This window comes from Streptomyces sp. NPDC003035, assembly GCF_042888285.1.
GTDB lineage: Bacteria > Actinomycetota > Actinomycetes > Streptomycetales > Streptomycetaceae > Streptomyces.
This window is the reverse complement of sequence record NZ_JBIAPJ010000009.1, coordinates 56,959-171,217: the sequence shown is the minus strand read 5'-3', so window position 1 is coordinate 171,217 and position 114,259 is coordinate 56,959. Positions and strand designations below refer to the sequence as shown.

Sequence of the window (114,259 nt, the reverse complement as noted above, 5' to 3'; positions counted from 1 at the left end):
GGGGCCATGTCGTCCGCATCATGCGCGCGGGCCAGGTCTCGTCGGCCGTGAGCTCCTGGGAGGCGGCCTACCACCCCCGCGAGACCAGGGAGGGCAGGCCGTTCGCTCCGGCCGGGCCCATCGGCCCCGCAGGACCGATCGGACAGGACCTGGAGCGCAACCAGGGGGTCGAGCGGGCCGAGACCGCGAGGAAACACGCCCCCAAGACAGGCGGCCCGCAAGGGGACGCCCCCGGTCCGGTACACGTGACGGAGGAGCCCCGCCGCAGGCGCTTCTCCGGCCTGTTCCATCGCAAGCCGCCGACCACCTAGCCGCCGACCCCTAGACGCCGACCACCTCACCGCCGACACCGACCCCACAGGCCGCCGCGAGGGGACCCGCGGCCCCTCGTACGATCGGGGCCATGAGTTCCAAGGACGCCCCGCCGCCGCTGCCCGAGCCCCTCATGGTGCCCGTGGCGGACTCGCACACCCACCTGGACATGCAGGCCGGCTCCGTCGAGGAGGTCCTGACGAAGGCCGCCGCCGTCGGCGTCACCACCGTCGTCCAGGTGGGCTGCGACCTGAAGGGTTCCCAGTGGGCCGCCGAGACCGCGGCCCAGTACGACAACGTCCACGCGGCCGTCGCCCTGCACCCGAACGAGGCCCCCCGGATCGTCCACGGCGATCCGGACGGCTGGTCACGCCAGGGCGCCCGCGAGGCCGGCGGGGACGCGGCCCTCGACGAGGCGCTCGCCGAGATCGACCGGCTGGCCGCCCTGCCATACGTCCGCGCCGTCGGCGAGACCGGCCTGGACTACTTCCGTACCGGCCCCGAGGGCATGGCAGCGCAGGAGCGCTCCTTCCGCGCCCACATCGAGATCGCCAAGCGGCACGGCAAGGCCCTCGTGATCCACGACCGGGACGCGCACGCCGACGTCCTGCGCGTCCTGGAGGAGGAGGGCGCGCCGGAGCGGACCGTGTTCCACTGCTACTCCGGCGACGCCGAGATGGCCGCGATCTGCGCCGCGAACGGCTACTACATGTCCTTCGCCGGCAACATGACCTTCAAGAACGCGCAGCCGCTGCGCGACGCCCTCGCCGTCGCCCCGCTGGAGCTCGTCCTGGTCGAGACGGACGCCCCCTTCCTCACCCCGGCGCCGTACCGGGGGCGCCCCAACGCGCCCTACCTGATCCCGGTCACCGTCCGCGCGATGGCGGCCGTGCGCGGGATCACGGAGGAGCAGCTCTGCGAGGCGATCGCCGAGAACACCGCCCGCGCCTTCGATTACTGATCCATCACCGATCCATAACGGTTACGCGGAGTAGTCGGGTCGCTTTGGAGAGTGACCGTGGCTCCGCTAGGGTCCCGGCCTCGTGAGCACCTCGCAGGGAAGTCACCGCGCCGCACGCGGCGGGCGCCGGTCGGACGTCTCCGTCCATGAGCAGCCGACCCAGGCGGCCCCCCTCGTCGTCCCCGGCCAGGGCACCCGCGCCGAGGCCCGGCGGGCAGCCCGCCGCCGCAAGGCGGGCCCCGGCCCGGCCGAGGGGCTGAGGCGCATCGTCCCGCAGGCGCTCGTGGTGGCCTTCCTCGCCGGCGGCACCAGCGCCTTCGTCGCCAACGACAAGGCGATCCGGCTCTCCGTCGACGGGGTGCCCCGCACCCTGCACACCTTCGCCGACGACGTCGACGAACTCCTCGCCGACGAGGGCCTCGCCGTCGGCGCCCACGACATCGTCGCCCCCGCCCCCGGCGCCGACCTGGTCAGCGGCGACGAGGTCGTCGTCCGCTACGGCCGGCCCGTCGCCCTCACCCTCGACGGGCAGCGCCGCCAGGTGTGGACCACCGCCCGCACCGTCGACGGCGCCCTGCGCCAGCTCGGGGTCCGGGCGGAGGGGGCGTACCTCTCGGTCTCCCGCTCCGCCCCCATCTCCCGCCGGGGCCTCACCCTCGACGTCCGCACCGAACGGACCGTCACCCTCCTCGCCGACGGCCGCGAACGGACCCTGCGCACCAACGCGGCCACCGTCCGCGAGGCCGTCGAGGAGGCCGGGATCACCCTCTCCGGCCAGGACACCACCTCCGTACCGCCGAGCTCCTTCCCGCGCGACGGCCAGACGATCACCGTCATGCGGATCACCGGTACCAAGGAGATCCGCGAGGAGCCGATCCCGTACGCCGTCGAGCGGACCCGCGACCCCGAGCTCTTCGCGGGCACGGAGCTCGTCGAACGGCAGGGGGCGCAGGGCGTGCGGCGGGTCACCTACGCCCTGCGGACCGTCAACGGCGTCCGGCAGAAGCCGAGGAAGATCGGCGAGGAGATCGTGCGGGAGCCCGTCACCCGGAAGGTGAAGGTCGGCACCCGGCCGCTGCCCTCCTCGGTGGCCGGCGCGGACGGGCTGAACTGGGGCGCGCTCGCCGCCTGCGAGTCCGGCGGCCGGCCGGGCGCGGTCGACCCCTCGGGGACGTACGGCGGGCTCTACCAGTTCGACCCCGGCACCTGGCGCTCGCTCGGCGGCAGCGGAGTCGCCCAGAACGCGCCCGCCGCGGAGCAGACGTACCGGGCGAAGAAGCTCTACGTGCAGCGGGGAGCCAGCCCCTGGCCCCACTGCGGCCGAAGGCTGTACCGGTGAGCCTTCACGACCTCGCCCACGACAGGGAGCGGGCTCGCGGCGTCTAGGCTGTACCGGTGAGCACCACCACCGGCCCCGAAGGCCCCGACGCCCTCCTCGGCCCCGCCGACATCCGTGAGCTGGCCGCCGCCCTCGGCGTGCGCCCCACGAAGCAGAAGGGCCAGAACTTCGTCATCGACGCCAACACCGTGCGACGGATCGTCCGCACGGCGGAGGTACGCCCCGACGACGTGGTCGTGGAGGTGGGCCCCGGGCTCGGCTCGCTGACCCTGGCGCTCCTGGAGGCGGCGGACCGGGTGACGGCCGTCGAGATCGACGACGTCCTGGCCGCCGCGCTGCCGGCGACGATCGAGGCCCGCCTGCCGGGGAGGAAGGACCGTTTCGCGCTGGTCCACTCCGACGCCATGCACGTCCAGGAGCTGCCGGGCCCGCCGCCGACCGCGCTGGTCGCGAACCTTCCGTACAACGTGGCCGTGCCCGTCCTGCTGCACATGCTCGAGCGCTTCCCGACGATCGAGCGGACGCTGGTCATGGTTCAGGCCGAGGTCGCGGACCGGCTCGCGGCCCGGCCCGGGAACAAGGTCTACGGCGTGCCGTCGGTCAAGGCGAACTGGTACGCCGAGGTGAAGCGGGCCGGCTCGATCGGCCGCAACGTCTTCTGGCCCGCGCCGAACGTCGACTCGGGTCTCGTCTCGCTCGTCCGCCGCACGGAGCCGCTGGCGACCACCGCCTCCAGGACGGAGGTCTTCGCGGTCGTCGACGCGGCGTTCGCGCAGCGCCGCAAGACCCTGCGCGCCGCGCTCGCCGGCTGGGCGGGCTCGCCCGCGGCGGCGGAGGAGGCGCTGGTGAAGGCCGGGATCTCGCCGCAGGCGCGCGGCGAGGCGCTGACGGTGGAGGAGTTCGCGCGGATCGCGGAGGCCAAGGCGTGAGCGGTACGGCTCCGGGCACGGAGCAGGGCGCGGGCAGCAGCACGGTCGGCGGCGGAACCCCCGGTGCCGGGCATGGCGGCCTCGACGGCGGCGACGCGGGCGCCACGGTCCGCGCGGCCACGAGCGCGAACTCCGCCGCCGAGCGGAGCGTCACCGTACGTGTGCCCGCGAAGGTCAACGTCCAGCTGGCGGTCGGCGGGGCGCGCCCCGACGGCTTCCACGACCTGGCCAACGTCTTCCTCGCCGTGTCCCTGTACGACGAGGTCACGGCGACGCCCGCGGCGGAGCTGACGATCACGTGCGAGGGCCCGGACGCGGACAAGGTCCCGCTGGACCGGACGAACCTCGCCGCGCGCGCGGCGGAGCTGCTCGCCGCCCGGCACGGCATCTCCCCTGACGTGCACCTCCACATCGCCAAGGACATCCCGGTCGCCGGCGGCATGGCGGGCGGCAGCGCGGACGGCGCGGGCGCGCTGCTCGCGTGCGACGCGCTGTGGGGTCTGAACTCCTCGCGCGCGGACCTGCTGGAGATCTGCGCCGAGCTCGGCAGCGACGTGCCGTTCAGCCTGGTCGGCGGGGCGGCGCTCGGCGTCGGCCGCGGCGAGAGACTGACGGAGCTTCCGGTGGGCGGCACGTTCCACTGGGTGTTCGCGGTCGCCGACGGCGGACTGTCGACCCCGGCGGTGTACGGCGAGTTCGACCGGCTCACCGAGGGCGTGGCCGTCCCCGAACCGGCCGCCTCCCCGGAGCTCCTGGAGGCCCTGCGCACCGGCGACGCGACCGCCCTGGCCGGCGCGCTGGCCAACGACCTCCAGCCGGCCGCGGTCTCCCTGCGCCCGTCCCTGACGGAGACGCTGGACGCCGGCCTCGCGGCCGGCGCCCTGTCGGCGCTGGTGTCGGGCTCGGGCCCGACGACGGCGTTCCTGGTCAAGGACGCGGAGTCGGCGGAGTCGGTGGCGGCCGCGCTGACCGCCTCCGGCACCTGCCGGACGGCCCGCGCGGCCACGTCCCCGGCGCCGGGCGCGACGGTCCTCGGCTAGGGCGTGTTTCGAAACACGCCCTAGCCCTTCTTCGCCTTGCCGAGTCGGGCCAGGAGCAGGTTCGGGTCCTTCACGGGGGCGAAGTAGGACGCGCTCGGGACGTACACCTTCCGGTCGCGCACCGCCACGGAGGTCGGGTTGGACAGCCCGTCCCGCGCGGTCAGGACGATCTTGTGGGTGCCGTCGGGACGGACGAGGGCGACTTCGTGGTTCTCGATCAGGGCGGCGAGGACGGTGTCGCCGTGCCCGGTGAAGGCGAAGTCGTCGATCCCGTCGAGCCCGGTCGCCCGGACCTCGATCGGGCCGGCGCTCTCGTCGTGGCGGACCGGGATGCGCAGCAGCGTCTGCCGGTCGCTGTTGGACACCCACACGGCGTCCTTGTGCACCTTGATGCCGTTGGCGCCGACGCCGAAGCCGGCGGGCGGGGCGATGGGCTGGAGCGCGGTTCCGGTCGCCCAGGCCGTCGGCGTGCCGCCTTCCTGCGGGACGCGCCACACGGTGCCGAGCACCGAGTCGGCGACGTAGAGCGCGCCGCACTTCTCGTCGAGGGCGATGCCGTTGGGGAACCCGTTGGGCGGCAGCTCGGCGATCTGGACGGGTGCGCTGCCGTCCGGCTTGATGCGCCAGACGCCGGTCTCGCGCGTACCGGTGGCGTAGACGACGTAGAGCGTGCCGTCGTGGGCGCGCGCGATGCCCAGGGCGGCGGCCGCGCCGATGACGGGCGTGTTCGGGTTCGCCACGGGCGGCAGGGTCGCGACGGTTCGCCGGTTGCCGTGCTTGTCGACGTTGACCACCTGCCGGGCGAAGGACATGGTCAGGTACGCGGAGCCGTCGGGTCCGAGGGCGATGTTCTCCGGCGTCTGCCCGAGGGCGAAGTCGAAGCGGGCGACGATACGCGGGTCGGACACCGTCGGCTCTCCCCCGGCCACCGGCCGGGGGGACGTCCCTCTCGCTTCGCTCGCCGCTGTGGGGACCGAGGCGAGCAGAGTGAGGGCGACGGTGGCCGTGGCGACAGCGGCCAGGCGGGGGAGTCGGGGCATGGGCCTCTCCTTGGGCGATGGGCACGAGGCGCCGGGTGCCCGGCACCAGAGGGAATATGACGATGCGTCAGTCCTGGTGGAGGGAGGCATGTCCGCGAGGTCGCCCGCGTGGCCGAGCCCTTGGGGCCACTTGGCACCGCGCCGCCGGCACCGCGCCGCCGGCACCGCGCCGCCGGCACCGCGCCGCCGGCACCGCGCCGGGAGGCGCGGGTACTCAGATGCCGGTTGAGTACCGGAGCCCTGACGAAGGAGCGGAGGCGCGCGGGACCGTACCCGCATGGGAATCAGCGGAGTCAGCGGGACCAGCGCGCGGGAGCTCGCCGCCGCCACGCCCGCGACGCGGGACCGGTACGTCGACCTGCTGCGGGTCGCCTCGCTCGGTGTCGTCGTCCTCGGCCACTGGCTGATGGCAGCGGTGACCACCGACGGATCGGTGGGCAATCTGCTCGCCGTCGTGCCGGGGCTCCAGGTGGTGACCTGGGCGCTCCAGGTCATGCCGGTGTTCTTCTTCGTCGGCGGCTTCTCGCACGCCCTGGCCCACCGTTCCCGTCCCCGGTACGCCGCCTTCCTGCGCGCCCGGCTCCAGCGGCTGCTGCGGCCGACGATGGTCTTCGTCGCGGTGTGGGGGGCCGTCGCGCTGGTGGTGCAGCTCCTCGGCGCCGACGAGGGGCTCGCCGGGGTCGCGCTGCGGCTCGTCACCCAGCCGCTGTGGTTCATCGGCGTCTACCTCGCCATGGTGGCTCTCACCCCGCCGCTGCTGAGGCTCCACGAGCGGTGGGGCTGGGGCGCCTTCGCCGCGCTCGCGGGCGGGGCGGTCGCCGTGGACGTCCTGCGGTTCGCGTTCGGCGTGCCCTTCGTCGCGTTCCTGAACTTCGCCTTCGTCTGGCTCGCGGTCCACCAGCTCGGTTTCCTCAGGGCCGACGGGATGATCCGCCTGCCCGGCGCCCTCGCCGCGGGCGGCCTGCTCGGCGCCGGGCTCCTCGTCGCCCTCGGGCCGTACCCGCTCTCCATGGTCGGGATGCCCGGTGAGAAGGTCTCCAACATGGCCCCGCCGACCCTGGCCCTCCTCTGCCACGGCCTCTGGCTGGTCGGCGCGGTGGAGCTGCTGCGGGGGCCGGGGGCCCGGTTCGCCGCCCGGGCGGGCGTCTGGCACAAGGTCGTCGTCGCGAACGGGATCGCGATGACCGCCTTCCTGTGGCACCTGACCGCGATGCTCGGCGTGTACGGCACGCTCCTGGCGTTCGACGTACGGCTCCCCGAGCCCGCGAGCGCCGCCTGGTGGGCCCAGGTGCCGCTCCGTATCGCCGCCGGGGCCGTCCTCACCGCCCTGCTCGCCGCCGCCTTCCGCCGCTTCGAACAGCCCGCCGCACCCGCGCCCGGGGCCTCCACCGTGGGCGCGGGCGGCCCACTCGCCGCCCTGGGCATCACCCTGGCCCTCTTCGGTGTCCTGGGCCTGTCCATGGTCGGCTTCGGCGGGCTCCTGGAGGGCCGCTCGGCGACGCTGATCGCGGTCGAGGTCACCGCCCCGGCCGCCGTGGCGATGGCCCTCGCGGGCTGGCTGTTCGTGGAACGAGCGGGGCGTGGACGGGCGACCTGACTCCGCGTCGGGCGGGAGGGCGAGCGCCGGGGCCGTCCGACGTCTCCGCCTCGCCAACCCCTACGCTGGTCCCTTCGGCGTGATGAGTCGGTGCGGTACGACGGAGCGGAGCGTGACAAGTGGCGGGGGCGAACGGCGCAGAGCTGGTCGGTGCGGTCCTGGGCGGGCGCTACCGCGTGACCGCGACGATCGGGCGCGGTGGCATGGGTGTCGTCGCCCGGGCGGTGGACCAGGTGCTCCATCGCGAGGTCGCCGTCAAGGTCCTGCGGGCCTTCACCGACGCGTCCGCCGCCGAACTGGCCGATCTGCGCTCCCGGATGGAGCGGGAGGCGCAGGCCGCCGCCCGCGTCCGGCACAGTGGCGTGGTCACCGTGCACGACGTGGTCGAGGAGCGGGGGCTGCCCGTCATCGTCATGGAGCTGGTCGACGGGCCGTCCCTCGACGACCTGGTGACGCAGCGCGGACCGCTGGACCCGCGCGAGGTGGCCTCGATCGGCGCCAAGCTGATGGACGCGCTCGCGGCGGCGCACCGAGCCGGGGTCCTGCACCGGGACGTCAAGCCCGGCAACGTGCTCCTCGACCGCTCGGGCCGGGTCGTGCTCACGGACTTCGGCATCGCCGCGATGGAGACCACCGACGGCGACGCCATGGCCAAGCTGACCCAGAGCGGTCAGATCGTCGGCTCCCTCGACTATCTGCCGCCGGAGCGCGCGCAGGGCCAGGAACCGGGGCCCGCCTCCGACATCTGGTCGCTCGGCATGACGCTGTACGCGGCCGTGGAGGGCACGGCGGCCTTCCGCCGTACGTCGGCGTGGTCCACGCTGTCGGCGATCGTCACCGAGCCGCTGCCCGAACCCCGCCGTGCCGGAGCCCTCGCCCCCGTGCTGCGGGCGCTCATGGCCAAGGACCCGCATCAGCGCCCCGACGCCGCCCAGGCGCGCGAGATGCTGGAGGCGGTCGCCGCGGGCGGGACGGTGAACCCGGCGCCGGGTTCCGTACAGACGCCCATGCCTGGTCCCGTACACACTCCGGCTCCCGCGCCTGCCCCGGGTCCTGCGGCCCCGCCCGGTGTCTTCGGTCCTCCCGTGGCGCCGTTCCCGCAGCCCGCCCCCCAGCCGGCCGGCCGGCACGGCGTACCCACCGGCCCCGGCAGCCGCGCCGACACCCCTACCTCGGCCGTCCGCGCACGTCGCCGAGGCACCCGTGCCGTCGTCGCGGCGGCGGTCGCCACCGTCCTCGTCGGTGGCGGGGTCGCCTACGGGCTGATGAACACGGAGAGCGACCCCGGCGGCACCTCGCCGGCGGCGGCTCCCACGGCGAGCGCGCCGGCCGGCGGCGAGGTGTCCGGCACGGGCGGCCCCACCGACGGCCCGACCGCCCCGGGGGACCTGACGTCCATGGCTCCCGACGGGACGCCGGCCGCCACCCCGACGCAGCGGAAGGAGCCCGGCGAGCCGACCCCCACGAAGACGCCCGCCGACGACGACAAGCCGGCCGCCACACCCTCGGCCCCGCCGGTGACCACGCCCAGCACCACGGTGAAGGAGCCCACCCCGGTCTCGACGGCCTGCACCGGCTGGGCCCACTCGAACCGCAGCGACGGCTACGGATACCTGGCCCAGAACTCCCACCTCTACACCGGGCCGTACGCGGACTGCTCCTATGTGACCGCGGTCAAGTCCGGCGTGAAGGTCTACTACCACTGCTACGCCACCAACGCCTACGGCAACAAGTGGATCTACGCCCGCATCCAGGGCACGGAGACCGAGGGCTGGGTGTACAGCGACAAGACCACCCGGGAGAGCGGCACCCTCGCCCGCTGCTGAGGGTCCTTACGGATCTTGCCGGGGGTCCCCGCACCGCCGCGGCCGTCTACCCTTGGACGTCGATCCATCCCCCGGTACAGGAGTCAAAGTGGCCGTCAACCTGGTCAATGTCGAGGCTGTCAGCAAGGTGTACGGCACCCGTGCCCTGCTCGACGGCGTCTCGCTCGGCGTCTCCGAGGGCGACCGGATCGGCGTCGTGGGCCGCAACGGCGACGGCAAGACCACCCTCATCCGGATGCTCGCCAAGCTGGAGGAGGCCGACACCGGCCGCGTCACGCACAGTGGCGGCCTGCGCCTCGGCGTCCTCACGCAGCACGACTCGCTCGACCCGAAGGCGACCGTCCGGCACGAGGTCATCGGCGTCATGGCCGACCACGAGTGGGCCGGTAGCGCCAAGATCCGCGATGTGCTCACCGGGCTCTTCGGCGGGCTCGACCTGCCCGGCTTCGAGCACGGCCTCGACACCGTCATCGGCCCGCTCTCCGGTGGCGAGCGACGCCGGATCGCGCTCGCCAAGCTCCTCATCGAGGACCAGGACCTGATCGTCCTCGACGAGCCCACCAACCACCTCGACGTCGAGGGCATCGCCTGGCTCGCCCAGCACCTCCAGGAGCGCCGCTCGGCGCTCGTCTGCGTCACCCACGACCGCTGGTTCCTCGACCAGGTCTGCACCCGCATGTGGGACGTGCAGCGCGGAGACGTGCACGAGTACGAGGGCGGCTACTCCGACTACGTCTTCGCCCGCGCCGAGCGCGAGCGCATCGCCGCGACGGAGGAGACCAAGCGGCAGAACCTGATGCGCAAGGAGCTCGCCTGGCTGCGGCGCGGCGCCCCCGCCCGTACCTCCAAGCCCCGCTACCGCATCGAGGCCGCCAACGAGCTGATCGCCGACGTGCCGCCGCCGCGCGACACCTCCGAGCTGATGAAGTTCGCCAACGCGCGCCTCGGCAGGACGGTCTTCGACCTCGAGGACGTCACCGTCACCGCCGGCCCCAAGACGCTGCTGCAGCACCTCACCTGGCAGCTCGGGCCGGGCGACCGCATCGGCCTGGTCGGCGTCAACGGCGCCGGCAAGACCTCCCTGCTGCGGGCCCTCGCCGACGCGGCGGTCTCGCACGGCGACATCCAGCCCGCCGCCGGGAAGATCGTCGTCGGCAAGACCGTACGGCTCGCCTATCTGTCCCAGGACGTCACCGAGCTGCCCCCGACGCTGCGGGTCCTGGAGGCCGTCCAGCAGATCCGCGACCGGGTCGACCTCGGCAAGGGCCGGGAGATGACCGCCGGTCAGCTCTGCGAGCAGTTCGGCTTCTCCAAGGAGAAGCAGTGGACCCCGGTCGGCGACCTCTCCGGTGGCGAGCGGCGCCGGCTCCAGCTGCTGCGTCTCCTGATGGACGAGCCGAACGTCCTCTTCCTCGACGAGCCCACCAACGACCTGGACATCGAGACCCTGACCCAGCTGGAGGACCTCCTCGACGGCTGGCCGGGCTCCATGGTCGTCATCTCCCACGACCGGTTCTTCATCGAGCGCACCACGGACCGGACGTTCGCGCTGCTCGGCGACCGGACGCTGCGGATGCTGCCGCGCGGTATCGAGGAGTACCTGGAGCGGCGGCGGAAGATGATCGAGGCGTCGGTCCCGGCCCCGGCCGCGACGCAGGCCGCCCAGCAGAAGCCCGGTGTCTCCGCCGCGGACGCGCGCGCCGCCAAGAAGGAGCTGCAGAAGGTCGAGCGGCAACTCGACAAGGTGTCCGACAAGGAGGCCAAGCTGCACGCACAAATCGCCGAAAACGCCACAGACTTCGAGAAGGTCGCGAAGCTGGACGCCGAGCTGCGGGAACTGGCCGGGGAGCGCGAGGAGTTGGAGATGCGCTGGCTGGAACTGGCCGAGGACGCGTAGAGAAGCCGTGCGTAACGCGTAACGACGACATCACGGGCCGGTCCTCCCTTGGGAACAAGGGGCGGACCGGTCGCTTTTGCGCCATCCCCTGAGTGGTAGAAAGAAAACCCGCTCACTTCAAGGGGGAACGCGCTGATGACCCAGCCGCCCAGCAACCAGCCGCCGGGCTTCGGCGCACCCGGCCAGGATCCGAACCAGGGCGGCTCCATGCCGCCCATGCCGCCGGCCCCGCCGCAGGCTCCGCAGACACCGCCGCCCGCCGCGCCCGGCCCGTACGACCAGCAGCCGCAGCCCGGTTACGGCTATCCCCAGCAGGCCCCGCAGCCCGGTTACGGCTACCCGCAGCAGCAGCAGCAGCCGCCGCAGCAGCCGGGGCCGTACGGAGAGCAGCCGCAGCAGCCCGGCCCGTACGCCGCGCAGCCGGGCCCCTACGGCCAGCCGCAGCAGCCCGGCCCGTACGGCCAACAGCCCGGTCCCTACGGCGGTTACCCCGGCCAGCCCCCGTACCCCGGCGCTCCCACACCCCCCGGAGGCGGCAACCCCTTCAAGGGCAAGCCGGGCGTCATCGTCGCCGCGGCCGTGGCCGCGCTCCTCGTCATCGGCGGCGGCACCTGGTTCGCCCTCAGCGGTGGCGACGAGAAGGAACCGGTCGCGAAGCCGACCACGAGCAGCGGCGCCCCGAAGCCCACCGAGTCGGTGGACCAGGGCGACGGCAGCGGCGACGGGCGCAACGGCGAGGACGACCTCAACGCCGGCCGCAAGCCCGGCGAGGCGAAGATCAACTGGCTCCTGAAGAACAACGTCGACCTGCCCCGCAACGGCGCCGACGTGTTCGGCCCGTGGATCGTCGGCGACATCGTCGTCAAGGGCATGTACAAGAGCCTCGACGGCTACAGCCTCAGCGACGGCTCCGCGAAGTGGCACCTGGACCTGCCCTTCGAGCTGTGCGCGACCGCGCCCGAGCCCGCCCCCGACGGCAGCCTCGTCATCGGGGTCAACGACAGCGCGGGCGACCGCGCCAAGTGCACCGAGCTGCAGAAGGTCGACCTCAAGACCGGCAAGGTCGGCTGGAAGAAGTCCGTTCCCAAGGGCACCGGCTTCAGCTCGCTGTCCGACACCACCCTCGCCATCAGCGGCACCACGGTGACCGCGGCCGGCACCGGCAGCTCGTACGGCTACTCCCTCGCCGACGGGCGCGACCTCTTCACCGGGCCGACCAGCGGCTGCAAGCCGTACGCCTTCGCGGGCGGGTCGAAGCTGATCGCCGCGGCCAGCTGCCCCACCAGCGACTACAAGAAGAAGCAGGAGCAGATCAGCGAGGTCGACCCGAACACCGGAAAGCCCCGGTGGACCTTCAAGCTCCAGCCCAACTGGGAAGTCGACAAGATCTACTCGGTGAACCCGCTGGTCGTCTCCGCCCAGCAGCGTGACGAGAAGAAGTGGACCGTCTTCGCCGTCACGGCGGACGGCAAGCTCCGCTCCCAGATCGAGGGCGGCACCGACAAGTACGCGCCCAAGTGCGGCGGCAGCTTCGTCGTCTTCGGCCGCAACCTCCAGGGCTGCACCGGCGTCGCCGCCGACGCCAACACCTTCTACATGGCCACCGAGGCCGCCTACGGCACCGCCAACGCGGTCGTCGCCTTCGATCTGAACACCGGCAAGTCCAAGTGGCGCGCCTCCGCGTCCGCCGAGCGGACCATGACCCCGCTGCGCATGGAGGGTGCGGACGTCCTGCTCTACGTGGACGCCTCGTACGACACCGGCGGCGCGGTCGCCACGCTCGCCCCGACCGGCGGCGCGCCGAAGATCCTGCTCCAGCACCCGGCGTCGACGGCCCGGATCGAGAACACCTTCTACGACGCGGGCTACGCCTACGGCAACGGCACGTTCGTCGTCTCCAGCGGACGGGTGAGCGCCTCGAACGACAAGGAAGAGAAGGAAGCCAAGACGATGATGGCTTTCGGCAAGTGACGGCCGCCGGAATCCGATGACGACACCACAACAGCCGGGCCCGCCCCCGCCGGTACACGGCCCGTACGGACGGCTCAATCCGTACGGGGGCGGGGGCCCCGGCCCCGTCGCGCCACCCCCGCCGCCTCCGTCACCCGTTCGCCGGAAGCGCCGCACGACCGCCGTGATCGCGGCGGTCGTGGCGGCGCTGCTCGCCGTCGGCGGGGTGACCTGGTACGCCCTCGGGGACGCGCCGGACCGCCGGGACACCGAGGCGTCCGGGAGTTCCGCGCCTCCCAGCGTGGGAATGCCGTCCCCACGACCCTCGGGCCCGCCCGCGCCGGACGCCGCCGACGCGGCCCGCTACAACACGGGCCGCGCCCCCGGCGACGCGTCGGTGCTCTGGGTCCGCAAGAACGACATCGACGTCCCCGGTCTCGGCGGCGGCGTCTTCGGCCCGTGGCTCGTCGGGGACACCGTCGTCACCGCCATGTACCGCACGGTCACGGCGGTGAACGTGGCGGACGGCACGGTGAAGTGGCGGCTGACCCTCGGCACCGAGATCTGCCGGGCCTCCCAGCTCGCCTCCGCCGACGGGAAGATCGCCCTCGCCCTCAAGGACCGCCTCCACGCGGAGACCGACGAGTGCCGCCGGCTGCAACTGGTCGACCTGCGCACCGGCACGGCCGGCTGGCAGCAGAAGATCGTCGAGCAGAACCGGTGGGACTTCAGCTACGACTACTCGCTCGCGATCAGCGGCGGCACCGTCACCGCCGGCCGGCACGGTTTCTCGACCGGCTACCGGCTCAGCGACGGCAAGCAGCTGTTCGGCAGGTGGGAGGGGAGCGACTGCCAGCCGTACGCGTACGCCGGCGGCCCCAAGCTCGTCGCCGCCGTCTCCTGCCCGACCTCCGACGCGGACAAGCCGCAGGAGGAGATCCACGAGGTGGACCCGGTGACGGGGAAGTCCCGCTGGAAGTACCGGCTCCCGGTCGGCTATCGGGTGGACCACGTCTACTCCGTGCGGCCCCTGGTCGTCTCGGCCTACTACCGCGCCGAGGACAAGCGCGGGGTGGTCGTCCTCGACGAGGACGGATCGAAGCGCTCCTCGCTCGCCGGCCGCGACCGGTACGCCGACGGGTGCGCCGACGACGTCCACGACCAGGGGAACCTGCAGCGCTGTCAGGTCGTCGTGGACGACGACACGCTCTACCTGGCGACCGCCGGGGCCGGCAAGGGCAAGAGCAACGCGATCGTCGCCTTCGACCTGCGTACCGGCAACGAGGTGCGGCGCATCCAGGGGCCCGTGGATCGCATGGCGTGGCCGCTGCGGATGGAGGGCGGCTCGCTGGTCGTCCGCATGGCCGCGCTGCTCGACAAGCCCGGGTATCTGGCCACCGTCGCACCGGGCGCGAGCACACCCGTCGAACTGCTCCGGGTGCCGCGCGCGGCCGGGCGGGCCGAATCACGGTTCCACGACTGTCCGGCGCTGTACGCCGGCGGCCGGTACATCGTGGTGAAGAACCTGGTCTCCGGAACGGACGACGATGACGAGAGGGAGAGGGAGACGCTGATGGCCTTCGGCATGTGACACCGACTCCCGCCCGTTTTCCGACACTTCAGAGGTACGTAGACCCTATGACGCAACCACCGCAACCACCGCCGCCCCCGCCGAACCAGCCCCCGGGCCCCCCGCCGAACCAGCCGCCCGGCCCGCCCCAGGGAGGCTTCGGCGCGCCGACGCCGCCTCCGGAGCAGCCCGGGTACGGGTATCCCCAGCAGCCGCCCACGCAGCCGCAGTACGGGTATCCCCAGCAGCCGCCGACCCAGCCGCAGTACGGGTACCCGCAGCAGGGACAGCCACCGTACGGCTACCCGACCCAGCCCCAGTATCCGCAGGCGCCCGCGCCGGCCGGTGGCGGCAAGAAGCTGTCCGCGCAGATGCAGATCGTCATCGCCGCCGTGGTCGCCGTCGCCCTGATCGTCGGCGGCGGCATCTGGTACGCGAACTCCGGCGGCGAGGAGAACAACAACGCCAAGGGCGGCTCCGGTTCGGCCCAGGGCCAGGGCGGGGAGAAGGGCAACGGGCTCGGGGGCAACGGCAAGGAGAAGGTCCCGGCCAACACCCAGTCCAAGCTGTCCTTCCAGCTGCCCCTGCCGAAGGTCCCGGAACTCACGGACGTCACCGGCTCCTGGATCACGGACAAGGCGTACGTCAAGACGGACGTGAACTCGATCGTCGGCCGTGACCTCGACAAGGGCACCCCGCTGTGGACGCTGCCCCTTCCGGGCCAGGTCTGCGGCACCTCGCGGCACGTCACGGCGGACTTCAAGGTGCCGATCCTCTTCGAGGCGACCAAGCGTGTCCCGCCGAAGTTCTACCAGCAGTGCACCGAGGTCGGCCTGGTCGACCTGACCACCGGCAAGCTGGTGTGGTCCACCTCGGTCACCGGGGGCACGGCCGGCGACCAGAAGGTGCGGTTCAGCGAGATCACGCTCAGCGGCACGACCGTCGCGGCCGGCGGCTCGGACGGCGGCGCCGCCTTCGACCTCGCCAACGGCAACCCGCGCTGGAAGCCGCAGGCCAATGACCAGAACTGCTTCGACATGGGGTACGGCGGCGGCGCCGGTCTCGTGGCGGCACGCAAGTGCGGCTCGTACGACGCCCGTTACGTCATCATCCAGAACCTCGACCCGATGACGGGCGCGCCGATCTCGCAGTACAAGATGCCGACGGGTGTGGAGTACGCGGCGATCGTCTCGACCAAGCCCCTCGTCGTCGCCGCCGACGTCGGCGACACCGCCGGTGACGGCAGCGGCATCTCGGACTTCTTCTCGATCGACGAGAAGACCGGCAAGCTGAAGGTCAAGATCGCGGCGGACGCGGACCGGTACGCCGCCCGCTGCCGCTCGACGACGGTCGAGCAGTGCTCCAAGGTGCTCGTCGGCAACGGCCGGCTCTACCTGCCGACCGAGGAGCACGAAGGCTCCACCGGGGAGTACGGCGACGAGACCAACGAGATCCTCGCGTTCGACCTGGCCACCGGGAAGCCGACCGCCGAGAAGGCCGACGCCGGTGACCGGTACACGCTCGTCCCGCTCCGGATGGACGGCGGCAACCTGATCGCGTACAAGGTCCCGCCGTACGACAAGGGCGGGCAGATCGTCTCGATCGACGGCGGCACGATGAAGTCGACGGTGCTCCTGGAGAACCCGTCGGACAAGACGGTGCGCGACGCGGAGGACACCTTCAGCGAGGACTACTCCGAGATCCTCTACGGGAACGGCCGGATGTTCATCTCCGTGATGAGGGTCAGCGAGCCGCGTGAGTCGTCCTCGACGAGCCTCAAGGAGTACCTGGCGCTGTCGTTCAGCACGAACTGAGCCCCAGCGGGGACCGGAACGGCCCGGCGCGTCGACCTGTCGACGTGCCGGGCCGTCCGTGTTTCGTCCCGTGGGTGGCATTCCGTCGGAGTTCGGGAACGTATGCCCCCGGGAGCGTGTAGTTTGCCGGGTCATCGGAGTGGCTGGGGCCGGGGGACGGCCTCAGGGGGGATCTAAGGGGTAGCTCGATGGGCGTGCGGCTCATGGTGGTCGACGACCACCGTCTGCTCGCCGAGGCGCTCGCCTCGGCACTGAAACTGCGCGGGCACCGTGTGCTCGCGGCGGCCGCCCCGGTGGCGGGCGCCGCGGAACTGGTGGTGAGCCGGGCGCCGGAGGTGTGTCTGCTCGGTACGGCAGCGCCGGCCGAACCGGGCGTCTTCGACCCGATCGTACGGATCAAGCGCGAGCGGCCGCAGGTGGCCGTGGTCGTGCTCGGCCCGGTGCCCTCGCCGCGCGGGATCGCGGCCGCCTTCGCGGCCGGCGCCTCGGGGTACGTACGGCACGACGAGCGCATCGAGGGCGTGGAGCGGGCGCTGATCAAGGCGCGGGCGGGGGAGACGGCGGTGGCGCCGCAGCTCCTCCAGGGCGCCTTCGCCGAGCTGCTCGACCCGGCGGTGCAGCCGGACGACGAGGGGCAGCGGCTCCTCGGCATGCTGACGCCGCGGGAGGTCGAGGTCCTCGTCCGGGTGGCGGAGGGGGAGGACACCCGGCTGATCGCCGCCGGGATGGGGATCGCGTCGAGCACGGCGCGGACGCATGTGCAGCGGGTCCTGATGAAGCTGGGGGTGGGCTCCCGCCTGGAGGCGGCGGCCCTCGCCGCCCGGACCGGCTTGCTGGACCGCGCCCCGGTCCCGGGAGCCCGGCGGGAAGTCCCCTAGGAGGTGTCCGAAGGCCCGGGTCGTCCCGCGTCCCGGGCCTTCGGCGTTGACGAGGATGTTTACTTGTGGTTCCTTGTGAGTGGTTCTGTTTGGATCCCCGCTGAGGACACCCCGTGAAGAAGACCGTCACCACGCTCGCCGACGGGCGCGAGCTCATCTACTACGACGCGCGGGACGACGCCGTCCACGACGCCGTCGACGCACGGCCCCTCGACCCCGTCTCCTCCACCTCCGAGATCCGGTACGACGCGCTCCTCGGGGACTCCGTCGTCATCGCCTCGCACCGGCAGGCGCGGACCTACCACCCGCCCGCCGACGAGTGCCCCCTCTGCCCCTCCCGCGACGGGCGGCTGAGCGAGATCCCGTCCTCCGCCTACGAGGTCGCCGTCTTCGAGAACCGCTTCCCCTCGCTCGCCGGGGACTCCGGGCGGTGCGAGGTCGTCTGCTTCACCCCCGACCACGACGCGTCCTTCGCCGACCTCACCCCCGAGCGGGCCGGGCTCGTCCTGGACGCCTGGACCGACCGGACCGCCGAGCTCGCCGAGCGGCCCGGCGTCGAGCAGGTGTACTGCTTCGAGAACCGGGGCGCCGAGATCGGCGTCACCCTCGGCCACCCCCACGGCCAGATCTACGCGTTCCCCTTCACCACGCCCCGGACCGCCCTGATGCTGCGCAACGCCGCCGAGCACCGGGCCCGTACCGGCCGCAATCTCTTCGACGACCTCGTCACCCGCGAGCGGACCGACGGCGCCCGCGTCGTCCTGGAGACCGAGGACTGGATCGCCTTCGTGCCGTACGCCGCGCACTGGCCGTACGAGATCCACCTTCACCCCACCCGCCGCGTGCCCGACCTCCGGGCGCTCGACGACGCGGCGCGCACAGCCTTCCCACAGATCTATCTGGAACTCTTGAGGCGGTTCGACCGGATCTTCGGTCCAGGACAGCCGCCCACGCCCTACATCGCCGCCTGGCACCAGGCACCCTTCACCGGCGCGGACCGCGAGGAGTTCGGGCTGCACCTGGAGCTGTTCACCGTCCGGCGGGCGCCCGGCAGACTGAAGTACCTCGCGGGCACCGAGTCCGGCATGGGCGCGTTCATGAACGACGTGCCGCCGGAGGCGGCGGCCGAGCGACTCCGAGAGGTGGCAACCCGATGAAATACCTGGTCACAGGTGGAGCCGGCTACGTAGGCAGTACGGTCGCCCAGCATCTCCTCGAGGCGGGCCACCGGGTCACCGTCCTCGACGACCTGTCCACCGGCTTCGCCGAGGCAGTCCCGGCCGGCGCCGAGTTCATCGAGGGCCGCGTCCAGGACGCCGCCGCGTGGCTGGACGGCTCGTACGACGCCGTCCTGCACTTCGCCGCCTTCTCCCAGGTCGGCGAGTCGGTCACCAAGCCCGAGAAGTACTGGGAGAACAACGTCGGCGGCACGATGGCCCTGCTCGCCGCCATGCGCGCGGCCGGCGTCCGTAAACTGGTCTTCTCCTCCACCGCCGCCACCTACGGCGAACCGGCCTCCACCCCGATCACCGAGACCGCCGCGACCGCCCCGACGAGCCCCTACGGCGCCTCCAAGCTGGCCGTGGACCACATGATCGGCGGCGAGTGCGCCGCCCACGGCCTGGCCGCGGTCTCGCTGCGGTACTTCAACGTGGCGGGCGCCTACGGCCCCTGCGGCGAGCGGCACGCCCCCGAGTCGCACCTGATCCCGCTGGTCCTCGAGGTCGCCCTCGGCCGGCGCGAGGCGATCGGCGTCTACGGCGACGACTACCCGACCGCCGACGGCACCTGCGTACGGGACTACATCCACGTCGCCGACCTCGCCGAGGCCCATCTGCTGGCGCTCGGCGCCATGACGCCCGGCGAGCACCTGATCTGCAACCTCGGCAACGGCAACGGCTTCTCGGTGCGTGAGGTCGTCGAGACCGTCCGGAAGGTGACCGGTCATCCCGTCCCCGAGGTGACGGCCGCGCGCCGCCCCGGCGACCCGGCGGTGCTCGTCGCCTCGGCGGAGGCCGCGCGCGAGCGGCTCGGCTGGAATCCGTCCCGCCCGGACCTGGCGGACATCGTGCGCGACGCGTGGGCGTTCGCGAGAGAGAGGGAGCGGGGACGGGCATGAGCGTACTGGCGGAGTTCGAGGCGCTGTACGGGGTGGAGCCGGAGGGCATCTGGGCCGCCCCCGGGCGCGTCAACCTCATCGGTGAGTACACCGACTTCAACGACGGTTTCGTCATGCCACTGGCCCTGCCGCACACGGCCGTCGCCGCCGTCGCCCGGCGGACCGACGGCGTCCTGAGGGTCCACTCCGCCGATGTCGAGGGCGGGGTCGTCCAGCTCGACGTGGACGCCCTCGAACCGCTCGCGAGCACGGACTGGGCCGCGTACCCGGCCGGTGTCGTCTGGGCGCTGCGCGAGGCGGGCCACCCCGTCACCGGGGCGGACATCCATCTCGCCTCGACCGTCCCGACCGGCGCCGGTCTGTCGTCCTCCGCCGCCCTGGAGGTCGTCACCGCGCTCGCCCTGAACGACCTGTTCGGGCTCGGCCTGAGCCGTCCCGGGCTCGCGGTCCTCGCCCAGCGCGCGGAGAACGCCTTCGTCGGCGTCCCCTGCGGGGTGATGGACCAGATGGCGTCCGCGTGCGCGGCCGAGGGCCACGCGCTGTTCCTCGACACCCGCGATCTCTCGTACCGGCAGGTGCCCTTCGACCTCGCCGCGCGGGGGCTGCGGCTCCTGGTCGTGGACACCCGGGTGAAGCACGCGCTCGGAGACGGCGCGTACGCGGAGCGGCGCGCCGGGTGCGAAGCGGGTGCGCGGGCGCTCGGGGTGCGCGCGCTGCGCGAGGTCCCCCACGCGCATCTGCCGGACGCCCTCGGGCGTTTGAGCGACGAATCGATTCGCCGCTATGTCCGTCACGTCGTCTCGGACAACCACCGGGTGGAGCGGACCATCGCCCTCCTCGACGCCGGGGACCCCCGGTCGGTCGGCCCCGTCCTCACCGAGGGCCATGCCTCGCTCCGGGACGATCTGCGCGTCTCCTGCCGCGAGTTGGACCTCGCCGTCGAGGCGGCGAACGCGGCGGGCGCGCTCGGGGCGCGGATGACGGGCGGTGGCTTCGGCGGTTCCGCGATCGTGCTGGTCGAGGAGCGGGCGGCGGACGCCGTGGCCACCGCGGTGGGGAAGGCCTTCGCCGAGGCCGGGTTCACCACTCCGAGGATCTTCCCCGCAGTGCCCTCGGAGGGCGCGCGACGGCTCAGAAACGGCCATGAGATGCACGGAAAAAGCCCCTGAATTGTCGACTTCTGTCGCCATCGGGCACATGAGGCACAGGCGTGCCCCGGACGTTCGGCCAGTTCCGCGAATCGCCTTCCGGGGCGGCCGCCCGCCCGTACTCTGATGCACAGCACCGGTGGGGGCCGGTGCTGATCAGGGGGCGAGACCAGTCGGGTACGGCGCCCGGGACGGGGTACCAGTCACCGCACGGCGGCGGCCGTGCGCGGCGGACCCTCGTCACCGGCGCCGTGCCCGCGCCGGTCCGTTCCTCGACACATAGGGGTGTCCGTGGGCCGTATCCGGGTTCTGGTGGTGGACGACCACCGCATCTTCGCCGAGTCGCTGGCCGCCGCGCTCGCGGCGGAGCCCGACGTCGACGTCTCCGCGGCGGGCAGCGGTCCCGCCGCGCTGCGCTGTCTGGACCGCGCGGTGGCGGAGGGGCGCCGGTACGACGTGATGCTGGTCGACGCCGACCTGGGCACGGTGGCCGGGCCGGCGGCGTCGGTCGCGGTGGCCCGGGTCGTACCGGAGCACGGGGAGGGCGTGGTCGACGGCATCTCGCTGGTCGCCGGGGTCCGTACCGCCCAGCCCGCCGTCCGTACGATCGTGCTCGCGGAGAAGGACGACGCCCACCGGGCCGCGCTCGCGCTGCAGGCCGGGGCTTCGGGCTGGGTGGCCAAGGACTGCTCGCTGCAGCGGCTGCTCGCCGTCATCCGCGGTGTCCTGCGCGACGAGACGCATCTGCCGCCCGCGCTCCTCACCGGCGTGCTGCGGGAGCTGACGGCGACCCGCAAGCACCGCACCGAGAGCGAACAGCTGGTGGAGTCGCTGACCCCGCGCGAGCGGGAGGTGCTGCGCTGCATGGTCGCGGGCCTGGGGCGCAAGGCCGTCGCCGAGCGGCTCTTCCTCTCCCCGCACACCGTCCGTACGCATATGCAGAACGTGCTCGGGAAGCTGGGCGTGCACTCCACGCTCGCCGCGGTCGCCCTGGCGCGCCGGGCCGGTGTCGGTCCCGCAGAGCTGGAGGGAGCCCTAGCCGGGAATGTTGTCGAACGGGGCGGTCAGCTGGCGTAGCAGACCGGCCAGTTCGCCCCGCTGGGTCCGGGAGAGCTGGGCCAGGATGGCCCGCTCCTGGGCGAGCAGCCCGGCGAGTGCCTGGTCGGCCCGGTCGCGGCCCTCCGGGGTCAGGCGAACCAGGACCCCGCGCCGGTCGCTGGGGTCGGGCAGCCGCTCGACCAGGCCCTTCTTGGTGAGCCGGTCGATGCGGTTGGTCATGGTGCCGGAGGTGACCAGCGTCTGGGTGAGGAGCTGGCCGGGGGAGAGCTGGTACGGGGCGCCGGCGCGGCGCAGCGACGTCAGGACGTCGAACTCCCAGGGCTCCAGCTGGTGCTCGGAGAAAGCGAGCCGACGGGCGCGGTCGAGGTGGCGGGCGAGCCGTGAGACGCGGCTCAGCACCTCGAGCGGTTCCACGTCGAGGTCCGGGCGCTCGCGGCGCCATGCAGCGACCAGCCGGTCGACCTCGTCCTCCATGACGATCAGTGTAAAGGGTCTGTTGACATAAAGTCTCTTGACGTCAAGATATATTCGGCTGGACTATGGGGAAGGACCGGGCCGGAACCCTGTTCCGCTTCGGCAACTCGTTCCAGCAAGGGGGCTCGAACATGCATTCCGCACCATCTTCTGCATCTGCCGCACCAACGTGGGACCCACAGCAGTACCTCCGACACTCCGGCCACCGCACCCGTCCCTTCCTCGACCTGCTCGCCCGAATACCGCACCTGCCCACCACCGACCAGCCCGCCCGGATCGCCGACCTCGGCTGCGGCCCCGGCAATGTGACCGTCCTGCTCGCCGACCGCTGGCCCGAGGCCCACATCAGCGGCTTCGACCTCTCGCCCGACATGCTGGAACGTGCCGAGAAGGACTGGGCCGGCACGACGGCCGGCGGCGGCTGGCTCGACTTCCGGCCCGCCGACGCCGCCCACTGGGCACCCGAGGAGCCCTACGACCTGATCGTCTCCAACGCCGCCCTCCAGTGGGTCCCCAACCACCCCGAGTCCTTCGCCGCCTGGATCGACGGCCTCAAGCCGGGCGGGACCCTCGCCTTCCAGGTCCCCGGCAACTTCACCTCGCCCAGCCACGCCCTGCTCGGCGAACTCTGCGACACCCCGCAATGGCGCGACCGCCTCGACGGCGAGGGGCGCCGATTCGTCCACGTCCTCGACGCTGCCGACTATCTGAACCGCCTTGCCGACCTCGGCTGCGAGACCGACACCTGGGAGACCACCTACTCACAACTGCTGCCGGGCGAGGACCCGGTCCTCGACTGGGTCAAGGGCACGGCCCTGCGCCCCGTACTGACCGCACTGGAGGGTGACGAGGAGGCGACCGCCGCCTTCCTCGCCCAGTACCGCGACCTGCTGCGCGAGGCGTATCCGCCGGGCCCGCACGGCACGGTCTTCCCGTTCCGCCGGATCTTCGCCGTCGCGACGAAGCCGAGGTGACGCACGGGCGCCCCGCACCGGTGATCCGGTGCGGGGCGCCCGTGCGGTGCGGTACCGCGCTGTCGCGCCGGCCCCGGTGCGGGACCGCCGTCGCGCCGACCCGTGGACCGGTGCCGCGTCAGCTCTTGCGGTGTCCTATCAGCCGCGGCTTCTGCTCCAGGCCGTCCAGGCCGTGCCACGCCAGGTTCACCAGATGCGCCGCGACCTCCGCCTTCTTCGGCTTACGGACGTCCAGCCACCACTGGCCCGTCAGCGCCACACTGCCCACCAGCGCCTGCGCGTACAGCGGGGCCAGCTTCGGGTCGAAGCCGCGGGCCTTGAACTCCAGACCCAGAATGTCCTCGACCTGCGTGGCGATGTCACTGATGAGCGAGGCGAACGTGCCGGTCGACTGCGCCACCGGCGAATCGCGGACCAGGATCCGGAAACCGTCGGTGTACCGCTCGATGTAGTCGAGCAGCGCGAACGCCGCCTGCTCCAGGAGCTCACGCGGATGGCCCGCCGTCAGCGCCCCGGTCACCATGTCGAGGAGCTGGCGCATCTCCCGGTCCACCACGACCGCGTACAGCCCCTCCTTGCCGCCGAAGTGCTCGTACACCACCGGCTTGGAGACTCCGGCCTTCGCCGCGATCTCCTCCACCGACGTGCCCTCGAAGCCCTTCTCGGCGAAGAGCGTCCGACCGATGTCCAGCAGCTGCTCCCGGCGCTCCGCGCCCGTCATCCTCACCCGGCGGCCGCGCCGGGGCTTGTTCTCGCTGCTGCTGGTACTGCCTTCGATCGCCACGTTCTCCATCATGCCGCGTCGGCGGGCTCGCCCCGGCGCCGGGCTTCGATCCGGGAGGCATTCGGCCAGCGCACGTCGTACGCCCAGCCCAGCTGCTCGAACCAGCGGATCAGCCGCGCGCTGGAGTCGACCTGGCCCCGCAGCACACCGTGCCGCGCCGAGGTCGGGTCGGCGTGGTGCAGGTTGTGCCAGGACTCACCGCAGGACAGCACGGCCAGCCACCACACGTTGCCCGAGCGGTCGCGGGACTTGAAGGGGCGCTTGCCGACCGCGTGACAGATCGAGTTGATCGACCACGTGACGTGGTGCAGCAGCGCGACCCGGACCAGCGAACCCCAGAAGAACGCCGTGAACGCGCCCCACCACGACATCGTCACCAGACCGCCGACCAGCGGCGGGATCGCCAGGGACAGCAGCGTCCAGAAGATGAAGTCGCGCGAGATACGGCGGATCGCCGGGTCCTTGATCAGATCGGGCGCGTACTTGGCCTGCGGCGTGCGCTCCTCGTCGAACATCCAGCCGATGTGCGCCCACCACAGCCCCTTCATCAGAGCCGGCACGGTCTCGCCGTAACGCCACGGCGAGTGCGGGTCGCCGTCCGCGTCGGAGAACTTGTGGTGCCTGCGGTGGTCCGCCACCCAGCGCACCAGCGGGCCCTCCACCGCGAGCGAGCCCATGACCGCCAGAGCGATCCGCAGCGGCCGCTTGGCCTTGAAGGAACCGTGGGTGAAGTAACGGTGGTAGCCGATCGTGACGCCGTGGCAGCCGATGTAGTACATCGCGACCAGCAGGCCGAGATCGAGCCAGGACACGCCGCCCCAGCTCCAGGCCAGCGGCACGGCCGCGGCGAGGGCGATGAAGGGCACCGTGATGAACAGCAGCAGCGTGATCTGCTCGATCGATCGCTTTTTGTCCCCGCCGAGCGTGGCGGAGGGCAGGTCCTGTTCGGTCTCGAGCATCTCGGGGCTTGTGGTCATGGGTGTCCCCTGGGGGTGAAGGGAGGAAGGATGAATACGAGAATGGAGGGATTGGAGGGGATGGAAAAGTCGGGGAGAGGTAAGAGGAGGAAAGTGAGCGGAACGGGACGAAAGAAGCGCGTGGCTACGCCTCCGTAACCTACGGCGACGTAAGTATGGCAGTGCGGTGGCGCGCGGCAAGAGGGCGCAAGAGGGGCTCGGGTGGAGTCCAGGGATTGGACACCTATCCTGTGTGCGTCGGACAGCGCGGTCCGCAAGCCTCCAGTACCCCTCCAGACGTGCTCAAACACTGCAAGGAGCCGCACCTGTGAGCAGTGCCGACCAGACCCCCACCGCCAGCGCCGAGCTGCGTTCCGACATCCGCCGACTGGGCGACCTGCTGGGCGAGACCCTCGTCCGCCAGGAAGGACACGAGCTTCTCGACCTCGTCGAGAAGGTCCGCAGCCTCACCCGCGAGAACGGCGAGGCAGCCGCCGAGCTGCTGGGGGAGACCGACCTGGAGACCGCCACCAAGCTGGTGCGCGCCTTCTCCACCTACTTCCACCTGGCGAACGTCACCGAGCAGGTGCACCGCGGCCGCGAGATGCGCGAGAAGCGCGCCGCCGAGGGCGGGCTCCTCGCCCGCACCGCCGACATGCTCAAGGACGGCGACCCGCAGCACGTCCGCGAGACGGTACGGAACCTCAACGTGCGGCCCGTCTTCACCGCGCACCCCACCGAGGCCGCCCGCCGCTCCGTCCTCAACAAGCTGCGCCGGATCGCCGCCCTCCTGGAGACCCCGGTCATCGAGGCCGACCGGCGCCGCCACGACCTGCGGCTCGCCGAGAACATCGACCTCATCTGGCAGACCGACGAGCTCCGGGTCGTCCGCCCCGAGCCCGCCGACGAGGCCCGCAACGCCATCTACTACCTCGACGAGCTGCACGCCGGCGCCGTCGGCGACGTCCTGGAGGACCTCGCCGCCGAGCTGGAGCGCGTGGGCATCGAGCTGCCCGCCGGGACCCGCCCGCTGACCTTCGGCACCTGGATCGGCGGCGACCGCGACGGCAACCCCAACGTCACCCCCAAGGTGACCTGGGACGTGCTGATCCTCCAGCACGAGCACGGCATCACCGACGCCCTCGACCTCATCGACGAGCTGCGCGGCTTCCTCTCCAACTCCATCCGGTACGCCGGCGCCACCGAGGAACTCCTCACCTCCCTCCAGGCCGACCTGGAGCGCCTGCCGGAGATCAGCCCCCGCTACAAGCGCCTCAACGCCGAGGAGCCGTACCGGCTCAAGGCCACCTGCATCCGCCAGAAGCTCGTCAACACCCGTGAGCGCCTGGCCAAGGGCACCCCGCACCAGGAGGGCCGCGACTACCTCGGCACCTCCGAGCTGGTCCACGACCTCGCCCTGGTCCAGACGTCCCTGCGCGAGCACCGCGGCGCCCTGTTCGCCGACGGCCGGATGGACCGCACCATCCGCACCCTGTCCGCCTTCGGCCTCCAGCTCGCCACCATGGACGTCCGCGAGCACGCCGACGCCCACCACCACGCGCTCGGCCAGCTCTTCGACCGGCTCGGCGAGGAGTCCTGGCGATACGCCGACATGCCGCGCGACTACCGGCAGAAGCTGCTCGCCAAGGAGCTCCGCTCCCGCCGCCCGCTCGCCCCCACCCCCGCCCCGCTCGACGCGGCCGGCCAGAAGACCCTCGGCGTCTTCCACACCATCAAGGAAGCCTTCGAGCGCTTCGGCCCCGAGGTCATCGAGTCGTACATCATCTCGATGTGCCAGGGCGCCGACGACGTCTTCGCCGCCACCGTCCTCGCCCGCGAGGCCGGCCTCCTCGACCTCCACGGCGGCTGGGCCAAGATCGGCATCGTGCCGCTCCTGGAGACCACCGACGAGCTCAAGGCCGCCGACGTCATCCTCAACGACATGCTGGCCGACCCCTCCTACCGCCGCCTCGTCTCGCTCCGCGGCGACGTCCAGGAGGTCATGCTCGGCTACTCCGACTCCTCCAAGTTCGGCGGCATCACCACCTCGCAGTGGGAGATCCACCGCGCCCAGCGCAGGCTCCGCGACGTCGCCCACCGCTACGGCGTACGCCTCCGGCTCTTCCACGGCCGCGGCGGCACCGTCGGCCGCGGCGGCGGCCCCTCGCACGACGCGATCCTCGCCCAGCCCTGGGGAACCCTCGAGGGCGAGATCAAGGTGACCGAGCAGGGCGAGGTCATCTCCGACAAGTACCTCATCCCGTCCCTGGCCCGGGAGAACCTCGAACTGACCGTGGCGGCCACCCTCCAGGCCTCCGCCCTGCACACCTCGCCCCGCCAGTCCGACGAGGCCCTCGCCCGCTGGGACGCGGCCATGGACACCGTCTCCGACGCCGCCCACACCGCGTACCGGAGCCTGGTCGAAGACCCGGACCTGCCGACGTACTTCCTGGCCTCCACACCCGTCGACCAGCTCGCCGACCTGCACCTGGGCTCGCGGCCCTCCCGCCGCCCCGGCTCGGGCGTCTCGCTCGACGGACTGCGCGCCATCCCGTGGGTGTTCGGCTGGACCCAGTCCCGCCAGATCGTCCCCGGCTGGTTCGGCGTCGGCTCCGGCCTCAAGGCGCTGCGCGAGGCCGGTCTCGACGCGGTCCTCGGCGAGATGTACGAACAGTGGCACTTCTTCCGCAACTTCCTCTCCAACGTCGAGATGACGCTGGCCAAGACCGACCTGCGGATCGCCCGCCACTACGTCGACACCCTGGTGCCGGACGAGCTCAAGCACGTCTTCGAGACCATCGAGACGGAACACGCGCTCACCGTCGCGGAGGTCCTGAAGGTGACCGGCGGTCAGAAGCTGCTCGACTCCAACCCGGTGCTCCAGCAGACCTTCGCCATCCGCGACGCCTACCTGGACCCCATCTCCTACCTCCAGGTGGCCCTGCTGGCCCGCCAGCGCCGCGCGGCGGAGCGCGGCGAGGAGCCCGACCCGCTGCTCGCGCGGGCGCTGCTGCTCACGGTGAACGGCGTTGCGGCGGGCCTGCGCAACACCGGCTGACGCCCGGCCTGTCCATACGACGGTGCCCCCGCCGGAATCTCTTCCGGCGGGGGCACCGTCGTCGCTACGGGACTCAGTGCTGCTGCGCCTTGCGGCGGCGCGTCACCAGGAACGCACCGGCACCCGCGAGGGCGACCGCCGCGGCGGCGAGGATGCCGACGGGGGCGCTGGAGCCCGTCTCGGCCAGGTCACCGGAGCCGGCAGCGGCGTCGGTGCTCGTGCTCGCGGACGGGGTCGCACCGGCCGCCGCGGAGTCCGTGGCGGACGGCGTGGCGCTCGGCGCAACAGAGGCGCCCGGCTTGGTGGTCTCCGTGCCGGGGGTCTCCGTGCCCGGGGTCTCCGCCGGCTTGGTGGGCTTCTTGCCGGGCTCGACGGGCTTCTCCGTCGGCTTGGCCGGCTCCTCGCCGGCCGGGCAGTCGACCCAGAACGTCTTGTGCTTGGCCTTGCCGTTCTCGCCGTCGAAGTTCCAGTACAGCTTGTAGTGGCCGTCCGGAAGCGACAGGTCGCCGGTGCGCTCGTGGCCGGAGCCGTCGAGCGTCAACGAGCCTTCGATGCCCGCCAGGTCGGCGGTCGGGGCGTGGCCCTCGATGCGCCAGGTGACCTTCTGGGCGCCGTCGAACTGGAAGCCGTCGAGGTAGAAGGTGCAGACCTTCGGCTCGTTCTTGTGGAGGTACTCGCCGGTCTTGGCATCGTGGATCTTCACGTTGCCGTTGTCGCCCTTGGGGTCGTCCTTCGGACCCTTCGTGGCGGAGGCGGCGGGAGCCAGCAGCAGAGAGGCGGCGGTCACGGCAGTGACGACGGTGCCGGTGGAGATGAGGGTACGTCGCATATGGGCTTGTCCATCTGAGAGATGAGGGATGCCGTGGGAGGTGGCGGAGGGCAGCCTATCCACCTCCTTAACTCACCCTTAACCCGAGGCCCATAACAATCAGAGCGCAATCCGCGGGTCTTGGTTCCATGCCCGGAGTCGCACCCTCGTGCTCGCGAAGCGGAGCGTCATGGTCTCATCGGGGTAAACCGGATGAAGTGCTAACGAAGAGGGTGTCTCACTCGGTGGAGTGAACTGTGGGGAACGCGCGGTGAGTGATCGTACATCTGTGTACGTTCGTGAACGTGAAGCTGGTGGTGCAGGTAAAGCTACTGCCGACGCCTCTACAGGCGGCGGCACTTGAAGCCACCCTGCGCGCATGCAACGAGGCTGCGACGTGGGCGAGTCGGGTTGCCTTTGAGCAGGGTGTCTATCGGAACTTCGCCCTGCGCAAGCACACGTATGACCAGGTGAAGGAGCGCTGGGGACTGGGTGCACAGGCCGCCCAGCACGCGATCAAGAAGACCTGCGATGCCTACGCCACCCTGAAGGCGAATCTGCGGTCCGGGAGGTATGGCCGGCCAGGTTCGAAGCGCTACTCGCGGGCGGCTGGGAAGCCGCTGGCATTCCGACCTACGAGCGGGCAGCCGTATGACGATCGCATGCTGTCGTGGCAGATCGATCAACGGCGGTTGTCGATCTGGACTACGGAAGGCCGAAAGAAGAACGTGGCGTTCACCGCCTCGCCGGAGCAACTGGCCACCCTTGCCTTGTACCGACGAGGCGAGTCGGACTTGCTGTTCCGAGATGGCATGTGGTTCCTCATGGCTACCTGCGAGGTCCCCGAAGCCGAGCCGAGTACCGATCCGGTGGACTTCCTTGGTGTCGATCTGGGCATCGTGAACATCGCCACCACGAGCGATGGCGAAGTCATGGCCGGACGGCAGCTGAACCGGCTGCGTGTCCGTGAACGCGGACTGCGAACCAAGCTTCAGAAGAAGAACTCCCCGTCGGCCAAGCGTCGTATGCAGAAGCGGCGGGGCAAGGAAGCGCGTCGGACCAAGGATATCAATCACAAGATCGCGAAGCGTGTGGTGGCCGAGGCTGAACGCACTGGTCGCGGAATTGCCCTGGAGGATCTGACGGGCATCCGCGAGCGGGTACGGCTGAGGAAGCCCCAACGGGCCACCTTGCACTCCTGGGCATTCGCGCAGCTCGGGGAATTCATCGCGTACAAAGCCCGCCGGGCAGGAGTGCCGGTGGTGCACGTCGATCCGGCGTACACCTCCCGTACGTGCGCCGAGTGCGGGCACATGGACAAGGCGAACCGGGTGTCCCAGGCCAGGTTCGCATGCCGGTCCTGCGGATTCGTTGATCACGCAGACCGCAACGGCTCCCGCAACATTCGGGCCAGAGGCTTGGAGTTGTGGCGATGCGGGGCCCAGTCAACGGCCCCTGTCGTACCCCGACCAAGGGATACGACTGGACGCAAACGTGGCATCACCGCCAGCGATGCCTCGTTGTGTAAACCGGGCTCCAGCCTCACGTAGTTGACAGCGCGAAGAACGCCGCCACCAGCAGCGCACCCCCCGCGCCCGCCAGCGACCACGCCGTCCGCGTCAGCCGCAGCCCGCCCCCGACGAGCGGTGCCGCCAGCAACAGCGCCCCGCCCAGCGGCAACCAGGCGTGCAGACCGCCGCCCCACCCCGTCCGTACCGCCTCCGTCGTACCCGGCTTCACCACCACCGGCAGCGTCTGGCCCTTGCCGGCCGCCACCGAGTGGTCGATGGTCAACGTGGTGTGCGGCGACGGCGGACCGTCCGGCTCCGGGACATAACGGCCGGTGCACGTCTCCTCGTTGCAACCGGTCACCGTCAGCGTGCCGTGCTCACGGCCCTTGGACAGCAGGACGTGCTGCGCCGTCCCCCAGGACGACCAGACGCCCGCGACGACGAGCAGCAGGGCGACCAGGACCATGGCGGCGTTACGGACGTGCGTCATGGTCCGCGATCGTACAGTCGTACCGCGCCGACGAGTCGCTCAGGAGTTGTACGCCGACTGCGCGCGCTCCAGACCCTCCGCCACCAGGCACTCGACGGAGTCCGCCGCCCGGTCCACGAAGTAGTCGAGCTCCTTGCGCTCCGTCGAGGAGAAGTCCTTCAGGACGAAGTCGGCGACCTGCATCCGGCCCGGCGGACGGCCGATGCCGAACCGCACCCGGTGGTAGTCCGCCCCCATCGCCTTCGTCATCGACTTCAGGCCGTTGTGCCCGTTGTCGCCGCCGCCGACCTTCAGCCGCAGCACGCCGTAGTCGATGTCCAGCTCGTCGTGGACCGCCACGACGTGCGCCGTCGGCACCTTGTAGAAGTCCCGCAACGCCGTCACCGGACCGCCCGAGAGGTTCATGTACGACATCGGCTTCGCGAGGATCACCCGGCGGTTCGCGGGCCCCGGAGGACCCATACGGCCCTCGACGACCTGCGCCTGCGCCTTCTGCGCCCGCTTGAACTTCCCGCCGATGCGGTCCGCGAGCAGGTCCACCACCATGAAGCCCACGTTGTGGCGGTTGGCCGCGTACTCCGGCCCCGGATTGCCGAGACCGACGATCAGCCAGGGGGCGTTCGCGTCGTCCGTCATGGGGTCTCGTCTCCTCGTGTGCGTACCGGCAGATGGACAGAAGGCGGGTGTGCAGAACGCATGCGTACAGAAGAAACGGGGTGACGGGCCGCACGGCCCGTCACCCCGTCACGTCAGGCAGAGCCTACGGCTCAGGCCTCGGCGCCCTCACCGGCGGCCTCGCCGGCCGGCTCCTCGGCCTGCGCGGCCAGGATCTGGATGACGACCGCGTCGGGGTCCGTCGCCAGGGTGGTGCCCTTCGGCAGCGCGACATCCTTGGCGAGGATGGAGTTACCGGCCTCGAGGCCCGCGATGGAGACCGTGACGGACTCGGGGATGTGGGTGGCCTCGGTCTCGACGGAGAGCGTGTTCAGCACGTTCTCGACGAGGAAGCTGCCCGGGGCGAGCTCACCCTCGGTCTCGACGACGATCTCGACCGTGACCGTCTCGCCGCGCTTCACCAGCAGCAGGTCGACGTGCTCGATGAAGCCCTTCAGCGGGTCGCGCTGCACGGCCTTCGGGATGGCCAGCTCGGTGGTGCCACCCAGGTCCAGCGACAGCAGGACGTTCGGGGTGCGCAGGGCGAGCAGCAGCTCGTGGCCCGGCAGCGTGACGTGGACCGGCTCGGTGCCGTGACCGTAGAGAACGCCGGGGACCTTGCCCTCGCGGCGGACGCGGCGCGCCGCACCCTTGCCGAACTCGGTACGGGTCTCGGTGGCCAGCTTGACCTCGGACATGTGCACTCCTCGTAGACGATGACGAAAAACGACGGTCACCCGGCCACGACTGGCGATGGCCTGCTACGAAGAGCGCGTCGATAACGGACCGCCGTACCACGCCGGGTACGGCCTCCCTCGCCGAGCAACTACGGCAGTCTACTCGGCCTCCGCCCCACCACCCAATTGGATCACCCGGCGAAGCGCCCGGCGGAGCGCCCCGGGACGGACAGCGCACTGCCTATCCTTGCCGATCATGGACCTGCTGCTGCATCTGCGGTACTTCCGGACCGTCGCCGAGGAAGAGCACTTCGGACGCGCCGCCGAACGCCTGCACATGGCCCAGCCCTCCCTCTCCCAGCGCATCCAGCGCCTCGAACGCGAACTCGGCGTCCGGCTCCTCGACCGCTCCAGCCGCGGCACCACCCTCACCCCCGCCGGCCGCCTCGTCCTCACCGAGGCCGAACACCTCCTCACCGCCGCCGACCGGCTCACCGCCACCGTCGCCCGCGTCCGCAGCGGCCGGGCCGGCACCCTCCGCGCCGCCGTCCCACCCCGCCTCGGCGCCGCCGCCGTCGGCGCCCTCCTCATCGCCTTCCGCGACCGCTCCCCAGGAGGCGACCTCGACCTGCGGGAACTCACCACCGCCGAACAGACCGCCGAACTCACCGCCGGCACCCTCGACATCGGCATCGTCCGCCACCCCTGCCCCGCCCCCGGCCTCGCCTTCGGCCCCGTCCTCCACCAGCCCCTCGGCGTCCTGCTCTCCGACACCGACCCCCTCGCCCCCCTCCCCGAGATACCCACCGCCGCCCTCACCGGCCGCGACCTCGTCCTCTTCCCCCGCGCCGAAGCCCCCGCCCTCCACGAGGAGACCCTCACCACCTGCGCCCGCCACGGCTGCACCCCCGGCGCCCTCCACGAAGCCGCAGGACCCGACTTCACCCGCGGACTCGTCCTCTCCGGAGGCGCCATCGCCCTCCAGCCCCACTCCCCGGCCGAACCCGGCACCGTCTGGCGCCCCCTCCGCGACACCCCCCTCACCTGGCGCACCTCCGCCGCCTGGCCCCAGGGCCGCGACGGACCCGCCGTACGCCTCTTCGCCGACACCGCCCACGAGACCCTCCGCGAACACGCGCACATGCTCACCGACACCCCCACCGGGGCATCCGCGAGGATGGTCTTCCCCCGCCCCGCATCGGAGTTCCCCCTGTGACCGCCGCAGCCCGCACGCGCATCACCTCGGCCTTCACCGACGCGGGCGTCACCGGACAGCTCTACGCCACCGACATCGACACCGGCGCCTCCATCGCCCTCGGCGCCGACCGGCCCACCCCCACCGCCAGCGTCCACAAACTGTGCCTGATCGCCACCCTCTACCGCGAGGCGTCCCACGGCCACATCGACCTGCGCCGACCCGTCGACATCCCCGCCGAAGGCCGCTCACCCGGCGCCACCGGCCTCGCCGCCATGCGCGACGCCGCCCGCCTCTCCCTCCGCGACCTCGCCGGCCTCGCCGTCGCCGTCAGCGACAACACCGCCGCCGACCTCCTCATCGACACCATCGGCCTCGACACCGTCAACACCTGCATGAACGACCTCGGCCTCACCCGCACCGTCGCCGTTCACTCCATGCGCGAGCTCTACGCGACCCTCCGCGAGGACGCGGGCGGCGCACCCTCCGCCCTCACCGACCCCGCCGTCGTCGCCCGCCTGCGCGCCCTCGACCCGACCCGCACCAACCGCTCCACCCCCCGCGAGACCGCCCACCTCCTCGCCGCGATCTGGCGCGACGAGGTCTGCGCCGGAGCGTACGGAGAGGAACTGCGCGCCGTCCTCGGCCTCCAGGCATGGAGCCACCGCCTCGCCGCCGGATTCCCCTTCGACGACGTCCGGGTCAGCGGCAAGACCGGCTCCCTGCCGACGCTGCGCCACGAAGCCGGGGTCGTCGAGTACCCCGACGGCGGCCGGTACGCCGTGGCCGTCTTCACCCGCGCCGCCGCGACGACGGTGACACTCCCCGCGGCGGACGCGGTGATCGGCCGGGCGGCACGCATCGCGGTGGACGCGCTGAGGGCATGAGAAAGGCCCGCTCCCCCGAGGGGAAGCGGGCCCACCTTCTTCATGCCCTACGAGAGAGCTCAGTGCTCCTCGAAGAGGCTCGTCACCGAGCCGTCCTCGAACACCTCACGCACCGCGCGGGCGATCGTCGGCGCGATCGACAGAACCGTGATCTTGTCGAGCTCCAAGGAACCCGGCACCGGGAGCGTGTCCGTGAAGACGAACTCGCTCACCTTGGAGTTCTTCAGACGATCGGCGGCCGGCCCGGACAGGATGCCGTGCGTGGCCGTCACGATGACGTCCTCGGCACCGTGCGCGAACAGCGCGTCGGCGGCGGCGCAGATCGTGCCACCCGTGTCCACCATGTCGTCCACCAGGACGCAGACACGGCCCGCCACGTCACCGACGACCTCGTGCACGGTCACCTGGTTGGCGACGTCCTTGTCCCGGCGCTTGTGAACGATCGCCAGCGGCGCGTCCAGACGGTCGCACCAACGGTCGGCGACGCGCACACGGCCGGCGTCCGGCGAGACGATCGTCAGCTTCGAGCGGTCGACCTTGCTGCCCACGTAGTCCGCCAGGACCGGCAGAGCCGACAAATGGTCCACCGGACCGTCGAAGAAGCCCTGGATCTGGTCGGTGTGCAGGTCGACCGTGAGGATGCGGTGCGCACCGGCGGTCTTCAGCAGGTCCGCCACCAGACGGGCCGAGATCGGCTCACGGCCGCGGTGCTTCTTGTCCTGACGGGCATAGCCGTACGACGGGATGATCACGGTGATGCTCCGCGCGGAAGCCCGCTTCAGAGCATCGATCATGATCAGCTGCTCCATGATCCACTTGTTGATCGGAGCCGTGTGGCTCTGGATCAGGAAGCAGTCCGCGCCACGAGCCGACTCCTGGAAACGGACGTAGATCTCACCGTTCGCGAAGTCGAAGGCCTTCGTCGGCACGAGGCCGACACCCAGCTGGTGCGCGACCTCCTCGGCCAGCTCGGGGTGGGCGCGGCCGGAGAAGAGCATCAGCTTCTTCTCGCCGGTCGTCTTGATCCCGGTCACAGCACTGTCTCCTCAGACGTGTCCTCTGGTCGCGATCTCCGCGCTCCCGTGCGCGTGTGCGAGCCAGCCGAATTTATGTGCACGTATCACGGTACGCCGAGTTCGACGCACCCGTTTCCGGTCAGCTCGTGCCGGACGACCCCTCCGAGGCCGCCTGAGCAGCCTGCGCGGCGGCGCTTCCGGGCCGCTTACGGGCCACCCAACCCTCGATATTCCGCTGCTGGCCGCGGGCGACGGCGAGCGAACCGGCCGGTACGTCCTTGGTGATGACGGACCCCGCGGCGGTGTACGCGCCGTCCCCGATCGTGATGGGTGCCACAAACATGTTGTCCGACCCGGTCCGGCAGTGGGACCCGATCGTGGTGTGGTGCTTCGCCTCGCCGTCGTAGTTCACGAACACGCTCGCCGCGCCGATGTTCGTGAACTCCCCGATCGTCGCGTCGCCCACATAGGAGAGATGCGGGACCTTCGTGCCCTCGCCGATCTTCGCGTTCTTCATCTCCACGTACGTCCCCGCCTTCGCCTTCGGGCCGAGGTGGGTGCCCGGACGCAGATACGCGTACGGACCCACGGAGGAGCCCTCGCCGACCACGGCGGAGTCGGCGACCGTGTTGTCCACCCGGGCGCCCTTGCCGACCGTGGTGTCCCTCAGGCGCGTGTTCGGGCCCACTTCGGCGTCCTCACCGATATGGGTCGTGCCGAACAGCTGCGTACCCGGGTGGACCACCGAGTCCGGCTCGAACGTCACCGTGACATCGACGAGCACCGAAGAGGGGTCGACGACCGTGACGCCGGCCATCATCGCCCGCTCCAGAAGGCGCTGATTGAGCAGAGCGCGGGCCTCGGCGAGCTGAACCCGGTTGTTGATGCCCAGGATCTCCCGGTGATCACCGGCGACCGAGGCGCCGACCCGGTGACCGGCCTCGCGCAGGATCGACAGGACGTCCGTGAGGTACTCCTCGCCCTGGCTGTTGTCCGTCCGCACCTTGCCGAGCGCGTCGGCGAGCAGCCGGCCGTCGAACGCGAACACCCCGGAGTTGATCTCCCGGATCGCCCGCTGCTCGTCCGTCGCGTCCTTGTGCTCCACGATCGCGGTCACGGCGCCCGAGGCGTCCCGGACGATGCGCCCGTAACCGGTGGAGTCCGGCACCTCGGCGGTCAGCACGGTGACGGCGTTGCCATCGGCGGCGTGCGTGCCGGCCAGCGCCTTCAAGGTCTCCCCGGACAGCAGCGGTGTGTCACCGCACACGACGACAACGGTCCCTTCGGGCGCCTGACCCAGCTCCTCGAGCCCCATACGGACGGCGTGACCGGTGCCGTTCTGCTCGTGCTGCACGGCGGTACGGGTCCCGGCGTAGTGCGCGTCGAGATGCGCGGTGACCTGCTCACGGGCATGCCCGACGATGACGACGAGCTGCTCGGGCTCCAGCTCGCGCGCGGCGGAGACGACGTGTCCGACGAGGGACCGTCCGGCGATCTCGTGCAGGACCTTGGGGGTCTTGGACTTCATGCGGGTGCCCTCACCCGCTGCGAGGACGACGACGGCGGCCGGGCGGTTGGCGCTCACGGGAATGCCCTTCGGCTTCGGGTGGTGGACAACCGCAGGATACCGGGGGGTTTCGGAGCGGAAACGAGTGCGGGTCCCGACCGAGGAGGTCGGGACCCGAGGTGTGCTCCGCCGGCTGGATTCGAACCAGCGTCTCAAGGCTCCAAAGGCCTGCGGGATGCCGCTACCCCACGGCGGATCTACACCAGACCTTACCCGAGCCTCACCCCGGCGTCGGCCACGATTCCCTTCCACCACCCTTCGATGCGCCGGTACAGGTCAGCGCCCTGAAGGACCGAGATGACGAGGCACCCTCGGTAGCTTTCGCCGACGTTTTTGCGCACGGTCTTGGGGTTGTGCTTCTTGAGCGTGGTCTTGCCCAGAGCCCCGGTGTCGATCGCCGCGACGTCCGCCCAGTACCGCTCGGCGGCGGACACGTCCGCCGATTCGTGGATCATGACGCGGAACCGCAGACGCTCTCTCGCCACTCCCAGCAAGTCGAGCCACGCCAGATAGACACGGATCACATCCACGTCGCTGTTGACAAAGATCGTCACCTCGCGGCGGTCGTACGGCTTGTCCTTGGAGCCTTCGGCCCAGTAAAGGCCGACGCCGACGAGGAACAACTCCCGATCGGTCATCGCGCCGATCTCGTCGGTTGCGGCCTCCTTGGTGCGGCGGCGTGCGGCGTCCCGCATCTGAAGTTCGTGGTCCCAGCGCTTCCGCGCAGCGATCTTGGCCTGTTCCGTCGGGTCCCGTCGCTCCGGCTTCGGGAGGTCCCGTACCCACAGCGAGATCGAGCTCTTCGAGCAGCCCAGCTCCAGCTGGATCTGGTCGTAGGTCATGCCCTGGAGGCGCAGCTCGCGGGCCCGGTCTCGGAGGTCGTCCTTGGCACGTGGGCGCTTCGTCCAGTCCGGTGGGGGTTCCCCCTTCACCAGGCGGTTGAGGAGGTCGTTGTTGCCGATCTTGAGGCGGTCGCGGATCTGGCGCAGGCTGAGGCCCTCGCGGCGTAACGCGATCGCCTGTTCGCGCAGGGACTCGAAGTCCGCGTACTTGCTGGTGGCGGATGTCATACGAACACCATCGTCCGGAATGCGGACGTCCGGGTCGAAAGCCTGGGCGATTCAGTAGTTCGAGGGACGGGTGTGCGCGCGAGGTTGACGCGGGTCGCACGGAGGTCGGGCGGTCCTCGGAAAATGACTCGCGCCCGCCCGTAGGCTGGTCGCTATGACCACAACGGGGGCGTACCAGGACGCGGCGGGTTCCGTCGCGCGGGGCTGGTGGTGGTGGGGGAGACGGCGCAGTGCGGTGCTCGACGGCGGGCTCGCCGTCGTGTCGGCGCTGGAGTGCGGGCTGGAAGGGGTCGGTTTCGCCGGTGAGGCGGGGCTGCCCGTGCCCGTGGGGGTGCTGTTCGGGCTGGTCGTCGGATCGGTGCTGCTCGTGCGGCGCCGGTGGCCGATCGCCGTGGTGCTCGTCTCGATCGCCGTCACGCCCGCCGAGATGGGCTATCTGATGGGGGTCGTCGGGCTGTACACGCTCGCCGCCTCCGAGGTGCCCCGCCGGATCACGGCCGCGCTGGCCGGTATGTCGACGGTCGCCGTCTTCATCGTGACCGTGGTGCGGCTGCGCCAGGACGTCGCGCAGGCCGATGTCGATCAGCAGGACTTCGATCCCAGCGGCTGGTACGTCCCTCTGGTCTCGCTCTTCATGACGTTGGGCCTCAACGCGCCCCCTGTGCTCTTCGGCCTGTACATAGGGGCACGGCGTCGGCTCATGGAGAGCCTGCGGGAGCGTGCCGACAGTCTGGAGCAGGAGCTGTCGCTGCTCGCCGACCGGGCGGAGCAGAGGGCCCAGTGGGCGCGGCGGGAGGAGCGGACCCGGATCGCGCGGGAGATGCACGACGTGGTCGCGCACCGGGTGTCGTTGATGGTGGTGCACGCGGCTGCGCTGCAGGCGGTGGCGTTGAAGGATCCGCAGAAGGCGGTGAAGAACGCGGCGCTGGTCGGGGACATGGGCCGGCAGGCGCTGACGGAGCTGCGGCAGATGCTCGGTGTGCTGCGTGAGGACGTGGCGCCGTCTCCGGCGGCCCCGGTGCCGTTGGCGGCGGTCGGCCGGGCGGCGGCTGCCGCCGCCGAGGCGGCCTCGGGGGACGGTCCGTGTCTGGACGCGCTGGAGGACCTGGTCGAGCAGTCCCGGCAGGCCGGGGTGGTGGTCGAGCTGATGGTGCTGGGTGAGGTGCGGTCGTACGCGGCGGAGGTCGAGCAGACCGCGTACCGGGTGGTTCAGGAAGCGCTGACCAATGTCCACAAGCACGCGGCCGGTGCGAAGGTCGTCGTCCGCCTCGCCCATCGGGACGGGGAGGTGGCGGTGCAGGTGGAGAACGGCCCGTCGGACGCGGGTGCGGCCGATGCCGATCTGCCGAGCGGTGGCAACGGTCTGGTGGGCATGCGGGAGCGGGTGACTCGGTTGGGCGGGGTGTTCGTGTCGGGTCCGACGGATGCGGGTGGTTTCCGGGTGTCGGCGGTGTTGCCGGTGCGGGAGGAGCGGGCGGCGTAGCCGGAGCGGCTTCGGATATCGGAGCCAGGACATTGGATGTTGGATCCTGGATATTGGATCCAATGCCTCCGTGCCGGGCCGCCGAGCGCTCAGCCGGTGACCAGCCGGGTCGGCTGCGCCCCCGTGATCAGCGTCGACAGGGCCGCGTCGATGTCCTGGCCCAGGAACCAGTCGCCCGTGTGGTCCAGGCCGTACACCCGGCCCTCGAGGTCGATCGCGAGCACCGCCTGGTGTTCGCCCTCCTCGCCCAGTGGCGCGATCTCGGTGTCGAGTGCGCGTCCCAGGTCCGCCAGGGTGCGGGCCAGGTGCAGGCCGGCCAGTGGGTCGAAGCGTACGGTCGCCGGGGCGATCTGGCGGCCGCTGCCCGGCGCGCTGACGCGCAGGCCGCCGAACTCCGCCCATGCTTCGACGGCCGCCGGGAAGACGCTGTGCCGGTGGCCGCCGGGGGAGACGTGGGCGCGCAGGGCGTCGGCCCACTGTTCGGCGCGTTTGATGTCCCAGCGGCCCGGTTGCCATCCGGCCTCGCGGAGGGCGGCGTCGATGTTGACCGGGAATCGGGTGGTGCTCAGGTGGTCGGGCATGAAGGTGCGGTCAGCCGTTCTCGACAGTCGAGGTGGGGTCGACGGTGCGGACGCCGAAGTGGGCGAGCATCGCCGTACAGGAGCGGCAGGGTGCGGCGTAACTGCCGTGCAGTGGGTCGCCGTCCTCGCGGATGCGGCGCGCGGTCAGTTTGGCGTGCTTGAGCGAGCGGCGGGCCTCGCTGTGTGTGAGCGGCTTGCGCTGGGCCCGCTTGGAGCGGCCGGTCTCGGCGGCGGTGAGGTGGCGGGAGAGCAGGATCGCCTCGGGGCAGCGGCCGGTGAAGCGCTCGCGCTGTCCGCTGGTGAGGGTGTCCAGGAAGTCCTGGACGAGGGCGTGCAGGACGGGCGGCTGGTCGCCGCGGCCCGCGGTGCACGTGAGGGTTTCGCCGCGGACGGAGAGCGCGGCTCCGACGGTGGGGAGGATGCCGTCGCGGCGGAAGCGCAGTAACGGGGCGCGGCTGGGCTCGGTGCTGCCCCAGTTGAGGCGTGGGTCACCCTGCGTGGGCGTCGGTGCTGCGTACATGGTGCGTGTCTTCCCCTCCTGCAATCCCCCGAGTTGCGGGAACAGACTGCCAAATGGGACGCCTCATGTGGAAGCGGGGTACGGAAACGGGGTGTCGGTGTGTCGGAACTATCGCCGGTGTGTCATCCGCCCGTGACACTTGGTCACGGACTGTGGCCGTGGCCGTATCGGGCCGGGTGGAGTGCTTGTGGCAGCGCATAGGCTGTGCGGAATCAGCCAGTAGCCAGCGCAGGGGGCAACCGCCATGACGACAGGTCGGCTCGGGCTGGGGGTACCTCCCGGCCCCCAGGGCCGGGGGAATGCCGCGCCACCGAACGCGGCTTACGCCGGGCAGGTCGTGCATTTCCCGGACCCGGTCCGCGCCTCCCGGCACCCGAGAGGGGTGCGGGTGGACGAACGGGGTTATCCGGACTTCTCGCCGTACGCCCGGGCGGCGGCGGAGATCGCCGATCCGCCCGAGGGCTTCGGCGTCGACGAGTTGCGGCTGACGGACTACGTGTCGGCGAATTCGGCGCTGGCCGCGACCGGCCACGAGCTGTGGGACACGATTCCCCCTGTGGCCACCCCGCACGGCTGGACCTGGCACCACGTGGCGGGCAGCCGGAGGATGGAGCTCGTACCGGTCGAGGTGAAGGCGTTGCTGCGTCACCACGGCGGGGTGTCGACGGCCGCGGTCGACCACGGCAAGCGGGGTACGCGCCCGCTGCAGGAGACGCGGCCGACGCACTTCGGGCTGCCGAAGGGCCTGGTGTCGGTGTCCGAGCAGCAGCTGCTCGGTGTGGAGGAGGACCTGGGGTACCGCCTGCCGGGCGCGTACCGGTCCTTCCTGAAGGCGGCGGGCGGTTGCGCGCCGGTGGGCGCGGCGCTCGACGCTGAGCTCGGTCTGCTGGTGGACCAGCCGTTCTTCACGGTGCGCGAGGAGGCGGGGGTCAACGACCTCGTCTACGTCAACAAGTGCCTGCGTGACCATCTGACGAAGGACTACCTGGGCGTCGCGTTCGTCCAGGGCGGGATCCTCGCGGTGAAGGTGAAGGGCGAGAGCATCGGGTCGGTGTGGTTCTGCGCGTACGACGACGCGCGCGACGTCAGCGAGGCGGCCGGGTGGAGCGTGAACGAGCGCGTGGAGCGCCTGCTGCTTCCGTGCGGTGAGGACTTCGACGCGTTCCTGCAGCGCCTCGCCGGCAATCCGCCGGAGCTGGAGACGGTGGCGAACCTGATGGTGGACGGCGGCTTCGCGCGCGCCGTGCCCGTGGTCCCGGTAGGGGAGTGAGCTGGCTGTGGTGACGTTCGCGCAGGCGCAGGAGCGCGCCGAGGAATGGATCAACGGTGACGTGCCGGCGTACCAGCACCGTGAGGTGCGGGTGCGGGAGTTCGAGCTGGGCTTCGTCGTGTGGGCGGAGGACCGCGAGGACGGCCCGACCTCGGACGGCGGCCGGCAGCGGCTGGTCATCGCGCGGGACAGCGGCGAGGCGACGTTGTGGCCCGGGCTGCCGGTGGGTGAGGTGATCCGGCGGTACGAGGAGGAGTACGGGGCCTCGGGCGAGGCCGACGCGGGGGCGGCGGCGCCCGCGCCGCCGGAGCGGGTCGATCTGAACGCGACATCGTTCCTGCTGAGTCCGCCGGAGTGGCTGCAGGACGCGGCGGACAAGCTGGGCCTGCCGTCGGCCCCGCCGAAGGGGCCGAACGTCTCGCAGGCGAGCGGGAGTTCGTCGTCTCCGGAGACGACGGGTGCGGTGACGGACGCGGTGTCGGGCACGTCGTCCGGTGCCGGTGCCGGTGCCGGCACCGGTTCCGGTGCTTCGGCGGGCCGTCCGGTCGACTACGAGCCGACGGCCTCGGACGGGGTGCCGGCGAGCAGCCCGTGGGTGGACGCGAACGCGAGCTCGGGCGGGGCGGAGGGCTCGGTGCCGCTGCCTGCGACGGTCTTCGCCCCGCCGCTCTCGGGCGCGGACGACGAGGACACGCCGCCCCCGGTGGTGGGCGCGGACGCCCCGACGGCCCTGATGTCGGCCGGCAGCGCGCTTCCGCCGACGGCGGTCGCCCCGGCCCTCGACCCCCACGCCCCGCCGCCGCCCGGTGGCCCCGGTGCGCCGGGCGGTTCCGGTAGCGCGTTCCCGTCCGGTGGTTCCGCGTCCATTGGCGGTTCCGGCGCGCCGTCGGCTCCGGGCGCCTCGGGTGCTTCCGGTGGGCCTTCGGCTCCCAGTGCTCCGGGTGGTCCGGCGTCTGCCGGTGGGCCCGGCGCGCCTGGCACTCCCGGCGTGGCTCCGGCACCCGGCGCGCCTGGCACTCCCGGCGTGGCTCCGGCACCCGGCGCACCCGGCGCACCCGGTGGGCCCGGGGCGTCTGGCGCCGTGTCCGTGCCCGGTGCGCCCACGCCTCCCCCCGCTCCCCGCGGGCCCGGCGGGTCCGGGGCCCGGGACATCGCGGACGCCGCCACCAGCAAGGCCGTACTGTCTCCGCGCGGCCCGCGGTCGACCGGGGGGAATCCTCCTCCTCCGCCGCAGGCGCCGGGGGTTCCCGGTGCCGGCGCGTCCGCGGGGGCGTACGTACCGACGCAGATGGTGGCGCAGCTCGGGCCCGACGGGCCCCAGCCTCCCGGGCCTCCCGCCCCGCCCACCCCTCCGCAGCCCGTGCACCAGGCCGCGACCATGCTCGCGCACCCGAGCCAGGGCGGGCCCGGCTCGCCGCCGCCTCCGCCCGCGCCGCCGGGCATGCCCGGCGGTTCCGACGGTGCCGGTGTCGCGCACGCGGCGACGATGCTCGCCCACCCCGGGCCCCAGGGCATCGCCCCGCCCGGACCTCCTGGCGCGCCGGGCGCTCCGGGTGCCCCCGGGACCCCGCCCGGTGGCGTGCACCACGCGGCGACGATGCTCGCGCAGCCCGGTCCTGGCGGTCCGCCGGCCCCGCCGGTGCCGCCGCCGTCCGCGCCGGGCGCCCCGCTGGGTGCGCCCACGCCGCCGCCCGCGTACGGGTACCCGCAGCAGCCCCCTGGTCAGCCGACCGTCGGCCCCGGCTACCAGGCCGTGCTGCGCTACCGCGCGCCCGACGGCTCGGAGGCGCAGATCATCCGGCGGTCCGCTCCCGGCACTCCGCACCCCGAGTGGCAGATCCTGCACGAGCTGCGCGCCATGAACGTGCCGCCGCAGCAGGTCCTGGAACTGCACACGGAGTTGGAGTCCTGTGAGCTGCCGGGCGGTTACTGCGCCCGGATGATCCGGGAGACCTGGCCGCAGGCGCGGATCACCAACATCGCGCCGTACGGCAAGGATCACGCGGGCCGTCAGCAGGGGATGCGGCAACTCCTCACTCACCAGGGTGAGTTGCATCAGGTCGCGGACGGTCCGGCCCGCCCGGCGCCGGTCCGTGCCCCGCTGCCGCAGGTGCAGCCGGCGCCGCCGATCCCGCCGGAGGGTGTCGCGCAGGAGCTGGCGGGCGCCTTCGGCCCCGGCATCTGCCGGTTCGACCAGCGGGCGGTGTCCCGGCAGGGCGTTCCGGAGATCGTGGCGCTGACTCTCGTATGGGCGGGTCTGCCGGCCGATTTCGGGCCGTTCTTCTGGGCCCAGCCGGCTCATCCGGTGGTTCCGACGCTGGCCGAACTCGCGGCCCAGCGGCAGGTGCAGCCGGCGGCGGACGCGGGGTCGTACCTCGTGATCGGCTCGGACTTCGGGCGGGCGATCTGCGTCCAGTACGGGACCGCGCACATCGTCGCCGTACCGGTCGAGGCCGGTCCGGGCGGACAGCCGGTGCCGCCGCAGTTCGTGAACAGCGGGCTGCCGGAGTTCACCCGGTCCATGGCGCTGCTCGGCCGGATGTGGCGGCTGCGGTTCGGGCTCAACCCGGAGCAGGCGGGCCGCTGGACGGTCGACTTCCAGGCGCAGCTGGCGATGCTGGACCCGGCGGCGCTGGCGTCGCCGGAGAACTGGTGGTCGGTGCTCCTGGAGCAGATGTGGGACGGACTGCTCTAGTACGCCACTAGTCCGTTCGTGACCGAAGGCGCCCGACGTGTACGTCACGTCGGGCGCCTTTTGTCGTGTCTGATGGTGTCTTATGTCGCATCCTGGGCATGCGGGCCATTACGGAAAGGGCGTCAGGGATGGGTTTCTCCGTCGGACGGGGTCGCGGTTACCGGCCCGAGCAGGTCGACCGCCGCCTCGCCGCGCTCTCCGGTGAACGCGACGCCGCGTGGGAGCGGGCGGCCCGGCTGACCGTCCTCGCGAAGGAGATGGAGGCGGAGGCGGCCCGGTTGCGCACCGAGGTCGCCGCGCTCGCCCCGCAGCGGTACGAGTCGCTGGGCGAGCGGGCCCGGAAGATCCTGGAGCTGGCCGAGCAGGAGGAGCATGCGCTCGTGACCGCGGCCGAGGCGGCGGCTCAGCGCACCGCCGGGCAGGCGGGGTCGGCGGCGGCGCGGACGGCCGAGGCGGCGCGGGTGTACGCGGACGGCGTCCGCGCCGAGGCCGAGTCCACGGCCCGGGAGACCCTGAGGAAGGCCGACGGCGAGGCCGAGGCGATCCGCGCCCACGCCCGCCGCGCGGCCGAGGGGGAGCGTGGCGCCGCCCATGACGACTTCGAGGAGGCGACCCGCCGGTCGGCGACGCTCCTTGCGGGTCAGGAGCGGGAGCAGGCGGCGGTACGGGAGGAGGCGGAGCGGGTCGCGACGGCCCGGGCGGCAGCGCTGGACGCCCGCCACGAGGAGCTCGTCATCTCCGCGGAGGCCCGCGTGGCCGATGCCCGGCGCGCCCTCACGGAGACGGAGGAGCAGTCCCGGCACGGCCAGGAGGACGCGGAGGCCCGGGCCGCCGAACTCCTCGCGGAGGCCCGGCTGCACGAGGAGCGCACCGAGCGCGAGACGGAGCGGATCCTGCGGGAGCACGAGGAGGCACGGGAGGAGATCCACGCCCGCATGAACCACATCCGCACCGCCCTGGCGACCCTCACGGGACGCCCGAACCCGGAGCCGGACAAGGGAGAGCAGGCCGCGAAGGACGACGAGGGCGACTGAGCTGCCCCGGGATAAAGCCCTGGGACAAAGCTTCACGCCTCGGCGGGCCGGTCCTCCTCCTTCAGGATCGGGAAGCGGCGCGGGGCCAGGATCAGCAGGACCAGGAGGGCCAGCGCCGCCGCCCCCGCCGCGCCCAGGTAGACGTGGTCGACGGCCGCGTCGATCGCGCGGCGCAGGGTGTCGTCGGCGTGGTCCAGGCGGGGGCCCAGGGTGTCCAGGTCCTGGCCGCCGCCGAGGCGGGCGGCCAGGACGCCGTTGGCGATCGCGCCGAAGAGGGCCGCGCCCACGCTCTGGCCGACCTGGCGGCAGAAGAGGACGGACGCGGTCGTCGTACCGCGCTCCTCGTAGGGGACCGTCGACTGGACCCCGACGATCAGCGGGAGCTGGAAGAAGCCGAGCGCGCCGCCGAGCAGCAGCATGAGCAGGGCCGGCTGCCAGGGCTCTCCGGGGAACGGCAGGAAGGGGAAGGCGAGCAGGACGAGGAGGGCGAGGGTGATGCCGACGATCGCGGTGAGGCGGAAGCCGATGCGGTTGTACACACGGTTGGAGAGGGCCGCGGTGACCGGCCAGCTGAGGGTCATCGCGGAGAGGACGAAGCCGGCGGCCGTCGCACCGAGGCCGAGGACGGCCTGGGCGTAGGTGGGCAGGAAGACGGTCGGGGCGACCATGACCAGGCCGAGCGCGCCGAGGGCCAGGTTGACCGCGGCGATCGTGCGGCGGCGCCAGATCCAGCCGGGGATGACCGGTTCGGCGGCCCGGCGCTCGATGAGGACGGTCACCCCGGCGAGCAGGAGGGCACCGCCGAAGAGGCCGAGGGAGGGCGCGGAGAGCCAGGGCCAGGCGACGCCGCCCTGGACGAGCGCGGTGAGCAGCAGGGCCCCGGTGGCGAAGACGGCGACCGCTCCCGCCCAGTCGACGGACACGGTGCGCGGTGCCTCTCGCGGTGGCTCCACCAGATACCGTCCGACCAGCCATAGCGCCACCAGGCCCACCGGCAGGTTGATCAGGAAGATCCAGCGCCAGTCCGCGTACCCCGCGAGGAGTCCGCCGGCCGCCGGGCCCGCGACGGAGGCCGTGGCCCAGACCGAGGAGAGCTTGGCCTGGATCTTCGGGCGTTCCTTCAGCGGGTACAGGTCGGCCGCGATCGTCTGGATCGTGCCCTGGAGCGCGCCGCCGCCCAGGCCCTGGACCACCCGGAACGCGATCAGCGAGCCCATGTTCCAGGCGGCCGCGCACAGCAGGGAGCCGACGAGGAAGAGGATCGTTCCGGCGATCAGGACCGGCTTGCGGCCGAAGGTGTCGCAGAGTTTCCCGTACACCGGCAGCGTCACCGTCACGGCGAGCAGATAGCCGGAGAACAGCCAGGAGAAGACCGAGAGGCCGCCGAGGTCGCCGACGATCTGCGGCACGGCGGTGGCGACCACGGTGCCGTCGAGCGCGGTCAGGCCCATCACGAGCATGAGCGCCGCGACGACGGGGCCGCGTCCGCGCGGAGTGGTGGCCGGGGGCGCGGCCTGCCGTGTCGTCGTCTCGGTCACCCCGGAACCCCTCTCTCCACCCTCGACGCCGACCTGAATGCGTCGTACACCTAATTCGTCGGGACAGCCTCTCACTCGAACCACGGGCCGAGAACCCCTAGGGGCACCTCCCCCATACGGGGCAGGGGCCGCTCGTCCCGGCGGAGGACGAGATGGTCATGCTCCGGTCCTTAGCTTGGTCTTACGGAAAACCCCAGGGCGAAGTGTGCGGCCAGCACCAGAGACCCGCCGGCCCTCTCTCTCGCAGACTCGACACGAGTCGGATCCGCCCCAGACATAGGAGACATACCGTGACTTCGGCTGTGACCATCCCCCATCACGGGAGTACCGGAGGGCGTACGGCCGTCGCCGCGAGGGCGCGGCAGGTCGTCAAGGCGTACGGCGCCGGCGAGACGCGGGTCGTCGCGCTCGACCACGTCGATGTGGACATCGCCCGCGGGCAGTTCACCGCGATCATGGGCCCCTCGGGCTCGGGCAAGTCGACGTTGATGCACTGCCTGGCCGGTCTCGACACCGTCACCAGCGGCGAGATCTTCCTCGACGAGACCGAGATCACCGGCCTGAAGGACAAGAAGCTCACCCAGCTGCGGCGGGACCGGATCGGCTTCATCTTCCAGGCGTTCAACCTGCTGCCGACCCTGAACGCGCTCGAGAACATCACGCTCCCGATGGACATCGCGGGCCGCAAGGCCGACGCCGCGTGGCTCGACCGGGTCGTGTCGACCGTCGGTCTCGCCGACCGGCTGAGACACCGGCCCACCCAGCTCTCCGGCGGCCAGCAGCAGCGCGTCGCCGTGGCCCGCGCGCTCGCCGCCCGCCCCGAGATCATCTTCGGTGACGAGCCGACCGGAAACCTCGACTCCCGCGCGGGGGCGGAGGTGTTGGGCTTCCTGCGGCAGTCCGTGGACGAGCTGGGCCAGACCATCGTGATGGTCACGCACGACCCCGTCGCCGCCAGCCACGCCGACCGCGTCCTCTATCTCGCGGACGGCCGGATCGTCGACGAGATGTTCCGGCCCACCGCCGACGCCGTCCTCGACCGGATGCTCCTCTTTTCTGGGGGACACCCCCAGACCCCCGACTTCGACGGCGCGGAGCGGACGTCATGACCGTGGTCAAGACCTCACTGCGCAACTTCCTCGCGCACAAGGGACGCATGGCGCTCTCCGCCGTCGCCGTCCTGCTTTCCGTGGCGTTCGTGAGCGGCACGCTCGTCTTCACGGACACCATGAACACCACCTTCGACAAGCTTTTCGCCTCGACGGCCTCCGACGTCACGCTCAGCCCCAGGGATTCGACGGTCGAGAGCGAGACGTCGCAGACCGGCCGGCCCGAGACCCTGCCCGCCTCCCTCGTGGAGCGGGTCCGCGAGGCGGAGGGTGTCAAGGACGCCCAGGGCTCGGTCATCTCGCTGAGCGTGACGGTGGTGGACTCCCGTGACAAGAACGTCGGCCCCACCAGCGGCGCACCGACCATCGCCGTCAACTGGTCCGCCAACGAGCTGCGTTCGGTGGACCTGACCTCCGGCCACGAGCCGCGCGGACCCACCGAGGTGATGGTCGACGGCGACACCGCCGAGAAGCACGGGCTGAAGATCGGCGACGAGCTGCGCACCATCGCCGTCACCGGCGACTTCACGGCCCGGATCTCCGGCATCGTCGACTTCAAGGTCACCAACCCCGGCGCCACCGTCGTCTACTTCGACACCGCCACCGCCCAGCGCGAACTCCTGGGCGAGGAGGGCCTGTTCACCCAGATCACGGCCGACGCCGCCCCCGGCGTCAGCGACGAGACGCTGAAGGCGAACATCGTCGCCGCGGTCGGCGGCGGGTACACGCTCCAGACCGCGGCCGAGGTCGCGGACGCGGGCCGCGAGGACGTCGCCGGGTTCCTCGACGTCATGAAGTACGCGATGCTCGGCTTCGCCGGAATAGCCTTCCTCGTCGGCATCTTCCTCATCGTCAACACCTTCTCCATGCTGGTCGCCCAGCGCACCCGCGAGATCGGCCTCATGCGGGCCATCGGCTCCAGCCGCAAGCAGGTCAACCGCTCCGTCCTCGTCGAGGCCTTCCTCCTGGGTGTCGTCGGCTCGATCGCCGGTGTCGCGGCCGGCGTCGGACTCGCGATCGGTCTGATGGAGCTCATGTCCTCCATGGGCATGGAACTGTCCACCGACGATCTGACCGTCCGCTGGACGACGCCCGCCGTCGGTCTGCTCCTCGGCATCGTCGTCACCGTCCTCGCCGCCTACATCCCGGCCCGCCGGGCCGGCAAGATCTCCCCGATGGCGGCCCTGCGCGACGCCGGGACCCCTGCCGACGGCAGGGCGGGGCGCATACGCGGCGGGCTCGGCCTGGCCCTCACCCTGGGCGGCGGCGCCGCGCTGTGGACGGCGACCCAGGCCGAGAAGGCCTCCGCCGGCTCCCTCTGGCTCGGCCTCGGCGTCGTGCTCTCGCTCGTCGGCTTCATCGTCGTCGGACCGCTCCTCGCGGGCGGCGTCGTGCGGGTCCTCGGCGCGGTCGTCCTGCGGGTCTTCGGCCCGGTCGGCCGGATGGCCGAGCGCAACGCGCTGCGCAACCCGCGCCGTACGGGAGCCACCGCCGCCGCCCTGATGATCGGGCTCGCGCTGGTCGCCTGCCTGTCGGTCGTCGGCTCGTCCATGGTCGCCTCGGCCACCGAGGAGCTGGACCGCTCGGTCGGCGCGGACTTCATCGTCCAGTCCACCAACGGGCAGCCGGTCATGCCGCAGGCGCAGGCGGCCCTGGAGAAGACGCCCGGCCTGAGCCACGTCACCGAGTACAAGTGGATCGAGGCGACGATCACCGGCCCGAAGGGCAAGGCCGTCGAGAAGGGCGTGGTCGCCGCCGACCCGACGTACGCGAAGGACCTGCGCCGGGACACCACCGCGGGCACCCTCACGAAGGCGTACGACAAGAACGCGATGTCCGTCGGCAGCGACTACGCCACCGAGCACGGCGTGAAGGTCGGCGACGTCCTGACCGTCGCCTTCAAGGGCGGCGAGAGCGCGAAGCTCACGGTCGCGGCGATCACCTCGGACGAGAACAACGTCGACAAGGGCGTGATGTACACCAACATCACCACCGCGGCGCAGCACCTGCCCGCCGACAAGCTGCCGCAGAGCATGATCATGTTCGCGACGGCGGAGGACGGCAAGGAGACGGAGGCGTACGCGGCCCTCAAGGACTCGCTCGCCGCGTACCCGCAGTACAAGGTGCAGAACCAGGCCGACTACAAGGAGGACCTGAAGGACCAGGTCGGCCAGCTCCTCAACATCGTGTACGGGCTGCTGGCGCTCGCGATCATCGTCGCCGTGCTCGGCGTGGTGAACACGCTCGCGCTGTCGGTGGTCGAGCGGACCCGGGAGATCGGCCTGATGCGGGCCATCGGCCTCTCGCGCCGCCAGCTGCGCCGCATGATCCGCCTGGAGTCGGTGGTCATCGCCCTCTTCGGCGCCCTGCTCGGGCTCGGCCTCGGCATGGGCTGGGGGACGGCGGCCCAGAAGCTGCTGGCCCTGGAGGGCCTCGGGGTTCTGGAGATCCCGTGGCCGACGATCCTGACGGTCTTCGTCGGCTCGGCGTTCGTGGGCCTGTTCGCGGCGCTGGTCCCGGCGTTCCGCGCGGGCCGGATGAACGTCCTGAACGCGATCGCGACGGAGTAGCGGTCGGCGATACGGAGTGGGTACGGCCCTGGTGACGCTCACCGGGGCCGTACGCGCGCTCACACGGTGAGCACCGGCACGTCGTAGAGCGGGATGTGCTTGTCCCGGGTGACGAGGGTGAGCCCCTCGGTCTGGGCCTGGGCGATCAGTATCCGGTCGAAGGGGTCGCGGTGGTGGGGCGGGAGCTGCCCGGCGCGGATGCCGTGGAGCCCCGTGATGGGGAGAGCCTTGAGTTGGCAGTCCCGGGCCCGCTCGGGCAGGTCCGCGGGGCCTTCGAGCTTGCCGAGTGCTTGCTTGACGGCCAGTTCCCAAGGCGTGACGGCGCTGACGTAGGCGAGGGCCTCCGTGTCGAGGAGATCCTTGGTCTCGTCCGACAGCTGGGGGGAGTCGAGCAGCCACCACACGACGACGTGGGTGTCGACGAGGAGTTTCACTGGGCGGAGCCCTCCGGGTGCAGGCCGAACGCCTCGGCGAAGCCGGGGTCGTCCGAGAGGTCGTCGAAGTCGTCACGGAAGACGACGGGCTCGGTGAGGGAGCCGCGCGCGGTCCGCCGAACCTTGGAGGCCAGCGGGATCACCTTCGCGACCGGCTCCCCCGACTTGCTGATGATGACCTCTTCGCCCGTGGCGACCACTTCCAGGATCTTTGAGAAGTGGGTCTTCGCCTCGTGGACGTTGTACTGCCGGGCTGCTTCCATGGCGGCCTCTCACAGCTAGGTGGACTAAGTGATGGACTTAGCTTAGAGGTGTGTGCCGATCGGGGGCCAGCTCCCTCACTCCACCGAGTGAACGCTTTCCCCCGCGCCGGTGAGTCGCCCACGTCGTAGGCTGGGACCACCCCGGCCGTCGTGTCGGGAACCCCCGGCCCGTCCCACGTGCCGGGCTGTTCGCGTTGCCCGTTTGCCCCGCATGACCACCCCGGGATGGAAGTCCATGAGCCTGCACGGTCTGCTCGACGTCGTCGTCAAGGACGCGGCCCTCGCCGAAGCGGTGAAGGCCGCGGCGGACGGCAACCGCATGCACGTGGACCTGGTCGGTCCGCCGGCCGCGCGGCCCTTCGCGCTGGCCGCGCTCGCCCGGGACGCCGGCCGGACCGTCCTCGCCGTCACCGCGACCGGCCGGGAGGCCGAGGACCTGGCCGCCGCCCTGCGCAGCCTCCTCGACCCGGACACGGTCGTCGACTACCCCTCCTGGGAGACGCTGCCGCACGAGCGGCTCTCGCCCCGTTCCGACACCGTCGGACGGCGCCTCGCCGTGCTGCGGCGCCTCGCGCACCCGTCCGCCGACGACCCGTCCTCCGGTCCGGTGTCCGTCGTCGTCGCGCCCGTACGGTCCGTGCTCCAGCCGCAGGTCAAGGGGCTCGGCGACCTGGAGCCGGTGGCCCTGCGGAGCGGGCAGACGGCGGACCTGAACGAGGTCGTCGAGGGCCTCGCGGCCGCCGCGTACTCCCGGGTCGAGCTGGTCGAGAAGCGTGGCGAGTTCGCCGTGCGCGGTGGCATCCTCGACGTCTTCCCGCCGACCGAGGAGCACCCGCTCCGGATCGAGTTCTGGGGCGACGACGTCGAGGAGATCCGTTACTTCAAGGTCGCCGACCAGCGCTCCCTCGAAGTCGCCGAGCACGGCCTGTGGGCGCCGCCCTGCCGCGAGCTGCTGCTGACCGCTTCCGTACGGGAGAAGGCCGCGGCCCTCGCCGAGGCGCACCCGGAGCTGGGCGAGCTGCTGGGCAAGATCGCCGAGGGCATCGCCGTCGAGGGCATGGAGTCCCTCGCCCCGGTCCTCGTCGACGACATGGAGCTGCTGCTCGACGTCCTGCCCAAGGGCTCCATGACGGTGGTCTGCGACCCCGAGCGGGTCCGTACCCGGGCCGCGGACCTGGTGGCGACCTCGCAGGAGTTCCTCCAGGCGTCCTGGGCGGCCACCGCCGGGGGCGGCGAGGCGCCGATCGACGTCGACGCGGCCTCCCTGTGGGGCATCGCGGACGTACGGGACCGGGCGCGCGAGCTCGACATGATGTGGTGGTCGGTCTCCCCGTTCGCCGCCGACGAAGAGCTCGACGCGGACACGCTCAAGCTCGGGATGCACGCCCCGGAGACGTACCGCGGCGACACCGCCCGCGCGCTCGCCGACACCAAGGGCTGGCTGGCCGACGGCTGGCGCACGGTGTACGTCACGGAGGCGCACGGCCCGGCGGCCCGTACGGTCGAGGTGCTGGGCGGCGAGGGGATCGCGGCCCGGCTGGAGCCGGACCTCACGGAGATCACGCCGTCGGTCGTGCACGTGGCGTGCGGCTCCATCGACTACGGCTTCGTCGACCCGGCGCTCAAGCTCGCCGTCCTGACCGAGACCGACCTGTCGGGGCAGAAGGCGGCCGGCAAGGACGGCCAGCGGATGCCGGCCAAGCGCCGCAAGACGATCGACCCGCTGACCCTGGAGGTCGGCGACTACATCGTGCACGAGCAGCACGGCGTCGGCCGGTACATCGAGATGGTCCAGCGCACGGTGCAGGGCGCCACCCGCGAGTACCTCCTCGTCGAGTACGCGCCGGCCAAGCGCGGCCAGCCCGGCGACCGGCTCTACATCCCCACCGACCAGCTGGAGCAGGTCACCAAGTACGTGGGCGGCGAGGCGCCGACGCTGCACCGGCTCGGCGGCGCGGACTGGACGAAGACCAAGGCGCGCGCGAAGAAGGCGGTCAAGGAGATCGCCGCCGACCTGATCAAGCTCTACTCGGCCCGTATGGCGGCGCCCGGCCACGCCTTCGGCCCGGACACCCCCTGGCAGCGCGAGCTGGAGGACGCCTTCCCGTACGTGGAGACGCCCGACCAGCTGTCCACCATCGCCGAGGTGAAGGAGGACATGGAGAAGACGGTCCCCATGGACCGTCTGATCTGCGGCGACGTCGGCTACGGCAAGACCGAGATCGCGGTCCGGGCGGCGTTCAAGGCGGTGCAGGACGGCAAGCAGGTCGCCGTCCTCGTCCCGACCACCCTGCTCGTGCAGCAGCACTTCGGGACCTTCTCGGAGCGGTACTCGCAGTTCCCCGTCGTCACGCGCGCACTCAGCCGCTTCCAGTCGGAGAGCGAGTCCAAGGCGACGCTGGAGGGGCTGCGGGACGGTTCGGTCGACATCGTCATCGGCACGCACCGGCTGTTCTCGTCCGAGACGAAGTTCAAGGACCTGGGTCTGGTCATCGTCGACGAGGAGCAGCGCTTCGGTGTCGAGCACAAGGAGCAGCTGAAGAAGCTGCGGGCCAACGTCGACGTCCTGACGATGTCCGCCACCCCCATTCCCCGTACCCTCGAGATGGCCGTGACCGGCATCCGCGAGATGTCGACGATCACCACCCCGCCGGAGGAGCGGCACCCGGTCCTCACCTTCGTCGGCCCGTACGAGGAGAAGCAGATCGGCGCGGCCGTCCGGCGTGAACTGCTGCGCGAGGGCCAGGTCTTCTACATCCACAACCGGGTCGAGTCGATCGACCGGGCGGCGGCGCGGCTGCGGGAGATCGTCCCGGAGGCGCGGATCCAGATCGCGCACGGGCAGATGGGGGAGAGCGCCCTGGAGCAGGTCGTCGTCGACTTCTGGGAGAAGAAGTTCGACGTGCTGGTCTCCACGACGATCGTCGAGTCCGGCATCGACATCTCCAACGCCAACACGCTCATCGTCGAGCGCGGCGACAACTTCGGCCTCTCGCAGCTGCACCAGCTGCGCGGCCGTGTCGGCCGGGGCCGGGACCGGGGTTACGCGTACTTCCTCTACCCGCCGGAGAAGCCGTTGACCGAGACCGCCCACGAGCGGCTCGCGACGATCGCCCAGCACACCGAGATGGGCGCGGGCATGTACGTCGCGATGAAGGACCTGGAGATCCGCGGCGCGGGCAATCTGCTCGGCGGCGAGCAGTCCGGCCACATCGCGGGCGTCGGCTTCGACCTGTACGTACGGATGGTGGGCGAGGCGGTCGCGGACTACCGGGCGCAGATGGAGGGAGGCGCCGAGGAGGAGGCCCCCCTGGAGGTCAAGATCGAGCTCCCGGTCGACGCCCATGTGCCGCACGACTACGCGCCGGGGGAGCGGCTGCGCCTGCAGGCGTACCGCGCCATCGCCTCGGCGAACTCGGAGGAGGACGTCAAGGCGGTACGGGAGGAGCTCACCGACCGCTACGGCAAGCTGCCCGAGCCGGTGGAGAACCTGCTCCTGGTGGCCGGCCTGCGGATGCTGGCGCGGGCCTGCGGGGTCGGCGAGATCGTGCTGCAGGGCCCGAACATCCGCTTCGCGCCGGTGGAGCTGCGCGAGTCGCAGGAGCTGCGGCTCAAGCGGCTCTACCCGCGCACGGTCATCAAGCCGGCCGTCCACCAGATCCTGGTGCCACGCCCGACGAGCGGGAAGATCGGCGGGAAGCCGGTGGTGGGCCGGGAACTGCTCGCGTGGACGGGCGAGTTCCTGACGACGATCCTGGGGTCGTAGGGGAGGGTCGTCCGGGGACGGCGGGCGCGGCCGGCCCCGGACGATCCTTCGGGGCCGTCAGAGGGTGTCGAGGTCCAGGGCCTGGGCCATCGCGCGGTAGCCCGCGTCGCCCGGGTGGAGGTGGTCACCCGAGTCGTAGGCCGGGAGCATGCGGTCCGGGTCGGCCGGGTCCGCGACGACGCGGTCGAAGTCGACCACCGCGTCGTACGCGCCCGACGTGCGGATCCAGTGGTTGACGGCGTCGCGCTTGGCCTCGTTGGCCGGGGTGTCGTAGAACGAGCCCTTGATCGGGGTCAGCGTCGCGCCGACGATCCTGATGCCCTTGGCGTGGGCCTGGCGGATCAGCTCGCGGTGGCCCTCGACGATCTGCTCGACGGAGACCTCCGGGGTGGTGGGCTGGCCCGGTGCGCTCCGGCCGCTTCCGCCGATGTCGTTGATGCCCTCCAGGACGATGACGGTGCGCACGTTCGGCTCGGTGAGCACGTCCTTCTTGAAGCGCTCGACGCCCTTCTCGCCCGCCCAGGCCCAGTCGTTGGTGACCTGGTTGCCGGCGATGCCGTGGTTGACGACGCCCCGCGGCTTTCCGGCGGCGGCGAAGCGCTCGGCCAGCTCGTCGGGGTAACGGTTGTTCGCGTTCGGGCCGGAGCCGACGCCGTCGGTGATCGAGTCGCCGAAGGTGACGACGCCGTCCCTGCGCGGGGCCTGGCCGCCGGAGACCTCGACGCCGGAGAGGTAGTACCAGGAGTCGCCGGCCTCCGTGAACGCCGTCCCGTCCCGGTCCGAGCGGTGGTCGCCGTCCGCGCGGTAGCTGGTGGCGGAGGAGAAGGTGTGGAAGGTGGCGGGGCCGGTCTCCTCGGCGAGGTAGAGCGTGACCGTCAGCGATTCCAGGGCGCCGACCGTGAACGGCACGCCGTCGCTGTACGTGGAGGCGCCGGCCGGGATCGTCACGGAGCGGCCCTTGCCGAAGGACAGCTGCCGGACCGAACCGGCCTTCACCGAGGCGCCCTTGTCGGTGCGGGCCACGGTCGCGCCCGTGATCCGCAGCGGCTTCGTGCCGTAGCGGTTGGAGAGTTCGATACGGGCCCTGGTGCCGCCGGTGGTGACCCGGACCACCTGGCGGACCGTGTGGTTCGAGAAGCCCTGCTGCGACCAGTTCGGGCCGAAGGGGGCGGTCGGGTACTGCGGCGAGGTGGCCCAGGCGCCGCGCCATGTCCCGTCGTGCCATGTCCCGTCGTGGCGCTGTTCGGCGGCCACGGCGGTGGCACCGGCACCTGCCCCGCCCCCGGCTCCGGTGAGGGGGAGTGCGGTCAGTGTCGCTGCCGCTAACAGGGCGATGGTCGTACGGCGTACGGACTTCGTGAATGTCGTGGTGGTCATGCTGGGACCAAGCGGAGAGCGACTCCGGTTATTCCCGGGGGAGTTGAGGAGCGTCGTCCGCGAACAGCAGTCCCGCGAGGGTGCGGAAGACCTCCTCGGGATCTCGGTCGCCGACCGGCCCTTCGAGGTTGTGGCTGAGCAGGAGCGTCGCGAAGCCGTGCGCGAGCGACCAGGCCGCGACGCCCGCGAGGCGCGGGTCGGTGCCACGGGTGCCGCCGCCGGGCAGTCCGGCGACGCCGGCCCGGAGCCGGTCGCCGGCCCGTTCCTTGGCGGCGAGCAGGTGCGGGTCGTCGGGCCGGTGCAGGTCCGGCTGGAACATCACCTGGAAGTGCGCCGGGTGCTCGGTGGCGAAGCGTACGTACCGCACTCCCGCGTCCTTCAGGTCCTTCGCCTCGCCCAGTGCCTCCGCCAGCAGGTCGAAGCCCTCGGTCGCGACGGCCGTGAGCAGTCCCGCGCGGTCCTTGAAGTGGTGGGCGGGCGCCGCGTGCGAGACGCCCGCGCGGCGGGCCAGGTCGCGCAGGCTCAACGCGGAGGGACCCTCGGTGGAGATGACGTCCAGGGCGGCGGTCAGGACCGCCTGCCGCAGGTCGCCGTGGTGATAGGTGCGCCGACTGCTCATGACGACAGCGTACGCCCCATCTAGGCATTGACAAGTTCGGGCGGCGGGAGCAATCTAGTCATCGTCAAGATGAAGCGTCGGTGGAGGAGGCGGACATGAGCGCGAAGGTCCAGGAGACCGTGGAGCCCGGGCGCGTACGGCAGATGTGGCATCTGCTCGAGCCCCTCCACGCGCTGCTCTACTACGCCCCCGATGCCTTCGAGGAGGCCCGTGCGCTCGGCTACGACGTCGAGGGGCGATGGCCGAGCTACTTCGCCTGGCGCGCGGCCCCCCTCGGCCCGGCCGGGGCGGAGCGGGTGGCGTCCGCCTTCTACAGCTTCAGCCCGGAGATGGCGGCCCGGTACGTGCCGGAGATCTGGCGGACGGCCACGCCCGCCGAGGTGCTGGACGCCCGGCTGCGTGCCGTCGACCGCGCCTACCGCTCGGTCCTGGGCGCCGAGGCCGTCGAGGGCTCCGACATCGCCGAGGCGGCCGCGCTCGCCCGGCGGGCCGCCGGGGCCGCCGCGACCGCCGGCCGGCCGCTCGCCGCCGCCAACGCCGAGCTGCCCTGGCCCGAGGCCCCTCACCTGGTCCTCTGGCAGGCCGCGACGATCCTGCGCGAGCACCGCGGGGACGGCCATCTGGCCGCGCTCCTCGCCGCCGGGCTCGACCCGGCCGAGTCCCTGGTCTCCTTCGCCGCCGTCGGGGCCGCGTCCGAGCGGACCTTCGCGAGCCGCGGCTGGAGCGGGCCCGCCTGGACCGCGGCCCGTGAGCGGCTGGCCGCCCGCGGGCTGCTCGCCGCCGACGGCTCGGCCACCGACGCCGGCCGCGCCCTGCGCGCCGGGGTGGAGCTGCGTACGGACGAACGCGCCGCCGCGCCCTGGGCCGCCCTCGGGCCCGGGCCCACGGCCCGGCTCGCCGAACTCCTCGGCGGCCCCTGGCTGGCCGTCATCGGCTCCGGGCTGCTGCCGGGCGAGAACACCCTGGGGATCGGCAAGATCTGAGGGTGCGGGACGCGCCCCGGCCGCGGGGTGCTCGGAGCGCTCCGCGGCCGGTCGTGTGTCGTGTGTGCGGGAGCCGTCAGGTCGGCGGCTGCTGGGGGTCCTGCCCGCGCTCCCTGTCGATGTACTCCTGAGCCTTCCGCTGGCCCTGGTCGACCTGGCCGGTGTACTTGTCGCCGGTCTTCTTGTCGATCATGTCCCCGGCTCGGTCGATGCCCTGCTTGGTCTTGTCCGGGTGCTGGCCCATCATGCCCTTGAGCTTGTCCATGATCCCCATGATGCGTGTGACTCCTTCGAAAGGGGACGAACGGCGCATTCGACGCTACGCGCCCCCCGTCGATTCCGCGCGTCGAACGGCCCAATGGTCTGGACCACCAGAGGCGCCGAGAGCGCCGCCGGTCAGGATCACTGGTCAGGATCGCTGGTTAGGATCCCCGCGTGCTCAGCTACCCGAAAGCCCTCCCCCTCGCCGCCCTTGCCGCCGCCGCCCTCATAACCTCCGGCTGTACGACGGGTCCTGACGGCTCCCCGGTCGAGGGCGCCCCCGGCGGAGGAGGCGGCCCGGCGCTCGTCGCCGTCGACACCCTCACCGTCAAGGGCCGCGCCCCGAAGACCGGCTACGAACGCGAGAAGTTCGGCAAGGCCTGGGTCGACGTGGACGGCAACGGCTGCGGGACCCGCGACGACATCCTCAAGCGCGACCTCACCGACGTCCGCTTCAAGGAGGGCCGCTGCAAGGTCGCCTCCGGGATCCTCGCCGACGACCCGTACACGGGGAACCGCGTCGACTTCGTCCGTGGCCGCAGCAAGGTCGACATAGACCATCTTGTCGCGCTCTCCGACGCCTGGCAGAAGGGCGCGCAGCAGTGGGACGCGGAGAAGCGGCGCCGCTTCGCCAACGATCCGCTGAACCTCCTCGCCGTCGAGGCGTCCGCCAACCGCCGCAAGTCCGACGGCGACGCCGCGACCTGGCTGCCGGCCAACAAGGCGTACCGCTGCACCTACGTGGCCGCGCAGGTCGCCGTGAAGAAGAAGTACGGGGTGTGGGTCACCCGGGCCGAGCGGGACGCGATGAAGAAGGTCCTCGGCGGCTGCCCGGACCAGAGGCTGCCGTAATTCGGTTGGTGGCCCTGCGAACGGCCGTTAGCGTGCCCCTTCATGGAGCTGAACATCACGACCCTCGCCGAACGCCCGGAACTCCAGGGGCCGATGTGGGGGATGAAGGACCTCTGGCCGGAGTTCGTGCAGAACGACCCGGTGGGCTGGTCCCACTTCGGACGGATCGTCGCCGAGCTGCCCGAGTACGTCCTCATCGCCACGGACTCCGAGGGCACGGTCGTCGCCCGCGCGCTCAGTGTTCCCTTCCGGCTCCATGCCGAGGACCGCGGCGCCCTGCCCGCCACCGGCTGGGACCAGGTGCTGCTGTGGGCGTTCTCGGACCGGCGGCACGGGCGCATCCCCGACACCGTCAGCGCGATCGAGGTCACCGTGGACACGAGCGCGCTCGGCCAGGGGATCTCGGGCCGGATGCTGGCCGCCATGCGGGACAACGCCCGCCGGCTCGGCTTCTCCGAGGTCGTCGCCCCGGTCCGCCCCAACGGCAAGCACCTGGAGGCGGCGTCCTCCATCCACGAGTACGCGTTCCGCACGCGCGCGTCGGACGGCCTGCCCCACGACCCGTGGCTGCGCGTCCACGTCCGCGCGGGCGCCACGATAGAGGCGGTGGCCCCTGCCTCGATGACGGTCGGCGCGTCCGTGGAGCAGTGGCGCGCGTGGACGGGGCTGCCGTTCGACACCGACGGCCCGGTCGAGGTCGAGGGCGCGCTCGTGCCGGTGCACTGCGAGGCCTCGCGCGGCTACGCGGTCTACGTCGAGCCGAACGTGTGGGTCCGCCACAAGCTGTGAACAGCGCGCGGGTGTGAACAGCGTGCGGGTGTGAAAAGCGTGCCGGTATGAACCGCGGAAGGGTGTGAGGGCCGCTCTCCCGCGGCGGCCCTCACACCCCTGTTCACACGCGTACGTCAGCGCTGCGGACGCCCGTCAGCCGTCTTCAGCCCTTCGTCTCGTCCATGACGACGTCCTTGGCCGCCGGCGCCTTGGCCTCGACCGGCTTCCCGAAGCCGGTGAAGGTGATCGTGCCGGGCTCCTCGCCGCCCGCCGCCACGATCTTCAGGATGAGCGGCTCGCCCTCCGTCGCCACATAGATCGTCGTCGTCTCGTCGCCGACCTTCTCCGTGAGCATCAGCGCCTTCTTGCCGCCGACGGTCGTCTCCTTGCCCTTGAAGGCGAGGTTGACCCCCTCCTCGAAGTCGCCGAGAAGCGCGTTCAGGTCGCAGAGCTCGAGGTTGTCCTTGGCCTCCGGATCGGTCACCGGCGTCTTCACCCAGCGGCCCTTGAGCTCCTTGAGCACCGCCTCCTGGACCTCGGTGGACTCGCCCTTCGCCTGGGCCCGCAGGAACGCCTCGTCGAAGCGGAGGTAGACGTCCTTGTCGTCGGCCTTGATCAGCTCGGCCGTGCCCGTCGCGCCGACCGTCAGGGTGCCGGCGCACTTTCCGCGGGTGTCCATCGCCAGGTACGCCTTCATCGGCCCGTCGGTGGTCTTGGTGGCGAGGTCGAGCGTGAGGGAGTCCGCCTTCTTCGTCGCGGCGATCGCCTTGTTGGCTATCTGCGGGCCGGTCAGGTCCCCGAAGGGGCCGGAGGCCTTGGCGTCGTCCGAGAAGGGTCCGCAGGCGGTGGCGCCGAGGGCGACGGCGGTGCAGAGCGCGGCGACCAGGGCCGTGCGACGGGTGCGGGTGGTGGGAGCGGCGGCAGACATGGCGGGTTCTCCGGGGGTGGGGGTAGCGGTCGTACGAAGGGGGGACGGGCCTGGGGGAGGCCCTGGAGGAGGGTGGGGCGGCGGTGGGTCAGCCGATCTTCAGCTCCCACTGGGCGGCGTTGTGCTCCAGGCCGGGGCTGACCTCGACCGTGAGGGTCTTCGCTGCGGCCGGGGCGTCGAAGGCGTAGACGACCGTGGACTTCTTGCCGGGCAGGATCGTGCCGGTGAAACCGGTGCCGACCTTGTCGTCGAAGACCTGCTCGGCGGCGACGCCGTCCTGGCCGGCGCGGGCGCTCAGCGTCACCAGCGCGGCGTCGAACTCCTTCTTGCCGCCGTTCTCGATGACCACGGTGACCTGGTACGCCTTGGTGCCCGCGGTGCGGTCGGCCGCGTCGCTGGGGGTGTACGGCTTCGCCTCGGAGACCGTGACCTTCAGCTTGTCCTTGTAGACGGAGGGCGCACCGGCCACGAGGCCCTTGGTCGCGTCGGCCTTGCCGCCCGCGTCACCCTTCGCCGTGCTCGACGGGTCCTGCGGGGCGGCCTCCTGCAGCGTCTTGTCGATCTCGTCGACGGCGTCGCTCACGGCGTTGAAGGTGATCACCGCGCCGACCACCGAGAGGATCAGCGCCGCGAGGCCGAGGACCGCGCCGGTCGTCGTCACGCCCTTGTTGTTCGCCTCGCCGCGCTTCACCCGGCCCCGCCCCACCAGGCCCAGGATCAGCGCGATCAGGCCGAGGATTCCGGCCAGCCAGAAGAAGAACGGGATGAGGCCGGAGACCGTACCGATGATGCCGAGGATCAGGGCCGCGGTGCCGAGCCCGTTGCGCAGGGCCGCCTGCGGGGCCTGCGGGATCTGGGTGTCGTACGACATGGGTGTCCTCCAGGACATGAAGCATCGACGTGTGATCGAGGCCCTGCCCGGACCCCGTGGAGCGATGGATCAATAACAGCAGAGCCTGTGAACCGAGTCAACACGGTTCACAGAAATTGAACCGGCTCACGGTGTGAAGTGGTGCGCCTGGCGTTCATCAGTAAGATCGGGGGCCACAGCAGCGGGTACGTGCGGACGACGTCCGAGCGGGACGAGGGGAGTCAGCCAGGTGCCGGAGCACGGAGCAGAGGTGACCGCCGCGGGGATCGCCAGGCTCGCGGGGGTCGGACGGGCCGCCGTGAGCAACTGGCGCCGCCGCCACGCCGACTTCCCCCGCCCCGTGGGCGGGACGGAGACAAGCCCGTCGTTCGCCCTCGCCGATGTCGAGCGTTGGCTGCGTGCCCAGGGCAAGCTCGCCGAGGTCCCCCTGCGCGAGCGGGTCTGGCAGCAGGTCACCGGCCACCCGGCGGGCGCCGTCACCGCCCTCGTCCAGGCCGGCTGCGTCCTGCTGCTCGTACGGGACCGCTCCACCGCCTGGCCGGCGCTCGCCGCCGTCTCGGACCAACGCCTCACCGAGACCCTGCCGACCGCCCTGGAGGAGGTCCTCACCGAGCGCTTCGGTCTGGGCAGGGCCGTCCCCACCCCCACCGCGGCCGAACTGGCCCCTTCCGTGCCGCTGGTGCGCGGCGTCGCCGACCTCGCCGCCGAGACCGGCGCCCGCCAGGCGTTCGAGTTCCTGCTCGGCCGGCACCTCGACGCCAACCCGCGCCAGTACACGCTGACCCCGCCCGGACCCGCCGCCCTGATGGCCGCCGTCGCCGCCCCCGGCGCCGGCCCCCGGCCCACCGTCCTCGACCCGGCCTCCGGCACCGGCACCCTGCTCCGCGCCGTCGAGCACCCCGGCGCCCTCCACGGCCAGGACGCCGACACCGACCTGGCCGCGCTCACCGCCCTGCGCCTCGCGCTGGCCTCCGACGCCGACGTCCGGGTGCGGACCGGCGACAGCCTGCGCGCCGACGCCTTCCCGCACCTCACGGCGGACACCGTGCTCTGCCACCCGCCGTTCAACGAGCGCAACTGGGGCCACGACGAACTGGCCTACGACCCGCGCTGGGAGTACGGCTTCCCGGCCCGTACGGAATCCGAACTGGCCTGGGTCCAGCACGCCCTGGCCCGGCTCCGCCCCGGCGGCACCGCCGTCCTGCTCATGCCGCCCGCCGCCGCCTCCCGGCGTTCCGGCCGCCGAATCCGCGCCGATCTCCTCAGGAGGGGCGCCCTGCGGGCCGTCGTCGCCCTCCCGGCGGGGGCGGCCCCGCCGTACGGCATCCCGCTGCACCTCTGGGTGCTGCGCAAGCCCGCCGCCGGCGTGACCCCCTCCCCGGAACTCCTCGTCGTCGACACCACCGCCACGGCCGCCGCCGACCAGGCCGGCGGCGGCGCTGCCCGCGACAAGCTCGACTGGCAGGCCGTCCACACCACCGTCCTCGACGCGTGGCTGCCCTTCGACAGGGACGGCACGGTCACCGAGACCCCGGGGACGAGCCGGCCCGTGCCCGTCATCGAACTCCTCGACGACGACGTCGACCTGGCGCCCGCCCGCCACCTCCCGCCCCCCGCGGCGGGCGGAGGCGCCGCCGAACTCCTCGCGGTCCGCGACCGGCTGGCCAAGACCCTCGGCCACACCGTCGCCCTCACCCCGCCCCCCGCCCTGCCCGCGCCCGCCGACCCGGCCACGGCCGCCCGGCCCACCGGCGTCACCGTCGGCGAGCTGGCCCGCACCGGCGCGCTCGAACTGCGCGCGGGCGGCGCCGGCACCGCGTCGTTCACGGGCGGGCCCGGTGGCCCCGGCGGTCTCGGTGTCCCCGGTCCCGGCCCCGGTGGTGCGGGAAGCCCCGGCGGTACGGGAAGCCCCGCAGGCCCCGTCCGTGTGCTCACGGAGAACGACGTCTTCGGCGCCCAGCCGCCGTCCGGCTCCCTGCCCGACGGCGCCCCCGAGGAGCCGGTCCTCCTCGCCGAGGGCGATGTCGTCGTCCCCGTCCTCGGCGGCGGCTCCCTCGCCCGGGTCGTCGACACCGCGACCGCCGGAGCGGCCCTCGGCCGCAACCTCCAGCTCCTGCGCCCCGACCCGGCCGCGCTCGACCCCTGGTTCCTCGCCGGGTTCCTGCGCGGCACGGCCAACACCCGTCAGGCCAGCAGCTACGCCTCCACCGCCACCCGGCTCGACGTCCGCCGCCTCCAGCTGCCGCGTCTGCCGCTCGCCGAACAGCAGCGGTACGGGGAGCGGTTCCGGGCCCTCGCCGAGTTCGAGGACGCCCTGCGCCTCGCGGGCCGGCTCGGCGAACAGCTGGTGCAGGGCCTGTACGACGGTCTCGCGGACGGAACGGTCGCGCCCTGATCCGTACAACCCAGGAGCCCTTGTCGCCGTCGGTGTATACGCTCGTCTCCGCAACCGACCCGAGTGCCCAGGAGCAGGAATGTACGGCCATGGCTATACGCCTAGCCCACCACCGCGTGCCGTTCCCACGTCGGTGATCGTGCTTCGCGTGCTCTTCGCGGTGCTTCCGCTGCTCAGCTTCGGGTTCCTGACGTGGGGGACGATGATCCGGCTCGCCGTCGTGACCCGTCGCGCGCTGGACTGGATCCTGTGCGGAGTGTCGGCGGCCGTCATGATCACCGGCTTCGCCCTGATGCCCGACGACATCGAGACGACCCAGGCCGACCTCGCCATGGGCCTGGTGCTGCTCAACGCCCTCGGTTTCACCGTCTACTTCCTGGTCGCCGACATACGCCACGACAAGGTTCGCCTCGCCCCGCCGGCGGGGCCGGCGGCGTTCACGCCGTACGGGACGACCGTCCCACAGCACCGGACCGGTTACGGCTACCCGTCGCAGCCGCCGCCGCAGCCCGTGACGCCCCCGCAGCCGCAGCCGCATGCCGTGACGCCCCCGCAGCCCGCCGTTCCGCCGCAGCCTCCGGTCCCCGGCCCCCGGATCGACCAGGTCCGCGCCGAGCTTGACGAGCTCAGCGACCTCCTCCGCAAGGACCCGAGGGACCCGCGAGAGGGCGGTCGGTGAACGGACGCGTCATCGGTGGCCGGTACGAACTCTCCACCGTCATCGGCCAGGGCGGCATGGGCCAGGTCTGGACGGCGTACGACGGACGGCTCGACCGCCGCGTCGCCGTCAAGCTGCTCCGCCCCGCCACCATGACCGGCCCCGCCACCGCGGCGGAGGAGCTCCGGCGCCGCTTCGTGCGCGAGTGCCGGGTCACGGCGCAGGTCGACCACCCCGGCCTGGTCACCGTCCACGACGCCGGCAGCGACGGCGACGACCTCTACCTCGTCATGCAGTACCTCGACGGCGCGGACCTCGCCGACCACCTCGCCGAGCACGACCCGTACCCCTGGGAGTGGGCCGTCTCCGTCGCCGCGCAGCTGTGCGCCGTGCTCGCCGCCGTGCACGCGGTGCCGATCGTCCACCGCGACCTCAAGCCCCGGAACGTGATGGTGCGCCCCGACGGCACCGTCACCGTCCTCGACCTCGGCGTCGCCTCCGTCCTGGACACCGACACCACCCGTCTCACCCACACCGGTTCGCCGATCGGCAGCCCCGCCTACATGGCGCCCGAGCAGGCGATGGGCGGTGCCGTCGGCCCGTACACGGATCTGTACGCGCTCGGCATCCTGCTCCACGAACTCCTCAGCGGGAACGTGCCGTTCGCCGGATCGACCGCGCTCGGGGTCCTGCACCGCCACCTCTACGAGCCCCCGCTCCCGGTCCGCCAGCTGCGCCCCGAGGTGCCGGAGGTCCTGGAGGCGCTCGTCCTGCGCCTGCTGGCCAAGGACCCGCAGCACCGCCCGTCCGGCGCGCACGAGGTGTACGAGGCGCTGCTGCCGCTGCTTCCGGCGCGCGGCGCCCCCGCCGGGCCGCTCGACCCGACGCGTCCCTTCCTGCGCCCGCACGCGCCCTGGCCCGACCGCGCGTCCGTGCCGCCCCCGCCGGTCGCGCCGCCCGTCCCGCGCCCCGACGTGGCCGCCGCCGTCGACGAGGTCAAGCGGCTGCTCGGCGAGGGTTCGCTCACCCAGGCCGTCGACCTCCTCGGCTCGATCCTGCCGGCGGCCGCCGCCGAGCACGGCGATCGCTCACCGGTCGTCCGGATCCTGCGCAAGCAGTACGCGACGACCCTCATGGACGACGGCCAGTACCGCCGCGCCCTGCCGGAGCTGCGTCGCCTCGCCGACGACCGCGCGGCCGAGGCCGGGCCCGCCGATCCGCAGACCCTGCAGTTCCGCTACGAGGCGGCGCAGTGCCTGGAACAGCTGGGGGAGACGGCGGCGGCGCTGACGGAGTACCGGGCGCTCCTGCCGTTCCACGAACACGGCGCGGACCAGGCGCGGTTCTTCGACATCCGGCGGCGGATCGGGATGCTGTTGCTGGCGATGGGCGACCACACGGCAGGTCATCAGCAGCTCCAGGCGCTGCTGTACGACACGGAGCGGACGTACGGCCCGTACCACGCGCTCCCGACGGACCTGCGGCGTGCGTTGGCGCGCCAGCAGCAGATGGGGCGCTTCGCCTGACGGGGCGCCAGAGTCACGAGTCCACAACTGATGGAGAAGTGGATCTTTTGGGTCCGTTTTGCCGGTTCCTGTACATGTAGCGTTCGCGTCTGATCATGCACACGTCCCCAAGGAACCCTTCATGACGACTCCCCCCGCCACCCCCGAGCAGCCCGTCGCGCCCGCCGAGCCGGCGAAGAAGAAGCGCAGCATCGGCAAGACGCTCCTCACCATCGTCGTGGCGATCGCGGCCATCCTGTTCTGGAAGCTCGGCGTCCCGTACCTCACCGGCACCGCCCCGGTGCACGCCGAGGCCGGCGACTGCGTGACCGTGACGGGTCCGGAGAACGACCCCGAGGTCGACAGCAAGCCGTGCACCGAGAAGGCGCCCGACCTCTACAAGGTCGTGAAGGTCATCGACAACACCTTCGACGTCGACAAGTGCGGCGAGGTGGGCGAGGTCGCGCTCGCGCAGCAGCTGGAGTCGGACAAGTTCGTGCTCTGCCTGAACCCCGTCAAGAACTGACGCCACGCGCGCGTGACGAAGGGGTCGGACCCGGTCGGGTCCGACCCCTTCGGCGCGTTCCCGGGGTTACGCGTTCCCGGGCTGTGCGGTCCGCCCCGGCGCCTTCAGCACCTCCGTCAGGGCGGAGATGCTGTGGTCGCCGTGCCCGGCGTCGGCCGCTCGGCGCAGCAGCTCGTGGAAGGGCTTGTGCCACGCCACGTCGAGGCCCGCTTCCCTGCCGAACTCCTCGTCGTGGGGGGCTCCGGCCAGGAACAGGTTCACCGAGGACCCGGGCTCGCTGTAGTCGCCGCTGTCGATCTCCCGGGCGAAGACGGGCAGCACCGAGCCGATCATCTCGAACCACTTGACGCTGAACCGCACCATCGACGCGGCCTCGAGGCCCCGGGCCCGCAGCGCCGCCGCGCCCTGGAAGAAACCGACGAGCGCGGGCAGCAGCGTGCCGCCCACGGCCATCTCATAGAGAGCGGCGAGGTCCGGGTCGGTACCGAGGAAGACGGTGTCGCCGCCCAGCACCCGCAGGGCCGGCTCGAACTCGTCGAAGACGCCGCGGTCGCCGCCGTAGGAGAGAAGGGTGTCCTCGGCGCCCACGGCGGACGGCACGTTCTTGATCGCCCCGTCGAGGTGGCGGGCGCCGTGCCCGAGCGCCCACGCGTTCGCCCGGCGGGCGTCGGCCGGCGAACCGCTGTTGAGGGTCACCAGGGCCCGCCCCCGCAGCGCGCCGGCAGCCGGTTCCAGGGCCGCCAGAGTGTCGTCGTACGTCGTCAGGCAGGTGACGACCAGAGGGCTCGCCCTGACCGCCTCGTCCATCGACTCCGCGAGGACGGCCCCCTTCGCCACGAGCGGCGCGGCCTTCGCGGCGGTCCTGTTCCAGACGGTGGTCGGGTGCCCGGCCTCGACGAACGCCTGGGCCAGCGCGCTGCCCATCGAGCCAAGCCCGACGACGGTCACGGGAATGCGGTGGTGCCCGGGCATGTGTGTGCTCCTGTTCGACCGGCGTGGGATGTGTGATCCATGCTGGGTGGACGGCGAGAGCCCGACAAGTACGTACTTTTTTGTCAGGAACCCGTGCGACGACCCGACCCCGGAGGCCGCGTGACCGTCCCACCCGAGAGCATGCGGCCCGAGCCCATCCGGACCGCCCGGCTCACCCTGCTGCCCCTGGCGGTCGAGCACGCCGAGGAGATGACCGGCGTGCTGGCCGACCCGGTGCTGTACGACTTCATCGGCGGCGCCCCGCCGACCACGCCGGACCTCAGGGCCCGTTACGCGAGGCAGGTCGCCGGATCGCCCGACCCCGGAGTCTCCTGGTGCAACTGGGTCGTCCGTCTCCGGGAGGAGGACCGCCTGGCCGGGACCGTCCAGGCGACCGTCGAGGGCAGCGAAGTCGCCGAGATCGCCTGGGTGGTGGGGGCTCCCTGGCAGGGCCGCGGGATCGCCACCGAGGCCGCCCGGGGTCTTGTCGACTGGCTCACCGCACAGGGCGTACGGACGGTCGTCGCGCACATCCACCCCGACCACACGGCGTCCGCCGCCGTCGCCACCGCCGCCGGGCTGACGCCCACCGACGAATGGCACGACGGGGAGGTCCGCTGGCGACGGTGGTGATCCCGCGTCGCCTCAGCGGCGGGTGTCGCCGGTGGAGGCCATGACCCAGTCCCGCGGGCGCTCCTCGGCCGGTGCGGCGGAGGAGGGGGAGGGGGAGGGGTCGGCGGGCTTGCCGGCCGGCCGGGCCGCCGGGGTGTTGAAGCGGATCTCCTGGACACCGCGCCGCATCCCGGACCGGAGGCGCTTCGACAGCGGGCGTTCCACGAAGCGGTGGATCACCCAGGACGCGACCAGCATGGCGGCCGTCACGGAGGCGACGAGCGGAAGCGGTGCGACCTGGTCGCGGAAGTGGTGGATCAGCGTGATGCCGACCGCCATGTGGATCACGTACAGCGGGTACGTGATCGCTCCCGCGGTCTTCAGCCAGCGCCACTGGATGCGGTCCAGGAAGCCGAGCGCGACGGCCGCGATCGCGAGGAAGCCGATCGCGATGACCAGGCGTGCGGGCCAGGTCGGCAGCTGCTCCGAGAGCTGGAGGCCGAGGTTCGTCCGCATCCGTCCGCGGACGTACTGCTGGGCGAGGAGGAACTGGACCCCGACGATCGCCCACAGGAGCATGGTCGGCCGGTAGCGGTGCATCAGGTAGAAGGCTATGCCGGCGATGAAATACGGCGCGTACTGCGGCATCGAGAAGAAGTGCAGCAGCCGGAAGTCGGTGGTCGGCGCGGCGACCGCGGCCGCTGTCCAGATTCCGCAGAAAAGGACGCAATTGCGGTAGGTGACGCCGCGGAGCACGACGAGTGCGAAGAGCGCGTAGAACTTCAGCTCGACGAACAGCGTCCAGTACGAGTGGTCCACATGCCCGACGCCCAGACCGCCCTGCATCATGGTCAGGTTGACGAGGACGTCGCTCCACTCGTCCGTGTGACGCAGCTCCCGGACCTCGGGCAGGAGCCACAAGGTGAGCGCGGTCAGCGCGATGCCCGCCCAATAGGCGGGGAACAGCCGGGACACGCGGGACACGGCGAAGTCACCGACCGTGCGCCCCCAGACGCTCATGCAGATGACGAAGCCGCTGACGATGAAGAAGACTTCGACGCCGAGCCAGCCGTACAGGGCGAAGGGCCGGAGGGCGGGAAACAGCTCGGCCGTGTTCCTGTCCCACGCGGCGTTGAGGCCTATGTAGTGGTACAGCACCACGACGAGGGCCGCCGTGATCCGGATGCCGTCCAGCGCGAAGAGGCGCGTGCCCGGCTGTTTCCTGCTGTCGGCTCCCCTGGTGCCGGGCATGGCGGGGCCTCCCCTCGAATGAACATTCCAGAGGGACCGTACAGTCGGCGCACAGCATCCACACAGCCGAGGTGCCGGTGTCGTTGGTCACTCAGGTGAGCGTCCCGGCCGACTCCCTGGGCGCGCGGGGCTGTGAGGAGCCGGACGGCGCGGCGTCGGCGGTGCCACGCCGCCGCGCCGCCCGCTCCCCGGCCGTCAGTGCCACCAGCAGCACCAGCGCCACCGCCCCCGCGCCCAGCCCCGCCCGCAGGCCCGGTGGCCTGAAGTCGCAGCTCACCGATGTCTCGCCGGACACCTTCAGTGCCACCAGGCCGCCGTACGAGTCCGCCGGGCGGCCACCGCACGTCCAGCCCGCGATCCGTGGGCCGGCGACCACGACCGTGCCCCGGGTTCCCGGCGGGAGTTCCGCGCGGATGCCGCTGTCCGTGGCCTCGACCGAGACCGCGGCCGAGGTCTTCAGCCGCGCCACCGCCGCGGTCAGCCGCCCTGGATCCAGGCAGCCGATCGAGTGACCCCGAGTGGCGCCGCCGTCCAGTACGGGCCGTGTGCCCGCCGTCCGCTGCACGCCCAGTGAGGTGAGCGCGGCCCGCCACTTCGGCATCCCGCCCTCCAGCCGTACCGGCGCCCCGCTCGCACCGAGCCGGGCCGTCCCCCTCAGATCGGGGGCCCAGAGGAAGACCTCGCTGCCGACCGGGCAGACCCCGTCGGCGGGCAGCGTGTACACCGACGAGCCCAGCAGCATCTCCTGGTTGCGGAACGGAGAGGGCCCGTAGCGGGGCACGGCGGCACCCTCAGGACGCACCGTCACCAGCGGCAGCACCGGACCCGTCCGCACCACGGTCTCGCCCCGCCACCGCGCGCCGACGCCGAACAGCGCGTCCGTCACCGGGTTGTCCAGGCTCTGCAGGTTCCGCCCCCGCGAGGTCCAGCCGCCGCCCAGCGCGGCCAGGGTCCGCGTCAGCACCGACGGGGTGTGGCTGCTGTAGTACGCGGCCCCCTGGCCGCCGAAGAGCAGCGGCTCGTTGCCGGTGATCCGCGGGCGGCCCGAGTCGGTGCGGTGGGCCGGCCAGCCGTCGGCCGCGGCGAGCGCGGCCGTCCGCCGGTCCTGCTCCGCGCCCCAGGCCGGGTAGTCGTCGAGCCGCAGCCGCGCCCGGTCCGCGTACGCGGTGGTCGCGGCGGCCTGACCGACGAGCGCCCCCGCCAGCAGCACCGCCGCCACGACCGTCCTCCTGCCTCGGGAGGCCAGCCACAGCCCACCGCAGGCCGCCGCAAGGCCGAGGGTGAGCAGCGGGTACGACCAGCCGGTCACCAGCTCGCTGGCGGCCGCGCCCACGCCGACCGCCACCACCACCGCCGCCCCGCCGAGCAGCGCGCGGCGCCCGGGCCAGCCGTACGAGAGGACGATCCAGGCCGCGATGACCAGGACCCCGGACAGGACGAACGTCTGCCGGTACGGGCTGCCGTTGGGCGTGGCGAAGACATGCCACGTCAGATGCGTCGGCCCCCACTGCAGCGACATCGCGAGCGCGACCGCGAACCCGGCCCACAGCCACCGCTCCCGCCGGGGCGCCGCACGGTGGAAGAGGAGCGCGCCGGCGAGCAGCAGCGTCCCGGTGCCGACGAACGCCGCCGGGGTGGAGAAGCTGTACGTCACCGGAAGCAGCCGGGCCAGGAAGTCCGTCCCGTCCGCCGGCCGGAACTCCTTCGCAAGGCCGGGGTACGCGTGCGTGGAGCCGAGGAACACCGGGACGAGGACCGGCGCGGCGAGCCCGATCCCGAGCAGCACGGTCGTCGCCGCCCGCACCAGAACGCGGAGCCGGAAGGGCCCCGCCTCCAGCAGCCGGACCAGGAGCACCAGCGCGGCGCCGAGCGTGGCCATGTACGCGGTGTAGAAGTTGGCGACCCAGCACACCGCCACGACCAGCGGACCGAGCAGCGGCCGGCGCCCCTGCCGCACCCACTCGCCGACCAGGCACAGCAGCGGGAAGGCGATCAGACCGTCCAGCCACATCGGGTTGTACGTGGCCTCGACGACCGCCCAGCCGCACAGCCCGTACGACGCCCCGAGGACCGCCGCCGCCCACCGGGGGCCGGGCCGCAGCCGCGGCAGCGTCACGGTCATGGCGGCCGCCGCGACGGCCATCTTCAGGACCGTGACCCCATAGACCGCGTACTCGATGTCCGCGCGCGGGAAGAGCGCCACCAGCGGGGCGAACGGGCTGCCCAGATACGTGCCGAGGTCGGGCAGGAAGCTGGTGCCCCAGCCGGACTGCCAGTTGAGCAGCAGCCCGCCGTCGGCCCGGCCGTGCAGCAGGTCCCAGAGATGGGCGTGGTACGGGACGAACTGGTTGGCCAGGTCGTTCACGCCGCGCCGGCGCGGTCCGAACGGGAAGGCGCGGGCGACGGCGTCCCCCGCGCAGACGGCGAGCGCGGTGAGGAAGGCGGCGAGGCCGGCGGCGCGGGCGTCCGAGGGGCGGTCCGAGCGGCCCCCGGCCGGTGTCGTCTGAACAGGCATGGTGGTGCGAATATGCCAGTACGGAACCCGAAACGGTGTTCCACCGGGCCCAGTTCACGCAATGGTCGCCTCGCCGTCACGTCGCGAATCAGCCGGCGACATCCACGTGGGTTGTCGTGTTCTCCGTGCTGCTCTCGATCGTGGTCCCGTGTTTCGACGAAGAGGAGATCATCGGTCGCTTCCACGACCATGTGACCACCGAACTCTCCCGTTTCGACGGGGAATTCGAGCTGGTCTACGTGGACGACGGAAGTCACGACCGTACGCTCCCGCTCCTGGAGGAGATCGCCGCCTCCGACCCCCGCGCCCGCTACGTCTCCTTCAGCCGGAACTTCGGCAAGGAGGCCGCGATGCTGGCGGGCCTCCAGCACGCGCGCGGTGACGCGGTCGTCATCATGGACGCCGACCTCCAGCACCCGCCGGAGCTCGTGCACCGCATGGTGGGCCTGCACGCCGAGGGGTACGACCAGGTCATCGCCCGGCGCACCCGCACGGGCGACCGGGTGACCCGTACCCTGACCGCCCGCGCCTACTACTGGGCGATCAACCGGCTGGTGGACGTCGAGCTGGTGGACGGGGTCGGCGACTTCCGGCTGCTTTCCCGCCGTACCGTCGACGCGATCCTCGGACTCACCGAGTACAACCGTTTCTCCAAGGGCCTTTTCGCCTGGGTCGGATTCCGCACCACCACATTCGAGTACGAGAATGCGGTGCGCGAGGAGGGCCGCTCGAAATGGACCTTCGGGAAACTGCTCAACTACGGTCTGGACGGGCTGCTCTCCTTCAACAACAAGCCACTGCGGGCAGCCGTCTATCTGGGAATGACGCTGGTGTCGGTGGCCCTGGTCTACGCCGCCTGGATCGTCGGCGTCGCCCTGGTGCGGGGCGTGGACACCCCCGGGTACGTCACGCTGCTCGTCATCGTCACGGCGCTGGCCGGGGTCCAGATGGTGATGCTGGGGCTGGTCGGGGAGTACGTGGGCCGTATCTACTACGAGGTGAAGCGGCGCCCGCACTTCCTGGTGAAGGAGACGAACACGGACGTTCCGGGGCCGATCGGGCCGCGGACCGCCACCACCCGAACACGTGAGTCGTTGATCGGGGCAGTCACGTCGAAGTAGTGGCCCAGGCCACCGCGACTGCCTACTATCGATCACCGCACGGTCGTCCCACTGACGCACGACCCACGCCGGGAGGCTCCTTTGCACCGCCGCACTGCGCTCTCCGTCTCCGCCGCGCTCCTCGCCGCGGCCCCGCTGCTCACCGCCTGCGGCGGTGAGGCCCACCCAGGCGCGGCGGCGGTCGTCGGCGGCGAACGGATCGAGGTGTCCAGCCTCCAGGCACAGGTGCGCGACGTACGGACCGCGCAGCAGGCGTCGCCGCAGGCGGCGCAGCTGATCCAGGGGACCGGGGACCTCAGCCGTGAGAAGCTCAACGTGATGATCTTCGACAAGGTCGTGGACAAGGTCGCCGCGGACCACGGGATCACGGCCACCCGCGGGGAGATCCAGAAGGCGCGTGCCGAGTTCACCGAGCAGAGCGGCGGCGAGACCCAGCTCGCCGCGATGCTGCTCCAGCAGCAGGGCGTCGCCCCCGACCAGATCGACGTGGTCGTCCGCCGCACGGTCCTCATGAACAAGATCGCCGCGAAGCTCGGCGTCGCGAACACCCCCGAGGGACAGCAGAAGCTCACCGAGGTCTTCGCCGAGGCGTCCCGGGCGCTCGACATCGACGTGAACCCGCGCTTCGGCGCCTGGGACGACAAGAAGATCCAGCTGGGTACGTTCACCCCGTCCTGGCTGCGCCCGATCAGCCAGGACCCGGCGGCCGTGGAAGCGGGAGCGTAGCCCCACTAGCCCCACGTAAGGTCGAAGGGTGAACGCTGAAACACCCGTCGAACCCGGTCGCATCGTCCTGCTCACCGCCAGCCACCGCGTGGCGCCCGGACTGCTGTCCTGGCCCGCGTGGCAGGCGCTGCACGGCGCCGACCGGGTGCTGTGCGCCGACGAGCACCACCCCCAGCTGCCGTACCTCCGCGAGGCGGGCGTCGTCGTCGAGCACGCCCGCCCGGCCGCCCAGGACCTCGTCGACGCCTGCGCCGGGGGGCGGACCGTCGTGATCCTGCCCTCCGGCGAGGGCGACCAGGCCCTCACCGACGGACTCGCCCGGCTCGCCGGCTCCGGCCGCGTCGCGATGCCCGACCTGGAGCTGCTGCCCGGCTCGTACGACCTGCCGGGCGCCCGACTCCTCGACGTGGTGCAGGTCATGGACCGCATCCGCCGCGAGTGCCCGTGGTCCTCGCGGCAGACGCACAAGGGACTCGCCAAGTACGGCATCGAGGAGGCGTACGAACTCGTCGAGGCGATCGAGGACGGCGACCGCGACGAGCTGCGCGAGGAGCTCGGGGACGTCCTCCTCCAGGTCGTCTTCCACGCCCGGATCGCCGAGGAGGACGCGGAGGAGCCGTTCTCCGTCGACGATGTGGCCGGGACGATCGTCGAGAAGCTGATCCACCGCCACCCGCACGTCTTCGGCGACGCGACCGCGGAGACCCCGGAGGACGTCAAGGCGCACTGGCTGCGCACGAAGGCGATCGAGAAGCAGCGCGACTCGGTCACCGACGGGGTGCCGCTGGGGCAGCCCGGTCTCGCGCTCGCCGCGAAGCTGGCGGGCCGGGTGCGCACGGCGGGCCTGGACGTGCCGCTGCCGACGGGCGAGGGCGTCGGCTACGAACTGCTCGCCCTGGCGGCCCGGGCGGAGGCGTCCGGCATCGACCCGGAGGCAGCGCTGCGGGCGGCGGCCCGCACGTACCGGGACACGATCCGAGCGACGGAGGGCGTCGACGCGCGGCAGACGCCGTCCTGACGCCCACCTCAAGGCCGGCGCGGGGCCCTGGCCTCGGGGTCGTGCCAGTGCAGTTGCGGGGGGTCGATCAGCCATTCCGCCGTGCCGGTCGGGCGGGGGCCCGCCGTCGGGACGTGGTCGTGGTGGAGCCGGGCCGCGCCGAGGTGTTCCAGGACCGGGACGGTCTCGGCGAGGAAGCCGGGCGGGCCCGCGAGGTAGACGTCGTGGGAGGGCCAGTTGCCGTAGGCGTACAGCGCCTGGATCAGCCGCTCGGTCGCCTGGTCGCGCGGGTGCTGGGGCGCGGAGGTGATGTACGTGACGTTCAGCCCGGGTATGCGCTCCTTCAGGCGCGCGACGTCCTCCCGCCCGTACAGGTACTCCTTGGCCCGGGCGACGAGGAAGAGCCGGGCCTCGGTGCCCTCCGGCCCCTGCGCCACCTCTTCGAGGAGCGCCTTGACCGGCGCCCAGCCGGTCCCGGCGGCGATATAGGTACGAGGCACGTCCGGCGCGGTCCGTGAGGTCAGCGCGCCCCCGGGCGCGCTCAGCCGCAGCGGCTCGCCCGCACGCACGTCGTCGACCAGCGCGGTGCTCAGCGCGCCGCCGGGGATCCGGCTGACGTGCAGATCGACCGTCCCGTCCGGCCGGGTGGCGTTCGCCAGGGAGTACGTCCGCCACACCCGTGCCACGCGCAGGGAGCTGACGCCGGCGTACTGACCGGGCCGGTACGCGAAGGGCTGCCGCGGTCGCAGGGTCAGCACCGCCAGGTCCTCGCCGAGCCGCTCGTGGCGCGCCACCACGGCGTCCCACCAGGCCGGCTCCCCGTCCGCCGCGGCCTCCTCGGCGCCCCGGACCATCAGCTCGGCGACGTATCCGTACGCCTCGGTCCACGCCTTCTCCGCCTCCACGCTCCACGCGGCCCCTGCGGCGTGCGCGAACGCGGCGGTCAGGCTCGCTCCGACGGCGGCGTAGAGCGCGGGCGCGGCCATGAACTTGCGGTGGTCGCGGCCCAGATGGGCGAGGTACACCGGCAGTCCTGGGTCCTCCAGATGGTGCACGACATGGGTGAGGGCGGCGAAGAGCCGGTCGCGCTGGGGCCGCATGTCCTCGGGGAAGAGCTCACGGACGCCCGGGTTGTTCCAGAAGAGATGGGAGTAGAAGAAGGTGACGGCGTGTTCGGCCCGTCTCTCGACGACGGCGAACGTGCTTCTGAGCAACTGGGCATCCACCCGGGAGAATCTAGGCCACGCCTCTTCACCGGACGATCACATACGGGACCCCCGGCCACCGGGAAGCCGGCGCGGGGGCGACCTTGTACCGTCTCAGGGTGAGCACGCCCCCCGCCCCCGAGCTCTTCACCTGGGAGTTCGCGACCGATCCGTACCCGGCCTACGCCTGGCTGCGCGAGCACGCGCCCGTCCACCGGACGAAGCTGCCCAGCGGGGTCGACGCCTGGCTGGTGACGCGGTACGCCGACGCCCGGCAGGCCCTCGCCGACCAGCGTCTGTCGAAGAACCCGGCCCACCACGACGAGCCCTCGCACGCCAAGGGGAAGACCGGGATCCCCGGGGAGCGCAAGGCCGAGCTGATGACACATCTGCTCAACATCGACCCACCGGACCACACCCGGCTGCGGCGGCTGGTGTCCAAGGCGTTCACCCCGCGCCGGGTCGCCGAGTTCGCCCCGCGGGTCCAAGAGCTGACCGACCGGCTGATCGACTCCTTCGCGGAGACCGGGGAGGCCGACCTCATCCACGAGTTCGCCTTCCCGCTGCCCATCTACGCGATCTGCGACCTGCTCGGCGTCCCCCGCGAGGACCAGGACGACTTCCGGGACTGGGCCGGGATGATGATCCGCCACGGCGGCGGGCCGCGCGGCGGGGTGGCACGGTCGGTCAAGAAGATGCGCGGGTATCTCGCGGAGCTGATCCACCGCAAGCGGCTCGACCCGGGCGACGACCTGATCTCGGGGCTCATCAAGGCCTCGGACCACGGCGAGCACCTCACCGAGAACGAGGCGGCCGCCATGGCCTTCATCCTTCTCTTCGCGGGGTTCGAGACCACCGTCAACCTCATCGGCAACGGGGTGTACGCCCTGCTGCGCAACCCGGAGGAGCGCGCGCGTCTCGAGACCTCGCTCGCGGCGGGGGAGCGGGGCCTGCTGGAGACCGGGGTCGAGGAGCTGCTGCGCTACGACGGGCCGGTGGAGCTGGCGACCTGGCGGTACGCCAGGGAGCCGTTGACCATCGGCGGGCAGGCGATCCCTGCGGGTGACCCGGTCCTCGTCGTGCTCGCCGCCGCCGACCGCGACCCGGCGCGCTTCGACGAGCCGGACACCCTCGATCTGTCCCGGCGCGACAACCAGCACTTGGGGTACGGGCACGGCATCCACTACTGCATCGGTGCCCCGCTCGCCCGGCTGGAGGGCCAGATCGCGCTCGCCACGCTGCTGACCCGCCTGCCGGAGCTGCGACTTGCCGCCGATCCGGCCGATCTGCGGTGGCGCGGAGGCCTCATCATGCGGGGGTTGCGTACCCTTCCGGTGCGGTTCGACCGAGTTGTGAGCTGACGGCCCGTCAAGACTGTGACTTTTACGTGATCTCCGCTGCATCGACTTGTGACTGACGTTCGAATGCCGCTACGTTCACCGTCACCTCAGCAGTCACGCGAAAGGCACTCCGCATGCGCTCCGGGAACGGTCGACACCGCAGACCCCGCCAGGCCCCCGCCATCGTCGTCGCCGCAGGCGTCACGGGGTCGGCCCTCGCTCTGCCGCTGCTCGCCGCGGGCTCCGCCTCCGCCGCCGACGCCGCCACCTGGGACCGGGTCGCCGAGTGCGAGTCGGGCGGCCTGTGGAGCGCCCACTTCGGCAACGGGCTCTACGGCGGGCTGCAGTTCACGCAGGAGACCTGGGAGACGTACGGCGGCCTCGCGTACGCCACCAGTGCCGATCTCGCCAGCCGCGCCCAGCAGATCGCGGTGGCCGAGAAGGCGCTCGCCGCGGGCTCCATGCAGTGGGCCACCTGCGCCCCGATCGCCGGGTTGACGAACGACGGCGCCGCTCCCGGTGTCGACCCGGGTCCGGCGGTCGCTCCGCCGGAGTCCACGGCCCCCCTCCCGGAGTCGAACCTGACCGCGGGCCTTCCGGCCGCCCCCGCGGCCCCCGACGCCACCACTCCCGAGACGACCGCGCCCGCGACGCCGGCCCCGGACGCCCTCACGGAGGCGCCCGTCACGTCCGCCACGCCCACCGCACCCACCACGCCCTCCGTGCCGGTGGAGTCAGGCACCGGCAAGCACCGCGGTGACGCGGCCCCGGAGGAGACGGTCAATCCGGGCAGTATTGGCGAAACGGGACGTCACGCGTCACCGAGCACCTCGCCGGGCACCTCGCCGACTGACGCGCCGACAGGTGGGGTGACGCCGGGCGAGGATGCCAACAATGCGGACCTTGCGGACGGAACGGACTCCGGGGGCTCCGAGGACGTAGCGGACTCCAAGGACACTTCGGACGCATACACCGTCAAGCCGGGCGACAGTCTCACCGAGATTGCTCAGGAGAACGAACTCCCCGGCGGCTGGGGCGCCCTCTACGACGCCAACCGGTCGACGGTCGGCACCGATCCGGACCTGATCCTGCCTGGCCAGAGCCTCGATCTGACGATCGGTCTGCCCGGATCCAAGGGTTAGTTAGATTCTGTATGTCCAGTTCTGTGCAAGTGAGACATGGGTCTCTTTGTCGCAACTGGCGTATCACGTCCGCAAACTTTGCTTCCGTCACCTCTCACCTGCGTAAACACCCTTCGTCCCGGAGCACGTACGGGCGATTTTTCCCCAATGGACGTCTTTGAACTTCCGAGGGGTCTGTGTCTACGGTCATCACCGCTCGCCACCGCGGGCCCCGTCGACCGATACGCCGAATCCTGCCGTCGGCCGATGGGAACAGTCGTCGCGTCATGCGCCGAAGGCAGGAGCGGGGGACCCAAGGTAAGTGCCGCCCCCGGCCGTTGAGACAGACGGCCGACGGAGCGGCTTGGGGTGAAGCCGCGCGCTAGGTCGCGCGGCCGGGCAACTCACATGGCCCGAACCCGACAGCTCACCTCGTAGGCGTCGGTGAGGAGATTTCCCATGCTGTTTTCCGCCAAGGGCAAACACCGCCGTCCCTCCAAGGCCACCCGCGCCGTCGCCCTCGCCGGTGTCGCCGGTGTCGCCGTCGCCGCCCCGCTGATGACCGCCGGGTCCGCCTCGGCCGCCACCGCCTCCGAGTGGGACACCGTCGCCCAGTGCGAGTCCGGCGGCAACTGGTCCATCAACACCGGCAACGGCTACTACGGCGGCCTGCAGTTCTCCGCCTCCACGTGGGCCGCCTACGGTGGCACCGCGTACGCCGCCACCGCCGACCAGGCCTCGAAGTCGCAGCAGATCGCGATCGCCGAGAAGGTCCTCGCCGGTCAGGGCAAGGGTGCCTGGCCGAGCTGTGGCGTGGGCCTCTCCAGCGCCTCCCCGGACACCGGTGCCGTCGAGGCGCCTGCCCAGCAGGCCGCCCCGAAGCAGGAGCGTCAGGCCGAGCAGCCGACGACCCGCAGCGAGACGCGGACCGCCCCGAAGAAGGCCGAGTCCAAGAAGACCGTCACCACCCCGACCGGCAAGAAGGTCGAGAAGGGCGACGGCGAGTACAAGGTCGTCGCCGGCGACACGCTGAGCAAGATCGCCGCCGCCCACGACGTCAAGGGTGGCTGGGAGAAGCTCTTCCAGCTCAACAAGGACGTCGTCGACGACGCCGACCTGATCTACCCGGGCCAGCAGCTTCACCTGAAGTGAGCCCGGCGGTTCGCGTGAGTCCGGCGGCTCACGCGGTCCCTCCGACCCTCCCGCGGTGACCACCCCGGTCCGGCGCGCCCTTCCCCCGTGCGCGCCGGACCGGGGTTCCGCGTTTCCCGAGGGCTCCCCCTTCCCGAGGGCTCCGCCTTCCGGAGGTCCGCGTTACCGGAAGGTAGCTTCGGGGTCGTTCGCCCCGGGATGCATGCCCTTGGGTCCTTTTTCGTCCCAGCGGGCGGGCGCCCGGCTGGCCGGAGCCCCGGAGCCGGTTAGGCTCTTGTCGCAAGGCCGAAGCGACCCTGCACAAGTGTTCGTCACATCTAGCGTCACATCCCAGAAGGAGATGCTCGTGCCGTCCATCGACGTCGTCGTAGCCCGGGAAATCCTGGACTCCCGAGGCAACCCCACGGTCGAGGTCGAGGTCGGCCTCGACGACGGCAGCACCGGCCGTGCTGCCGTTCCGTCCGGTGCCTCCACCGGAGCGTTCGAGGCCATTGAGCTCCGTGACGGAGACAAGAGCCGCTACATGGGCAAGGGCGTGGAGAAGGCCGTCCTCGCCGTCATCGAGCAGATCGGCCCGGAGCTCGTCGGCTACGACGCCACCGAGCAGCGCCTGATCGACCAGGCCATGTTCGACCTGGACGCCACCGACAACAAGGCCTCGCTCGGCGCCAACGCCATCCTCGGCGTCTCCCTCGCCGTCGCGCACGCCGCCTCCGAGGCCTCCGACCTCCCGCTCTTCCGCTACCTGGGCGGCCCGAACGCGCACCTGCTGCCCGTTCCGATGATGAACATCCTGAACGGCGGCTCGCACGCCGACTCCAACGTGGACATCCAGGAGTTCATGATCGCGCCGATCGGCGCGGAGTCCTTCTCCGAGGCCCTGCGCTGGGGCACCGAGGTCTACCACACCCTCAAGTCCGTCCTGAAGACCAAGGGCCTGTCCACCGGTCTCGGCGACGAGGGCGGCTTCGCCCCGAACCTCGGCTCCAACCGCGAGGCGCTCGACCTCATCCTCGAGGCCATCAAGCAGGCCGGCTACGTCCCGGGCAAGGACATCGCGCTGGCGCTCGACGTCGCCGCGTCCGAGTTCTACAAGGACGGCTCGTACGAGTTCGAGGGCAAGACCCGCTCGGCCGCCGAGATGACCGACTACTACGCGGAGCTCGTCGACGCGTACCCGCTGGTCTCCATCGAGGACCCGCTGTTCGAGGACGACTGGGCCGGCTGGAAGGCCATCACCGACAAGCTCGGCGCCAAGGTGCAGCTGGTCGGTGACGACCTGTTCGTCACCAACCCGGAGCGCCTGGCCCGCGGCATCGAGGAGAACACCGCCAACGCCCTCCTGGTCAAGGTCAACCAGATCGGTTCGCTGACCGAGACCCTCGACGCCGTCGAGATGGCCCAGCGCAACGGCTTCAAGTGCATGATGTCCCACCGCTCCGGCGAGACCGAGGACGTCACCATCGCCGACCTGGCCGTCGCCACCAACTGCGGCCAGATCAAGACCGGCGCCCCGGCCCGCTCCGAGCGCGTCGCCAAGTACAACCAGCTCCTGCGCATCGAGGAGATCCTCGACGACGCCGCGGTCTACGCCGGCCGCAGCGCTTTCCCGCGGTTTCGCTCTGCGAACTGATAAGCACAGCAAGGGCTGACACCGGCTCACGGGCCGACAGCCCGTCGTACATACGTCCCCGCACGCGGTCCCGTACCGTGTGCGGGGACGTTCGTACGTAATGGGGAGGCGCGCACATGGCCCGGGACCGGTTCTCGACCGCGACCAGGATCAAGCTGCTCGGCGAGCAGACCGCCGCCCGTGTCTACCGCTCCCAGACCCGCCGTCAGGCCCGCCGCTCCCGCCTCACCGGCCGGGCGGCCTTCCTCGCCCTGGTCGTCTGCTCCCTGGTGGTGGCGCTCGCCTACCCCATGCGGCAGTACGTCTCCCAGCGTGGCGAGATCGCGGAGCAGCAGCGCCAGGCGGCCGAGGCCGCCGCCCGGGTCGAGGAGCTGCGCGACGAGAAGGCCCGTCTCCAGGACCCGGCCTACGTCCGCCGCCTCGCCCGCGAGCACCTGCACTACGTGATGCCCGGCGAGACCGGCTTCACCGTGAACGACCCCGAGGCCGAGCGCGCCCGCCGCGAGGAGCAGGGCGCGACCGACCGCCCCTGGTACTCCGACCTCTGGGACGGCGTCGACCACACCGACGCGCGCCGCTAGCCCGTCGACACGAGATGATGGGGCCCGGGCCTCCGGGGCTCCCGGCCATCGGGCCGCTGCCACCGGCCCACCGACCGACCACCGACGAGAAGACAAGACGCCGCATGGAAACGCCCCCTCCGCAGACCGCACGCACCGAGCCCACCGACGCGGACGTCGCCGCCTTCGAGGCGCAGCTCGGCCGACCGCCCCGGGGGCTGCGCGCCATCGCGCACCGTTGCCCGTGCGGCAACCCGGATGTCGTCGAGACCGCGCCGCGGCTCCCGGACGGCACCCCGTTCCCCACCACGTACTACCTGACCTGCCCCCGTGCGGCCTCCGCGATCGGCACGCTCGAGGCCAACGGGGTCATGAAGGAGATGCAGGCCCGGCTCGGCACCGACCCTGAGCTGGCCGCCGCCTACCGGGCCGCGCACGAGGACTACATCGCCCGCCGCGACGCCATCGAGGTCCTGGAGGGCTTCCCCAGCGCCGGCGGCATGCCGGACCGGGTCAAGTGCCTGCATGTCCTGGTCGGCCACTCGCTGGCCGCGGGTCCCGGCGTGAACCCGCTGGGCGACGAGGCCCTCGCGATGCTGCCGGAGTGGTGGGCCAAGGGCCCCTGCGTCGACCCCTGCGGGGAGAGGGAGGCCGCCGAATGACCCGGGTCGCGGGCATCGACTGCGGGACGAACTCCATCCGCCTCCTGGTCGCCGACGTCCACCCGGACACGGGTGAGCTGATCGAGCTGGACCGGCGGATGACGATCGTCCGGCTCGGGCAGGGCGTCGACAAGACCGGCCGGCTCGCGCCCGAGGCCCTGGAGCGGACCTTCGCGGCCTGTCGCGCGTACGCGGCCGTCATCAAGGAACTGGGCGCCGAGAAGGTGCGCTTCGTGGCCACCTCCGCCTCCCGCGACGCCGAGAACCGCGACGAGTTCGTCGCCGGGGTCCTGGACATCCTGGGCGTCGAGCCCGAGGTGATCTCCGGCGACCAGGAGGCCGAGTTCTCCTTCACCGGCGCCACGCTCGAACTGCACGGGGACGAGCGGTACCTGGTCGTCGACATCGGCGGCGGCTCGACGGAGTTCGTCGTCGGCAACCGGCACGTCGAGGCCGCCCGGTCCGTCGACATCGGCTGTGTACGGCTCACCGAGCGGCACGTCCGCAGCGACCCGCCGGCCGCTGCCGAGGTCGAGGCGATCCGCGCCGACATCCGGGCCGCGCTCGACGTGGCCGAGCGGACCGTCCCGATCGCCGAGGCCGACACCCTCGTCGGGCTCGCCGGCTCCGTGACCACGGTCGCCGCGATCGCGCTGGACCTGGAGGAGTACGACTCCGAGAAGATCCACCGCTCCCGGATCTCCTACGACCGCGTCGCCGAGGTGGTCGGCCGGCTGCTCGGCTCCACCCACGACGAGCGCGCGGCGATCCCCGTCATGCACCCGGGACGGGTCGACGTGATCATCGCCGGGGCGCTGGTCCTGCTCGAGATCATGGAGCGGACCGGGGCCCGCGAGGTCGTCGTCAGCGAGCACGACATCCTCGACGGAATCGCTCTGTCCGTGGCATAACGGGCACCCGGCGACGCGTCCGGAAACGACCCGTCGGGAAAGTTCGTGAAGTTCTTCACAAGGAAAAGAGCCCTGATGGGGGTCGCGGAGGGGCTTCAGAGCCTCCAACACCCCTGTCGGGGCTCTTTCGTAGGCGCGGAGCCGTCTTCGCTCGATGTTTCCATCGTGTGAACGCACCCTGTGGTTCAGCGTTAAGAACCGCTCTCCGGGCCAGTTCAGTAGGGGTGAACAACGTTCACCCCCGCACCCTGGTTCCTTTGCACGACCATGACGTGGGTCACGTGGGCGGCGGAGTGTAGCAGAACACCCCGAAGACCTTGTGAAGGGGCGCACGAGCGACCCCCCTCAGAGGGGTGGATACTCGATGCATGAGCACCACGGAGCGTCCCAGGATCCTCGTAGTAGGCGGTGGGTACGTAGGCCTGTACGCAGCTCGGCGCATCCTCAAGAAGATGCGCTTCGGCGAGGCGACCGTCACGGTCGTCGACCCGCGGTCGTACATGACGTACCAGCCCTTCCTCCCCGAAGCCGCCGCAGGCAGCATCTCGCCGCGTCACGTCGTCGTCCCGCTGCGACGCGTCGTGCGCGGAGCCGAGGTGCTCACCGGTCGCGTCACCACCATCGATCAGGACCGCAAGGTCGCCACGGTCGCGCCGCTCGTCGGCGAGGCCTACGAGCTGCCCTTCGACTACCTGGTCATCGCGATGGGCGCGGTCTCCCGTACCTTCCCGATCCCCGGCCTCGCCGAGCAGGGCATCGGCATGAAGGGCGTGGAGGAGGCCATCGGCCTCCGCAACCACGTCCTGGAGCAGCTGGACAAGGCGGACTCGACGACCGACGAGGAGGTCCGCCGCAAGGCGCTGACCTTCGTCTTCGTGGGCGGCGGCTTCGCCGGCGCGGAGACCATCGGCGAGGTCGAGGACATGGCCCGCGACGCGGCGAAGTACTACACCAACGTGAAGCGCGAGGACATGCGCTTCATCCTGGTCGACGCCGCCGACAAGATCCTTCCCGAGGTCGGCCCGGAGCTGGGCCGCTGGGGCAAGGAGCACCTCGAGGGCCGTGGCGTCGAGATCTACCTCTCGACGTCGATGGACTCCTGCGTCGACGGCCACGTCGTGCTGAAGAACGGCCTCGAGGTCGACTCCAGCACCATCGTCTGGACCGCGGGCGTCAAGCCCAACCCGGCGCTGGCCCGCTTCGGCCTCCCGCTCGGCCCGCGCGGCCACGTGGACGCCCAGCCGACCCTCCAGGTCACCGGCACCGACTACATCTGGACCGCGGGCGACAACGCCCAGGTTCCGGACCTCGCCGCCCGCAAGGCCGGCGTGGAGAACGCCTGGTGCCCGCCGAACGCCCAGCACGCGCTGCGCCAGGCGAAGGTCCTCGGCGACAACGTGGTCTCCGGCATGCGGGGCTTCCCGCAGAAGGAGTACGCGCACGCCAACAAGGGCGCGGTCGCGGGTCTCGGCCTGCACAAGGGCGTCGCGATGATCGTCATGGGCAAGATGAAGATCAAGCTCAAGGGCCGTCTCGCCTGGTACATGCACCGTGGCTACCACGGTCTGGCCGTGCCGACCTGGAACCGCAAGATCCGCGTCTTCGCCGACTGGACCCTCGCGATGTTCCTCAAGCGCGAGGTCGTCTCCCTCGGTGCGATGGAGACGCCGCGCGAGGAGTTCTACGAGGCGGCCAAGCCCGCTCCCGCTCCGGCCGCCGCCGCGAGCCAGGAGAAGGCCAAGGCCTCCTAGCTCCACCGCAGTACACCTCCGTAAGGGCCGTCCGCCATCCGTGGTGCGGACGGCCCTTCGGCATGTCCGCCCGAGTCTTCCGCCCGAGTGTTTTGCCGAGTCGTTGCGTGCCGACGGGACGAAAAACGCCTACGGAGGGTGTTTACGTGGTGACGAGCATTTCTGGGGCACGACATCACGGAGGTGTGCACCATGGCCGACGCCGCATTGCGGCTGACCACTCTCGCGGAGGATCTCCTGGGGACCCCGCTCCCGGTGCGTCTGCGAGCCTGGGACGGCAGCCAAGCCGGGCCCGGGGACGGCCCCGTCCTGATCGTCCGGCACCGTCGCGCCCTGCGACGGTTGCTGTGGAAGCCCGGCGAGCTGGGCCTCGCCCGGGCCTGGGTGGCCGGTGAGATCGACGTCGAGGGAGACCTCTACGAGGTCCTGGACCGGCTCTCCGGACTGATCTGGGAGCGCGCGGACGAGACCAGGGGCGCCCTGGAGTCCGTACGCGACCCGAAGCTGCGCGCCGCGGCGCGCGCCCTGCTCAAACTGGCCGGTCCTTTCCCGCCGCCCGCGCCGCCCGCCGAGGAGATGCGCCGGCGCTCCGGCTCCCGCCACAGCAAGCACCGCGATAAGCAGGCGATCAGTCACCACTACGACGTGGGCAACGACTTCTACGAGCTGGTCCTCGGGCCCTCGATGGTCTACTCGTGCGCGTACTGGACGGACGGCGGCACCCTGGAGGACGCCCAGCGCGACAAGCTGGACCTCATCGCCCGCAAGCTGAACCTGAAGGAGGGCGACCGGCTGCTCGACGTCGGCTGCGGCTGGGGCTCCATGGCCATGCACGCGGCCCGCGAGTACGGCGCCCAGGTCGTCGGCATCACCCTCTCCCGCGAGCAGGCCGCCTACGCCCGCAAGCGGATCGCCGAGGAGGGGCTGACCGACCGGATCGAGATCCGCGTCCAGGACTACCGGGACGTCAAGGACGGCCCGTACGACGCCATTTCGTCCATCGGGATGGCCGAACACGTCGGCGCGGTCCGCTACCGCGAGTACGCCGACACCCTGTACGCGCTCCTCAAGCCCGGCGGCCGGCTGCTCAACCACCAGATCTCCCGCCGCCCCGAACCGGACGAGACCGCCTACCAGGTGGACGCGTTCATCGACGCGTACGTCTTCCCGGACGGCGAGCTGGCCCCGATGGGCCGCACGCTCTCCACCCTGGAGGACGCCGGCTTCGAGGTCCGTGACGTGGAGGCCATCCGCGAGCACTACGCCCTGACGCTGCGCCGCTGGGTGGCCAACCTGGAGGCCGACTGGAGCCGGGCCGTACGGAACACCTCGCCCGGCCGGGCCAGGATCTGGCGGCTCTACATGGCCGCCTCCGCCGTCGCCTTCGAGCGCAACCGGATCGGCGTGAACCAGTTCCTCGCGGTGAGGACGCCCGAGTCGGGCGCCTCGGGCGTGCCCCTGCGGCCCCGGGTGTGGAACGAGAAGCCCTGACATCGGGTGTACGAGGAAGGGCCGGGCCCCTGTGCGGGAGCCCGGCCCTTCCTCGTACCCGTGCCGCCGCTACTCGGCCTTGATGGCGTTCAGCATGTTCAGCTTCGCCGCGCTGCGGGCGGGCCAGAGGGAGGCCAGCACACCGACCAGGCCGGCGAGGACCACGAAGATCCCGATCCGGTCCCAGGGCAGGACCAGGGCGTAACCCGGCAGGCTGGCCTTGAACGTCTCGCCGATCGCCCAGCCGAGGAACGAGCCGAGACCGATGCCGACCACCGCGCCGAACAGCGAGATGACCACGGCCTCCAGACGGACCATCCGCTTGACCCGGCGACGGTCGAGACCGATCGCCCGCAGCATCCCGATCTCCTGCTGCCGCTCGAAGACCGACATGGCGAGGGTGTTCACGACACCGAGGACCGCGATGATCAGGGCCATCGCCAGCAGGCCGTACATGATGTTCAGCAGGATGTTGATCGGGCCGCCGAAGGCGTCACGGATGTCCTTGTGGTCCATGACGGTGATGGCCGGGTTGTCGCCCATCGCCTTCGCGAGCGCCTTCTCGTTGGCCGCCGAGGAGCCGCCGTCCATCGAGACGAAGATCTGGGGGATGTGGGCCTGCTGCTCGTGCGAGGCGAGGATCGCGGAGTCCACCAGGACCGGCGAGACGAACTCGCTGTCCTCGAAGACCGCGCCGACCGTCAGCTTGCCCTTCCGCTGGTCCATGAACTCGACCGGCAGCGTGTCGCCGACCTTCCAGCCCTGCTTGGTCGCGGTCTTCTCGGCGACCGCGATCTGACCCTCGCCGAGGGTGTCGAGGGAGCCCTTCACCGTGGTGAGCTTGAGGACCCGCTCGATGTCGATCGGGGTGACACCCGAGGCCGAGACGCCCTTGCCTTCCAGATCGAACCAGCCGGCCTGCTGCGGCGAGGAGGCGACGACGCCGGGCGCCTTCTCGATCGCGGCGAGCGCGTCCGCGCTCAGCCCCTCGCCGCTGGCCATGGTGACCATGTAGTCGGCCGTGATCTGGTCCGTCGTCATCTTGTCGATGGCCGTGCCGACCGTCGCGCCGAGCACCGAGAGGCCGGTGACCAGGGTCAGGCCGATGGCGAGCGCGGAGGCGGTGGCGCCGGTACGGCGCGGGTTGCGGACCGCGTTGAGGCCGGCGAGCTTGCCGGAGACCCCGAAGGCCTTCACGAAGAAGGGGCGGATCACGGCGATCACCGGGCGGGACAGCAGCGGGATCAGCACGATCACGCCGATGAGGGTGAGGAAGGCGCCGCCCGCGATGACCGCCTGGCCCGTGTCGCCGCCCTTGCCCGCGCCGAACACGATCAGGACCACGCCGAGCGCGGTGAGCGCGGCGCCGATGGAGTTGCGCACCACCAGGGACTTGGTCGTCGCGGCGGCGTGGACGCTGCTCATCGCGGCCACCGGGGGGATCTTCGCGGCACGGCGGCCGGGCAGCCAGGCGGCGAGCATGGTGATCAGGATGCCCACGGCGAGCGCGGAGACGATCGGGGTGGTGCCGAGGACCAGCGGGCCGTCCGGCACCTTCAGGTCGAAGGCGTTCATGCCGGCGCGCAGCCCGAGGGCCAGGGCCACGCCGAGGCCGTAGCCGATGACCGAGGCGACCAGGCCGACCAGACCGGCCTCGGCGAGGACGGAGCGGGTGACCTGCTTGCGCGAGGCACCGACCGCGCGCATCAGGGCCAGTTCCTTCGTGCGCTGGGCGACCAGCATGGTGAAGGTGTTGGAGATCAGGAAGACACCGACAAAGAGCGCGATGCCGGCGAAGCCGAGCAGCACCTTGTTGAGCGCGCCGAGCCCTTCCTCGATCTGACGGGCCTGCTCGTCGGCGAGCGCCTGCCCGGTCTGGGCGGTGGCGGCCTTCGGGACGACCTTCAGGACCTCGTCCAGGAGCTTGTCGGCGTCGGTGCCGGGGGCGGCGACGACGGCGGCGTCCTGGAAGTAGCCGGGCTTCAGGTACTGCTGCTGGGCGGCGGAGGTGTCGAAGAGGACCAGGCTGCCGCCGGCGCTGACGGCGCCGTCCTCGGTGGTGAAGACACCGGAGAGGGTGTACTCCTTCACCGGGCCGTTGGTGGCCACGCGGACGGTGTCGCCGACCTTGTAGCCGCCCTTGGCGGCGGTCTCCTTGTCGAGCGCGATCTGACCGTCCCGCACCGGGCCGGCGCCCAGGACGAAGTCGTACGCCCGGTCCTTGCCGTCCTTGCCGGGGGCGAAGTTCGTGCCCTTGTTGGACCAGCCGACGCCGATCAGCTTGCCGTCCTTGTCGGGCACGCCGGCGAAGCCGCCGACCCGTCCGGAGACGGAGGCGACGCCGTCGAGCTTCTCGATGCGGTCGAGCACGTCCTGGGAGAGCCCGGGGGTCTTGGCGGCCTCGTCGGGGCTCGGTTGCAGGCTGACGGCGACGGCCACGTCGTCGTAGCTCTTGGCCGACTGGTTGCGGAAGGCCTGGGAGAGGGTGTCGGTGAAGACCAGGGTGCCGGAGACGAAGGCCACGCCGAGCATGACGGCGAGCACGGTCATCAGCAGCCTGGCCTTGTGCGCGAGCACATTGCGCAAGGCGGTACGGAACATGGTGTGTCCTGGAGTGTGCCCCGCCGGCGCCGGGGCGCGCGGGGAGAAGTCGGGTGGGTGGGGCGTGGCCGTAACCGGACCGGCTCGGGCCCGTCGCTGTCGCGGGTCGCGGAGGCGTCAGGCCCCGAGGATCGCGGGGTCTACGGGGCGGAGCCGGAGGAGGCGAGGCGGCGGCGCGGGCGCCGTCAGCTCGTGCGGCCCTTCGCGTCGAAGGCCTTCATGCGGTCCAGCACACCGTCCGCCGTCGGCGCGAGCATCTCGTCGACGATCCGGCCGTCCGCGAGGAAGATCACCCGGTCCGCGTAGGACGCGGCGACCGGATCGTGCGTGACCATGACGACCGTCTGGCCCAGCTCCCGTACCGAATTGCGCAGGAAGCCCAGCACCTCCGCGCCCGAGCGCGAGTCCAGGTTTCCGGTCGGCTCGTCGCCGAAGATGATCTCCGGGCGGGAGGCCAGCGCACGGGCCACGGCGACGCGCTGCTGCTGGCCGCCGGAGAGCTGCGCGGGCCGGTGGCTCAGCCGGCCGGACAGGCCGATCATGTCGATGACCTTCTCCACCCACTGCTTGTCGGGCTTGCGGCCCGCGATGTCCATCGGCAGCGTGATGTTCTCCAGGGCCGTCAGCGTCGGCAGCAGGTTGAACGCCTGGAAGATGAAGCCGATCTTGTCCCGGCGCAGCTGCGTGAGCTGCTTGTCCTTCAGCGTGCCCAGCTCGGTCTCGCCGAGGCGGACGGAGCCGGAGCTGAAGGAGTCCAGACCGGCGACGCAGTGCATCAGGGTCGACTTGCCGGAACCCGAGGGGCCCATGATCGCGGTGAACTCGCCCTGCCGGAAGTCGACGGTGACGTGGTCCAGGGCGACCACCTGGGTCTCGCCCTGTCCGTAGACCTTCGAGAGATCCGTGGCGCGGGCGGCCACCGCGGTGGCGCGGGACACGGTGGGGGTGGTGGTCACGAGGTGGACTCCTGTCACTGCGGATGTTCGGGAACCACTCCATCGTGTCGAGCGTTGAGGCCCGGAGCGTCCGCCCACGTGCCCGTTCCTGGGGCAGCCTCGAGTCGGACCGGGAGGCTCTTCCCTCCTCCTGAGGTATGACAGGACCCCTGAGACCGACTCCGAGCCCCGACCGAGCGCGGGCCGGGCGCGTGCCCCGCGGGAGACATGACATAGATGCGGCGACTTTCCGTCATTCCGGCGTACGCGCCTTTGCGCCTGCGACCCCTGTCACAGTTCGTCAGATGGGCCCCCACCTGCACTGACGCACCCTCAGACGTCAATAAAATAAGACAACATCGGGCCGCCGTTCCGCTGAACGGGGGAAGCCTCCCGATAGGCTCATGTGCCAACGCGGAGCCGCGCGCCATGCCCGGGTGGTGGAATGCAGACACGGCGAGCTTAAACCTCGCTGGCCTTCGGGCCGTACCGGTTCGAGTCCGGTTCCGGGCACAGCTCACCACCCCTCGACCGCCGGTCTTCTCTAACGATCTCGGAAAGATCCTCCCCGAGCACTAGGGAGTTTCTTTTGCTTCCGCATTACTCTTGACGCAAGGCCGCGCAGTGCGGCCATGGAGGAGTGAGATGAGGAGCAGCAACCCGGTCTTCTCGCGACGGGGGTTCAGCCGCGACAACAGCGGCTACGCCGGCTTCAACGCGCAGCAGCCGCAGGCCGGGGGCCCCGCCGTCGGAACCAACCCCTACGCCGAAGGCGCGACGAACCCGTACGCGACCAACCCGTACGCGCAGGACACCCAGCTCGGGGCCCCGCAGCAGGCACGCGGCAATGTGATGACGATCGACGACGTCGTGAGCCGTACGGCCATGACGCTCGGCACGGTCGTGGTCACCGCCGCCCTGTCGTGGTTCCTGCTGCCGGTCGACGAGGCGAACATCACCAAGTCGTACGGCATCGCCATCGGCGCCGCCCTGGTGGCCTTCGTCCTGGCGATGGTGCAGTCCTTCAAGCGCAAGCCCTCGCCCGCGCTGATCCTGGCCTACGCGGCGTTCGAGGGTGTGTTCCTCGGCGTCATCTCGGCCGCGGTCTCGACCTACATCTCGCCCGGTGTGGTCGCGCAGGCGGTCCTCGGCACGATGGCGGTCTTCGCCGGCGTGCTGATCGCGTACAAGATGCGCTGGATCCGTGTGACCCGCCGTTTCTACGGCTTCGTGATGGCGGCCGCGATCGGCTTCATCCTGCTGATGGCGGTCAACGCGCTGTTCTCGCTGTTCGACGGCGCCGGTGACGGCCTGGGCTTCCGCAGCGGCGGCCTCGGCATCCTCTTCGGTGTCATCGGCATCATCCTCGGTGCCTGCTTCCTCGCTCTCGACTTCAAGCAGGTCGAGGACGGTCTGACGTACGGCGCCCCGCGCGAGGAGTCCTGGCTGGCGGCCTTCGGCCTCACCCTGACCCTGGTGTGGATCTACCTGGAGATGCTGCGCGTCCTGTCGATCCTGCAGGGCGACGACTGACGCACCCGCGTGTGACGAAGGGCCCGTCCGGTTTCTGCCGGGCGGGCCCTTCCGCGTTCTTCCCGGGGGACGGGGCGTGGGGCGGCGGGCGTACCGGTCTCTATGCTGATCATCCGTTCGGGCGGTGAGGGGGAGCATGATCGACATCGACGGGTATCTGGCCGTGCTGGGGGTGGCCCGGCCGGCGGCCCCGACCGTCGAGGCGCTGCGGGCACTGCACCGGGCGCATGTGGAGCGGGTCGCCTACGAGAACATCGACATCCATCTGGGGCGGCCGACGGGCATCGGCGCCGCGGAGTCCGTGGCCCGGATCGTGCGCGGGCGCGGCGGCTACTGCTTCCACCTCAACGGGGCCTTCGGCGCGCTGCTGACGGCCCTGGGCTACGACGTCACCCTGCACCGGGCCGGGGTGCAGGGCACCCCCGAGGACACCGCGGGCGCGGCCGGCGACCATCTCGCGCTGACCGTGCGGCTCGACGGCGAGCGGTGGCTGGTCGACACCGGGCTCGCGGGCGGCGTGCACGAGCCGCTGCCGCTGCGGGAAGCCGACTACACCCAAGGACCGTTCACCTACGCGATGGCCCCGTCGGTGGCGGAGCCCGGCGGCTGGCGGTTCACCCATGACCCCCGCGGCGCGTTCATGGCGATGGACTTCGCGCCGGAACCCGTGGAGCTGTCCTCCTTCGCCGCCGAGCACGTACGGCTGTCCACCTCCCCCGAGTCCGGCTTCGTCCGGGTCCTCACCGCCCAGCGCCGCGACGCCAAGGGTGTGGACGTGCTGCGCGGCTGTGTGCTGCGCCGGATCGACGCCGGGGGCACGGACGAGCGGACCATCGACTCGGCCGACGAGTGGTACGACGTACTGGCCGGCGTGTTCCGGCTGGACCTGTCCGACGTGGACGCCCCCGCGCGGGCGGAGCTGTGGCATCGCGTCCGCGCGGCGCACGAGGAGTGGGAGGCCGCGGAGCGGCGGTGACCCTATGCGAGGGTCCGGCTCTCCACGCCCTAGGGGGTGAGCGCGGCGTCCAGGAGTACCCGGGCCGCGTTCTTCGCCTGGGCGGCCGGCTCGGGGGAGCCGTTGATGCCCGCGACGGCCATGGCGCCGTTGGCGAGCAGCGCCAGCTGGTCGGCCAGCTCCGTCGGCGCGCCGAGGGCGGTCGTCTGCTCCGCGAAGTACTCCCGCACGGCCTGCTTGTGGCCGCGGGCGATGTCGGCGACGTCCGGTGAGATGCCGCCCATCTCGCCGAAGGTGTTGATGAAGGCGCAGCCGCGGAAGCCGGGGTCGGCGAACCAGGCGCCGAGGTAGTCGAAGACCGCCAGGGCGCGCTCGTACGGGGTTCCGGCGTGGCGTGCGCCGTGGGCCGCGATGGCCTCCCGTACGGCCGTGTCGCGGCGGTTGAGGACGGCCCACACCAGATGGTCCTTGGACGGGAAGAGCTGGTAAAGGCGCTTGAGGGAGACGCCGGACGCCGTGCGGATGGCGTCCATGCCGACCGCCTGCACCCCGCGCTCGTCGAAGAGGGCCTCGGCGGCCTCCAGGAGCCGCAGCTCGGCGGTTTCCGTGTCCATCGTCCGCTCACCCCTTGCCTGGAGAACCATCGTTCTCCTACTCTACAGGGCATCGGGAGAACGGTCGTTCTCCCGCCGTCCGAACGGGGAGGCCCCACCATGTCCGCATTCACCCTGCGCGCCCGCACCGAGACGATCGACGGGCTCGACGTCTTCTACCGGGAGGCCGGCGATCCGAGCCGTCCCACGCTCGTGCTGCTGCACGGCTTCCCGTCCAGCTCGCACATGTACCGCGGGCTGATGGCCGAGCTGGCCGACACGTACCACCTGATCGCGCCGGACCACATCGGCTTCGGTGCCTCGTCCGCGCCGGCCGTCGACGCCTTCGGCTACAGCTTCGAGAAGCTCACCGAGGTCACCCTGAAGCTGCTCGACCGGCTCGGGATCGACCGCTTCGCGCTCTACATCCAGGACTACGGAGCCCCCATCGGGCTGCGGATCGCCGCACGGAACCCCGATCGGGTCACCGCGATCGTCACCCAGAGCGGCAACGCCTACATGGAGGGCTTCACGCCCTTCTGGGACGTGCTCTTCGCCCACGCCAAGGACCGGGAGGCGAACGAGGCCGCCGTGCGCGAGCTGCTGACCGTCGAGGCCACCCGCTGGCAGTACACCCACGGCGTCCCGGCCGACCGCCTCGACCGCGTCGGGCCGGAGACCTGGACCCTGGACCAGGCCGGCCTGGACCGGCCCGGCAACAAGGAGATCCAGCTCCAGCTCTTCTGGGACTACCAGTTCAACCTGGACGGCTATCCGGCCTTCCAGGAGTACTTCCGCACCCACCGGCCCCCGCTGCTGGCCGCCTGGGGCCGCGGCGACGAGATCTTCGGCCCCGCGGGCGCCGAGGCCTTCGCGCGGGACCTGCCGGACGCGGAGATCCACCTCCTCGACGCCGGGCACTTCGCCCTGGAGACGCACGGAGAGGAGATCGCCGCGCTGGTCCGCGACTTCCTGGACCGCCACGCGAGGTGAACCGGCAAGCGAGGTGAGCCGGCACGGGTGGTGAACCGGCACGCGCGCTCGCGGTGAGCCGACGGGGGCCCGTCCGGTCGGACGAGCCCCCGTGCGGGTGTCGCGGAGTGTCAGAGCAGCCGACGGGCCGCTCGCCGAAGGTCGTACTCGTGGATGATCGCTTTCGCGTGGCCGTACGCGAGGTCGTGTTCGCCCCGGAGCCAGCTCACCTTCTCCTCGAAGCGGACGAGGGAGGGGCCTTCCTCGACGGTGCGAAGCCAGTCGGAGACTTCACGACCGGTGCAATGGGGGATGCGGGCGAGCAGGTTGCGGTGGGTCTCTTCGGAGAATGCGTGGGACATCGGCGCCTCCGGACGCGTGTTGCCGTGTGCTCCTTCCCGTCACCGTGCCTGAGTGCCGCGCCGTTGGCAACAGTCCCTGGAGGGCGCGTAGGGTCGCGGAGTGCTTGATACGAGTGAACTGACCGCCGCCGTCGAACGGTTCGCCGACCGTCTGCGGACCGCCCCGCAGAGCCGCCTCCAGCGCGGCGCAGCCGCCGAAGGGCTGACACTGGCCCGGGAGTTGGCGCTGCGGGCGCAGCGGATCGAGGAGCCGGGGGGTGCCGGACGGATCATGCCGGACGCCGGTGTCTTCGCGGTCGCCGACCAACTCGTGGTGGCCGGAAACGATCTGGCGGAGATTCTGCGAACGGCCCCGGCCGGATCCCCGGAGGGGGAGCTGGGCGAGGCCGTCAGGCTGGTGCGGGAGGCCGCGGAGCGAGCGGGGTTGTGACCCCGCGGCATCAGAGCGACGCGATGACGCGGTCGGCCAGGATGTAGACGTTCTCGTCGTCCGCGTCCCCGAAGGAGAACGTCAGGGCGTACGCGCCCGAGACGCCCGAACCGCCGAGCAGGACGGGCGTACGGCCGGCGTGCAGGGCGTCCGCGAGACGCTCGGCGGTCTCCCGGTGGCCGGGGGTCATGCAGAGCGTGGTGCCGTCGGCGAAGACGTACACGTCCAGCGTGCCGAGCGGGCCCGGGCGCACGTCCGTCAGCGCGGTGCGCGTGTCGGCGAGCTCCTCCAGGCGGGCGACCGTGCGCTCGTGGTCGGTGACGACGGGCGTCTGCACCGGCACGAAGTCGGGGTGCGAGGGGTGGCGGCGGCGGGCCGCGGCGAGCTCGGGCGAGTCCTCGGCGTACTCGGTCAGCTCGGGGAACTCGTCCAGGACGCTGTCGGCGCCGGGGCCGTCCAGCGCGGCGGCCTCGGCCTCCATCGCCTCCAGGGCCATGGCCTCCAGGCCGGCGAAGTCGGCCTGGCGCGGGACGTAGAAGGGGCCGTCCTCGGTGGTGCCGCCCAGGCCGCCGAGCACGGACGGGGCGTCGGCCGCGTCACGGGCCTCCTGCGCCGCCCAGAAGGCCCGCGCCTCGGCGAGCTCGCGCTCGCGCTCCTCGGCCAGCGCCTCGGCCACCGCGGCCCGTATCTCGGCCGCGGGCGACTGGCGGGCGTGGGGCACGGACACCCCGTGGGCCGTGGCGAGTTCGCTACGCAGAGCGGTGACCTGCTTACGGAGACCGTGGGCAGCGTGCAGGGCGGCGGCGCCCACGGCCGTGGCGGCGGCCGTGGTCACCAGCAGGGCAAGAGACATGGCGCTCACTGACGTACTCCCGATTCCGAGTCGATCCCCCGACTTCCTACATCAGCTTGTCGTGGGAGTGCGCCCCCTGTCAGTGCATTACGTCACGAATTGGACAGGTATTTGGGCCGGGTGTTTAGTCCCGAAACTACTCTGACCTGGGAAAACAGTCTCCCCCGGGACGTAGGTCACATCCTGGGGGAGATTCGGTCACGGCTGGGACGCGGGACGGTTGGGATCCCCGTCAACAGGCCATGGGAGCGCTGTCTAGGAGAGCCGCTCGCTTCTTTGCTCACGCCTCGCTTCGCCACCGCTGCGGGCAGGTGCCGCCTTCGTTCCTCAGGCGACCCCTACCCTCCGCTACGGCTCAGCTCAGCCGCTCGATGACCATGGCCATGCCCTGGCCACCGCCGACGCACATCGTCTCCAGGCCGAACTGCTTGTCGTGGAACTGCAGGCTGTTGATCAGCGTGCCGGTGATGCGGGCGCCCGTCATGCCGAAGGGGTGGCCGACGGCGATGGCGCCGCCGTTCACGTTCACCTTGTCCAGATCCAGCCCCAGGTCCTGGTAGGACGGGATGACCTGGGCGGCGAACGCCTCGTTGATCTCGGCCAGGTCGATGTCGCCGATGGTCAGACCGGCGCGCTTGAGGGCCTGCTTGGACGCCTCGACCGGGCCGAGGCCCATGATCTCGGGGGAGAGGCCCGAGACGCCGGTGGAGACGATGCGGGCGAGCGGGGTCAGGCCGAGCTCGCGGGCCTTCGTGTCCGACATGATCACGAGCGCGGCGGCGCCGTCGTTGAGCGGGCAGCAGTTGGCGGCGGTGACACGGCCGTCGGGGCGGAAGACGGGCTTGAGGCCCTGGACACCCTCCAGGGTGACGCCGGCGCGCGGGCCGTCGTCGGTGGAGACCACGGTGCCGTCCGGGGTCTCCACCGGGGTGATCTCGCGCTCCCAGAAGCCGTTCTTGATGGCCTGCTCGGCGAGGTTCTGCGACCGTACGCCGAACTCGTCCATCTCCTGGCGGCTGATGCCCTTCAGGCGGGCCAGGTTCTCGGCGGTCTGGCCCATGGCGATGTACGCGTCGGGGACGAGGCCGTCCTCGCGCGGGTCGTGCCAGGTGGAGCCCTCGGAGGCGGCGACGGCGGCCGTACGGGCCTCGGCCTCGGCGAAGAGCGGGTTGTGCGTGTCGGGCAGAGAGTCGGAGTTGCCCTTCACGAAGCGGGAGACCATCTCGACACCGGCCGAGATGAAGACGTCGCCCTCGCCGGCCTTGATGGCGTGCAGCGCCATGCGGGAGGTCTGTAGCGAGGAGGAGCAGTAGCGGGTGACCGTGCAGCCGGGGAGGTGGTCCATCCCCATCTGGACGGCGACGATCCGGCCCAGGTTGTTGCCCTGCTCGCCGCCGGGGAGGCCGCAGCCGAGCATCAGGTCGTCGATGTCCCGCGGGTCGAGCTCGGGGACCTTGGCGAGCGCGGCCTGCACGATGGTCGCGGTGAGGTCGTCCGGCCGCAGGTCCTTCAGGGAGCCCTTGAAGGCCCGGCCGATGGGGGAGCGGGCGGTCGAGACGATGACGGCTTCGGGCATCACGGCTCCAGAGGGATGCGGGGTGACGGACTGAAAGGGAAGTTACCTGCACGTACGGCACGGGTCATCGCCCTGACGGTGTGACGCGGACCTCTTTTCTAAGCGGGCGCTCAGTCGGCCGGGGTCGGCGGCGGCCGCCCGGGGGACTTTCGCGGCCGCCCCGGGCGACTTTCCGGGCCTTCCAGGGGGCTTTCAGGGCCGGTGGACGTCCTCCGGGGACGGCGTCGGGGCCTCGGCGGCCGGCAGCCGCCTCCGGCGGCGGTGCTTGAGCAGCGCCCACGGCGCCCGCGCCCCCGTGACCTCCGTACCGGCCTCCTTCGCCGCCTCCGCCGCCGCCTTCGCGACCGGCAGCATGTTCTCGCGACGGTCCGGCTCCAGACCGTCCGTCTCCGGCCAGACGCCCAGCACGGCGCACACCGTCGGCAGCACCGCCATCGCCGCCGTCGCGTACCCCTCCGCCGACGGGTGATAGTTGTCCACCCCGAACATCTCCCGCGGATTCGCCGCGAACTCGGGACCCAGCAGGTCCCCCAGCGACACCGTCCGCCCGCCCTGCTCCACCACCACGATCGTCTGCGCCGCCGCCAGCTGGCGCGACACCCGCCGCGCCAGCCACCGCAGCGGCTGGTACACCGGCTCGATCGTCCCCAGGTCCGGACAGGTCCCCACGACGACCTCCGCCCCCGCCGTCCGCAGCTGCCGCACCGCCGCCGCCAGCAGCCGCACCGACTCCGTGGCCGGCATCCGGTGCGTGACGTCGTTCGCCCCGATCATGATCACGCACACGTCCGGCGGTCCCATCGGCGACGAGAGCAGCAGCGACACCTGACGCTCCAGGTCGTCCGAGCGCGCCCCGGGAAGCGCCACGTTCCGCAGGACCACCGGACGCTCGGCCACCGCCGCGAGCCCCGAGGCCAGCAGCGCCCCCGGCGTCTGACCCACCCGGCGCACCCCCTGACCCGCCGCCGTCGAATCACCCAGAAGGGCCAGCCGAAGAGGGGCGGTGACGGGATCCGAGGTCTCGAAGGAGCGGCCGTACAGCCCGTCCGCCCCCGGTGGCAACGGCGCCACCCCACCCCCGACCGTCCTCTTCGCCAGCTGCAGCTCGGCCAGGACCACCCCCACCGCCGCCACACCGAGCAGCCCGATGCTCCCGCCTCCGTACGCCGCGCCCGCCGCGATCCGCCGTGCCACCCTCGCCCTCGACATGGGGGCAGTCACCTCCTTCAAGCCGTTCAGGAACTAACTGCCCCGTAACCCGCTCCGACTACGCATACGCTGGCTGCACCATTACGGAGACCCCGGAGATTACGGTGCAATTCCACGACTCGATGATCAGCCTCGTCGGCAACACCCCGCTGGTGAAGCTCAACCATGTGACAGCGGGCATCCAGGCCACCGTGCTGGCGAAGGTGGAGTACTTCAACCCCGGCGGCTCGGTCAAGGACCGGATCGCCCTGCGCATGATCGAGGCGGCCGAGGAGAGCGGCGCTCTCAAGCCCGGCGGCACCATCGTCGAGCCCACGTCCGGGAACACCGGCGTCGGCCTCGCCATCGTGGCCCAGCAGAAGGGCTACAAGTGCATCTTCGTCTGCCCCGACAAGGTGTCCACGGACAAGATCAACGTGCTGCGGGCGTACGGCGCCGAGGTCGTCGTCTGCCCCACGGCCGTCGACCCCGAGCACCCCGACTCGTACTACAACGTCTCGGACCGGCTCGTCCGTGAGACGCCCGGTGCCTGGAAGCCCGACCAGTACTCGAACCCGAACAACCCCCGTTCGCACTACGAGACCACCGGTCCCGAGCTGTGGGAGCAGACGGACGGGAAGATCACCCACTTCGTCGCGGGCGTCGGCACCGGCGGCACCATCTCCGGCACCGGCAAGTACCTGAAGGAGGTCAGCGACGGTGCGGTCCGCATCGTCGGCGCCGACCCCGAGGGCTCGGTCTACTCCGGCGGCTCCGGCCGGCCGTACCTCGTCGAGGGCGTCGGCGAGGACTTCTGGCCCACCGCCTACGACGCGTCCGTCACCGACCGGATCGTCGCGGTCTCGGACAAGGACTCCTTCCAGATGACCCGCCGCCTCGCCAAGGAGGAGGGCCTCCTGGTGGGCGGCTCCTGCGGCATGGCGGTCGTCGCCGCGCTCGAGGTCGCCAAGGAGCTCGGCCCCGACGACGTCGTGGTCGTCCTGCTGCCGGACTCCGGCCGCGGCTACCTCTCCAAGATCTTCAACGACGAGTGGATGGCCGACTACGGCTTCCTGGAGGACACCGAGTCCGCCACCGTCGCCGACGTCCTGCGCCACAAGGAGGGCGGTCTGCCGTCCCTCGTCCACATGCACCCCGAGGAGACGGTCGGTCAGGCCATCGAGGTGCTGCGGGAGTACGGCGTCTCCCAGATGCCGATCGTCAAGCCGGGCGCCGGGCACCCCGACGTGATGGCCGCCGAGGTCGTCGGCTCCGTCGTCGAGCGCGAGCTCCTCGACGCGCTGTTCACCAAGCGGGCGTCCCTGGAGGACCCGTTGGAGCGTCACATGAGCGCGCCGCTGCCGCAGGTCGGCTCCGGCGAGCCGGTCGCCGACCTGATGTCCGTCCTCGGCGGAGCGGACGCGGCGATCGTCCTGGTCGAGGGCAAGCCCACGGGTGTGGTGAGCCGTCAGGACCTGCTCGCCTTCCTGGCGAGCGGCGGGGTCAAGGGCGCCGGGAAGTAGCCCGGACCGCCGTCGAGCGGGCGTTCGCGAAAACGGTACGAGCGCGACACGTACCGGCAGCACACGCTTAACACGCGTCCGGCACCTTGGTGTTGTCGGCGTCACGGACTACCGGAGCGGCTCCCGGACCTCCTGCAGACGCCGCCGGACGCGGAGACCGGCCCTGACCCGGGCCCGTGTCCCTCGCGGGGACCGCCGTCGTCCCGCCCCCCGGTCACGGGGGTGCGGCGGTCCCCGCGGTATTTTTTGGGCTCGGTTCGCCGGGCCCGTCCCGCGCTCTAGAAGTCGTCCTTCTCCGTACGGGCGGGCAGACGGTCCCGGAAGGCGTGGACGAAGTTCACGGCCGCGATGCCCAGCCAGGCGACGATCAGGCCCTCCAGATCCGCCTGGACGACGGCGATCGCGGACAGCGGGATCGCCAGGACCAGCGAGATGATCCCGAAGCCGTAGCGCTCGCCGAAACCCTCGACCCCCGATCCCGCCGGCCGGCCGCCGCGGGCGGCCGCCACCTGCTGCTCGCCCAGCCGGCGCCGCACCTGGCGGTCGATCGTCGCGTCCAGGCGCTGCTCCACCGTGCCGAGGAAGGACTCGACGAGGGCCGCCTCGTACTCCGTGCCCAGCTCCCGCCGGGCGTGCAGGGTGGCGTCCAGTTCGCTCTTGAGCTCGTCCATGGTCGCCACCGTAGAGACCCCCGGCCCCCTGCGTCGGTAGGGCTAGCCCCCGCTTTTCCTTGCCCTGCTGCATATCCTCATGCAGAGTTCGAGGTGGATGAATAGACGAAGGGGGACGGCGTGAGTGACAGCCCGGCCGGACGGCTGCAGGCGCTCTTCGAGGGGCACCGGCTGACACCGACCCAGCGGCGCATCGCCCACTGCATGGTGCGCCGGGCCGGAGACGTGCCGTTCCTGTCCAGCGTGGAGCTCGCCGATCTCGCCGGTGTCAGCCAGCCCTCCGTCACCCGCTTCGCCGTCGCCCTCGGGTTCGACGGCTACCCCGCCCTGCGCCGCCATCTGCGCGAGGTCGCCCCGGCCGAGAAGCCCGCGGGCGAGGTGAGCGAGCACAACGAGTACCAGCAGGCCGTCCTCGCCGAGATCGAGAACCTCCGCCATCTCGCCGAGCTGCTCGCCGATCCCGCGCCCGTCGAGCGTGCGGGGCGGCTGCTCGCCGCCTCCCGGCCGCTGCTCGTCCTCGGCCTGCGCGCCGCCTCCTCCCAAGCCCGCGGCTTCGCGTACTTCGCGGCCAAGGTCCACCCCGACATCCGCCTGCTCGACGAGGGCGGCTCGATGCTCACCGACCGGGTCGACGCGGCCGTACGGGCCGGGGCCACGGCCCTGCTCTGCTTCGCGCTGCCGCGCCACCCCAGGGAGGTCGTGGAGGCCCTGGAGTACGCGCGGGCGGCCGGGCTGACCGTCGTGACGGTCGCCGAATCGGCGTTCGCGCCCGTCGCCGCCCACAGCGACCTGCTGATCCCCGCCGCCGTCGGCACCGGGCTCGCCTTCGACACGGCCTGCGCCCCGATGCTGCTCGGCCGGGTGCTCCTGGAGGCGATGGCGGACGAGCTGCCGGACGCCCAGGCGCGGCTGGAGGAGTTCGACGCGAAGGCGGCGGCGCGGGGCCTGTTCGTCGAGTAGCGACTCCGAGCAGGAAGCCGGAACGGAGAATCAGACGTCCAGCTCGGCCTCGATCCGCTTCAGGTGGTGGCGGGCCATCGCCAGGTTCGCGCGCTCCTTGTCCAGCGCCAGGTACAGGAAGAGGCCGTTGGAGGTCCGCCCCTTGAGCAGCCGGATCAGGTGGTACTGGCCGCCGAGGGTGATCAGGATGTCCTCGATCTCGTCGTTGAGGCCGAGCATCTCCATCGCCCTGACCTTGGCGCGGACGACGTCCGTGTTCCCCGCGGCCGCCACGTTGAGGTCGAGTTCCTTGCTGCCGCCGATCGTGCCGAGGGCCATGCCGCTGGTGTAGTCGACCAGCGCGGCGCCGATGGCACCTTCGATGGCGGCGGCTTCCTTCAGGGAGGTCTCGGTGTTCGCCATGGGTGTCGCACTTCCTTTTCGCATCAGTGGTGGGGATCGGATCAGTTCAGGTCTTTGCGTTCGAGCGCCCCGTCGACCAGCTCGCCTATCCGGGCGCTGGACCGCCGCGCCTCCAGATGGAGCCGGCCCACATTGATCCGGGGCTCGGCGAGCAGCGTGAGGACGGCGGAGCCGCCGGCCGCGTACGTGGCGACATAGCCGTTCTCGCCGCGCACCAGCAGCTCGCGGAAGCCGCCCTGACCCGTGGACTCGGTCAGCCGCTGTCCGACGCCGAGCGCCGCCGCCGTGAGCGCGGCCACCGACTCCGCCTCGGTGTCGACGGTGTCCTGGGCCAGGACCAGGCCGTCGGCGCTCGCCGCGAGCGCCCCGGTGAGCTGGGGCAGTCGGGCCCGCAGCCGTCTCAGCTCGCCGAGCACCTCGGCCTCTGCCGACATCAGTTGTCTCCTCTCGGCGCGCAGGCGCAGGGCGCGCCTCATCACAGGCTTGCCTCCAGGGCGTCACGGAGCCGGCGCAGCAGGGCGACGTCCGGATCCGCCGCGACCTCGCCGACCCAGGTGGGAACGGCGGGCGGGGCGGCCGGTACGGGTTCGAGCGGGGTCTCGACGAGGCCGGCGGCCGCCAGGCGGCGGATGTCGAGCAAGGTGTGGAAGGCGGGGCGGCCGAGCAGCCGCGCGATGTCCGCCGGGGTACGGGTCCCGTCGGCGGCGGCGAGGAGGGCCCGCTGACGCAGGCTCACCGTCTGCCCGGGAGCGGCCGCGCGGGGCACGACCGGGGCGGTGTCCACGGCACCGTACGGCCAGACGCTGTCCAGCAGTTCACGGCGCCGTACGGTCTCGCGCTCGACGGCCTCGGTGGAGACCGGCCGCACCGGGCCCAGCCAGTGGGCGACTCCGTAGCGGAAGCGGGTGGGGCCGCTCGCGGGCGCGAGCGCGAAGAACGCGGCGTCGAAGACGGCGCCGAGGTGGCAGATCTCCAGCTCGCCGTCGCCCAGCCGGCCGCTGTCCACCAGGAACCGGCCGACCTCGCGCCGCGCCCCGGCCCGGTCGACGGCCTCGTCCCAGCCCTCGCGGGGCAGCCGTCCGCCGGCCGTCAGCAGGACGTCGAGGCCGGGGGCGGCGGGGCTCTCGGCGTGGACGACGCGGCCGTCGACGAGGTAGAGCGTGCCGTGGTCGCGCAGCAGGGCGCCGGTCGCACGCTCGGCGGCGAGGCGGGTGAGCATCGGCGAGACGGTCATCCCAGGACCAGCCTCTCGGCGAGGTCGCGCAGCCGGATCCGGGCGAGGGCGAGGTTGCCGATGTCGCGGTCGAGCCACAGGTGCAGGAAGACGCTGCTGTCGAAGGACGTCTCGACGAAGCGCAGGACGTGATAGCCGCCGCGGCCGGTGACGATCAGGTCCTCGACCGGTGGCCCCTTCGGTAACGCCTCGGCGGTCCCGGGGGCGGCAGTCGGTCCCGGGGCCTGGGCGAAGGAGTCGTACTCCGCTGCCGCGCGCGCCAGTTCGGCTGCTTCCGCGGCGGTCGTCTCGTGGTCGCCGACCGGCGAGTCGCCCGCCGTGCCGAGGGCGAGCCCACTGGTCCAGTCGACCAGCCAGGCCCCGCGCGCGCCCGGCAGGCTCATGGCCTCCAGCAGGCACTCGTCGATTCCGGGCACGCGGATTCCCCTCCCGATGCGGCGTGCGGGCGTACGGCAGTGACGGTGACGTTACTCAACGTTCCGGTCGAGGGCAGGAGTTCTGGCATTTTCCACCGGAACATGCCGACGGCTTGCTTGAATTCGCCCTCCGGGCGGCTCGGCTCCGGCGGCTCAGTCCTCCCCGTGGACCCGCAGGGCTATCTTGTTGATCACCCACAGCCCGATCCCGATGGCGAGCAGCACGGCGGCCCGGACGTACACGTCCGCCGAGCGGTCCGCGAGCGGGCTCGCCAGGATCAGCGCGGTGACCGCGCCGAGGACCGGGAGCGCCGTCGGCGTACGGAAGTGGGCGTGCTCCACCCGGTCCTTGCGCAGCACCAGGACGGTGATGTTGACCACCGCGAAGACGCACAGCAGGAGGAAGGCCGTGGTGTCGCCGAGGCCCTCGATCTCGCCCGTGGAGACCAGACCGATGGTGAGGAGGGTGGCGAAGACGATCCCGGTGAGGGGGGTGCGGCGGTTCTTCAGCACCTTGCCCATCACGCGCGGCAGGACCCGCTCGTTGGCGAGGCCGTAACAGAGGCGGGAGGCCATCATGATGTTGATGAGCGCGGAGTTGGTGACCGCGAACAGGGCGATCAGCGCGAAGAGTTTCGGCGGGAAGTCGACCCCGCCGGCCTTCACGACCTCCAGGAGCGGCCCGCTGGACCTCTCCAGGACCCGGTGGTCGACGAGGAGCGAGGAGACCAGGGCGACCAGGACGTAGATGGTGCCCGTGACGGCCACGCCCAGGAAGATGGCCCGGGGGAACGTGCGGACCGGGTCCTGCGTCTCCTCCGCCATGTTGACGGAGTCCTCGAAGCCGACGAAGGCGAAGAAGCCCAGCGCCGTGGCCCCCAGCACGCTCGTCATCAGCGCGTATCCGCTGCCCGACGCCTCGAACTCACCGAGCCGCGACGGCTCCCCCTCACCGGTCAGGACGGCCCAGGCGCCGATCGAGAGAATGATCAGCAGGCCGGTGAGCTCGACCAGCGTCAGGACGACGTTCGTCTTCACGGATTCCGACACTCCGCGCAGCGCGAGGCAGGCGAGGGCGAGGACGAAGACGATCGCGATGAGCGTGGCCGGGATGGCGTCCGTGAACTCCTGGAAGTAGTCCCCGCTGAAGGCGCGGGCGGCGGCGCTCGCGGAGGAGAGCCCCGAGCACATCACCATGAACGCGACGATGAAGGTCAGGAAGGGGACCTTGAACGCCTTCTGTGTGTAGAGCGCGGCGCCCGCCGCCTTCGGGTACTTGCCGACCAGCTCCACGTACGAGGCGGCGGTCAGCAGCGCCACGACGAAGCCGATCACGAAGGGCAGCCAGAGCGCGCCGCCGACCTTGCCCGCGACCTTGCCGGTGGTCGCGTAGATCCCGGTGCCCAGGATGTCGCCGATCACGAAGAGGATCAGCAGCTTGGGCCCGATCGCCCGTTTCAGCGGGGGCTGTTCGGCCTCGCCGTGCGGTAACGGCCGCGAAGCCTGTGGTGGTTGGTCGGGCTGGGGTGCTGTGGTCATGAGTGGCCTCCCGTGACGGCGTCAGGAAGTGCCTGCCCGGGGTCCCGTCACGTGATGCCCGCCGCACTGTCACTCGTACGAGCGAACATGTGTACGGGCGATGGTCGGCGGCGGGGATCGGTGGCGGTGGCGGGGATCGGGGGTGGTGGTCAGTGGCGGCGCTCCACCGACGCCGCCACGTCGTCCAGGTCCTTGGCCAGCGCCCGGCTCACCGCCCTGGCGCCGAGGCCGCTCAGCAGCTTGGCGAGGAACCCCGTGCGGCCCCCCTCGGCAGGCGTCGCCGAGAACGTCATCCGTACCGTGGTCGCTCCCGCCCCGTCCGGCCGCAGCGCGATCTCCGAGACGTAGTGCACACCGTGCGAGTCGGCCACCGTCACGTACCGGTCCGGCGGCTCGGCCTCGGTCACGGTCATCTCCTCCGTGGCCTCCTTGCCCATCATCCGCCGGGTCTCGCGCCAGCGGGTGCCCACCCCGAAGACGCCCTCCGTCAGCACCTCGACCCGCTCCACGCCGCTCAGGACCCGCTCCATGTCCCTCAGGTCCGTCAGCGCCTCCCAGACGGGCCCGGGGGACGCCGCGATCCGGCGCTCGACGACGACGCTCTTCATAGCCATGGCTCCATCGAAGCACCGGGGCCGGACAACCGCCCGTAGTGCTACGACAGCAGGGCGTCCGCCCGGTCCCCGCCCGCCTCGGCGACGATCTCGTCGAGGTTCTGGGCCTCCCGTACGGTCGAGAAGGCGATCGCGCCCTCGTCGTCCGCCGTGAAGCCGTGGACGGCGGGACGGGGCAGGCTGTTGTACGCGTAGTGGTGGGCGAAGTAGTACGCGCCCGTGTCCGGCACCGCGACGATGTCGTCCGGCCGCAGCAGGGGGAGCGGGCGCGCGGTGGTGAGCATGTCGCCCGTGAAGCAGGCGGGGCCCGCGACGTCCTGGACGATCTCCTCCCCGCCGCGGGGCCGGCCCTCGGAGTCGTACGCGAGGACGCGCAGCGGCCAGGAGACCGGGTCGTAGACGGTACGGGTGGCGACCTGGACCCCCGCGTGGGTGACCGCGATGGGGCGGGCTCCGGAGGTCTTCGTGTACTCGACGCGCGCCAGGATCGTGCCGTGCTTGGCGAGCAGGGAGCGCCCGAACTCGGTGACGAGCCCGTAGCGCCCGTCGAGCAGGCCCGGAGCCGTCGCGGCGAGCAGCCCGGCGTACTCCGCGTAGGTCGGCGTCTCCTCGTCGGAGGCGAAGTTCACCGGCAGTCCGCCCCCGATGTCGAGGGTGTCGATCTGCTGCCGTCCGGCCTTGGCGTTGATCTCCTCGGCCAGTTCGTGGGCCGCCGCGACCCCCTCCGCCATGAGGGCGAGCGGAATGCCCTGGGAGCCGGTGTGCGTGTGCAGCCGGCGCATCCAGGGCCGGTCCAGATACGCCTGAACGACGGCCTCCCGCGCGCCCTCGTCGCGCAGGGCCACCCCGAACTTGGACGTGGCGGTCGCCGTGGAGAGCGCGCCGATCGTGCCCGCCCCGATCTGCGGGTTGACCCGCAGTCCGACCGGGCTCGCGGTCGGCGCGGAGGCGACGAGCGCGTCGATCCTGGCCAGTTCCTGCATGTTGTCGGCGTTGACGGCGATCCCGAGGGCGAGGGCCTGGCGCAGTTCGGCGGGCGTCTTGGCGGGCGAGTCCAGCACAGTACGGGCCGGCGGGACGCCGGCCGCGCGGGCGAGGGCCAGCTCGCCGGGGCTCGCGACCTCGGCGCCGAGCCCGCAGTCGTGCAGCAGGCGCAGCACGGGCACGAGGGGGGTGGCCTTCACGGCGAAGGCGTGCAGGACGGGGGCGTCGGTGACGGCGGCGAAGGCGGAGACGAGGGCGGCGGCCGAGGCGCGGATGCCGGCGGTGTCCAGGAGGGCGACGATCTGCCCGGAGGGGTTGGTGGGAGAGAGGAGGCCTTGTTCGACGGCGGCACGGACGGCCCGATCGCGACGGGCGCCGGCGTGGTGGGAAGCCATGGATCCATAGGACCACCGGGACGGGTGGTGCCGCAGCTGTTGACTACAAGTATTCAGCAGTCCAGGATGTGAATAACTGATTCACATCGGAGGAGGCTGCCCCATGTCAGGACCCCGCCCCGTACGGGCCCCGCGCGGTACGGAACTGAGCGCCCTGGGATGGCAGCAGGAGGCCGCCCTCCGGATGCTCCAGAACAACCTGGACCCCGAGGTCGCCGAGCACCCCGACAAGCTCGTCGTCTACGGCGGCACCGGCAAGGCCGCCCGCGACTGGCGCTCCTTCGACGCCATGGTCCGCACCCTGCGCACGCTGAAGCAGGACGAGACGATGCTCGTCCAGTCCGGCCGCCCGGTCGGCGTCATGCAGACCCACGAGTGGGCGCCGCGCGTCCTCATCGCCAACTCCAACCTGGTCGGCGACTGGGCGAACTGGGAGGAGTTCCGGCGCCTGGAGCAGCTGGGTCTGACCATGTACGGCCAGATGACGGCAGGCTCCTGGATCTACATCGGCACCCAGGGCATCCTCCAGGGCACGTACGAGACCTTCGCGGCCGTGGCGGCGAAGAAGTTCAACGGGACGCTGGCCGGCACCATCACCCTGACCGCCGGCCTCGGCGGCATGGGCGGCGCCCAGCCGCTCGCCGTGACGATGAACGACGGCGTCGCGATCTGCATCGACGTCGACCCGCGCGCCATCGAGCGCCGCATCGAGCACCGCTACCTCGACGTCAAGGCCGACAGCCTCGCCCACGCGCTCGCGCTGGCGACCGAGGCGCGGGACGCCCGCCGCCCGCTCTCCATCGGCCTGCTCGGCAACGCGGCCGAGCTGCTGCCGCAGATGCTCGCCGAGGGCGCCCCGATCGACATCGTGACCGACCAGACCTCGGCCCACGATCCGCTCTCCTACCTGCCCGTCGGCGTCGCCTTCGACGACATGGCGACCTACGCGGCCAAGGACCCCGCGGGCTTCACGACCCGCGCCCGCGAGTCGATGGCCCGCCACGTCGAGGCCATGGTCGGCTTCATGGACGCGGGCGCCGAGGTCTTCGACTACGGCAACTCGATCCGCGGCGAGGCCCAACTGGCCGGCTATGACCGCGCCTTCGCCTTCCCCGGCTTCGTACCGGCGTACATCCGCCCGCTGTTCTGCGAGGGCAAGGGACCGTTCCGCTGGGCGGCGCTCTCCGGCGAGGCCTCCGACATCCACAAGACCGACAAGGCGATGCTCGAGCTCTTCCCGGAGAACGAGTCCCTCCACCGCTGGATCAAGATGGCCGGCGAGCGCGTCCACTTCCAGGGCCTCCCGGCGCGCATCTGCTGGCTGGGCTACGGCGAGCGGGACAAGGCGGGCGAGCGCTTCAACGACATGGTCGCCTCCGGCGAACTCGCGGCCCCGCTCGCCATCGGCCGCGACCACCTCGACTGCGGATCGGTGGCCTCCCCCTACCGCGAGACCGAGGCGATGCTCGACGGCTCCGACGCGATCGCCGACTGGCCGCTCCTCAACGCCATGGTCAACGTCGCCTCCGGCGCCTCCTGGGTCTCGCTGCACCACGGCGGCGGCGTCGGCATGGGCCGCTCCATCCACGCCGGTCAGGTCTCCGTGGCCGACGGCACGAAGCTGGCCGGCGAGAAGATCCGCCGCGTCCTGACGAACGACCCCGGCATGGGCGTCATCCGCCACGTCGACGCGGGCTACGACATCGCGGAGTCGGTCGCGGACGAGAAGGGCGTACGGGTACCCATGCGCGAGGACGGCTCTGCGTGAGCGCCACGTTCCACGCCATGTGGCGGTCGCTGCGGCCCATCGGCCGCAGCGCCGCCTCCGGCGGCTACCGCCGATACGCCTGGACCGGCGCCGACGCCGACTGCCGGCTCTGGTTCCGGATGCAGGCCGAGGCCCGCCGCCTGAACTACGAGGTCGACCGCAACGGCAACCAGTGGGCCTGGCTCGGCGACCCCGCCGCCGGTGACGCGGTCGTCACCGGCTCGCACCTGGACTCCGTGCCCGACGGCGGGGCCTTCGACGGCCCCCTCGGCGTCGTGTCCGCCTTCGCCGCGCTCGACGAACTGCGCGCGCGTGGCGTCCAGTTCAAGCGCCCCTTCGCCATCACCAACTTCGGTGACGAGGAGGGCGCCCGCTTCGGGCTCGCCTGCGTCGGCTCCCGCCTCACCGCCGGCCGGCTGACGAAGGAGCAGGCCTACGAGCTCCGCGACGCCGAGGGCATCAGCCTCCCGCAGGCGATGGAGGCCGCCGGTTACGACCCGGAGGCCATCGGCCCCGATCCGGAACGCCTCGCCCGCATCGGCGCCTTCGTCGAGCTCCACGTCGAACAGGGCCGCGCCCTGGACCTGACCGGCGACGCCGTCGGCATCGCCTCCGCGATCTGGCCGCACGGCCGCTGGCGGTACGACTTCGCCGGCGAGGCCAACCACGCCGGCACCACCCGGCTCGTCGACCGCCGCGACCCGATGCTGACGTACGCCGAGACCGTCCTCGCCGCCCGCCGCGAGGCCGAACTCGCGGGTGCCGTCGCGACCTTCGGGAAGATCGCGGTCGAGCCGAACGGCGTCAACGCCATCCCGTCCCTCGTCCGCGGCTGGCTCGACGCCCGCGCCGCCGACCAGACGGCCCTGGACACCGTCACGGAGGGCGTCGAGACCGCGGCCCGCGACTACGCGACCCGCCACGGCATCGACCTCACGGTCGTACGGGAGTCCTTCACCCCGGTCGTCGAGTTCGCGCACGCGCTCCGGGACGAGCTGGCCGGGATCCTGGGGGAGAAGACCCCGGTCCTGGGCACCGGCGCCGGACACGACGCGGGCATTTTGTCCGAGTCGATCCCGACCGCCATGCTGTTCGTACGGAACCCCACGGGCGTCTCGCACTCCCCGGCCGAGTTCGCGGCCGAGGACGACTGCGTGGCCGGGGTCCTCGCACTCGCCGACGTACTGGAGGGTCTCGCGTGCAGGTGACGACGTACTGGCTGGAGCACGCCTGGCTCGGCACGCACGTCGAGCCGGGCGTCGCGCTGGACGTGTCCGACGGCCGCATCACCGCCGTACGGACCGGTGCCGACGCCCCGCCCCCCGGCGCCGTCGCCCTGCGCGGCCTGACGATCCCCGGCCTGGCCAACGCGCACTCCCACGCCTTCCACCGGGCGCTGCGCGGCACGGTCCAGGTCGGCTCCGGCACCTTCTGGACCTGGCGCGAGGTGATGTACCAGGTCGCCTCCCGGCTGACCCCGGAGACGTACCACGCCCTCGCGCGGGCGGTGTACGCCGAGATGGCGCTCGCCGGGATCACGGCGGTCGGCGAGTTCCACTACCTCCACCACGCGCCGGGCGGCACCCCCTACGCCGACCCCAACGCGATGGGCGAGGCGCTGATCGCGGCGGCGACCGAGGCCGGCATCCGGATCACCCTCCTCGACACGGCGTACCTCTCCTCCGGCTTCGGCGCCGCCCCCGACCAGCATCAGCTCCGCTTCTCCGACGGCACGGCGGACGCCTGGGCGGACCGGGTGTCGCTGCTCAAGGAGCGCGCCGGCGCCGGCGACGGCGGTGACGGCGTACGGATCGGGGCGGCGATCCACTCCGTACGGGCCGTCCCGGCCGACCAACTGGCGACCGTGGCGAACTGGGCGCACGAGCGGGGCGCCCCGCTCCACGTCCACCTCTCGGAGCAGACGGCCGAGAACGACGCCTGCCTCGCGGCCCACGGCCGCACCCCCACCCAGCTCCTCGCCGACCACGGCGTCCTCGGCCCGCTGACGACGGGTGTCCACAACACCCACCTCACGGACGCGGACATCGCGCTGATCGGCTCCTCCACGACCGGCACCTGCATGTGCCCGACCACCGAACGCGACCTCGCGGACGGCATCGGCCCGGCCGTCGCCCTCCAGCGCGCGGGCTCCCCGCTCTCCCTGGGCAGCGACAGCCACGCGGTGATCGACCTCCTGGAGGAGGCCCGCGCGATGGAGCTGAACGAACGCCTCCGCTCCCGCACACGCGGCCACTGGACCGCCGCCGCGCTGCTGCGGGCCGCCACCGCCGACGGCCACGCGGCCCTCGGCCGGCCCGAGGCGGGCACCCTGGAGCCGGGCGCGCTCGCCGACTTCACGACGATCGCCCTGGACTCGGTCAGGACAGCGGGACCGGTGCCGCGTCTGGCAGCCGAGACGGCGGTATTCGCAGCGTCGGCGCCGGACGTGCGGCACACGATCGTGGGCGGCCGTCACGTCGTACGGGACGGGGTCCACCAGACCGTGCCGGACGTGCCACGGGCCCTCGCGGACTCGATCGCCGCCCTGCGTGACTGAACCGACCGGACCGACCGGACGGACCGGTCCGGTCGAACCCACTGGATCGGCTGAACCGGCTGAAGGAGACACCTCGCATCATGAACACGGGCCCCGCGGCGACGAACAACCCGGCGGCGATCTCCGCCCCCACGAGCGCGAACAGCGCCGTGGCGACGGCCGCCACCGCCATCGTCAACATCGCCAGTCTCGTCACGAATGATCCCTCCCTCGGTGATGGAAGCCCGCTGGGCCTGATCCAGGACGCGGCCGTCGTCATCGACGGCGACCGCGTCGCCTGGGTCGGTGAATCAAGAAAAGCACCCGCCACTGACAACCGGGTCGACGCCGGCGGACGGGCGGTGATCCCCGGTTTCGTGGACTCCCACTCGCACCTCGTCTTCGCGGGCGACCGCACGGCCGAGTTCAACGCGCGGATGTCCGGCCAGCCGTACAAGGCGGGCGGCATCCGTACGACGGTGGCGGCCACGCGCGCGGCCTCCGACGAGGCGCTGTCCGCGAACGTCGCCCGCTACATGCGCGAGGCCCTGCGGCAGGGCACGACCACCTTCGAGACCAAGTCCGGCTACGGCCTCACGGTCGAGGACGAGGCCCGCGCGCTGCGCATCGCCGCCGCCCACACGGACGAGGTGACGTACCTCGGCGCCCACATCGTCTCTCCCGACTACGCCGACGACCCGGCCGCGTACGTCGACCTCGTCACCGGGGAGATGCTCGACGCCTGCGTGCCGTACGCCCGTTGGATCGATGTCTTCTGCGAGAAGGGCGCCTTCGACGGGGACCAGGCGCGGGCGATCCTCACCGCCGGCAAGGCGAAGGGCCTGCACCCGCGTGTCCACGCCAACCAGCTCTCGTACGGCCCCGGTGTCCAGCTCGCGGTGGAGCTGGACGCGGCCAGCGCGGACCACTGCACGCACCTCACGGACGCCGACGTCGACGCGCTCGCCTCGGGTGCAACGGTCGCGACGCTCCTCCCTGGCGCGGAGTTCTCCACCCGCGCCGAGTGGCCGAACGCCCGCCGCCTCCTGGACGCGGGCGTGACGGTTGCCCTGTCGACGGACTGCAACCCGGGCTCGTCGTTCACGTCCTCCGTGCCGTTCTGCATCGCGCTCGCGGTGCGCGACATGGGGATGACCCCGGACGAGGCGCTCTGGTCCGCCACGGCCGGCGGCGCGGCGGCCCTGCGCCGCTCGGACACCGGCCGCCTGACGCCGGGCGCGTACGCGGATCTGGCGATCCTGGAGGCCCCGTCCCACGTGCACCTTGCGTACCGCCCGGGTGTCCCGCTGGTGACGGAGGTCTGGCACCGGGGAGAGCGGGTGGCCTGACCGCCGTTCGGTGGCGCGGGTCGGGTCGGGTCAGTCCCACTGCTGGTCGGCGAGGGAGGTGACCGGCTGGGGCTTGCCGATGACGGCCAGGGCGATGAAGAAGTTGATCTGGCCGATGGCGATGGTGAGGGTGGCGAGCGCCTTGTTGTCGTAGTGCTCGGCCACCTCGGCGTACAACTCGCCGGAGACGCGCTCCTTGCCGTGGGGGGCGGGCTGGAGGGTGGCTTCCACCAGGGCGAGCGCGGCGCGCTCGGCGTCGGTGAAGTACGGGGCGTCCTGCCAGGAGGACACGGCGGTGATCCGCTCCTCGGACACGCCGGCCTTGCGCAGGAAGCTGGTGTTCAGGATGGTCAGGTAGGTGTTGTTGACGATCTGCCCGGCGCGCAGGTGGATCAGGTTGATGGTGGTGCGCGGCACGGACTGGTTGCCGGTGGCCCGGAAGAGCGCGGCGCTGACGTCGTTCACCTCGGGCACGAACTCGGCGGGGTCGGGCATCCGGGAGAGGGGATTGCCGGTGCTCGTGCCCGCGCTCATGGTGGTGTTCGTGTTCGTCATGGCCGCTCTCCTTCGCGTCGCCCTTGTCGGCGTCTTCACCGCACTGACGGAGGGACGCACGGAGATGTGACAGGAATCCGGAAGATTTCGAACGCCGGGCCTCCGCCGGGCCCCCCGTCAGATGAGCGAGCGGCCGGTGGGGGACAGGCGGAGTGTGCGGGGCGCCGCCGTCTGTTCCTGGGCGACGGCCGGAAGGATCGTGTCCCGCGTCAGGGGGTTGGCCTCCATGGCGGCGAGGTGGCGTCGGTGCGCGTTCTCGTCGGCGTACGAGGTGACGATCGCGGCGACGTTCTCGCCGGTGCGGACCGGCAGTCTGGTGAACGTGTTGGGTGCGGTCTCGGTGGTCAGGAAGGCGAGGGGGGCGGGGCCCGTCTCCTCGAGTACGGGAAGGAGGCCGTCCCGGATCAGTGCGATGCCGTCGTTCCGGTCGGGAGGGAAGGACCATACGGTGGCGGCCACGAACCGGTCCGGCGGCGGAGTTCCGACCGGGGGACGCGCGCCCGGGGGCACCGCGAAGCCACTTCCGGACGGCACCGGGCGCAGCAGAAGGACATCGTCCGAATCGATCATGGTGTCGTTCGCCGCGGGGCCGTGCTCGGCCCAGACGGGCCCTCCGTAGAAGGCCGAGAGCGCGCGATGACGCGCCTCCATGTCCCGGAACCCGCGCAGCCAGACGAAGCGGTCCG

100 protein-coding genes, 2 tRNA genes and 1 riboswitch (2 of these 103 running past the window's edge) are annotated in these 114,259 nt (G+C 71.8%); of the genes, 59 read left to right on the top strand and 43 right to left on the bottom strand.

The features are described 5' to 3' along the window. The 5 genes from ACFYV5_RS27635 to ACFYV5_RS27615 form a co-directional block, all read left to right on the top strand. Positions 1–311: the 3' portion of a hypothetical protein gene (locus tag ACFYV5_RS27635; RefSeq protein WP_389172814.1), read on the top strand. The gene continues 199 nt to the left of window position 1, outside the view; 311 of the gene's 510 nt are visible here — the last part of the coding sequence; its start codon lies off the left edge, out of view; the stop codon is at positions 309–311. Positions 312–403: 92 nt separating this feature from the next. Then, entirely contained in the window at positions 404–1,273 is an 870-nt protein-coding gene (locus ACFYV5_RS27630; RefSeq protein ID WP_389172812.1) for a TatD family hydrolase, read from the top strand. A gap of 82 nt (positions 1,274–1,355) precedes the next feature. Then, positions 1,356–2,612: a ubiquitin-like domain-containing protein gene (locus ACFYV5_RS27625; protein ID WP_389172810.1), complete on the top strand. Its 1,257-nt coding sequence runs from the start codon at positions 1,356–1,358 to the stop codon at positions 2,610–2,612. Between the two features lie 56 nt (positions 2,613–2,668). Beyond that, the gene (gene rsmA / locus ACFYV5_RS27620) at positions 2,669–3,541 is read left to right on the top strand and encodes a 16S rRNA (adenine(1518)-N(6)/adenine(1519)-N(6))-dimethyltransferase RsmA (RefSeq protein WP_355113445.1); all 873 of its coding nucleotides are present in this window, start codon (positions 2,669–2,671) and stop codon (positions 3,539–3,541) included. Further along, positions 3,538–4,581, top strand: coding sequence for a 4-(cytidine 5'-diphospho)-2-C-methyl-D-erythritol kinase (locus ACFYV5_RS27615; RefSeq protein ID WP_389172807.1), 1,044 nt, complete (start codon positions 3,538–3,540; stop codon positions 4,579–4,581). The genes rsmA and ACFYV5_RS27615 overlap by 4 nt, the downstream gene beginning before the upstream one ends. 20 nt (positions 4,582–4,601) lie before the next feature. Here ACFYV5_RS27615 and ACFYV5_RS27610 read toward each other — a convergent pair whose 3' ends face one another. Beyond that, a complete protein-coding gene (locus ACFYV5_RS27610; RefSeq protein WP_389172805.1) occupies positions 4,602–5,621 on the bottom strand; it encodes a hypothetical protein in 1,020 nt (339 codons plus the stop codon). A 277-nt stretch (positions 5,622–5,898) separates the two neighbouring features. Between ACFYV5_RS27610 and ACFYV5_RS27605 the strand changes: the two genes are divergently transcribed. The 11 genes from ACFYV5_RS27605 to ACFYV5_RS27555 all read left to right on the top strand — a co-directional run bounded on the left by ACFYV5_RS27605 (position 5,899) and on the right by ACFYV5_RS27555 (position 21,497). Next, the gene (locus tag ACFYV5_RS27605) at positions 5,899–7,218 is read left to right on the top strand and encodes an acyltransferase (protein WP_389172803.1); all 1,320 of its coding nucleotides are present in this window, start codon (positions 5,899–5,901) and stop codon (positions 7,216–7,218) included. Between the two features lie 119 nt (positions 7,219–7,337). Next, complete coding sequence (locus tag ACFYV5_RS27600; RefSeq protein WP_389172801.1) at positions 7,338–9,044, top strand: protein kinase; 1,707 nt, start codon at positions 7,338–7,340, stop codon at positions 9,042–9,044. Positions 9,045–9,132: 88 nt separating this feature from the next. Then, on the top strand, positions 9,133–10,941 hold the full coding sequence (locus ACFYV5_RS27595; protein ID WP_389172799.1) for an ABC-F family ATP-binding cassette domain-containing protein: 1,809 nt from the start codon (positions 9,133–9,135) through the stop codon (positions 10,939–10,941). Positions 10,942–11,076: 135 nt separating this feature from the next. Beyond that, positions 11,077–12,912 carry a PQQ-binding-like beta-propeller repeat protein gene (locus ACFYV5_RS27590; RefSeq protein WP_389172797.1) on the top strand — a complete coding sequence of 612 codons (1,836 nt, stop codon included), beginning with the start codon at positions 11,077–11,079 and terminating at the stop codon, positions 12,910–12,912. A 163-nt stretch (positions 12,913–13,075) separates the two neighbouring features. Beyond that, positions 13,076–14,482 (top strand): PQQ-binding-like beta-propeller repeat protein, encoded by a 1,407-nt coding sequence (locus ACFYV5_RS27585; protein WP_389172795.1) that lies wholly within the window; start codon positions 13,076–13,078, stop codon positions 14,480–14,482. Positions 14,483–14,529: 47 nt separating this feature from the next. After that, the gene (locus ACFYV5_RS27580) at positions 14,530–16,275 is read left to right on the top strand and encodes a PQQ-binding-like beta-propeller repeat protein (protein ID WP_389172793.1); all 1,746 of its coding nucleotides are present in this window, start codon (positions 14,530–14,532) and stop codon (positions 16,273–16,275) included. 188 nt (positions 16,276–16,463) lie between these two features. After that, on the top strand, positions 16,464–17,153 hold the full coding sequence (locus ACFYV5_RS27575; RefSeq protein WP_389172791.1) for a LuxR C-terminal-related transcriptional regulator: 690 nt from the start codon (positions 16,464–16,466) through the stop codon (positions 17,151–17,153). Between the two features lie 113 nt (positions 17,154–17,266). After that, positions 17,267–18,310, top strand: coding sequence for a galactose-1-phosphate uridylyltransferase (gene galT / locus ACFYV5_RS27570; protein ID WP_389172789.1), 1,044 nt, complete (start codon positions 17,267–17,269; stop codon positions 18,308–18,310). Then, positions 18,307–19,272 (top strand): UDP-glucose 4-epimerase GalE, encoded by a 966-nt coding sequence (gene galE, locus ACFYV5_RS27565; protein ID WP_389172787.1) that lies wholly within the window; start codon positions 18,307–18,309, stop codon positions 19,270–19,272. Before galT ends, galE begins: the two co-directional genes overlap by 4 nt. Continuing rightward, a complete protein-coding gene (galK, locus tag ACFYV5_RS27560) occupies positions 19,269–20,441 on the top strand; it encodes a galactokinase (RefSeq protein WP_389172785.1) in 1,173 nt (390 codons plus the stop codon). Before galE ends, galK begins: the two co-directional genes overlap by 4 nt. A 270-nt stretch (positions 20,442–20,711) precedes the next feature. Next, positions 20,712–21,497: a response regulator transcription factor gene (locus ACFYV5_RS27555; protein WP_355114468.1), complete on the top strand. Its 786-nt coding sequence runs from the start codon at positions 20,712–20,714 to the stop codon at positions 21,495–21,497. On the opposite strand, the gene ACFYV5_RS27550 is transcribed toward ACFYV5_RS27555, so the two are convergent. Then, the gene (locus ACFYV5_RS27550; RefSeq protein WP_355114470.1) at positions 21,456–21,953 is read right to left on the bottom strand and encodes a MarR family transcriptional regulator; all 498 of its coding nucleotides are present in this window, start codon (positions 21,951–21,953) and stop codon (positions 21,456–21,458) included. The two genes, ACFYV5_RS27555 and ACFYV5_RS27550, sit on opposite strands and share 42 nt — an antisense overlap. Before the next feature lie 131 nt (positions 21,954–22,084). On the opposite strand from ACFYV5_RS27550, the gene ACFYV5_RS27545 reads away from it, so the two are divergent. Next, positions 22,085–22,927, top strand: a complete 843-nt coding sequence (locus ACFYV5_RS27545) for a trans-aconitate 2-methyltransferase (protein ID WP_355114472.1) — start codon at positions 22,085–22,087, stop codon at positions 22,925–22,927. 118 nt (positions 22,928–23,045) lie between these two features. Here the strand turns inward: ACFYV5_RS27545 and ACFYV5_RS27540 are convergent, their stop codons facing one another. Further along, positions 23,046–23,720 (bottom strand): TetR/AcrR family transcriptional regulator, encoded by a 675-nt coding sequence (locus ACFYV5_RS27540; protein WP_389173166.1) that lies wholly within the window; start codon positions 23,718–23,720, stop codon positions 23,046–23,048. Next, entirely contained in the window at positions 23,720–24,688 is a 969-nt protein-coding gene (locus ACFYV5_RS27535; protein ID WP_355114474.1) for a fatty acid desaturase, read from the bottom strand. Before ACFYV5_RS27535 ends, ACFYV5_RS27540 begins: the two co-directional genes overlap by 1 nt. 307 nt (positions 24,689–24,995) lie before the next feature. On the opposite strand from ACFYV5_RS27535, the gene ppc reads away from it, so the two are divergent. Next, on the top strand, positions 24,996–27,725 hold the full coding sequence (ppc, locus tag ACFYV5_RS27530) for a phosphoenolpyruvate carboxylase (RefSeq protein ID WP_389172782.1): 2,730 nt from the start codon (positions 24,996–24,998) through the stop codon (positions 27,723–27,725). A gap of 73 nt (positions 27,726–27,798) precedes the next feature. Here the strand turns inward: ppc and ACFYV5_RS27525 are convergent, their stop codons facing one another. Beyond that, positions 27,799–28,554, bottom strand: a complete 756-nt coding sequence (locus ACFYV5_RS27525; protein WP_355114477.1) for an LPXTG cell wall anchor domain-containing protein — start codon at positions 28,552–28,554, stop codon at positions 27,799–27,801. Between the two features lie 284 nt (positions 28,555–28,838). On the opposite strand from ACFYV5_RS27525, the gene ACFYV5_RS27520 reads away from it, so the two are divergent. Beyond that, positions 28,839–30,083, top strand: coding sequence for a transposase (locus ACFYV5_RS27520; protein ID WP_355114479.1), 1,245 nt, complete (start codon positions 28,839–28,841; stop codon positions 30,081–30,083). Here the strand turns inward: ACFYV5_RS27520 and ACFYV5_RS27515 are convergent. The 3 genes from ACFYV5_RS27515 to ACFYV5_RS27505 form a co-directional block, all read right to left on the bottom strand. Beyond that, complete coding sequence (locus tag ACFYV5_RS27515; RefSeq protein WP_389172779.1) at positions 30,076–30,534, bottom strand: hypothetical protein; 459 nt, start codon at positions 30,532–30,534, stop codon at positions 30,076–30,078. The genes ACFYV5_RS27520 and ACFYV5_RS27515 overlap by 8 nt on opposite strands. Before the next feature lie 39 nt (positions 30,535–30,573). Then, complete coding sequence (gene pth / locus ACFYV5_RS27510; protein ID WP_389172777.1) at positions 30,574–31,170, bottom strand: aminoacyl-tRNA hydrolase; 597 nt, start codon at positions 31,168–31,170, stop codon at positions 30,574–30,576. Positions 31,171–31,301: 131 nt separating this feature from the next. Beyond that, positions 31,302–31,886, bottom strand: coding sequence for a 50S ribosomal protein L25/general stress protein Ctc (locus ACFYV5_RS27505; RefSeq protein WP_389172775.1), 585 nt, complete (start codon positions 31,884–31,886; stop codon positions 31,302–31,304). Between the two features lie 235 nt (positions 31,887–32,121). Here ACFYV5_RS27505 and ACFYV5_RS27500 point away from each other — a divergent pair, with 235 nt between their 5' ends. After that, positions 32,122–33,081, top strand: a complete 960-nt coding sequence (locus tag ACFYV5_RS27500) for a LysR family transcriptional regulator (RefSeq protein ID WP_389172773.1) — start codon at positions 32,122–32,124, stop codon at positions 33,079–33,081. Further along, a complete protein-coding gene (locus tag ACFYV5_RS27495) occupies positions 33,078–33,947 on the top strand; it encodes a serine hydrolase (protein ID WP_389172771.1) in 870 nt (289 codons plus the stop codon). Before ACFYV5_RS27500 ends, ACFYV5_RS27495 begins: the two co-directional genes overlap by 4 nt. A gap of 59 nt (positions 33,948–34,006) precedes the next feature. On the opposite strand, the gene ACFYV5_RS27490 is transcribed toward ACFYV5_RS27495, so the two are convergent. From ACFYV5_RS27490 to ACFYV5_RS27475, 4 genes are all read right to left on the bottom strand, one after another. After that, a complete protein-coding gene (locus ACFYV5_RS27490) occupies positions 34,007–34,981 on the bottom strand; it encodes a ribose-phosphate diphosphokinase (protein ID WP_355114489.1) in 975 nt (324 codons plus the stop codon). A 121-nt stretch (positions 34,982–35,102) separates the two neighbouring features. After that, positions 35,103–36,548, bottom strand: coding sequence for a bifunctional UDP-N-acetylglucosamine diphosphorylase/glucosamine-1-phosphate N-acetyltransferase GlmU (gene glmU, locus ACFYV5_RS27485; RefSeq protein WP_389172768.1), 1,446 nt, complete (start codon positions 36,546–36,548; stop codon positions 35,103–35,105). Between the two features lie 106 nt (positions 36,549–36,654). Then, positions 36,655–36,726: transfer RNA gene (locus tag ACFYV5_RS27480), tRNA-Gln, on the bottom strand. Between the two features lie 13 nt (positions 36,727–36,739). Then, a complete protein-coding gene (locus ACFYV5_RS27475) occupies positions 36,740–37,600 on the bottom strand; it encodes a hypothetical protein (protein ID WP_389172767.1) in 861 nt (286 codons plus the stop codon). A 154-nt stretch (positions 37,601–37,754) separates the two neighbouring features. On the opposite strand from ACFYV5_RS27475, the gene ACFYV5_RS27470 reads away from it, so the two are divergent. Next, positions 37,755–39,083: a sensor histidine kinase gene (locus ACFYV5_RS27470; protein ID WP_389172765.1), complete on the top strand. Its 1,329-nt coding sequence runs from the start codon at positions 37,755–37,757 to the stop codon at positions 39,081–39,083. An 89-nt stretch (positions 39,084–39,172) separates the two neighbouring features. Here ACFYV5_RS27470 and ACFYV5_RS27465 read toward each other — a convergent pair whose 3' ends face one another. Both ACFYV5_RS27465 and ACFYV5_RS27460 read right to left on the bottom strand, forming a co-directional pair. Beyond that, positions 39,173–39,664: an SUKH-3 domain-containing protein gene (locus tag ACFYV5_RS27465; protein WP_389172763.1), complete on the bottom strand. Its 492-nt coding sequence runs from the start codon at positions 39,662–39,664 to the stop codon at positions 39,173–39,175. A gap of 10 nt (positions 39,665–39,674) precedes the next feature. After that, on the bottom strand, positions 39,675–40,184 hold the full coding sequence (locus tag ACFYV5_RS27460) for a YwqJ-related putative deaminase (RefSeq protein WP_355114499.1): 510 nt from the start codon (positions 40,182–40,184) through the stop codon (positions 39,675–39,677). A gap of 244 nt (positions 40,185–40,428) precedes the next feature. On the opposite strand from ACFYV5_RS27460, the gene ACFYV5_RS27455 reads away from it, so the two are divergent. The 3 genes from ACFYV5_RS27455 to ACFYV5_RS27445 all read left to right on the top strand — a co-directional run bounded on the left by ACFYV5_RS27455 (position 40,429) and on the right by ACFYV5_RS27445 (position 45,183). Beyond that, positions 40,429–41,454 carry an SMI1/KNR4 family protein gene (locus ACFYV5_RS27455; RefSeq protein ID WP_355114500.1) on the top strand — a complete coding sequence of 342 codons (1,026 nt, stop codon included), beginning with the start codon at positions 40,429–40,431 and terminating at the stop codon, positions 41,452–41,454. 7 nt (positions 41,455–41,461) lie between these two features. Beyond that, on the top strand, positions 41,462–44,149 hold the full coding sequence (locus tag ACFYV5_RS27450) for an SUKH-4 family immunity protein (RefSeq protein ID WP_389172760.1): 2,688 nt from the start codon (positions 41,462–41,464) through the stop codon (positions 44,147–44,149). Between the two features lie 128 nt (positions 44,150–44,277). Beyond that, positions 44,278–45,183: a cellulose-binding protein gene (locus ACFYV5_RS27445; protein ID WP_389172758.1), complete on the top strand. Its 906-nt coding sequence runs from the start codon at positions 44,278–44,280 to the stop codon at positions 45,181–45,183. Positions 45,184–45,215: 32 nt separating this feature from the next. Here ACFYV5_RS27445 and ACFYV5_RS27440 read toward each other — a convergent pair whose 3' ends face one another. After that, positions 45,216–46,721: an MFS transporter gene (locus tag ACFYV5_RS27440; RefSeq protein ID WP_389172756.1), complete on the bottom strand. Its 1,506-nt coding sequence runs from the start codon at positions 46,719–46,721 to the stop codon at positions 45,216–45,218. A gap of 290 nt (positions 46,722–47,011) precedes the next feature. Between ACFYV5_RS27440 and ACFYV5_RS27435 the strand changes: the two genes are divergently transcribed. Continuing rightward, positions 47,012–47,830 (top strand): ABC transporter ATP-binding protein, encoded by an 819-nt coding sequence (locus tag ACFYV5_RS27435; protein ID WP_389172754.1) that lies wholly within the window; start codon positions 47,012–47,014, stop codon positions 47,828–47,830. Then, positions 47,827–50,400 carry an ABC transporter permease gene (locus tag ACFYV5_RS27430; protein WP_389172752.1) on the top strand — a complete coding sequence of 858 codons (2,574 nt, stop codon included), beginning with the start codon at positions 47,827–47,829 and terminating at the stop codon, positions 50,398–50,400. The genes ACFYV5_RS27435 and ACFYV5_RS27430 overlap by 4 nt, the downstream gene beginning before the upstream one ends. Positions 50,401–50,459: 59 nt before the next feature. Here the strand turns inward: ACFYV5_RS27430 and ACFYV5_RS27425 are convergent, their stop codons facing one another. Next, on the bottom strand, positions 50,460–50,834 hold the full coding sequence (locus ACFYV5_RS27425) for a type II toxin-antitoxin system VapC family toxin (RefSeq protein ID WP_355114510.1): 375 nt from the start codon (positions 50,832–50,834) through the stop codon (positions 50,460–50,462). Beyond that, positions 50,831–51,097 carry a type II toxin-antitoxin system prevent-host-death family antitoxin gene (locus ACFYV5_RS27420; protein WP_355114512.1) on the bottom strand — a complete coding sequence of 89 codons (267 nt, stop codon included), beginning with the start codon at positions 51,095–51,097 and terminating at the stop codon, positions 50,831–50,833. Before ACFYV5_RS27420 ends, ACFYV5_RS27425 begins: the two co-directional genes overlap by 4 nt. Before the next feature lie 235 nt (positions 51,098–51,332). On the opposite strand from ACFYV5_RS27420, the gene mfd reads away from it, so the two are divergent. Then, positions 51,333–54,863, top strand: a complete 3,531-nt coding sequence (mfd, locus tag ACFYV5_RS27415) for a transcription-repair coupling factor (protein ID WP_389172749.1) — start codon at positions 51,333–51,335, stop codon at positions 54,861–54,863. 57 nt (positions 54,864–54,920) lie between these two features. On the opposite strand, the gene ACFYV5_RS27410 is transcribed toward mfd, so the two are convergent. Both ACFYV5_RS27410 and ACFYV5_RS27405 read right to left on the bottom strand, forming a co-directional pair. Next, positions 54,921–56,240, bottom strand: coding sequence for an SGNH/GDSL hydrolase family protein (locus ACFYV5_RS27410; protein WP_389172747.1), 1,320 nt, complete (start codon positions 56,238–56,240; stop codon positions 54,921–54,923). A 28-nt stretch (positions 56,241–56,268) separates the two neighbouring features. Continuing rightward, on the bottom strand, positions 56,269–56,859 hold the full coding sequence (locus ACFYV5_RS27405; RefSeq protein WP_389172745.1) for a TetR/AcrR family transcriptional regulator: 591 nt from the start codon (positions 56,857–56,859) through the stop codon (positions 56,269–56,271). A gap of 95 nt (positions 56,860–56,954) precedes the next feature. On the opposite strand from ACFYV5_RS27405, the gene ACFYV5_RS27400 reads away from it, so the two are divergent. Continuing rightward, positions 56,955–57,842, top strand: coding sequence for a hypothetical protein (locus ACFYV5_RS27400; protein WP_389172743.1), 888 nt, complete (start codon positions 56,955–56,957; stop codon positions 57,840–57,842). 76 nt (positions 57,843–57,918) lie between these two features. Here the strand turns inward: ACFYV5_RS27400 and ACFYV5_RS27395 are convergent, their stop codons facing one another. After that, the gene (locus tag ACFYV5_RS27395; RefSeq protein WP_389172741.1) at positions 57,919–58,116 is read right to left on the bottom strand and encodes an antitoxin; all 198 of its coding nucleotides are present in this window, start codon (positions 58,114–58,116) and stop codon (positions 57,919–57,921) included. 161 nt (positions 58,117–58,277) lie between these two features. Here ACFYV5_RS27395 and ACFYV5_RS27390 point away from each other — a divergent pair, with 161 nt between their 5' ends. Both ACFYV5_RS27390 and ACFYV5_RS27385 read left to right on the top strand, forming a co-directional pair. Next, the gene (locus ACFYV5_RS27390; RefSeq protein ID WP_389172739.1) at positions 58,278–58,955 is read left to right on the top strand and encodes an HNH endonuclease family protein; all 678 of its coding nucleotides are present in this window, start codon (positions 58,278–58,280) and stop codon (positions 58,953–58,955) included. Positions 58,956–58,997: 42 nt separating this feature from the next. Beyond that, positions 58,998–59,744 (top strand): N-acetyltransferase, encoded by a 747-nt coding sequence (locus ACFYV5_RS27385; RefSeq protein ID WP_389172737.1) that lies wholly within the window; start codon positions 58,998–59,000, stop codon positions 59,742–59,744. Between the two features lie 145 nt (positions 59,745–59,889). Here the strand turns inward: ACFYV5_RS27385 and ACFYV5_RS27380 are convergent, their stop codons facing one another. Together ACFYV5_RS27380 and ACFYV5_RS27375 are read right to left on the bottom strand one after the other, a co-directional pair. Further along, positions 59,890–60,654, bottom strand: a complete 765-nt coding sequence (locus tag ACFYV5_RS27380) for a hypothetical protein (protein ID WP_389172735.1) — start codon at positions 60,652–60,654, stop codon at positions 59,890–59,892. Positions 60,655–60,742: 88 nt separating this feature from the next. Beyond that, complete coding sequence (locus ACFYV5_RS27375) at positions 60,743–61,525, bottom strand: DUF4352 domain-containing protein (protein WP_389172733.1); 783 nt, start codon at positions 61,523–61,525, stop codon at positions 60,743–60,745. A 250-nt stretch (positions 61,526–61,775) separates the two neighbouring features. Between ACFYV5_RS27375 and ACFYV5_RS27370 the strand changes: the two genes are divergently transcribed. The 4 genes from ACFYV5_RS27370 to ACFYV5_RS27355 all read left to right on the top strand — a co-directional run bounded on the left by ACFYV5_RS27370 (position 61,776) and on the right by ACFYV5_RS27355 (position 66,609). Beyond that, the gene (locus tag ACFYV5_RS27370) at positions 61,776–63,920 is read left to right on the top strand and encodes an N-6 DNA methylase (RefSeq protein WP_389172731.1); all 2,145 of its coding nucleotides are present in this window, start codon (positions 61,776–61,778) and stop codon (positions 63,918–63,920) included. A 148-nt stretch (positions 63,921–64,068) separates the two neighbouring features. Continuing rightward, entirely contained in the window at positions 64,069–64,599 is a 531-nt protein-coding gene (locus ACFYV5_RS27365) for a hypothetical protein (RefSeq protein ID WP_389172729.1), read from the top strand. Then, complete coding sequence (locus tag ACFYV5_RS27360; RefSeq protein WP_355114525.1) at positions 64,596–66,104, top strand: protein kinase; 1,509 nt, start codon at positions 64,596–64,598, stop codon at positions 66,102–66,104. The genes ACFYV5_RS27365 and ACFYV5_RS27360 overlap by 4 nt, the downstream gene beginning before the upstream one ends. A gap of 121 nt (positions 66,105–66,225) precedes the next feature. Then, positions 66,226–66,609 (top strand): hypothetical protein, encoded by a 384-nt coding sequence (locus ACFYV5_RS27355; RefSeq protein WP_355114526.1) that lies wholly within the window; start codon positions 66,226–66,228, stop codon positions 66,607–66,609. A 66-nt stretch (positions 66,610–66,675) separates the two neighbouring features. Here ACFYV5_RS27355 and ACFYV5_RS27350 read toward each other — a convergent pair whose 3' ends face one another. Then, entirely contained in the window at positions 66,676–67,581 is a 906-nt protein-coding gene (locus tag ACFYV5_RS27350; RefSeq protein WP_389172726.1) for an NAD(P)-dependent oxidoreductase, read from the bottom strand. Positions 67,582–67,722: 141 nt separating this feature from the next. On the opposite strand from ACFYV5_RS27350, the gene ACFYV5_RS27345 reads away from it, so the two are divergent. Next, positions 67,723–68,214, top strand: coding sequence for a GNAT family N-acetyltransferase (locus ACFYV5_RS27345; RefSeq protein WP_355114684.1), 492 nt, complete (start codon positions 67,723–67,725; stop codon positions 68,212–68,214). A 12-nt stretch (positions 68,215–68,226) separates the two neighbouring features. Here the strand turns inward: ACFYV5_RS27345 and ACFYV5_RS27340 are convergent, their stop codons facing one another. Next, the gene (locus tag ACFYV5_RS27340; RefSeq protein ID WP_355114528.1) at positions 68,227–69,444 is read right to left on the bottom strand and encodes an acyltransferase; all 1,218 of its coding nucleotides are present in this window, start codon (positions 69,442–69,444) and stop codon (positions 68,227–68,229) included. Between the two features lie 91 nt (positions 69,445–69,535). Next, entirely contained in the window at positions 69,536–71,959 is a 2,424-nt protein-coding gene (locus ACFYV5_RS27335) for a YfhO family protein (protein WP_389172724.1), read from the bottom strand. Positions 71,960–72,084: 125 nt separating this feature from the next. Here ACFYV5_RS27335 and ACFYV5_RS27330 point away from each other — a divergent pair, with 125 nt between their 5' ends. The 3 genes from ACFYV5_RS27330 to ACFYV5_RS27320 all read left to right on the top strand — a co-directional run bounded on the left by ACFYV5_RS27330 (position 72,085) and on the right by ACFYV5_RS27320 (position 74,824). Further along, a complete protein-coding gene (locus tag ACFYV5_RS27330) occupies positions 72,085–73,080 on the top strand; it encodes a glycosyltransferase family 2 protein (RefSeq protein ID WP_355114532.1) in 996 nt (331 codons plus the stop codon). An 81-nt stretch (positions 73,081–73,161) separates the two neighbouring features. Next, a complete protein-coding gene (locus ACFYV5_RS27325; RefSeq protein WP_355114534.1) occupies positions 73,162–73,806 on the top strand; it encodes a SurA N-terminal domain-containing protein in 645 nt (214 codons plus the stop codon). Positions 73,807–73,834: 28 nt separating this feature from the next. Next, positions 73,835–74,824, top strand: coding sequence for a nucleoside triphosphate pyrophosphohydrolase (locus ACFYV5_RS27320; protein ID WP_389172721.1), 990 nt, complete (start codon positions 73,835–73,837; stop codon positions 74,822–74,824). An 8-nt stretch (positions 74,825–74,832) separates the two neighbouring features. Here ACFYV5_RS27320 and ACFYV5_RS27315 read toward each other — a convergent pair whose 3' ends face one another. After that, complete coding sequence (locus ACFYV5_RS27315) at positions 74,833–76,017, bottom strand: globin domain-containing protein (protein WP_389172719.1); 1,185 nt, start codon at positions 76,015–76,017, stop codon at positions 74,833–74,835. Positions 76,018–76,127: 110 nt separating this feature from the next. On the opposite strand from ACFYV5_RS27315, the gene ACFYV5_RS27310 reads away from it, so the two are divergent. The 9 genes from ACFYV5_RS27310 (at position 76,128) to ACFYV5_RS27270 (ending at position 86,629) form a co-directional block, all read left to right on the top strand. After that, positions 76,128–77,369, top strand: a complete 1,242-nt coding sequence (locus ACFYV5_RS27310; RefSeq protein ID WP_389172717.1) for a cytochrome P450 — start codon at positions 76,128–76,130, stop codon at positions 77,367–77,369. Positions 77,370–77,482: 113 nt separating this feature from the next. Next, positions 77,483–78,490 carry a transglycosylase family protein gene (locus tag ACFYV5_RS27305; RefSeq protein WP_389172715.1) on the top strand — a complete coding sequence of 336 codons (1,008 nt, stop codon included), beginning with the start codon at positions 77,483–77,485 and terminating at the stop codon, positions 78,488–78,490. Between the two features lie 259 nt (positions 78,491–78,749). Further along, positions 78,750–78,925: riboswitch (cyclic di-AMP (ydaO/yuaA leader) on the top strand. A 3-nt stretch (positions 78,926–78,928) separates the two neighbouring features. Beyond that, positions 78,929–79,621, top strand: coding sequence for a transglycosylase family protein (locus ACFYV5_RS27300; RefSeq protein ID WP_389172713.1), 693 nt, complete (start codon positions 78,929–78,931; stop codon positions 79,619–79,621). A gap of 346 nt (positions 79,622–79,967) precedes the next feature. Next, the gene (eno, locus tag ACFYV5_RS27295; RefSeq protein ID WP_355114543.1) at positions 79,968–81,254 is read left to right on the top strand and encodes a phosphopyruvate hydratase; all 1,287 of its coding nucleotides are present in this window, start codon (positions 79,968–79,970) and stop codon (positions 81,252–81,254) included. Positions 81,255–81,370: 116 nt separating this feature from the next. Further along, complete coding sequence (locus ACFYV5_RS27290; protein WP_355114544.1) at positions 81,371–81,835, top strand: septum formation initiator family protein; 465 nt, start codon at positions 81,371–81,373, stop codon at positions 81,833–81,835. A gap of 104 nt (positions 81,836–81,939) precedes the next feature. After that, a complete protein-coding gene (locus tag ACFYV5_RS27285; RefSeq protein WP_355114545.1) occupies positions 81,940–82,476 on the top strand; it encodes a DUF501 domain-containing protein in 537 nt (178 codons plus the stop codon). Then, complete coding sequence (locus tag ACFYV5_RS27280) at positions 82,473–83,387, top strand: exopolyphosphatase (RefSeq protein ID WP_389172710.1); 915 nt, start codon at positions 82,473–82,475, stop codon at positions 83,385–83,387. Before ACFYV5_RS27285 ends, ACFYV5_RS27280 begins: the two co-directional genes overlap by 4 nt. A gap of 368 nt (positions 83,388–83,755) precedes the next feature. Then, positions 83,756–85,138, top strand: coding sequence for an NAD(P)/FAD-dependent oxidoreductase (locus tag ACFYV5_RS27275; RefSeq protein WP_355114549.1), 1,383 nt, complete (start codon positions 83,756–83,758; stop codon positions 85,136–85,138). 192 nt (positions 85,139–85,330) lie between these two features. After that, positions 85,331–86,629, top strand: coding sequence for a class I SAM-dependent methyltransferase (locus tag ACFYV5_RS27270; RefSeq protein ID WP_389172708.1), 1,299 nt, complete (start codon positions 85,331–85,333; stop codon positions 86,627–86,629). A gap of 69 nt (positions 86,630–86,698) precedes the next feature. Here the strand turns inward: ACFYV5_RS27270 and ACFYV5_RS27265 are convergent, their stop codons facing one another. Both ACFYV5_RS27265 and ACFYV5_RS27260 read right to left on the bottom strand, forming a co-directional pair. Next, entirely contained in the window at positions 86,699–89,230 is a 2,532-nt protein-coding gene (locus ACFYV5_RS27265) for an ABC transporter permease (protein ID WP_389172706.1), read from the bottom strand. Between the two features lie 185 nt (positions 89,231–89,415). Beyond that, a complete protein-coding gene (locus ACFYV5_RS27260) occupies positions 89,416–90,186 on the bottom strand; it encodes an ABC transporter ATP-binding protein (protein ID WP_355114554.1) in 771 nt (256 codons plus the stop codon). A gap of 410 nt (positions 90,187–90,596) precedes the next feature. Here ACFYV5_RS27260 and ACFYV5_RS27255 point away from each other — a divergent pair. The 3 genes from ACFYV5_RS27255 to ACFYV5_RS27245 all read left to right on the top strand — a co-directional run bounded on the left by ACFYV5_RS27255 (position 90,597) and on the right by ACFYV5_RS27245 (position 92,674). Next, positions 90,597–90,678: transfer RNA gene (locus ACFYV5_RS27255), tRNA-Leu, on the top strand. 132 nt (positions 90,679–90,810) lie between these two features. Further along, a complete protein-coding gene (locus ACFYV5_RS27250; protein WP_389172703.1) occupies positions 90,811–91,698 on the top strand; it encodes a Bax inhibitor-1/YccA family protein in 888 nt (295 codons plus the stop codon). A gap of 136 nt (positions 91,699–91,834) precedes the next feature. Further along, positions 91,835–92,674, top strand: coding sequence for an arylamine N-acetyltransferase (locus ACFYV5_RS27245; protein WP_389172701.1), 840 nt, complete (start codon positions 91,835–91,837; stop codon positions 92,672–92,674). A 29-nt stretch (positions 92,675–92,703) separates the two neighbouring features. Here ACFYV5_RS27245 and ACFYV5_RS27240 read toward each other — a convergent pair whose 3' ends face one another. Continuing rightward, complete coding sequence (locus ACFYV5_RS27240; protein WP_389172699.1) at positions 92,704–93,267, bottom strand: TetR/AcrR family transcriptional regulator; 564 nt, start codon at positions 93,265–93,267, stop codon at positions 92,704–92,706. A 99-nt stretch (positions 93,268–93,366) separates the two neighbouring features. On the opposite strand from ACFYV5_RS27240, the gene ACFYV5_RS27235 reads away from it, so the two are divergent. After that, positions 93,367–94,239: an alpha/beta fold hydrolase gene (locus tag ACFYV5_RS27235; protein ID WP_389172697.1), complete on the top strand. Its 873-nt coding sequence runs from the start codon at positions 93,367–93,369 to the stop codon at positions 94,237–94,239. Positions 94,240–94,349: 110 nt separating this feature from the next. Here the strand turns inward: ACFYV5_RS27235 and ACFYV5_RS27230 are convergent, their stop codons facing one another. Next, entirely contained in the window at positions 94,350–94,580 is a 231-nt protein-coding gene (locus ACFYV5_RS27230) for a DUF4287 domain-containing protein (RefSeq protein ID WP_355114563.1), read from the bottom strand. A 100-nt stretch (positions 94,581–94,680) separates the two neighbouring features. Here ACFYV5_RS27230 and ACFYV5_RS27225 point away from each other — a divergent pair, with 100 nt between their 5' ends. Continuing rightward, positions 94,681–95,010: a hypothetical protein gene (locus ACFYV5_RS27225; RefSeq protein ID WP_389172695.1), complete on the top strand. Its 330-nt coding sequence runs from the start codon at positions 94,681–94,683 to the stop codon at positions 95,008–95,010. A 10-nt stretch (positions 95,011–95,020) separates the two neighbouring features. On the opposite strand, the gene ACFYV5_RS27220 is transcribed toward ACFYV5_RS27225, so the two are convergent. The 3 genes from ACFYV5_RS27220 to ACFYV5_RS27210 all read right to left on the bottom strand — a co-directional run bounded on the left by ACFYV5_RS27220 (position 95,021) and on the right by ACFYV5_RS27210 (position 98,633). After that, positions 95,021–95,863 carry a hypothetical protein gene (locus ACFYV5_RS27220; protein WP_389172693.1) on the bottom strand — a complete coding sequence of 281 codons (843 nt, stop codon included), beginning with the start codon at positions 95,861–95,863 and terminating at the stop codon, positions 95,021–95,023. Between the two features lie 355 nt (positions 95,864–96,218). After that, positions 96,219–97,439, bottom strand: coding sequence for an acetyl-CoA C-acetyltransferase (locus ACFYV5_RS27215; RefSeq protein WP_389172691.1), 1,221 nt, complete (start codon positions 97,437–97,439; stop codon positions 96,219–96,221). Between the two features lie 192 nt (positions 97,440–97,631). After that, the gene (locus ACFYV5_RS27210; protein WP_389173163.1) at positions 97,632–98,633 is read right to left on the bottom strand and encodes an SGNH/GDSL hydrolase family protein; all 1,002 of its coding nucleotides are present in this window, start codon (positions 98,631–98,633) and stop codon (positions 97,632–97,634) included. Between the two features lie 119 nt (positions 98,634–98,752). On the opposite strand from ACFYV5_RS27210, the gene ACFYV5_RS27205 reads away from it, so the two are divergent. Beyond that, entirely contained in the window at positions 98,753–100,150 is a 1,398-nt protein-coding gene (locus ACFYV5_RS27205) for a cystathionine beta-synthase (protein WP_389172689.1), read from the top strand. A 278-nt stretch (positions 100,151–100,428) separates the two neighbouring features. Here ACFYV5_RS27205 and ACFYV5_RS27200 read toward each other — a convergent pair whose 3' ends face one another. Further along, positions 100,429–100,821, bottom strand: coding sequence for a hypothetical protein (locus tag ACFYV5_RS27200; RefSeq protein WP_389172687.1), 393 nt, complete (start codon positions 100,819–100,821; stop codon positions 100,429–100,431). Between the two features lie 120 nt (positions 100,822–100,941). Between ACFYV5_RS27200 and ACFYV5_RS27195 the strand changes: the two genes are divergently transcribed. Beyond that, the gene (locus tag ACFYV5_RS27195) at positions 100,942–101,781 is read left to right on the top strand and encodes a MurR/RpiR family transcriptional regulator (protein WP_355114574.1); all 840 of its coding nucleotides are present in this window, start codon (positions 100,942–100,944) and stop codon (positions 101,779–101,781) included. A gap of 30 nt (positions 101,782–101,811) precedes the next feature. On the opposite strand, the gene ACFYV5_RS27190 is transcribed toward ACFYV5_RS27195, so the two are convergent. The 7 genes from ACFYV5_RS27190 to ACFYV5_RS27160 form a co-directional block, all read right to left on the bottom strand. Next, complete coding sequence (locus ACFYV5_RS27190; RefSeq protein WP_355114576.1) at positions 101,812–102,183, bottom strand: hypothetical protein; 372 nt, start codon at positions 102,181–102,183, stop codon at positions 101,812–101,814. 41 nt (positions 102,184–102,224) lie between these two features. After that, positions 102,225–102,617 (bottom strand): roadblock/LC7 domain-containing protein, encoded by a 393-nt coding sequence (locus ACFYV5_RS27185; RefSeq protein WP_389172684.1) that lies wholly within the window; start codon positions 102,615–102,617, stop codon positions 102,225–102,227. 41 nt (positions 102,618–102,658) lie between these two features. After that, positions 102,659–103,417 (bottom strand): transcriptional regulator, encoded by a 759-nt coding sequence (locus ACFYV5_RS27180; RefSeq protein WP_389172682.1) that lies wholly within the window; start codon positions 103,415–103,417, stop codon positions 102,659–102,661. Then, positions 103,414–103,833, bottom strand: a complete 420-nt coding sequence (locus ACFYV5_RS27175; protein ID WP_389172680.1) for a hypothetical protein — start codon at positions 103,831–103,833, stop codon at positions 103,414–103,416. The genes ACFYV5_RS27180 and ACFYV5_RS27175 overlap by 4 nt, the downstream gene beginning before the upstream one ends. Positions 103,834–103,986: 153 nt before the next feature. Then, positions 103,987–105,372: an APC family permease gene (locus ACFYV5_RS27170; protein WP_389172678.1), complete on the bottom strand. Its 1,386-nt coding sequence runs from the start codon at positions 105,370–105,372 to the stop codon at positions 103,987–103,989. 149 nt (positions 105,373–105,521) lie between these two features. Further along, complete coding sequence (locus ACFYV5_RS27165) at positions 105,522–105,986, bottom strand: SRPBCC family protein (protein WP_389172676.1); 465 nt, start codon at positions 105,984–105,986, stop codon at positions 105,522–105,524. A 41-nt stretch (positions 105,987–106,027) separates the two neighbouring features. Further along, positions 106,028–107,365, bottom strand: coding sequence for a diaminopimelate decarboxylase (locus tag ACFYV5_RS27160; RefSeq protein WP_389172674.1), 1,338 nt, complete (start codon positions 107,363–107,365; stop codon positions 106,028–106,030). A gap of 103 nt (positions 107,366–107,468) precedes the next feature. On the opposite strand from ACFYV5_RS27160, the gene hutU reads away from it, so the two are divergent. From hutU to hutI, 4 genes are all read left to right on the top strand, one after another. Next, positions 107,469–109,133, top strand: coding sequence for a urocanate hydratase (gene hutU, locus ACFYV5_RS27155; RefSeq protein WP_355114589.1), 1,665 nt, complete (start codon positions 107,469–107,471; stop codon positions 109,131–109,133). After that, entirely contained in the window at positions 109,130–110,341 is a 1,212-nt protein-coding gene (locus tag ACFYV5_RS27150) for an allantoate amidohydrolase (RefSeq protein WP_389172671.1), read from the top strand. The genes hutU and ACFYV5_RS27150 overlap by 4 nt, the downstream gene beginning before the upstream one ends. Further along, the gene (locus ACFYV5_RS27145) at positions 110,332–111,690 is read left to right on the top strand and encodes a formimidoylglutamate deiminase (protein ID WP_389172669.1); all 1,359 of its coding nucleotides are present in this window, start codon (positions 110,332–110,334) and stop codon (positions 111,688–111,690) included. The genes ACFYV5_RS27150 and ACFYV5_RS27145 overlap by 10 nt, the downstream gene beginning before the upstream one ends. A gap of 80 nt (positions 111,691–111,770) precedes the next feature. Continuing rightward, positions 111,771–113,018, top strand: a complete 1,248-nt coding sequence (hutI, locus tag ACFYV5_RS27140) for an imidazolonepropionase (RefSeq protein ID WP_355114593.1) — start codon at positions 111,771–111,773, stop codon at positions 113,016–113,018. A gap of 30 nt (positions 113,019–113,048) precedes the next feature. Here hutI and ACFYV5_RS27135 read toward each other — a convergent pair whose 3' ends face one another. Together ACFYV5_RS27135 and ACFYV5_RS27130 are read right to left on the bottom strand one after the other, a co-directional pair. After that, positions 113,049–113,552 (bottom strand): carboxymuconolactone decarboxylase family protein, encoded by a 504-nt coding sequence (locus ACFYV5_RS27135; protein WP_389173161.1) that lies wholly within the window; start codon positions 113,550–113,552, stop codon positions 113,049–113,051. Positions 113,553–113,690: 138 nt separating this feature from the next. Beyond that, positions 113,691–114,259 carry the 3' portion of an NIPSNAP family protein gene (locus tag ACFYV5_RS27130; protein ID WP_389172666.1) on the bottom strand. It continues 169 nt past the right edge of the window, so 569 of the gene's 738 nt are visible here — the last part of the coding sequence; its start codon lies off the right edge, out of view; it ends in the stop codon at positions 113,691–113,693.

Excerpts from the sequence above, each read along its gene's own strand:
- ACFYV5_RS27630 (WP_389172812.1), top strand. The coding sequence starts at position 404 with ATGAGTTCCAAGGACGCCCCGCCGCCGCTGCCCGAGCCCCTCATGGTG.
- ACFYV5_RS27610 (WP_389172805.1), bottom strand. The coding sequence starts at position 5,621 with ATGCCCCGACTCCCCCGCCTGGCCGCTGTCGCCACGGCCACCGTCGCC.
- ACFYV5_RS27605 (WP_389172803.1), top strand. The coding sequence starts at position 5,899 with ATGGGAATCAGCGGAGTCAGCGGGACCAGCGCGCGGGAGCTCGCCGCC.
- ACFYV5_RS27590 (WP_389172797.1), top strand. The coding sequence starts at position 11,077 with ATGACCCAGCCGCCCAGCAACCAGCCGCCGGGCTTCGGCGCACCCGGC.
- ACFYV5_RS27580 (WP_389172793.1), top strand. The coding sequence starts at position 14,530 with ATGACGCAACCACCGCAACCACCGCCGCCCCCGCCGAACCAGCCCCCG.
- ACFYV5_RS27575 (WP_389172791.1), top strand. The coding sequence starts at position 16,464 with ATGGGCGTGCGGCTCATGGTGGTCGACGACCACCGTCTGCTCGCCGAG.
- galE (WP_389172787.1), top strand. The coding sequence starts at position 18,307 with ATGAAATACCTGGTCACAGGTGGAGCCGGCTACGTAGGCAGTACGGTC.
- galK (WP_389172785.1), top strand. The coding sequence starts at position 19,269 with ATGAGCGTACTGGCGGAGTTCGAGGCGCTGTACGGGGTGGAGCCGGAG.
- ACFYV5_RS27550 (WP_355114470.1), bottom strand. The coding sequence starts at position 21,953 with ATGGAGGACGAGGTCGACCGGCTGGTCGCTGCATGGCGCCGCGAGCGC.
- ACFYV5_RS27545 (WP_355114472.1), top strand. The coding sequence starts at position 22,085 with ATGCATTCCGCACCATCTTCTGCATCTGCCGCACCAACGTGGGACCCA.
- ACFYV5_RS27540 (WP_389173166.1), bottom strand. The coding sequence starts at position 23,720 with ATGGAGAACGTGGCGATCGAAGGCAGTACCAGCAGCAGCGAGAACAAG.
- ACFYV5_RS27535 (WP_355114474.1), bottom strand. The coding sequence starts at position 24,688 with ATGACCACAAGCCCCGAGATGCTCGAGACCGAACAGGACCTGCCCTCC.
- ACFYV5_RS27525 (WP_355114477.1), bottom strand. The coding sequence starts at position 28,554 with ATGCGACGTACCCTCATCTCCACCGGCACCGTCGTCACTGCCGTGACC.
- ACFYV5_RS27515 (WP_389172779.1), bottom strand. The coding sequence starts at position 30,534 with ATGACGCACGTCCGTAACGCCGCCATGGTCCTGGTCGCCCTGCTGCTC.
- pth (WP_389172777.1), bottom strand. The coding sequence starts at position 31,170 with ATGACGGACGACGCGAACGCCCCCTGGCTGATCGTCGGTCTCGGCAAT.
- ACFYV5_RS27505 (WP_389172775.1), bottom strand. The coding sequence starts at position 31,886 with ATGTCCGAGGTCAAGCTGGCCACCGAGACCCGTACCGAGTTCGGCAAG.
- ACFYV5_RS27500 (WP_389172773.1), top strand. The coding sequence starts at position 32,122 with ATGGACCTGCTGCTGCATCTGCGGTACTTCCGGACCGTCGCCGAGGAA.
- ACFYV5_RS27475 (WP_389172767.1), bottom strand. The coding sequence starts at position 37,600 with ATGACATCCGCCACCAGCAAGTACGCGGACTTCGAGTCCCTGCGCGAA.
- ACFYV5_RS27470 (WP_389172765.1), top strand. The coding sequence starts at position 37,755 with ATGACCACAACGGGGGCGTACCAGGACGCGGCGGGTTCCGTCGCGCGG.
- ACFYV5_RS27465 (WP_389172763.1), bottom strand. The coding sequence starts at position 39,664 with ATGCCCGACCACCTGAGCACCACCCGATTCCCGGTCAACATCGACGCC.
- ACFYV5_RS27460 (WP_355114499.1), bottom strand. The coding sequence starts at position 40,184 with ATGTACGCAGCACCGACGCCCACGCAGGGTGACCCACGCCTCAACTGG.
- ACFYV5_RS27455 (WP_355114500.1), top strand. The coding sequence starts at position 40,429 with ATGACGACAGGTCGGCTCGGGCTGGGGGTACCTCCCGGCCCCCAGGGC.
- ACFYV5_RS27445 (WP_389172758.1), top strand. The coding sequence starts at position 44,278 with ATGGGTTTCTCCGTCGGACGGGGTCGCGGTTACCGGCCCGAGCAGGTC.
- ACFYV5_RS27430 (WP_389172752.1), top strand. The coding sequence starts at position 47,827 with ATGACCGTGGTCAAGACCTCACTGCGCAACTTCCTCGCGCACAAGGGA.
- ACFYV5_RS27420 (WP_355114512.1), bottom strand. The coding sequence starts at position 51,097 with ATGGAAGCAGCCCGGCAGTACAACGTCCACGAGGCGAAGACCCACTTC.
- mfd (WP_389172749.1), top strand. The coding sequence starts at position 51,333 with ATGAGCCTGCACGGTCTGCTCGACGTCGTCGTCAAGGACGCGGCCCTC.
- ACFYV5_RS27410 (WP_389172747.1), bottom strand. The coding sequence starts at position 56,240 with ATGACCACCACGACATTCACGAAGTCCGTACGCCGTACGACCATCGCC.
- ACFYV5_RS27405 (WP_389172745.1), bottom strand. The coding sequence starts at position 56,859 with ATGAGCAGTCGGCGCACCTATCACCACGGCGACCTGCGGCAGGCGGTC.
- ACFYV5_RS27400 (WP_389172743.1), top strand. The coding sequence starts at position 56,955 with ATGAGCGCGAAGGTCCAGGAGACCGTGGAGCCCGGGCGCGTACGGCAG.
- ACFYV5_RS27395 (WP_389172741.1), bottom strand. The coding sequence starts at position 58,116 with ATGGGGATCATGGACAAGCTCAAGGGCATGATGGGCCAGCACCCGGAC.
- ACFYV5_RS27385 (WP_389172737.1), top strand. The coding sequence starts at position 58,998 with ATGGAGCTGAACATCACGACCCTCGCCGAACGCCCGGAACTCCAGGGG.
- ACFYV5_RS27380 (WP_389172735.1), bottom strand. The coding sequence starts at position 60,654 with ATGTCTGCCGCCGCTCCCACCACCCGCACCCGTCGCACGGCCCTGGTC.
- ACFYV5_RS27375 (WP_389172733.1), bottom strand. The coding sequence starts at position 61,525 with ATGTCGTACGACACCCAGATCCCGCAGGCCCCGCAGGCGGCCCTGCGC.
- ACFYV5_RS27355 (WP_355114526.1), top strand. The coding sequence starts at position 66,226 with ATGACGACTCCCCCCGCCACCCCCGAGCAGCCCGTCGCGCCCGCCGAG.
- ACFYV5_RS27350 (WP_389172726.1), bottom strand. The coding sequence starts at position 67,581 with ATGCCCGGGCACCACCGCATTCCCGTGACCGTCGTCGGGCTTGGCTCG.
- ACFYV5_RS27345 (WP_355114684.1), top strand. The coding sequence starts at position 67,723 with ATGCGGCCCGAGCCCATCCGGACCGCCCGGCTCACCCTGCTGCCCCTG.
- ACFYV5_RS27340 (WP_355114528.1), bottom strand. The coding sequence starts at position 69,444 with ATGCCCGGCACCAGGGGAGCCGACAGCAGGAAACAGCCGGGCACGCGC.
- ACFYV5_RS27335 (WP_389172724.1), bottom strand. The coding sequence starts at position 71,959 with ATGCCTGTTCAGACGACACCGGCCGGGGGCCGCTCGGACCGCCCCTCG.
- ACFYV5_RS27305 (WP_389172715.1), top strand. The coding sequence starts at position 77,483 with ATGCGCTCCGGGAACGGTCGACACCGCAGACCCCGCCAGGCCCCCGCC.
- ACFYV5_RS27300 (WP_389172713.1), top strand. The coding sequence starts at position 78,929 with ATGCTGTTTTCCGCCAAGGGCAAACACCGCCGTCCCTCCAAGGCCACC.
- ACFYV5_RS27290 (WP_355114544.1), top strand. The coding sequence starts at position 81,371 with ATGGCCCGGGACCGGTTCTCGACCGCGACCAGGATCAAGCTGCTCGGC.
- ACFYV5_RS27285 (WP_355114545.1), top strand. The coding sequence starts at position 81,940 with ATGGAAACGCCCCCTCCGCAGACCGCACGCACCGAGCCCACCGACGCG.
- ACFYV5_RS27280 (WP_389172710.1), top strand. The coding sequence starts at position 82,473 with ATGACCCGGGTCGCGGGCATCGACTGCGGGACGAACTCCATCCGCCTC.
- ACFYV5_RS27275 (WP_355114549.1), top strand. The coding sequence starts at position 83,756 with ATGAGCACCACGGAGCGTCCCAGGATCCTCGTAGTAGGCGGTGGGTAC.
- ACFYV5_RS27270 (WP_389172708.1), top strand. The coding sequence starts at position 85,331 with ATGGCCGACGCCGCATTGCGGCTGACCACTCTCGCGGAGGATCTCCTG.
- ACFYV5_RS27265 (WP_389172706.1), bottom strand. The coding sequence starts at position 89,230 with ATGTTCCGTACCGCCTTGCGCAATGTGCTCGCGCACAAGGCCAGGCTG.
- ACFYV5_RS27250 (WP_389172703.1), top strand. The coding sequence starts at position 90,811 with ATGAGGAGCAGCAACCCGGTCTTCTCGCGACGGGGGTTCAGCCGCGAC.
- ACFYV5_RS27245 (WP_389172701.1), top strand. The coding sequence starts at position 91,835 with ATGATCGACATCGACGGGTATCTGGCCGTGCTGGGGGTGGCCCGGCCG.
- ACFYV5_RS27240 (WP_389172699.1), bottom strand. The coding sequence starts at position 93,267 with ATGGACACGGAAACCGCCGAGCTGCGGCTCCTGGAGGCCGCCGAGGCC.
- ACFYV5_RS27235 (WP_389172697.1), top strand. The coding sequence starts at position 93,367 with ATGTCCGCATTCACCCTGCGCGCCCGCACCGAGACGATCGACGGGCTC.
- ACFYV5_RS27230 (WP_355114563.1), bottom strand. The coding sequence starts at position 94,580 with ATGTCCCACGCATTCTCCGAAGAGACCCACCGCAACCTGCTCGCCCGC.
- ACFYV5_RS27220 (WP_389172693.1), bottom strand. The coding sequence starts at position 95,863 with ATGTCTCTTGCCCTGCTGGTGACCACGGCCGCCGCCACGGCCGTGGGC.
- ACFYV5_RS27215 (WP_389172691.1), bottom strand. The coding sequence starts at position 97,439 with ATGCCCGAAGCCGTCATCGTCTCGACCGCCCGCTCCCCCATCGGCCGG.
- ACFYV5_RS27200 (WP_389172687.1), bottom strand. The coding sequence starts at position 100,821 with ATGGACGAGCTCAAGAGCGAACTGGACGCCACCCTGCACGCCCGGCGG.
- ACFYV5_RS27190 (WP_355114576.1), bottom strand. The coding sequence starts at position 102,183 with ATGGCGAACACCGAGACCTCCCTGAAGGAAGCCGCCGCCATCGAAGGT.
- ACFYV5_RS27185 (WP_389172684.1), bottom strand. The coding sequence starts at position 102,617 with ATGTCGGCAGAGGCCGAGGTGCTCGGCGAGCTGAGACGGCTGCGGGCC.
- ACFYV5_RS27180 (WP_389172682.1), bottom strand. The coding sequence starts at position 103,417 with ATGACCGTCTCGCCGATGCTCACCCGCCTCGCCGCCGAGCGTGCGACC.
- ACFYV5_RS27170 (WP_389172678.1), bottom strand. The coding sequence starts at position 105,372 with ATGACCACAGCACCCCAGCCCGACCAACCACCACAGGCTTCGCGGCCG.
- ACFYV5_RS27165 (WP_389172676.1), bottom strand. The coding sequence starts at position 105,986 with ATGGCTATGAAGAGCGTCGTCGTCGAGCGCCGGATCGCGGCGTCCCCC.
- ACFYV5_RS27160 (WP_389172674.1), bottom strand. The coding sequence starts at position 107,365 with ATGGCTTCCCACCACGCCGGCGCCCGTCGCGATCGGGCCGTCCGTGCC.
- hutU (WP_355114589.1), top strand. The coding sequence starts at position 107,469 with ATGTCAGGACCCCGCCCCGTACGGGCCCCGCGCGGTACGGAACTGAGC.
- hutI (WP_355114593.1), top strand. The coding sequence starts at position 111,771 with ATGAACACGGGCCCCGCGGCGACGAACAACCCGGCGGCGATCTCCGCC.
- ACFYV5_RS27135 (WP_389173161.1), bottom strand. The coding sequence starts at position 113,552 with ATGAGCGCGGGCACGAGCACCGGCAATCCCCTCTCCCGGATGCCCGAC.